This is a genomic window from Luteibacter sp. NPDC104163 (assembly GCF_055584245.1).
Genome location: NZ_JBVJMK010000010.1, coordinates 1 through 93,587, shown reverse-complemented (window position 1 = coordinate 93,587; position 93,587 = coordinate 1). Strand labels below are relative to the sequence as shown.

General features: G+C 66.1%; 78 protein-coding genes, 1 tRNA gene and 1 riboswitch. Of the genes, 39 read left to right on the top strand and 40 right to left on the bottom strand.

Annotated features, from left to right (window positions below; genetic code table 11):
* Positions 1–147: 147 nt before the first annotated feature.
* From ACZ6YI_RS13745 to xylA, 5 genes are all read right to left on the bottom strand, one after another.
* Positions 148–1,293, bottom strand: a complete 1,146-nt coding sequence (locus ACZ6YI_RS13745) for a sugar ABC transporter permease (protein ID WP_465779155.1) — start codon at positions 1,291–1,293, stop codon at positions 148–150.
* A 39-nt stretch (positions 1,294–1,332) separates the two neighbouring features.
* Complete coding sequence (locus tag ACZ6YI_RS13740) at positions 1,333–2,880, bottom strand: xylose ABC transporter ATP-binding protein (RefSeq protein ID WP_465779154.1); 1,548 nt, start codon at positions 2,878–2,880, stop codon at positions 1,333–1,335.
* Between the two features lie 144 nt (positions 2,881–3,024).
* Entirely contained in the window at positions 3,025–4,038 is a 1,014-nt protein-coding gene (gene xylF / locus ACZ6YI_RS13735; protein ID WP_465779153.1) for a D-xylose ABC transporter substrate-binding protein, read from the bottom strand.
* A gap of 32 nt (positions 4,039–4,070) precedes the next feature.
* Positions 4,071–5,576, bottom strand: a complete 1,506-nt coding sequence (gene xylB, locus ACZ6YI_RS13730) for a xylulokinase (protein ID WP_465779152.1) — start codon at positions 5,574–5,576, stop codon at positions 4,071–4,073.
* A gap of 13 nt (positions 5,577–5,589) precedes the next feature.
* Positions 5,590–6,906: a xylose isomerase gene (gene xylA / locus ACZ6YI_RS13725; RefSeq protein WP_465779151.1), complete on the bottom strand. Its 1,317-nt coding sequence runs from the start codon at positions 6,904–6,906 to the stop codon at positions 5,590–5,592.
* Positions 6,907–7,058: 152 nt separating this feature from the next.
* On the opposite strand from xylA, the gene ACZ6YI_RS13720 reads away from it, so the two are divergent.
* Genes ACZ6YI_RS13720 through ACZ6YI_RS13710 form a run of 3 tightly spaced genes read left to right on the top strand, consistent with a single transcriptional unit; the run spans position 7,059 to position 11,210 of the window.
* On the top strand, positions 7,059–8,237 hold the full coding sequence (locus tag ACZ6YI_RS13720) for a XylR family transcriptional regulator (protein WP_465779150.1): 1,179 nt from the start codon (positions 7,059–7,061) through the stop codon (positions 8,235–8,237).
* A 33-nt stretch (positions 8,238–8,270) separates the two neighbouring features.
* Entirely contained in the window at positions 8,271–9,317 is a 1,047-nt protein-coding gene (locus ACZ6YI_RS13715) for an aldose epimerase family protein (protein ID WP_465779149.1), read from the top strand.
* Between the two features lie 9 nt (positions 9,318–9,326).
* Positions 9,327–11,210, top strand: a complete 1,884-nt coding sequence (locus tag ACZ6YI_RS13710; protein WP_465779148.1) for an ATP-binding cassette domain-containing protein — start codon at positions 9,327–9,329, stop codon at positions 11,208–11,210.
* Positions 11,211–11,378: 168 nt separating this feature from the next.
* Here ACZ6YI_RS13710 and ACZ6YI_RS13705 read toward each other — a convergent pair whose 3' ends face one another.
* Complete coding sequence (locus ACZ6YI_RS13705) at positions 11,379–13,364, bottom strand: methyl-accepting chemotaxis protein (protein ID WP_465779147.1); 1,986 nt, start codon at positions 13,362–13,364, stop codon at positions 11,379–11,381.
* Between the two features lie 185 nt (positions 13,365–13,549).
* A complete protein-coding gene (gene ppc, locus ACZ6YI_RS13700; protein ID WP_465779146.1) occupies positions 13,550–16,255 on the bottom strand; it encodes a phosphoenolpyruvate carboxylase in 2,706 nt (901 codons plus the stop codon).
* Positions 16,256–16,349: 94 nt separating this feature from the next.
* A riboswitch (S-adenosyl-L-homocysteine riboswitch) is annotated at positions 16,350–16,432 on the top strand.
* A gap of 19 nt (positions 16,433–16,451) precedes the next feature.
* On the opposite strand from ppc, the gene ahcY reads away from it, so the two are divergent.
* The gene (ahcY, locus tag ACZ6YI_RS13695; RefSeq protein WP_465779145.1) at positions 16,452–17,885 is read left to right on the top strand and encodes an adenosylhomocysteinase; all 1,434 of its coding nucleotides are present in this window, start codon (positions 16,452–16,454) and stop codon (positions 17,883–17,885) included.
* Between the two features lie 139 nt (positions 17,886–18,024).
* On the opposite strand, the gene ACZ6YI_RS13690 is transcribed toward ahcY, so the two are convergent.
* The gene (locus tag ACZ6YI_RS13690) at positions 18,025–18,480 is read right to left on the bottom strand and encodes a DUF4232 domain-containing protein (RefSeq protein ID WP_465779144.1); all 456 of its coding nucleotides are present in this window, start codon (positions 18,478–18,480) and stop codon (positions 18,025–18,027) included.
* 126 nt (positions 18,481–18,606) lie between these two features.
* On the opposite strand from ACZ6YI_RS13690, the gene metF reads away from it, so the two are divergent.
* The 4 genes from metF to ACZ6YI_RS13670 all read left to right on the top strand — a co-directional run bounded on the left by metF (position 18,607) and on the right by ACZ6YI_RS13670 (position 21,980).
* Complete coding sequence (metF, locus tag ACZ6YI_RS13685) at positions 18,607–19,431, top strand: methylenetetrahydrofolate reductase [NAD(P)H] (protein ID WP_465779143.1); 825 nt, start codon at positions 18,607–18,609, stop codon at positions 19,429–19,431.
* A gap of 66 nt (positions 19,432–19,497) precedes the next feature.
* Entirely contained in the window at positions 19,498–20,028 is a 531-nt protein-coding gene (locus tag ACZ6YI_RS13680) for a DUF4124 domain-containing protein (protein WP_465779142.1), read from the top strand.
* A 74-nt stretch (positions 20,029–20,102) separates the two neighbouring features.
* On the top strand, positions 20,103–21,020 hold the full coding sequence (locus ACZ6YI_RS13675; protein ID WP_465779141.1) for a branched-chain amino acid transaminase: 918 nt from the start codon (positions 20,103–20,105) through the stop codon (positions 21,018–21,020).
* Positions 21,021–21,107: 87 nt separating this feature from the next.
* Positions 21,108–21,980 carry a DUF2846 domain-containing protein gene (locus tag ACZ6YI_RS13670; protein ID WP_465779140.1) on the top strand — a complete coding sequence of 291 codons (873 nt, stop codon included), beginning with the start codon at positions 21,108–21,110 and terminating at the stop codon, positions 21,978–21,980.
* Positions 21,981–22,046: 66 nt separating this feature from the next.
* Here the strand turns inward: ACZ6YI_RS13670 and ACZ6YI_RS13665 are convergent, their stop codons facing one another.
* The 7 genes from ACZ6YI_RS13665 to ACZ6YI_RS13635 form a co-directional block, all read right to left on the bottom strand.
* Positions 22,047–23,330, bottom strand: coding sequence for a sensor histidine kinase (locus tag ACZ6YI_RS13665; RefSeq protein ID WP_440329768.1), 1,284 nt, complete (start codon positions 23,328–23,330; stop codon positions 22,047–22,049).
* On the bottom strand, positions 23,314–24,000 hold the full coding sequence (locus ACZ6YI_RS13660; RefSeq protein ID WP_089975032.1) for a response regulator transcription factor: 687 nt from the start codon (positions 23,998–24,000) through the stop codon (positions 23,314–23,316). Before ACZ6YI_RS13660 ends, ACZ6YI_RS13665 begins: the two co-directional genes overlap by 17 nt.
* A 183-nt stretch (positions 24,001–24,183) precedes the next feature.
* A complete protein-coding gene (rimK, locus tag ACZ6YI_RS13655) occupies positions 24,184–25,119 on the bottom strand; it encodes a 30S ribosomal protein S6--L-glutamate ligase (protein ID WP_440328735.1) in 936 nt (311 codons plus the stop codon).
* The gene (locus ACZ6YI_RS13650; RefSeq protein WP_465779139.1) at positions 25,116–25,565 is read right to left on the bottom strand and encodes an ATP-dependent zinc protease family protein; all 450 of its coding nucleotides are present in this window, start codon (positions 25,563–25,565) and stop codon (positions 25,116–25,118) included. Before ACZ6YI_RS13650 ends, rimK begins: the two co-directional genes overlap by 4 nt.
* A gap of 162 nt (positions 25,566–25,727) precedes the next feature.
* Positions 25,728–27,035, bottom strand: a complete 1,308-nt coding sequence (locus ACZ6YI_RS13645; protein WP_465779138.1) for an MFS transporter — start codon at positions 27,033–27,035, stop codon at positions 25,728–25,730.
* Positions 27,036–27,176: 141 nt separating this feature from the next.
* Entirely contained in the window at positions 27,177–27,548 is a 372-nt protein-coding gene (locus tag ACZ6YI_RS13640; RefSeq protein WP_465779137.1) for a TIGR03067 domain-containing protein, read from the bottom strand.
* Between the two features lie 42 nt (positions 27,549–27,590).
* Positions 27,591–28,367 carry an HAD-IIA family hydrolase gene (locus ACZ6YI_RS13635; RefSeq protein ID WP_465779136.1) on the bottom strand — a complete coding sequence of 259 codons (777 nt, stop codon included), beginning with the start codon at positions 28,365–28,367 and terminating at the stop codon, positions 27,591–27,593.
* Between the two features lie 199 nt (positions 28,368–28,566).
* Between ACZ6YI_RS13635 and ACZ6YI_RS13630 the strand changes: the two genes are divergently transcribed.
* Complete coding sequence (locus ACZ6YI_RS13630; RefSeq protein WP_465779135.1) at positions 28,567–31,512, top strand: bifunctional diguanylate cyclase/phosphodiesterase; 2,946 nt, start codon at positions 28,567–28,569, stop codon at positions 31,510–31,512.
* On the opposite strand, the gene ACZ6YI_RS13625 is transcribed toward ACZ6YI_RS13630, so the two are convergent.
* The 4 genes from ACZ6YI_RS13625 to ACZ6YI_RS13610 form a co-directional block, all read right to left on the bottom strand.
* Positions 31,513–33,291, bottom strand: coding sequence for a GGDEF domain-containing protein (locus ACZ6YI_RS13625; RefSeq protein ID WP_465779134.1), 1,779 nt, complete (start codon positions 33,289–33,291; stop codon positions 31,513–31,515).
* Positions 33,288–35,030: a GGDEF domain-containing protein gene (locus tag ACZ6YI_RS13620; RefSeq protein WP_465779133.1), complete on the bottom strand. Its 1,743-nt coding sequence runs from the start codon at positions 35,028–35,030 to the stop codon at positions 33,288–33,290. Before ACZ6YI_RS13620 ends, ACZ6YI_RS13625 begins: the two co-directional genes overlap by 4 nt.
* Before the next feature lie 37 nt (positions 35,031–35,067).
* On the bottom strand, positions 35,068–35,382 hold the full coding sequence (locus ACZ6YI_RS13615) for a hypothetical protein (RefSeq protein ID WP_465779132.1): 315 nt from the start codon (positions 35,380–35,382) through the stop codon (positions 35,068–35,070).
* Between the two features lie 63 nt (positions 35,383–35,445).
* The gene (locus ACZ6YI_RS13610; RefSeq protein ID WP_465779131.1) at positions 35,446–36,270 is read right to left on the bottom strand and encodes an SAM-dependent methyltransferase; all 825 of its coding nucleotides are present in this window, start codon (positions 36,268–36,270) and stop codon (positions 35,446–35,448) included.
* Between the two features lie 208 nt (positions 36,271–36,478).
* Between ACZ6YI_RS13610 and katG the strand changes: the two genes are divergently transcribed.
* Together katG and ACZ6YI_RS13600 are read left to right on the top strand one after the other, a co-directional pair.
* Positions 36,479–38,719, top strand: coding sequence for a catalase/peroxidase HPI (gene katG, locus ACZ6YI_RS13605; RefSeq protein WP_465779130.1), 2,241 nt, complete (start codon positions 36,479–36,481; stop codon positions 38,717–38,719).
* 193 nt (positions 38,720–38,912) lie between these two features.
* Positions 38,913–39,839, top strand: a complete 927-nt coding sequence (locus ACZ6YI_RS13600) for an MASE1 domain-containing protein (protein WP_465779129.1) — start codon at positions 38,913–38,915, stop codon at positions 39,837–39,839.
* Between the two features lie 74 nt (positions 39,840–39,913).
* On the opposite strand, the gene ACZ6YI_RS13595 is transcribed toward ACZ6YI_RS13600, so the two are convergent.
* Positions 39,914–40,084 (bottom strand): hypothetical protein, encoded by a 171-nt coding sequence (locus ACZ6YI_RS13595; RefSeq protein WP_440328721.1) that lies wholly within the window; start codon positions 40,082–40,084, stop codon positions 39,914–39,916.
* Positions 40,085–40,293: 209 nt separating this feature from the next.
* Between ACZ6YI_RS13595 and ACZ6YI_RS13590 the strand changes: the two genes are divergently transcribed.
* Together ACZ6YI_RS13590 and ACZ6YI_RS13585 are read left to right on the top strand one after the other, a co-directional pair.
* Positions 40,294–40,524: an AbrB/MazE/SpoVT family DNA-binding domain-containing protein gene (locus tag ACZ6YI_RS13590; protein ID WP_465779128.1), complete on the top strand. Its 231-nt coding sequence runs from the start codon at positions 40,294–40,296 to the stop codon at positions 40,522–40,524.
* Positions 40,524–40,955, top strand: coding sequence for a PIN domain-containing protein (locus tag ACZ6YI_RS13585; protein WP_440328717.1), 432 nt, complete (start codon positions 40,524–40,526; stop codon positions 40,953–40,955). Before ACZ6YI_RS13590 ends, ACZ6YI_RS13585 begins: the two co-directional genes overlap by 1 nt.
* On the opposite strand, the gene ACZ6YI_RS13580 is transcribed toward ACZ6YI_RS13585, so the two are convergent.
* Entirely contained in the window at positions 40,934–41,662 is a 729-nt protein-coding gene (locus ACZ6YI_RS13580) for a nucleoside/nucleotide kinase family protein (protein ID WP_440328716.1), read from the bottom strand. The two genes, ACZ6YI_RS13585 and ACZ6YI_RS13580, sit on opposite strands and share 22 nt — an antisense overlap.
* 148 nt (positions 41,663–41,810) lie before the next feature.
* Here ACZ6YI_RS13580 and ACZ6YI_RS13575 point away from each other — a divergent pair, with 148 nt between their 5' ends.
* From ACZ6YI_RS13575 to ACZ6YI_RS13535, 9 genes are all read left to right on the top strand, one after another.
* The gene (locus ACZ6YI_RS13575; protein ID WP_465779127.1) at positions 41,811–42,527 is read left to right on the top strand and encodes a nucleoside/nucleotide kinase family protein; all 717 of its coding nucleotides are present in this window, start codon (positions 41,811–41,813) and stop codon (positions 42,525–42,527) included.
* Positions 42,524–43,270, top strand: a complete 747-nt coding sequence (locus ACZ6YI_RS13570) for a nucleoside/nucleotide kinase family protein (RefSeq protein ID WP_465779126.1) — start codon at positions 42,524–42,526, stop codon at positions 43,268–43,270. The genes ACZ6YI_RS13575 and ACZ6YI_RS13570 overlap by 4 nt, the downstream gene beginning before the upstream one ends.
* Positions 43,267–44,025, top strand: a complete 759-nt coding sequence (locus ACZ6YI_RS13565; protein ID WP_440328712.1) for an aspartyl/asparaginyl beta-hydroxylase domain-containing protein — start codon at positions 43,267–43,269, stop codon at positions 44,023–44,025. Before ACZ6YI_RS13570 ends, ACZ6YI_RS13565 begins: the two co-directional genes overlap by 4 nt.
* A 182-nt stretch (positions 44,026–44,207) precedes the next feature.
* Positions 44,208–45,971, top strand: a complete 1,764-nt coding sequence (locus tag ACZ6YI_RS13560) for a fatty acyl-AMP ligase (RefSeq protein WP_465779125.1) — start codon at positions 44,208–44,210, stop codon at positions 45,969–45,971.
* Positions 45,968–46,951 carry an NAD-dependent epimerase/dehydratase family protein gene (locus tag ACZ6YI_RS13555; RefSeq protein WP_440328708.1) on the top strand — a complete coding sequence of 328 codons (984 nt, stop codon included), beginning with the start codon at positions 45,968–45,970 and terminating at the stop codon, positions 46,949–46,951. The genes ACZ6YI_RS13560 and ACZ6YI_RS13555 overlap by 4 nt, the downstream gene beginning before the upstream one ends.
* Positions 46,948–47,202: an acyl carrier protein gene (locus ACZ6YI_RS13550; protein WP_440328706.1), complete on the top strand. Its 255-nt coding sequence runs from the start codon at positions 46,948–46,950 to the stop codon at positions 47,200–47,202. Before ACZ6YI_RS13555 ends, ACZ6YI_RS13550 begins: the two co-directional genes overlap by 4 nt.
* Positions 47,199–48,392, top strand: coding sequence for a serine palmitoyltransferase (gene spt / locus ACZ6YI_RS13545; RefSeq protein ID WP_465779124.1), 1,194 nt, complete (start codon positions 47,199–47,201; stop codon positions 48,390–48,392). Before ACZ6YI_RS13550 ends, spt begins: the two co-directional genes overlap by 4 nt.
* On the top strand, positions 48,389–49,723 hold the full coding sequence (locus tag ACZ6YI_RS13540; protein ID WP_465779123.1) for a lipopolysaccharide biosynthesis protein: 1,335 nt from the start codon (positions 48,389–48,391) through the stop codon (positions 49,721–49,723). Before spt ends, ACZ6YI_RS13540 begins: the two co-directional genes overlap by 4 nt.
* The gene (locus ACZ6YI_RS13535) at positions 49,723–50,562 is read left to right on the top strand and encodes a hypothetical protein (RefSeq protein WP_465779122.1); all 840 of its coding nucleotides are present in this window, start codon (positions 49,723–49,725) and stop codon (positions 50,560–50,562) included. The genes ACZ6YI_RS13540 and ACZ6YI_RS13535 overlap by 1 nt, the downstream gene beginning before the upstream one ends.
* Here the strand turns inward: ACZ6YI_RS13535 and ACZ6YI_RS13530 are convergent.
* The 5 genes from ACZ6YI_RS13530 to ACZ6YI_RS13510 are packed head-to-tail and all read right to left on the bottom strand — an operon-like array spanning position 50,559 to position 60,454.
* Positions 50,559–51,926, bottom strand: a complete 1,368-nt coding sequence (locus ACZ6YI_RS13530; RefSeq protein WP_465779121.1) for an efflux transporter outer membrane subunit — start codon at positions 51,924–51,926, stop codon at positions 50,559–50,561. The two genes, ACZ6YI_RS13535 and ACZ6YI_RS13530, sit on opposite strands and share 4 nt — an antisense overlap.
* Positions 51,923–55,036 carry an efflux RND transporter permease subunit gene (locus tag ACZ6YI_RS13525; protein ID WP_465779120.1) on the bottom strand — a complete coding sequence of 1,038 codons (3,114 nt, stop codon included), beginning with the start codon at positions 55,034–55,036 and terminating at the stop codon, positions 51,923–51,925. The genes ACZ6YI_RS13530 and ACZ6YI_RS13525 overlap by 4 nt, the downstream gene beginning before the upstream one ends.
* A complete protein-coding gene (locus ACZ6YI_RS13520; protein ID WP_465779119.1) occupies positions 55,033–58,113 on the bottom strand; it encodes an efflux RND transporter permease subunit in 3,081 nt (1,026 codons plus the stop codon). Before ACZ6YI_RS13520 ends, ACZ6YI_RS13525 begins: the two co-directional genes overlap by 4 nt.
* Entirely contained in the window at positions 58,110–59,315 is a 1,206-nt protein-coding gene (locus ACZ6YI_RS13515) for an efflux RND transporter periplasmic adaptor subunit (RefSeq protein ID WP_465779118.1), read from the bottom strand. Before ACZ6YI_RS13515 ends, ACZ6YI_RS13520 begins: the two co-directional genes overlap by 4 nt.
* On the bottom strand, positions 59,312–60,454 hold the full coding sequence (locus ACZ6YI_RS13510; protein ID WP_465779117.1) for a hypothetical protein: 1,143 nt from the start codon (positions 60,452–60,454) through the stop codon (positions 59,312–59,314). The genes ACZ6YI_RS13515 and ACZ6YI_RS13510 overlap by 4 nt, the downstream gene beginning before the upstream one ends.
* Positions 60,455–60,557: 103 nt before the next feature.
* Here ACZ6YI_RS13510 and ACZ6YI_RS13505 point away from each other — a divergent pair, with 103 nt between their 5' ends.
* Entirely contained in the window at positions 60,558–61,250 is a 693-nt protein-coding gene (locus tag ACZ6YI_RS13505) for a response regulator transcription factor (protein ID WP_465779116.1), read from the top strand.
* Positions 61,251–61,252: 2 nt separating this feature from the next.
* On the opposite strand, the gene ACZ6YI_RS13500 is transcribed toward ACZ6YI_RS13505, so the two are convergent.
* Complete coding sequence (locus ACZ6YI_RS13500) at positions 61,253–62,659, bottom strand: sensor histidine kinase (RefSeq protein ID WP_465779115.1); 1,407 nt, start codon at positions 62,657–62,659, stop codon at positions 61,253–61,255.
* Positions 62,660–62,916: 257 nt separating this feature from the next.
* Here ACZ6YI_RS13500 and ACZ6YI_RS13495 point away from each other — a divergent pair, with 257 nt between their 5' ends.
* Together ACZ6YI_RS13495 and ACZ6YI_RS13490 are read left to right on the top strand one after the other, a co-directional pair.
* On the top strand, positions 62,917–66,108 hold the full coding sequence (locus ACZ6YI_RS13495) for a protease pro-enzyme activation domain-containing protein (protein ID WP_465779114.1): 3,192 nt from the start codon (positions 62,917–62,919) through the stop codon (positions 66,106–66,108).
* Between the two features lie 263 nt (positions 66,109–66,371).
* A complete protein-coding gene (locus ACZ6YI_RS13490; protein WP_465779113.1) occupies positions 66,372–69,434 on the top strand; it encodes a TonB-dependent receptor in 3,063 nt (1,020 codons plus the stop codon).
* Positions 69,435–69,569: 135 nt separating this feature from the next.
* Here the strand turns inward: ACZ6YI_RS13490 and ACZ6YI_RS13485 are convergent, their stop codons facing one another.
* Positions 69,570–70,631, bottom strand: coding sequence for a hypothetical protein (locus ACZ6YI_RS13485; RefSeq protein WP_465779224.1), 1,062 nt, complete (start codon positions 70,629–70,631; stop codon positions 69,570–69,572).
* Between the two features lie 243 nt (positions 70,632–70,874).
* On the opposite strand from ACZ6YI_RS13485, the gene ACZ6YI_RS13480 reads away from it, so the two are divergent.
* Entirely contained in the window at positions 70,875–72,626 is a 1,752-nt protein-coding gene (locus tag ACZ6YI_RS13480; protein ID WP_465779112.1) for a peptide-N4-asparagine amidase, read from the top strand.
* Positions 72,627–72,673: 47 nt separating this feature from the next.
* Here ACZ6YI_RS13480 and ACZ6YI_RS13475 read toward each other — a convergent pair whose 3' ends face one another.
* The 7 genes from ACZ6YI_RS13475 to ACZ6YI_RS13445 all read right to left on the bottom strand — a co-directional run bounded on the left by ACZ6YI_RS13475 (position 72,674) and on the right by ACZ6YI_RS13445 (position 76,900).
* Positions 72,674–73,135, bottom strand: coding sequence for a YccF domain-containing protein (locus tag ACZ6YI_RS13475; RefSeq protein ID WP_440327217.1), 462 nt, complete (start codon positions 73,133–73,135; stop codon positions 72,674–72,676).
* A gap of 123 nt (positions 73,136–73,258) precedes the next feature.
* On the bottom strand, positions 73,259–74,545 hold the full coding sequence (locus tag ACZ6YI_RS13470) for a hypothetical protein (RefSeq protein WP_465779111.1): 1,287 nt from the start codon (positions 74,543–74,545) through the stop codon (positions 73,259–73,261).
* A gap of 1 nt (position 74,546) precedes the next feature.
* Complete coding sequence (locus ACZ6YI_RS13465) at positions 74,547–74,969, bottom strand: ExbD/TolR family protein (protein WP_465779110.1); 423 nt, start codon at positions 74,967–74,969, stop codon at positions 74,547–74,549.
* On the bottom strand, positions 74,966–75,685 hold the full coding sequence (locus tag ACZ6YI_RS13460; RefSeq protein ID WP_465779109.1) for a MotA/TolQ/ExbB proton channel family protein: 720 nt from the start codon (positions 75,683–75,685) through the stop codon (positions 74,966–74,968). Before ACZ6YI_RS13460 ends, ACZ6YI_RS13465 begins: the two co-directional genes overlap by 4 nt.
* 246 nt (positions 75,686–75,931) lie before the next feature.
* A complete protein-coding gene (locus ACZ6YI_RS13455) occupies positions 75,932–76,510 on the bottom strand; it encodes a hypothetical protein (RefSeq protein WP_465779108.1) in 579 nt (192 codons plus the stop codon).
* On the bottom strand, positions 76,474–76,719 hold the full coding sequence (locus ACZ6YI_RS13450; protein ID WP_465779223.1) for a YhfG family protein: 246 nt from the start codon (positions 76,717–76,719) through the stop codon (positions 76,474–76,476). The genes ACZ6YI_RS13455 and ACZ6YI_RS13450 overlap by 37 nt, the downstream gene beginning before the upstream one ends.
* A 107-nt stretch (positions 76,720–76,826) precedes the next feature.
* Positions 76,827–76,900 (bottom strand) — tRNA-Gly (locus ACZ6YI_RS13445).
* A 136-nt stretch (positions 76,901–77,036) separates the two neighbouring features.
* Here ACZ6YI_RS13445 and ACZ6YI_RS13440 point away from each other — a divergent pair.
* The 6 genes from ACZ6YI_RS13440 to ACZ6YI_RS13415 all read left to right on the top strand — a co-directional run bounded on the left by ACZ6YI_RS13440 (position 77,037) and on the right by ACZ6YI_RS13415 (position 83,454).
* A complete protein-coding gene (locus tag ACZ6YI_RS13440; RefSeq protein WP_465779107.1) occupies positions 77,037–77,798 on the top strand; it encodes a hypothetical protein in 762 nt (253 codons plus the stop codon).
* Positions 77,799–77,852: 54 nt separating this feature from the next.
* Positions 77,853–78,053 carry a sulfur carrier protein ThiS gene (gene thiS, locus ACZ6YI_RS13435; protein ID WP_440327232.1) on the top strand — a complete coding sequence of 67 codons (201 nt, stop codon included), beginning with the start codon at positions 77,853–77,855 and terminating at the stop codon, positions 78,051–78,053.
* A gap of 27 nt (positions 78,054–78,080) precedes the next feature.
* Positions 78,081–78,881 carry a thiazole synthase gene (locus ACZ6YI_RS13430; protein ID WP_465779106.1) on the top strand — a complete coding sequence of 267 codons (801 nt, stop codon included), beginning with the start codon at positions 78,081–78,083 and terminating at the stop codon, positions 78,879–78,881.
* Positions 78,882–78,883: 2 nt separating this feature from the next.
* A complete protein-coding gene (gene trmB / locus ACZ6YI_RS13425; protein ID WP_465779105.1) occupies positions 78,884–79,594 on the top strand; it encodes a tRNA (guanosine(46)-N7)-methyltransferase TrmB in 711 nt (236 codons plus the stop codon).
* 74 nt (positions 79,595–79,668) lie between these two features.
* On the top strand, positions 79,669–81,387 hold the full coding sequence (gene poxB, locus ACZ6YI_RS13420) for a ubiquinone-dependent pyruvate dehydrogenase (RefSeq protein WP_465779222.1): 1,719 nt from the start codon (positions 79,669–79,671) through the stop codon (positions 81,385–81,387).
* Between the two features lie 249 nt (positions 81,388–81,636).
* Positions 81,637–83,454, top strand: coding sequence for an SLC13 family permease (locus tag ACZ6YI_RS13415; protein WP_440324017.1), 1,818 nt, complete (start codon positions 81,637–81,639; stop codon positions 83,452–83,454).
* A 19-nt stretch (positions 83,455–83,473) separates the two neighbouring features.
* On the opposite strand, the gene ACZ6YI_RS13410 is transcribed toward ACZ6YI_RS13415, so the two are convergent.
* Complete coding sequence (locus ACZ6YI_RS13410) at positions 83,474–83,815, bottom strand: Rieske (2Fe-2S) protein (RefSeq protein ID WP_465779104.1); 342 nt, start codon at positions 83,813–83,815, stop codon at positions 83,474–83,476.
* Between the two features lie 80 nt (positions 83,816–83,895).
* On the opposite strand from ACZ6YI_RS13410, the gene ACZ6YI_RS13405 reads away from it, so the two are divergent.
* The 4 genes from ACZ6YI_RS13405 to ACZ6YI_RS13390 all read left to right on the top strand — a co-directional run bounded on the left by ACZ6YI_RS13405 (position 83,896) and on the right by ACZ6YI_RS13390 (position 86,548).
* Positions 83,896–84,192 (top strand): hypothetical protein, encoded by a 297-nt coding sequence (locus ACZ6YI_RS13405; RefSeq protein WP_465779103.1) that lies wholly within the window; start codon positions 83,896–83,898, stop codon positions 84,190–84,192.
* Between the two features lie 89 nt (positions 84,193–84,281).
* Positions 84,282–85,157, top strand: coding sequence for a methylated-DNA--[protein]-cysteine S-methyltransferase (locus tag ACZ6YI_RS13400; protein WP_465779102.1), 876 nt, complete (start codon positions 84,282–84,284; stop codon positions 85,155–85,157).
* Positions 85,158–85,257: 100 nt separating this feature from the next.
* Positions 85,258–86,160 carry a drug/metabolite exporter YedA gene (yedA, locus tag ACZ6YI_RS13395; RefSeq protein ID WP_465779101.1) on the top strand — a complete coding sequence of 301 codons (903 nt, stop codon included), beginning with the start codon at positions 85,258–85,260 and terminating at the stop codon, positions 86,158–86,160.
* Positions 86,161–86,287: 127 nt separating this feature from the next.
* On the top strand, positions 86,288–86,548 hold the full coding sequence (locus tag ACZ6YI_RS13390) for a hypothetical protein (RefSeq protein WP_465779100.1): 261 nt from the start codon (positions 86,288–86,290) through the stop codon (positions 86,546–86,548).
* Positions 86,549–86,552: 4 nt separating this feature from the next.
* On the opposite strand, the gene ACZ6YI_RS13385 is transcribed toward ACZ6YI_RS13390, so the two are convergent.
* From ACZ6YI_RS13385 to ACZ6YI_RS13370, 4 genes are read right to left on the bottom strand one after another with little or no spacing between them, the layout of a single operon-like run.
* Positions 86,553–87,875: an ABC transporter permease gene (locus tag ACZ6YI_RS13385; protein WP_465779099.1), complete on the bottom strand. Its 1,323-nt coding sequence runs from the start codon at positions 87,873–87,875 to the stop codon at positions 86,553–86,555.
* Positions 87,876–87,884: 9 nt separating this feature from the next.
* Positions 87,885–89,051, bottom strand: a complete 1,167-nt coding sequence (locus tag ACZ6YI_RS13380) for an ABC transporter permease (RefSeq protein WP_465779098.1) — start codon at positions 89,049–89,051, stop codon at positions 87,885–87,887.
* Positions 89,052–89,063: 12 nt separating this feature from the next.
* Positions 89,064–89,750: an ABC transporter ATP-binding protein gene (locus tag ACZ6YI_RS13375; RefSeq protein WP_465779097.1), complete on the bottom strand. Its 687-nt coding sequence runs from the start codon at positions 89,748–89,750 to the stop codon at positions 89,064–89,066.
* Positions 89,751–89,771: 21 nt separating this feature from the next.
* Complete coding sequence (locus ACZ6YI_RS13370) at positions 89,772–91,019, bottom strand: efflux RND transporter periplasmic adaptor subunit (RefSeq protein WP_465779096.1); 1,248 nt, start codon at positions 91,017–91,019, stop codon at positions 89,772–89,774.
* A 117-nt stretch (positions 91,020–91,136) separates the two neighbouring features.
* Between ACZ6YI_RS13370 and ACZ6YI_RS13365 the strand changes: the two genes are divergently transcribed.
* From ACZ6YI_RS13365 to ACZ6YI_RS13355, 3 genes are all read left to right on the top strand, one after another.
* Positions 91,137–91,823, top strand: a complete 687-nt coding sequence (locus tag ACZ6YI_RS13365) for a fumarylacetoacetate hydrolase family protein (protein ID WP_440324592.1) — start codon at positions 91,137–91,139, stop codon at positions 91,821–91,823.
* Between the two features lie 70 nt (positions 91,824–91,893).
* A complete protein-coding gene (gene mscL, locus ACZ6YI_RS13360; RefSeq protein WP_440324593.1) occupies positions 91,894–92,301 on the top strand; it encodes a large-conductance mechanosensitive channel protein MscL in 408 nt (135 codons plus the stop codon).
* A 532-nt stretch (positions 92,302–92,833) separates the two neighbouring features.
* Positions 92,834–92,965 (top strand): hypothetical protein, encoded by a 132-nt coding sequence (locus tag ACZ6YI_RS13355; RefSeq protein ID WP_465779095.1) that lies wholly within the window; start codon positions 92,834–92,836, stop codon positions 92,963–92,965.
* The last annotated feature ends 622 nt before the right edge of the window (positions 92,966–93,587 follow it).

The window sequence follows — 93,587 nt, the reverse complement described above, 5'->3', positions numbered from 1 at the left end:
CGGGGGCCGTTAGGGCCCATAACGTTGGGCACCCCTCAACCCGCCGGGGGGCGGGCGCTGGCGCGCGATGGGTGCTTGCGGCCAGGTCCATCGCGCGCAAGCGCGCTCCCACAAGGAAGGGTCGCACAAGGGATGGGAGGCGCTAGCTCAGGCGTTGCGGTTGCTGCCGGAGAGCACGTCGACCCATACGGCGAGCACCAGGATCACGCCCTTGATGATCATCTGCCAGGAATTGTCGACGTCCATGAGCTGCATGCCGCTGTCGAGGCTGGCCATGACCAGGGCGCCGATCAACGCGCCGTAGACCGTGCCCGAACCACCGCGCATGGACGTGCCGCCGATGAAGCAGGCGGAGATGGCATCCAGTTCGCCACCCGTGCCCGCCGAGGGCGAACCCGAGCCGGTGCGCGCGACCGTGATGATGCCGGCGAAAGCGCACATCAGGCCCATGATGGCGAACACCACCAGCTTCACCCGGCCTACGTTCACGCCGGACAGCCGCGTGGCCTCCATGTTGCCGCCCACCGCGTAGATGTGCCGGCCGAACACGGTCTGGGTCGAGACGTACGTGAACACCGCGAGCAGCGCCAGCAGGATCATCACCGGGATGGGGATGCCGTTGGCATCGTTGAGCATGCGGATGAAGCCAAAGATCACCGCACCGATGATGATGAGGCGCGCGACATCGATCCACATGGCGGCCTGGTGGAGCCCGAGCTTCGAACGGCGCATCCGGCGCCGGACCGTCAGGCCGACCATTGCGAGGAAAATGATGCCGCCCACCCACTGCGAGAGACCGACGGGCACGAAGCCCTGGCCCAGCTGCACGAGGTCATCCGGGGCCGGCGCGATCGTCGAGCTGCCGGTGATGTAAAGCACGATGCCGCGGAACGCGAGCATGCCACCCAGGCCGACGATGAATGACGGCACCCGCATCTTCGTCACGATGAAGCCGTTGAACGCGCCGATCAGCATGCCCAGCAAGAGCACCGCGCCGATGGAGGGCCACGTGCCCCAACCCATGTTCACGGTGAGAATGGCAACCACGCCGCCCAGCAAGCCTAGCTGCGAGCCGATGGAGAGGTCGATCTCACCGGCGATGATGATGAACACCATGCCGCAGGCGAGCATGCCGGTGATGGCCATCTGCCGGAACAGGTTGGAGAGGTTGTTCGGCGTGATGAAGGCCTGGTCGGTCTTCACGTGGAAGAACACCCAGATCACGGCGACGGCGATGAGCAACGCCAGGATCTTGTAGCGGACGAACAGTTGCTGGACTTTCTGGGACTGCATGGAAGGCTTCCCTGGTGACGCGTGGAATGGTGGTAGGGATCAGGCCGCGTGCGCGGGCCCTTCGGCGGCATGGGAAATCGCCGCGGCGAGCACCTGCTCCTGGGTGAGGCCAACGTTCTTGAAGTCACCGCGAAGCTTGCCCTCGCCGACGACCAGGACGCGATCGCTGACGCCAAGCACCTCGGGCATCTCCGACGAGACCATGATGATGGCCACGCCCTTGGCGGCCAGCTCGAACATGAGCGTGTAGATGTCGTACTTGGAACCGACATCGACGCCGCGGGTGGGCTCGTCGAGGATGAGTACCTTCGGCGAGGGCAACAGCATCTTGGTGAGCACCGCCTTCTGCTGGTTACCGCCCGACAGCCCCTGGATGGCGAGCTCGGGGCTCGCGGTCTTCACCCGCAGGCGCTTGATCTCGGCATCGATCACGGCCATCTCGGCCTGGCGATCGATCTGCCCCGCGTGGGCGTAATGCGATAGCGTGGCCAGCGTGATGTTATCGCCCACGCCGAGCAGCGGGACGATGCCCTGGCGCTTGCGATCTTCGGGGACCAGGGACAGGCCGGCCTTGATCGCCTGCTCGGGATTCTTCACCTTTATCGGCTTGCCCTCGAGGATGAGCTCCGCCTCGGAACGGCCCGGGTAGGCACCGAATATCGCGGAAACCAGCTCGGTGCGGCCGGCACCAACGAGGCCCGCGATACCGACGATCTCGCCGCGGCGCACCTGGAACGAAATATCGTCCACGCGCTTGCGGTTCGGGTTGGCGACGTCCCAGCAGGTGACATGCCTGGCTTCGAACACCACCTCGCCGATATCGTGTTCCATCTTCGGGAACAGGTTCTCGATCTCGCGGCCGACCATCGCCGTGATGATCGAATGCGTGGTCATCTCGCTCATCGGCTTAGTGACGATGTGCTTGCCATCACGGATGACCGTCACCGTATCGCACACGCGCGCGACTTCATCGAGCTTGTGTGAGATGTAGACACAGGCCACGCCGTCGCGCTTCAGGTCCTCGATGATCGACAGCAGCGTATCGGTCTCGGACGAGGTCAGCGACGATGAGGGTTCATCGAGGATCAGCAGCCGGGCGTTCTTCACCAGCGCCTTCGCGATCTCGAACAACTGCTGGTAGCCACCGCCGTAATTCATCACCGGGGCGGCGACGTTCACGTCCTTCAGCTTCAGCCGGGCCAGCAAGGCCTCGGCCTTGGCGTACATGGCGTCGTAATCCATGACGCCGCCGAACTTGCGGATCTCGTTGCCCAGGAAGATGTTCTCGGCGACCGACAGCTGCGGCACCAGCATCAGTTCCTGGTGGATGATGACGATGCCGGCGTCCTCGCTGTCGCGCACCGAATGCGCCCTCAGCGGCTTGCCATCGAACAGGATCTCGCCTTCCCAGGTGCCGTAGGGATAGACACCGGACAGGACTTTCATGAGGGTGGACTTGCCGGCGCCATTTTCACCGCACAGACCCACGCATTCACCCGGCCGCACGGCCAGGTTGATGCCATTGAGCGCGCGCACGCCAGAGAACTCCTTGACGATATTGCGCATCTCGAACAGGTATTCGCTCACTTTCGGGCCTTCTGTTTGCTGGGGCGCGAGCGCGCTCCCACAAGAGCCTTTGCCGCACGGGAACTGTGGGAGCGCGCTTGCGCGCGATGTGTGCTTGCGACAAGACCTATCGCGCGCAAGCGCGCTCCCACAATAGCGGGCGGGTTACTGACCCACCTGCGCCTGGGTGTAGAAGCCATCCTTCACCACGAGGTCGACGTTCTGCTTCGTGAGCAGGGTCGGGGTGAGCAGGATCGTGTCCACGTCCTTCTTGCCGTTGTTCATCTTCGAGGTGAAGGTCGGCGCCTCGCCCTTGGCGAACTGCACGGCGAGGTTCGCGGCGTCGGTGGCGATGGTCTTGATCGGCTTGTACACCGTCATGGCCTGGGTGCCGGCCTTGATGCGCTTGACCGCGGCGAGATCGGCATCCTGGCCCGACACGGCCACCTTGCCGGCCAGCTTCTGGCCGTTGAGCGCGGCGATGGCGCCGCCGGCGGTGCCGTCGTTCGAGGCAACGATGCCCTGGATGTTGTTCTTGTTCGCCGTGAGCGCGTTCTCGATGATCGACTGCGCCTTCGAGGCCAGCCATTCATCGGTCCACTGCTGGCCGACGATCTTGATGGCACCGCTCTTCACCAGCGGATCCAGCACCTTCATCTGGCCTTCGCGCAGGATCTTGGCGTTGTTATCGGTCGGTGCGCCGCCGAGCAGGAAGAAATTGCCCTTGCCACCCGTGGCATCGACCACGCCCTTCGCCTGCATCTCGCCCACTTTCTCGTTATCGAACGAGATGTAGGCGTCGACATCAGCGTTGAGGATGAGGCGGTCGTACGAAATCACCTTGATGCCGGCCTTCTTCGCTTCGGTCACCACGGTGGTCAGCGTCTTCGCATTGAACGGGACGATGACGATGACATCGACCTTGCGCGCGATCAGGTTCTCGATCTGCTGGATCTGCTTCTGCTCGTTGGCATCGGCGGACTGCACGGACACCGTGCCGCCCTTGGCTTCCACGGCCGCCTTGAAATAATCGCGATCACGGGTCCAGCGCTCGACGCGGAGGTCATCGATGGAAAAACCGATGACCGGCTTCTCCTTGCTCGCGTGGGCCTGCGGCGCGAAAACGCCGGCGGCCACCATCGATACGGCCAGCAACGTGTGTAGGGCCTTCTGCTTCATGCTGTTCTCCATCTACTTATGGAATCGCCCTTTCAGGACGGGCGGAATTCGTCGCTACGGGCGGCGTCGGTATACAGCGGCTTGAGTTGCTCGTACGAGCGGCGGAACAAAGGGTGGCGCGTTTGCAGGAAATAAGCATGACGCGCTGCATCGGGCTCGCGTACGGCGGTGACCGGCGGCATGGGGCATACCTCGTCCAGCGACGCGTCCGGCTCGACAGCCAGGCGCGCCAGCCGGGCGGCGCCCAGCGCGGGGCCTACCTCGCCACCTGAACGCAGGACCAGGGTCTTGCCGATAATGTCGGCCAGCATCTGCGTCCAGTAGTGGCTGCGCGAGCCCCCGCCAATCACGGTGATGTCGTCGGCCACCAGCCCGGTACCTTCGACGGCCAGCAAGCCGTCGAGCAGGCCCAGCCCGACACCTTCGAGCGTGGCATGGGCGAGATCGGCGCGATCCGTATCCGGGCCCAGGTTCGTGAACGAGCCACGGGCGTGCGGGTTGTTATGCGGCGTCCGCTCGCCCGTGAGATACGGCAGGAACATCGGCCCATTGCGCTGCCAGCCCGCCTGTTCAGCATCGGCGAGCAGTGCGCCGACATCCGGGTAGCCGGTGAGGCGCGCGGTGAAATCGAGGCAGCTGGCCGCGTTCAGCATCACCGACATGAGGTGCCATGTGTCGGGCAAGGCGTGGCAGAAACTGTGCACGGCCGTTTCGGGACTGGCGCGGAATCCGTCGGAAACAGCGAAATAGACACCCGACGTGCCAAGTGAAAGCATGGCCTGGCCGTGGCGCACGATGCCGACACCCACGGCACCCGCGGCGTTATCACCGCCGCCGGCGGCGACCGGCACCGTATCCATGCCCCAGCGTTCGGCGAGCTCCTTGCGCAGGCGCCCCGCGGGCTGCGAACCCTCGAACACCTCGGGCATGTGCGATCGGTCCAGCCCGGTCGCGGCAAGCATGGCATCGCTCCACTGGCGTTTCCGCACATCGAGCCACAACGTACCGGCCGCATCCGAGGCGTCGGTCATGTATTCGCCCGTGAGTTGCAACCGCAGGTAATCCTTCGGCAGGAGCACCTTCGCAACGCGCGAGAAAACATCGGGCTCGTGCCTGCGCACCCACGCCAGCTTGGGCGCGGTGAAACCGGGCATGGCCAGGTTGCCGGTGACTTCACGGAAGCCGGGCACCTTCTCCAGTTCGGCGCATTCGACATCCGAACGGCCGTCGTTCCACAGGATGGCGGGTCGCAAAACCTTGTCGGAGCGGTCGAGCAGCGTCGCACCGTGCATCTGCCCGGACAGGCCGATGGCGGCGACGCGACGCGCATCCATGCCCTGCAACACCTCACCCACCGCCGCTTCCGTCGCGGCCCACCACGCGGCCGGGTCCTGTTCGGACCAGCGCGGATGCGGGTGGGCGACGGTAAGGGGACTCGACGCGCTGGCGCGCACGGCGCCGGCGTCGTCGATGAGCACGGCCTTGACCGAGGATGTACCGAGGTCGATGCCGAGGTACAGGCGTGCTGATGCTTCCATGTCAGGCTTCATATCACCCATAGATATAGCGGTTGATGATGTTTTCGAGCAACTCCTGGTGGCCCGATACATGTTTCGGGTGCAGATCCCGTGCGATTGCTTCATCGCTGAGCGAGGCGAGCGTGAAGCCACCATTGAGGATCTTCGTACCGAGATCGGCATCCCACCCGGCGTAACGCTTCGCTTTCAACTCGGCCAGCGTGTCTTTCTCAACCATCTTCACCGCCCGCTCGAGGCCGAGGGCCAGCGTGTCGATGGCGCCGATGTGGCCATGGAAAAGATCCGCCGCATCGTGGCTCTGGCGGCGCACCTTGGTATCGAAGTTGAAGCCGCCGGTAGTAAATCCACCCGCCTTGAGGATCTCGTAAGTGACCAGGGTCATTTCTTCCACGCTGTTCGGGAACTGGTCGGTGTCCCAGCCATTCTGCGGGTCGCCGCGGTTGGCATCGATCGAACCGAACAGGCCCATGGCGATCGAGGTCGCCACTTCATGGTGGAACGAGTGTCCTGCGAGCGTCGCGTGATTCGCTTCGAGATTCGTCTTCACTTCGTTCTCGAGCCCGAACTCCTTGAGGAAGCCGTAGACCGTGGCGGTGTCGTAGTCGTACTGGTGCTTCGTCGGCTCCTGCGGCTTGGGTTCGATCAGGATCGTGCCCTTGAAACCCAGCTTGTGCTTGTGCTCCACCACCATCTGGAAGAACCGGCCGAGCTGCGCGCGCTCGCGTTTCAGGTCGGTGTTGAGCAGCGTGTCGTAGCCCTCGCGGCCGCCCCACAGCACGTAGTTGGCACCGCCGAGGCGGTGCGTAGCCTCCATGGCGTGGCGCACCTGCGTGGCCGCATAGGCGAACACCTCGGGCTGCGGATTGGTCGCGGCACCTGCGGCGTAGCGCGGGTTGCTGAACACGTTGGCCGTGCCCCAGAGCAGTTTCATGCCGGTGTCGGCCTGCTTCTTCTCGAGCACATCGACCATGGCCGCGAAGTTCGCCTTGTACTCGGCGAGGCTGTTGCCTTCGGGCGCCACATCGGTGTCGTGGAACGTGTAATACGGGACGCCGAGGCGCGAGAAGAAGTCGAACGCGGCATCGGCTTTCTCGCGCGCCTTCGCCATCGGCTCGCCGGCCTGCTGCCACGGACGCTCGAAGGTGCCCGCACCGAAGACGTCGGAACCCGGCCAGACGAACGTGTGCCAGTAACACACGGCGAGGCGCAGGTGCTCGGCCATCGTCTTGCCCAACAGTTTGCGGTTGGCATCGTAATGGTGGAACGCCAGCGGGTTATCGGAACCCGGGCCTTCGAACGCGATTTTCGGAATGCTGGAGAAGTACGACATAACGATTCCTTGACAAACATGGGGACGAATCCTACCGATGCTCTCCAGCGGCGCGCTTTGACGCAATTGCGTTTTCCCGCGCGCTTGCCAGCCTTTTTCCTGCCGCGATGCGTCATGGCCTCGGGCGGCGTTCCCTGCTACTTTTCCTGCTCATGGCACCGCATCGCATCGCACTGCTGTTCAATGCCAACAAGGTGTATGACCGCCAGGTCATCGCAGGTATTGGTCATTACCTCAACAGCACCCGGGTCGAATGGGATCTCTTCCTCGAAGAAGATTTCCGCAGCCGCATGCGCGACATCCACCAGTTCAAGGGCGACGGCGTCATCGCCGATTTCGACGACCCCGAGGCCGAGGACGCCCTGCGCGAGCTGCACATTCCCGTGGTCGCGGTGGGCGGGTCGTATGAAAACCCGGCGGACTACCCGGTCGGCGTGCCCTATATCGCCACCGATAACGCCCGCCTCGTCCGGCTCGCCTACGATCACCTGATCGAGCAGGGCCTGTCGCGTTTCGCGCTGTATGGCGTGCCGAGCGCAGCCGGCAATCGCTGGGCCCGGGAGCGTGAACACGCGTTCCAGCGCATCGTGGCCGCGGAGAAGGTCGAAGGCATCGTGTACGAAGGCTCGCCGACCAGCGCCGGCGGCTGGGGCGAGGCGGTGGAACACCTCGTGGAATGGCTCTCCGGCCTGCCCAAGCCCATCGGCATCATCGCCGTTACCGACGCCCGTGCCCGCCAGCTGCTGCAGGCCTGCGTCATCGGTGGCATCGCCGTGCCGGAACAGATCGCGATCGTCGGGATCGATAATGATCCGATGGCACAGCTGCTCAACCGCATCCCGCTCACGTCGGTCATCCAGGGCGCCGAGGAGATGGGCCGCACGGCGGCCCACGTGCTGCACCAGATGTTGCGCGGCATGGATTGCTCCACCACCCGCGTGATCGTCCCGCCCGTCGGCATCAACGTGCAGGTCTCCAGCCGTTTCCAGCCGATGCGCAGCCCGCACGTCATGCGCGCCAGCCATTACATCCGCCAGTACGGCTGCCTTGGCATCAAGACCGAGCAGGTGGCCGACTATGTCGGCGTCTCACGCACCGTGCTGGAGGAACACTTCAAGCGCGAGCTGAAGCAGACCGTCCACCAGGCGATCCTTAAGCACAAGCTCGATACGGCCTGCGATCTCATCGTGAACGGCGATACCACGCTCGCGGATATCGCCATCCGTTGCGGCTTCACATCCCTGCAATACATGTATGCGGTATTTCGTCGCGAATACGACTGCACACCGCGCCAATACCTCGAAACCCACCGCAAGACGGCCGCGACCTGACAGTCACGACCGGCACGGAACCGTCCCTTCCCGATGCCTATTTCCGAACCTACCGCCTGGGGCATGCTGCCCGACGGACGCCCCCTCCATCGCTGGACCCTGCGCAATGCGCGTGGTGCCCGTGTCGACATCAGTGACCTCGGCGCCACCCTGCTCTCGTGGCAGGCGCCCGATCGCCAGGGCCAGCTCGGCGAAGTATTGCTTGGCCACCCCGATGCCGCGCATTACCTTGCGGCCAACGCGTTCATGGGCGGGATCGTGGGGCGCTGGGCGAACCGTATCCGCGGCGGCCGTTTCGAACTCGACGGGATCGAGCACCGGATCGACCGCAACGATGGGAACAACCATCTCCACGGTGGCCATGATGGATTCCACGCACGCGCCTGGGATGTCGACCCCGATGGCGATGCGCTCCTGCTGAACCTGGTTTCGCCAGAAGGCGACGGCGGTTTCCCCGGGGAGGTGCGCGTCCAGCTGCGCGTCAGCCTGGACGACGATGGCGCGCTCGAACTGCGTTACGAGGCGACGACGGACGCCCCCACTCCGCTCAGCCTCACGGCGCACCCGTATTTCAACCTGAACGACCGCCGCCCGGACATCCGGGACCACGTCATCCGGATCGACGCCGAAGAGTTCTTCGCCGCGGACGCGGAGGCGATCCCGACCGACCGCCAGCATGTTTCAGGCACCGCGTTCGACTTCCGCGAACCCGCCCCGATCGGGTCGCGCCTGCACTGGCCCGATCCGCAGCTGCGCCTGGCCGGCGGTTTCGATCACTGCTACGTACCGCGCGGGGCCGTGGGCAACGCACCGCGGGTCGTGGCGGTGGTGACCGAACCCTCCAGCGGGCGGCGTCTCACGGTGGAGACGGACCGCGCCGGGCTGCAGTTCTACAGCGGGCAGAAGCTGGGTGGCCAGGTGAACCGTGATGGCCACCCCTATAGCGCCTTTGCCGGGTTCGCCCTGGAGGCGGAGGCGTTCCCGAACCAGGTGAACATGCCCGGGATCGCCGAGGCCGCGATCCTCCGGCCCGGCGCCACCTACCGCCAGCTGACCCGTTACCGCCTCGATACCCTGTAAAATAGGCGGATGTCTCTTATCCAGATCCTTGGCCTCGACTACAGCGTCGGCGGCCCCCTCCTGCTTGAACACGTCGATCTCTCCCTCGACCTGGGCGAGCGCGTCTGTATCGTCGGCCGCAATGGCGCCGGCAAGTCCACGCTGATGAAGCTGATCGCCGGGGAGCTCAAGCCCGACGATGGCGAGATCCGGCTGCAGGGCGGCACCCGCGTGGCGAGGCTGACCCAGGAAGTGCCGCAGGACACCGCCGGCACCGTGTTCGACGTGGTCGCTGAGGGCCTGGGCGAGCTGGGCCACCTGCTGGCCCGCTACCACCACATGCTCGATGAGGGCGACATGGACGGCCTGGGCGAGGTGCAGTCACAGATCGAGGCGCACAACGCCTGGGACCTGGACGCGCACGTCGAGAACATCATCGAGAAGCTCGAGCTGCCCGGCCATACGGACTTCGCCGACCTCTCCGGCGGCATGAAGCGCCGCGTGCTGCTGGGCCAGGCCCTCGTACGCGACCCGAACCTGCTCCTGCTCGACGAGCCCACCAACCACCTCGACATCGAGGCGATCGCGTGGCTCGAGGGCTTCCTGAAGGGTTTCGCCGGCGCCATCGTCTTCATCACCCATGACCGCAGCTTCCTGCGCTCGCTGGCCACGCGCATCGTGGAAATCGACCGCGGCCAGGTCTCGAGCTGGCCGGGTGATTACGACAACTACCTGCGCCGCCGCGAAGAGCGCCTGCATGCCGAAGCACAGGCGAATGCGCACTTCGACCGCAAGCTGGCCCAGGAAGAAGTCTGGATCCGCCAGGGCATCAAGGCGCGCCGTACCCGTAACGAGGGCCGCGTGCGCGCGTTGAAGGCCATGCGCCGCGAGCGCTCCGAGCGCCGCGAGGGCCAGGGCAACGCGAAGATGACGATGGCCAACGCGCAGGCCTCCGGCCGCAAGGTCGTCGAGACGAAGCACGTGACCCAGGCCTATGACGGCCGCACGCTGATCCGCGATTTCTCGACCACGATCATGCGCGGTGACCGCGTGGGCATCATGGGCCCGAACGGTGCCGGCAAGTCCACGCTGCTGAAGATCATGCTGGGCCAGCTGGAGCCGCAGGAAGGTACCGTGATCCTCGGCACCGGGCTCGAGATCGCTTACTTCGACCAGCACCGCATCGCGCTGGACGATCGGATGAATGCGCTCGACAACGTGGCCGAAGGCCGCGAATACATCGAGCTGAACGGCCAGCGCAAGCACATCATCGGCTACCTGCAGGACTTCCTGTTCTCGCCCGAACGTGCGCGTGCGCCGATCACCCGCCTCTCGGGTGGCGAGCGCAACCGCCTGCTGCTCGCCAAGCTGTTCGCCCAGCCATCCAACCTGCTGGTGATGGACGAACCGACCAACGACCTCGACGTGGAAACGCTGGAGCTGCTGGAAGAGCTGCTCGGCGAATACACCGGCACGTTGCTGCTCGTGTCGCACGATCGAGACTTCATCGACAACGTCGTTACCAGCACGCTCGTGCTGGAAGGCGATGGCGAGATCGGTGAGTACGTCGGTGGCTACAGCGACTGGCTGCGGCAGAAGCCGGTGGTGGCTGCGGCGAAGGCTGCGGCCGCCGCCGTAGCGAAGCCCGCCGCCACGGTGGCCGCGCCCGCTCCCGCACCGGCGCCTGTCGTGGCGAAGAAGAAGCTCTCGTTCAAGGAACAGCGCGAGCTGGACCTGCTACCCGCGAAGCTCGAAGAGCTGGAGACCGCGATCGCGAAACGCACCGAAGCGATGAACGATCCGAAGTATTACCAGCAGGACGCGGCCGCGATTACGCGCGGCAACGAAGAACTGGCGAAGCTGCAGGCCGAACTCGACACCGCCTTCGCACGGTGGGAAGAACTGGAAGGCTGATCGCGCGCAAGCGCGCTCCCACAGGGCTGCGATAACCTTGTGGGGGCGCGCCCGCGCGCGATAGATCTGGCGGCCCTCGAAACAGCATCGCTCGCAAGCTCACTCCCACAGGCTCGCAGCGACCTCGTGGGAGCGCGCTTGCGCGCGATGGATCCGCGATAGCGTCCGTTAAAGCCGGAACACCTCAACCACCCGCGCCAGCTCCGCCGCCTGATCCTCGAGGCTCTTCGCCGCCGCGGCGGCCTCTTCCACCAGCGCGGAATTCTGCTGGGTGGAATCATCCATGCGTGATACGGCCTGGTTGATCTGGCCGATCTGCTCCGACTGGGCGGTGGACGCGCGGCTGATGTCGCCCATCAGGTCCGCCACGTCGCGGATGCGTCCGATCACGGCCTGCATGTTGTGGCCCGCCTCGGTGACCAGGCCATGCCCGGCATCCACCTGCGCGACCGACTCGGTGATCAACGCCTCGATCTCCTTTGCCGCCGTCGCACTCCGCTGCGCGAGGTTACGCACTTCCTCGGCCACCACGGCGAAGCCCTTGCCCTGCTCGCCGGCGCGAGCGGCTTCCACCGCGGCGTTGAGTGCCAGGATGTTCGTCTGGAACGAAATGCCGTTGATGATGCCGATGACATCGGCGATACGCTGCGCGGAGGCCTGGATGCCGTTCATCGACGCGACGGCCTCGGCCATCGCCCCCGCCTCCTGCTGGACGGCGACGCTGGCGCCTTCGGCGAGCGCACTGGCGCGTGCCGCGTTGCCTGCGTTGTCGCGCACCGTCCGGGTCAGCACATCGAGGCTCGCCGCGGTCATCTGCAACTCGGCGGCCTGCCGCTCGGTGCGCATCGACAGGTCGGTGTTGCCAGCGGCGATCTCGGAGGTGCTGCTGGTCATGCTGCCGGTCGCGCGGCGCACGGAATCGGCGATCGAACCGAGGCCGTCGCCAATGCCGTCGATCGCGTTCATGAGCTGGCCGATCTCATCGCCGCGCGTAGAGGCGAGCCGTGCGGTGAGGTCGCCCTCGGCGAGGCGGCTGGCCGCCTGCACCGCAGCGGACAGCGGCCGGGTGATGCGCATGCGGATAGCGATGAACAGCAGGACGCAGAGCACGCCGACGATCACCAGGCTGCTGCCGATCGCGGCGTTACGCAGCTGGCGCACCGGTGCATAAAGCTCATCCATGTCCACGGTGCCCGTGACCATCCAGTGCCACGCCGGGTCGGTCGCGAACACGGCGAGACGCTCCACGTCACGCCCATCCACGGCCACGCGATAGCGCGCCTCGCCCTTCCCTGCCGAAAGCATCGGCGCGTAAACCGGCTTGCCGTCCACGCCAAGCAAGGTCAGCGCCGCCCCATCCGCCTGGCCAGCGGCGTCCGCCAGCGCGGGATCCACGATATACGAGCCATAGCGCTTGCCCGCGCTCGCGTCGATCACCGAGTAGTGACCAGTCTCACCGATGCGGATGGATGCGATCTGCTCGCGCAGCGCATCCATTTCCTTGCTGATCTCCACGCCGACGAACCACACGCCGATGACGTTGCCCGAGGCATCGCGGATCGGTTCGTAACGGGTGATGTAGGGCTTGCCGAACAGGATCGCCGGACCACCGTAGCCCTTTCCGGCCAGCAGCAGCGGGAACGCCGGGTGCGCGTGGTCGATCGAGGTGCCGACGGCGCGCGAGCCATCCTGCTTCTTCAGCGAGGTGGTCACGCGGATGAAGTCCTGGCCATCGCGCACGAACATCGTGGCCACCACGTGGGCGCGGTCGGAGAACTCATCCACGACGGTGAAGTCGCCATTGATGGCCTTCCCGCCCAGAGTCATCGTGGGCACGGTGCGCTCGCCCATGGTCACCCGGTGCACGGTGTCGGTCGCCAGCTTGTTCGCGGGGAAATAGCTCTCGAACACGGCAAGGAAGCGATCCGACTCCGCCAGCAGCGCGCCGCTGAACGTGTTCACCATGGCGATGATGGCGTGGTTGCCGCGGCCCAGGTCGTCGCGCGAACGTGTCTCGAGCTCGTGCGAGACGCGGGTCGTGACGAGCACGGTCAGCAGCGCGATGCCAAGGGAGACGATGGCCACGACCAGCAGCGTAAGGCGCGCGCCCACGCTGAGGCCGCGCCAGCGGGCGCGACGGAGGGTGTCTTTCATGGGGAACCTGCTTCGAAAACTGAGGAGCCGCAAGAAATGCAGCCCATGTAACGGCGTTTTCGGCAGGGTTACAGTTTGCTTTAATCGCGGGGAACGGTGAGACGCTTATCGCGCGCAAGCGCGCTCCCACAAGGCTACGAGGACCAGCCCTTTGTGGGAGCGCGCTTGCGCGCGATGGGGTTACGTCAACCCGTATTCTGCAGCCCCTGCGACACCCCGTTCACGCAGGCGACCAGCGCATTGAGCAGGGCATCGTCTTTCCCGCCCGTGGCGCGCCAGCGCTTCAGCAGGTCGACCTGGAGCAGGCTCATCGGGTCGACGTACGGGTTGCGCAGGCGGATCGACGTGGCCAGCCGCGGCTCGCGCTGGAGCAGTTCCTTCGCGCCCTTCAGCTTGAGTACCCAGCGCACCGTCCGCTCGAACTCCTCGCGGATCTTCGGGAAGAAGCGCGCATGCAGGGGCCCGGCGAGTTCGGAGAAGGCCTCGGCGATGTCGATATCCGCCTTGGCCAGCACCATCTCGACATCGTCGAGCATGGTGGTGAAGAACGGCCACTCGTGCGCCATGCGGCCCAGCACCTCCTCACCGGATTCCTTCGCCACCGCCTCCAGCGCGCTGCCCAGGCCATACCAGCCGGTGAGCACCGCGCGGCACTGGGTCCAGGAAAACACCCACGGGATCGCGCGCAGGTCCTCGACGCCCTTCATGCTGCGCCGCCTTGCGGGGCGCGAGCCCAGCGTCATGCGTTCGATCACATCGATCGGCGTGGCGCCGCGGAAGTAATCGACGAAGCCATCCATGTCGACGAATGCACGGTACGCCTTGCGGCTTTCGTCGGAGAGACGAACCATCACGTCCTTCCAGCCGGCCTCGCGCACCTCCGGGCCGCGCGGACGCAGCGAGGCACGCATGACCGCACCCAGGGTCTGCTCGAGGTTGCGCACGGCCAGGGCGCGAATACCGTACTTGCGGTGGATGACCTCACCCTGCTCGGTCACGCGCAGGACGCCACCGACGGAACCGCGCGGCGACGCCATCAGCGCGGGTGTGATCCGCGAGCCACCACGGCTGGCGGAACCGCCGCGGCCGTGGAAGAACGCGACGCGAATCCCGGCCTTCGCCGCGACCTCGAGCAGCTCGACCTGGGCGCGCTGCAGGCTCCACTTGGAAGCCAGCGTGCCGCCATCCTTGCCGCTATCGGAATAACCCAGCATCACCCACTGCCGATCACCGCGCGCCTTGAGGTGCGCACGGTAGACGGGATCGTCGAGCAGTGCCTGCAGCGTCGCGGGCCCACCCTTCAGGTCATCGATGGTTTCAAACAGCGGCGCGACGTCGAGCGGTACGCGGCCGTCCTCGAGCAACCCGCCGCGGCGCGCCAGCGCCAGCACGGCGAGCACGTCGGCCGCGGTCTCCGCCATGCTGATGATGTACAGGCCGGTCGCCTCCGTGCCGTAGCGCTTGCGCGCGTCGGCGAGCGTGGCGAACACCGCGCGCAGCATGCCCGCCGCATCGTGGTCGTCGCCCGCGACGAAGCTGCGTTCGCCGGCTGCATACGGCCGCAGGGTCTTCACCCGTGCTTCCGCGTCACGCTCCGCCCAGCCGGTGTCATCGAGCAGCGCGGCCAGTGCCTCGTCGTGGACGCGGGCATCCTGGCGCACGTCGAGCCGCGCGAGGTGGAAGCCGAAGGTTCGCGCGCGCCACAGCAGGCGGCCCACGGCATACGCACCCGCGTGGCGACCGCCATGCTGGAGCAGGCTCTTCTCGACCAGGGCGATGTCGTCGATGAACTCCGCGGCCGATGCATAGGCGTCGTCGCTTTCGTGCAACGTCGCCTCGAGGCGCGCCGCCACGAACGCGAGGAACGTGCGGTACGGCATGTCCGCATGCCGCGGCCGGATACGCGTGGCCACGTCGGGAAGGCGTTCGCGATAGTCCTCGATTCGCCGGCTGAGCCGGTCGTCGAGTTCCACGCGATCGATGGTCTGGCTGAGCAGCCGGCCCAGCTCATGCACGCCCTCGACGTAACGCTCGAGCACGAGCGAGCGCTGCGCGGCGAGCGTGGCTGCGATGGTGTCGGCGTTGACGTTGGGGTTGCCATCCATGTCGCCGCCCACCCACGTGGCGAAGCGGAGCACGCGCGGCACGCTGACGCCCTCACCGTAATGCTCGGCGATCGCCTGCTCCAGCGCTTCGTACAGCGCGGGCAGCACGCGATAGATCGGCCGCGAAATGTAAAAGCCGACATGGTCGAACTCGTCGGACACGCTCGGCCGCACGGGCGAGGCCTCGGCGGTCTGCCAGCCGGCGGAAAGCGCCATCAGGATGCGTGCGTCGTCATCGCGTAGTTCCTGCGGGGTGCGCGTCGGATCGAACTCATCCACGAGCGCGCGGACGATTTCCTGCTCCTTCTCGAGCAGGGAACGCCGCACCGCCTCGGTCGGGTGCGCGGTGAACACGGGTTCCACGTCGAGCTTGCCGAGCAGCATGCCCAGCTCTTCGGCGGTGACACCCTCGGCCTTCAGCTGGCCCAGCACCGCGCTGAGCGATTCGGGCTGGGGCGCGCCGCCCTCGCGCTGGTAGTCGCGACGGCGCCGGATGCGGTGCACGCGCTCGGCGGTATTCACCGCCTGGAAGTAAGTAGCGAAGGCCCGGGCAAGGGCTTCAGCATCCTTTGCGCCCAGCCCGGTCAGGGTCCCGGCCAGGGCATCCACGGCTGCGCCACTGCGCCGGCGGTGGATCGAGGCGGTGCGGACCGCTTCTACCCGTTCAAAAAAGGCCTGGCCGCCCTGCTCGGCCAGCATCTGGCCTACCAGGGCGCCCAGCCGGCGCACATCCTCGCGGAGGGGGCCGTCGTGGGGGAGGAATTCGGGATCGCGTGCGGCTTCCATCAGTCACTCTGCTGGGGGCGAACCCCGAGAGTACATAAAAAAGTGTATTCATCTGATCATCCGGATTCCGAGATATACTCAGGGACTGTTCCTGCCCGCCGAGGGGCGCTGCGACCGGAGGGTTTTCCCCGATGGCCAGGCTCGGCATGGCTTACCGTTGAACGGCGCCCCCGTAACCATCCGGAGCTACGCCACCATGAACGCTGTCACCAAAGACGCCGCCTCGCAGGACTTCAAGGTCCGCGACTATTCGCTCGCCGATCTCGGCCGCCGCCGCATCCGCATGGCGGAAGAGGAAATGCCGGGCCTCATGCAGATCCGCGCGCGCTACGCCGCCGAGAAGCCGCTGAAGGGCGTGCGTCTCTCCGGCTCGCTGCATGTCACCAAGGAAACCGCCGTGCTGGCGGAGACCCTGCGTGAGCTGGGCGCCTCGGTCCGCTGGGCCTCGTGCAACATCTTCTCCACCCAGGACGACGTCGCCGCCGCCCTGGCCGCCGGTGGCCTGCCGGTGTTCGCCTGGAAGGGCGAGACGCTGGAGGAATACTGGGATTGCACCCTCGACATGCTGACCCACCCGGGTGAGCTCGGCCCGCAGCTCATCGTGGACGACGGTGGCGATGCCACCTTGTTCATCCACAAGGGCGTCGAGCTCGAAGATGGCAGCGACTGGGTCAACACCCCGAGCGGCAACCACGAAGAGCAGGTCATCAAGGACCTGGTCAAGAAGACCGCCGCCGCCCGTCCGGGCTGGTTCAAGAAGATCGCCGCCGAGTGGAAGGGCGTTTCCGAAGAGACCACCACCGGCGTGCACCGCCTGTACCAGCTGGCCGAAGCCGGCAAGCTGCTGGTCCCGGCCATCAACGTCAACGACTCGGTCACCAAGTCGAAGTTCGACAACCTGTACGGCTGCCGCGAATCGCTGGCCGACGGCATCAAGCGCGCGACCGACCTGATGGTCGCCGGCAAGGTGGCCGTGGTCTGCGGCTACGGTGACGTGGGCAAGGGCTGCGCGCACTCGCTGAAGGGCTTCGGTGCCCGCGTGATCGTGACCGAGATCGATCCGATCAACGCCCTGCAGGCCGCGATGGAAGGCTTCCAGGTCACGACGATCGAAGACACGCTGGGCCTCGGCGACATCTATGTCACCACCACGGGCAACAAGGACATCATCACGCTCGAGCACATGGCGGCGATGAAGAACAACGCCCTGGTCTGCAACATCGGCCACTTCGACAACGAGATCCAGATGGATCGCCTGAACGCGTCGAAGGATGCGACCCGCGAGAACATCAAGCCGCAGGTCGATCGCTACACCTTCGCCTCGACAGGCAACAGCATCTACATGCTGGCCGAAGGCCGCCTGGTGAACCTGGGTTGCGCCCACGGCCACCCGAGCTTCGTCATGTCGAACAGCTTCTCGAACCAGACCCTGGCCCAGCTCGACCTGTGGGCTAACAAGGACAAGTACGAGAACACCGTGTACCGCCTGCCGAAGAAGCTGGACGAGGAAGTCGCGCGCCTGCACCTCGCGCAGATCGGCGTGAAGCTGACCGTCCTCACGCAGGAACAGGCCGACTACATCGGCGTGCCGGTGGAAGGCCCGTACAAGCCGGATCATTACCGCTACTAAGCGGCTTTGGTTGGTCGATACGAGAGGAGGCGCCTGTGAGGGCGCCTCTTTTTTTGTGGGTTATCGCGGGAGCCATCGCGCGCAAGCGCGCTCCCACAAGAGATTGGCAATCCCGTTGTGGGAGCGCGCTTGCGCGCGATTACCCCGCACGCGTCAGCGGCGACTGCTCAAACTCGACAGCCTTCGCGCCTTCCCCGCACAGATGCCCGCTAATCCCGGCGGAAAGCACCTGCTTGCCGAAGCGCACTTCCACCTTCGCCGCGTCCACGCATTTCCCGTTGTCGTAGACATCCCCCGACACCCAGCGCAACGACGCCCGTGCGCTCGCGCCGGGCTCGAGCCTTACCGGCACCACGGCGGGCCCGGGATGCATGCCGACCGGCGCCTTGCGCACGGCCTGCAACGCGATGCCCTTCGCATCCTTCAGCGAGACGGTCGGCTGCCCGGGCACCGTGCAGGCCTGGCCGCTCTTGTTCGTCAGCACCAGCCACGTGCCGGCATGCGACATGCCGTTGAGATCGCCGTCGCCGGCATCGGTCGAAAGCGTGAGCATGTCGGCGGTGCAAGGCGGGATATTGGGCGTGAAGGCGAGCATGGGCCGGGCTCCGGGTGGTAGATGGACAGGCGACATCTTGCCCGAATCGGGTGAACCGCCGATTAGCCATCTTTCCATCTGGATGGAAAGATATATACTCCCGGCATCGTGTCCAGGTGCCCTGCCATGCCCGCTGTCAGCTTCGAATTCTTCCCGCCCAAGACCGACGAACAGCGCGAACAGCTCGACAAGGCCGTCGAACGCCTGAAAGAGCATGCACCCGACTATGTCTCGGTGACGTTCGGCGCGGGCGGTTCGACGCTGAGCTACACCGGAGATACGGTGCGCCGCCTGCGCGCGCAGCACGGCCTCTCCGTGGCACCGCACCTTTCCTGCATGGGTGGCACGAAGGCGGAGATCCGCGCCCTGCTGGACGAGTACAAGGAGCGCGGCTGCCGACGCATCGTCGCGCTGCGCGGCGACCTGCCTTCGGGCATGGCCACGCCGGGCGACTTCCGCTACGCCGCGGAACTGGTCGCCTACATCCGCGAGCACAGCGGCGATCACTTCCATATCGAAGTGGCCGCCTATCCCGAGATCCATCCCCAGGCCGAGAACGCGCTCGACGACCTGCGCCAATTCAAGGCCAAGTGCGACGCTGGCGCCAATGGCGCGATCACCCAGTACTTCTTCAACCCCGATGCTTACTTCCGCTTCGTGGATGACGTGACCCGCCTCGGCGTGAACCTGCCGATCGTGCCGGGGATCATGCCTATCGCGAACTTCAGCCAGTTGCGCCGGTTCTCCGAGCAATGCGGCGCCGAGATCCCGCGCTGGATCGTGAAGCGGATGCAGGCCCACGGCGACGACGCCACGGCCGTGCGCGAACTGGGCGCCGACGTGGTGGCCGAACTCTGCCGGCGCCTGCTCGATGGCGGTGCCCCCGGCCTGCATTTCTATACGATCAACCGGGCGCGGGCGACCACGGCGGTCCTCGAACGGCTGGCGTGAACGCGTGATGGCAAACGTGCGCGCCGTCACCGCGCGCTAAGCCGCCGTGTCCGATGATGGCGGCTCGTGCCACCACCTGCCGCCACCGTGATCCGCGCCGCCCTCCTGCTCCTTACGCTCGCCCTGCTGTTCGCCGCCGCCCCCGCTGCCGCCCAGACCGAGGTCCACCGCTGCGTGGGCAAGGATGGCAGCCCTGTCTTCACCGACCAGCCCTGCAGCAACCTGGGTGCCCGCTCGATCGCCCCGCCCGCGGCATCCAGTGTCGCTGCCCCGCAGGGAACGGCCCCCAGCACCGGCCTGCTGTGCGCCCAGGACATGGCGACCCTGCGGGTAGCGGTGGCCGAAGCCTTCAACCGGCGCGACGCCAACCGGATCGGCGGCCTGACCCTGTGGAATGGCTACGGCAGCGATGGCGCGGTGGACAACATCCGCAACCTCGACGCCACGGTCAAACAGACCCTGCTCTCGCTGGAGGGGGACGAAGCCGGCGGCATCGACGCGGTCACCCGGATCCCCGGGGGCGGCGGGGCGTCCCGCCATGTCCACTTCGGCGTCGTGCGCGAGTCCGGCTGCCTCTGGCTCCGCCCGCCCGCGTGACCGGCATGGCGCGCCGCGCCATGTAGCGCGGGGCGCTAGCCGTTATCATGGGCGGTCCCCACCGGAGCGCTCCCATGTCGCAGACTTACCCCGAATGGATCTGGCAGAACGGGCAGATCAAGCCCTGGGCTGAAGCCACGACCCACGTGATGGCCCATGCCCTGCACTACGGCTCGTCCGTGTTCGAAGGTATCCGCAGCTACGAGACGCCGGACGGCGCGGCGATCTTCCGCCTCACCGACCACCTGAACCGTCTCTTCCTGTCGGCCAAGATCTACGACATGGAACTGCCCTACACCGTCGACGAGCTGGCCGAAGCCTGCCGCGCGGTCATCAAGAAGAACAACCAGCGCGCGTCGTACCTGCGCCCGGTGGCCTACCGCGGCCTGGGCGGTTTCGGCCTCTCCGCCGAAACGCCGATCGACGTCGCCGTGGCCACGTGGCCGATGGGTCCCTACCTCGGGCCCGAGGCATTGCAGAACGGCATCGATGCCTGCGTGTCGAGCTGGCAGCGTTTCGCCCCGAACACCATCCCGGCGGGTGCCAAGGCCGGCGGCAACTATCTCTCCGGCCAGCTGATCGCGCGTGAAGCGCGCCGCCTCGGCTTCGGCGAGGGCATCGCCCTGGCCTCGACCGGCCTGCTCAGCGAAGGCGCGGGCGAGAACCTGTTCCTGGTGTTCGATGGCGTGCTCCACACCACGCCGGCCAGCGCCTCGATCCTCACCGGCATCACCCGCCACACCCTGATGACGCTGGCCCGCGAGGAAGGCATCGAGGTGGTCGAGCGCGACCTGCCGCGTGAGTACCTGTACCTGGCCGACGAGATCCTGATGTGCGGCACGGCCGCCGAGGTCACCCCGATCCGCTCGGTGGATGGCAAGAAGGTCGGCAGCGGCAAGGGCGGCCCGATCACCCGCCGCCTGCAGGACCTGTACTTCGGCCTGTTCAACGGCAAGACCCAGGACCGCTGGGGCTGGCTCGAGCCGGTCTGAGCCACTTGTGCTCCTCCCCTGGCGGCGCGCTACGATGCGCCCGCCAGGGAAACGCCAACCAGGACTGGCTAACAGGGGAGTCAACCAATGAAACGTACCTTCTTCGCCGCCGCGGCCATCGCGGTGGCGCTGCTCGTGAGTGGCTGTGCCAATGTGCAGAAAGCCAGCGAGGCCGATAGCGAACACGCCAAGGTGTTCAGCCCGATCGCCGATAAGGCGGTGCTCTACATCTACCGCGATGAAAGCATCGGCTCCGCCATCAAGATGCCCGTCTCGGTCGATGGCATGATGGTCGGTGAGACCGGACCGAAGTCGTTCCTCGAGCTGGCGGTGACGCCGGGCCACCACACCATCATGTCGCACACCGAGACCAACCCGACGCTCGATATCGATACCGAGGCGGGCAAGGCGTACTACGTGTGGCAGGAAGTGAAGATCGGCATGTGGGCCGCACGCAGCCTGTTGCATCGCATGTCGGATAGCGAAGGCCAGGCCGGCGTGCGCAAGTGCGAACTGCTGCAGACCATGGCGCCCGCGATGCGGATGAATGCCGCGGCGTCAGCGCCGGCGCGTGAAGCCGAAGCGCCCGCTCCGGCGGCTGCCGAACCGGTAGCCACGACCCAGGCTGCATCTTCGCCGGCTCCGGTGGCCCAGCCTGCCGCGGCGGTTGAGGCCGCACCGGCCACGGCCGCGGTCCCGGCCGCGGAAAGCGAGGGTGATTCCGCCCCCGTCGCTCAGCCCGCGCCGGGTGGCATCGCCGCGCTTGATGACCGTATCGGCAAGCCTATGTTCGATGCCGCGCAGGATGTCGCCTCGAAGCACCAGTGCGAGCGCCTGCTGCGCGTGCGCAGCGTGAGTGGTGACGACGCCCGCTTCTACAGCGCCTGCCCCGGCACGAGCACGCCTATCGAGATCGCGTGCCACGGTGCGGCTTGCAGCGAGGCTGCGCCGCACGGTTAAGCCCATCGCGCGCAAGCGCGCTCCCACAAGAGCGGTGTGGGAGCGCGCTTGCGCGCGATGCTTTTCTCAGCGGAAATCGATGGTGGAAATAGCGCCGGCCATTTCAGGGCGCGGGCGCAGCGACACATCCCAGCCGTACAGTTCGCACAGGCGGCGCACGATGGCGAGGCCGAGGCCCGCACCACCGCCGGTGGCGCTCTCGCCACGGATGCCGCGCTGGAACAGCTTCTCGGCGTCCTCGGGCTTGATGCCCGGACCCGTATCCAGCACATCGATGCGGCCATCGAGCACGCGCACGGTGACCTTGCCTTCCATCGTGTACTTGATGGCGTTGCCGATGAGATTGGTCAGCGCGACGGACAGCACCGATGCCGGCGCATTCACCGCGACGGTGCCATCGGACACCAGTTCGATCTCGATGGGCTTGCCACCCATCTGCGGGCGCTGGCTCTCGATCACGTCGCTGGCCACCTTGGCCACGTCCGTCACTTCACCACGCGTCGGCCCGCGACGTTCCGCGCGCGAAAGCAGCAACAGGGCTTCGATCAGTTCGGTCGCCTGGCGTGACGCACGCTCGATGCGCTTGAGGCGCTCGCGCAGCTTGTCGGTCATATCCGGCGAACCTTGCAGCAACTCCGTGGTGCTGGCGATCACCGCGAGCGGCGTACGCAGTTCGTGGCTCACGTCGGAATTGAATTCACGGTCGCGCTCGACGACGGCGGTAAGGCGCGTGGCGTACTCATCGAGCGCCACCGCCAGCTCGCCCACTTCATCGTCGGCGAAATGCGGCGCCAGCGCCTCGGCCTTGCCGACGCGGCGGAAGTCACGCAGGCGGCGTGCGAGATCGGTCACGGGCCGCAGCACGCGCGAGGAAAGCCACACGCCGAGCACCAGCGAAAGCAGGCCGAACAGGAACACCGCTGCAATCACGCTGGTGACCAGCTGGCGTTTGCCCAGCTCATCGCGCGATACATCGAACTGGATGAAGTTGATCAGGCCACCGGCTCGACGCACCGCCACCTTGTAGTGATGGCTCTTGCCGTCCTTGTCGTCCTCGAAGACATCGTGCACGCCGGTGTCGAGGCCCTGCCATGCAAGCGGCGCCTTGTAGATCGTGCGATCGCTGAATGTCGCCGCCTTGACGATCTCGATCGCAGGCGGCTCGTTCGGATTGGCCTGAACCTTCTGGTTCAGCGAGTCGACCTCGTCCTGCAGCGCCGAGTTGATCAGCTGCTCTTCGACGCGCGTGCGGATGTTGAGTGCGGCGAATGCGAACAGCGCACTCAGGCCGAACCCGAACAGCGTGAACGTGACGATCAGGCGGAAGCGGAGCTTACGTCGGGACCGCATCCGGGTCGACCATGCGATACCCGATACCGTGGCGGGTGTGGATCAACGGCTTCTCGAACGGTTTGTCGATAGCGGCGCGCAGGCCATGGATATGCACGCGCAGGGAATCCGAATCCGGCAGTTCCTCGCCCCACACGCGCTGTTCGAGATCCTGCCGCGTCACGACGGACGGGCTGGCCTCCATGAGCGCCTGGAGCAGCTTCAGGCCGATCGGGTTGAGCTGGATGGATTTGCCTTCGCGGGTGACCGTGAGGGTATCCAGGTTGTAGGTGAGGCCGCCGACCTTGAGCACGCGGCTCTGCGGGCCCTTGCCACGGCGGGCCAGCACCTCGAGGCGGGCCGCCAGTTCCTGCAGGGCGAACGGCTTGGTCATGTAATCGTCCGCGCCGGACTCGAAGCCGGTGAGCTTGTGCTCCAGCGAGTCGCGGGCGGTGAGCATGAGCACCGGGGTCTGCTTGTGGGCTTCGTGGCGCAGTTTCTTCGCGACATCGAGCCCGTCCATCCCCGGCAGGGTCAGGTCGAGCACGATCACGTCGAAATCGTGAACCACGGCCAGGTGCAGGCCGGTGACGCCGTCGCCGGCAAAATCGACGACATGGCCCCTGTCCTCGAGGTAATCCCCGATGTTGGTGGCGATGTCGGTGTTGTCTTCGATGACCAGGACGCGCATTGCGGCACTCCGTTGTGCTGTCGCAAAAGTATTGCGACAACAAGCTTAACGGGGAATCCGTGAACCGGACAGCATTAAAAGAAAGGCCCGGGCGGAAACCCGCCCGGGCCGAAAGAACTACTGCCCCGATACCGTCACTCCGACTCGCGGAATCACAGTGGGACCTTTATAGGGGGTCGTCGTTTAAATCGCTGTTAACCCCTTGGGAGACCTGGCCTTGCGGACCTTGGGCGCGACCGGGCGGGCCGCGTGGCGGGCCTCGCAGTGGGCGATGATGGCCCCGGCCACGTCCACCCCGGTGCTGCCTTCGATGCCTTCCAGGCCCGGCGAGGCGTTCACTTCCAGCAGCAGCGGGCCGCGGGACGAGCGAAGCAGGTCCACGCCGGCCACCTCCAGGCCGAGGGCCGATGCGGCCTCGATGGCGACCCGGCGCTCCTCATCGGAGAGCTCGACCGCCGCGGCGCTGCCACCCCGGTGCAGGTTGGCCCGGAATTCGCCCGGGGCCGAGGAGCGCTGCATCGAGGCCACCACCTCGTTGCCGACTACGAAGCAGCGCAGGTCGCTGCCGTTGGCCTCGCGGATGAATTCCTGGACGAGGAAGTTGGCATAGAGACCACGGAAGGCCTCGATGACGCTCTGCGACGCGGAGCGCTTCTCGGCCAGCACCACGCCGGCACCCTGGGTACCTTCGTTGAGCTTGATGATGTGCGGGGGGTCACCCAGCATGGCCAGGAGATCGCTGGTGTCATCCGGGTTATCGCCGAAGGCCGTCAGGGGCATGTCGATACCGCGGGTCGCCAGGATCTGCAGGCAGCGCAGCTTGTCGCGGGCGCGCAGCACGGCGTCCGAGGGATTCGGGGTCATGACCCCCATCAGCTCCAGCTGGCGAAGCACGGCCGTGCCGTAGAAAGTGCTCGACGCGCCGATGCGCGGGATCACGCAGTCGATCGGCCCCAGCGGCTTGCCCTTGAAGTGGATGGCGAACGACTGCGGCGCGATGCTCATGTAGCAGCGCAGCGGATCGAGCACTTTCACCGTGTGCTTGCGCTTGCGCGCCGCCTCGACGAGGCGCTGCGTGGAATACAGCCGCGCGTTGCGCGACAGGATGGCGATCTTCATGTGGGTTCCCGGACGGCGCGGCGCGGCGTCTGCGAATAGGAAAGCGAAGGGTCGACACGGAAGCGCCCAAGCAGCGCCGTCCGGCCGAGCAAAAGGGGAAACAGCATGTGCCGCCGGTTGGTCAGGTTCACCTCGGCCAGGAAGCGCTGGCCGGCGAGCTCGATCTCGGCTTCGATGAACCAGCGCTCGGTGGTGTGGCCACCGGAATCGGTCACGGCACGGCGGCCGAGGGCACGGGCCTCGCACGGGGCGGAGAGGCCGCCCTTGCGGGTCGTGCGCACCTGGAAGCACAGCCACGTGCCGTCCGCGCGTTCGTCCACTTCCAGCCACTCGACGTGCAGCGACGACGTGCGCGCGCCCGTGTCGAGTTTTGCCTTGAGATGGGAAACCCCTAGCGACGGAAGGGCGAGCCGTTCGCGCCAGCCAAGGGTGATGACATCAGTCATGGGTCTGGAGCGCGTCGAGGGTGGGGGAACGACAAGGCCGTGGGGAACCGGCGGGTTACGCCGCGAAGCATGCCGAACGCCCGGCGCGGTTTGCAACTACCGCGATGTGACGAGCCGTTCAGGCGCCCTCACGCGGATGAAGCGGCCGTGAAACGGCAGGCTTCATCCCAGGTAGCTGCGGCTCCGTGACGACAGCAGGTACAGCCCGCAACCCACCCCGACCAGGGCGACCGCGCCGACATAATGGGCCGGCCCAAGGCCGCCGGCTGACTTCGCCAGGAAGCCCACGAGCAGCGGCGTGGCCGCGCCGCAGATCGCGTAGGCGATGTTGTAGGACAACGAAATCCCGGAGAAGCGGATCGCCGGCGGGAACGCCGCGACCAGCACGGCGGGGATGACCCCGGCTACGCCGGCAAACAGCCCGGCCAACGGGTACAGCACCATCATGTTCGCCCCGCCCGCGTGCAGGTCCAGGTACAGCAGGTACGTAGCGACCGGCAGGCCGATGGAACCCACCAGCAAGGCCATGCCGCGGCCGACGCGGTCGACCAGCAGGCCGCCAAAGAAACAGCCGAAGCAGAGTGCCAGCGCGGCGAGGCTGCCGCCGCTGAACGCACGCGCCTGGTCGATCCCGAACGCGGTCTGCATCAACGTGGGCGTCATGAGGATATCGACGACGATGGCCGCGGTGAGCACCCAGGTCACCAGCATGGACAGGATGGTGCCCGCGCGGTGGTCGCGCAGCACGACCCAGGCCGGCAGTTCCGCGCTCAGCTCCTTCCGTTCGCGCATGCGGGCGAACACGGGGGTCTCGCTCAGCCAGCGGCGCAGGTACACGGCGAAGAAGCCGAAGATGCCGCCGAGAATGAAAGCGATGCGCCAGCCGTAGGAAAGCATGTCTTCCGGCGACAACCGGGCGCTCAGCCCCGCGGCGACCAGCGAACCGATAAGGATGCCGGCGGTGAGTCCGGAGGTCAGGCTCGCGCAGGCCAGGCCGACGCGATTCGGCGGAACGTGTTCGGCGACGAAGACCCAGGCGCCGGGGATCTCGCCACCGATCGCAAGACCTTGCACCACGCGGAAGAGGGTCAACAGGATGGGCGCGAGCAAGCCGATGCTCGCGTACGTCGGCAACAGGCCGATCAGCAACGTGGGCACCGCCATAAGGAACACGCTGAGCGTGAACATGCGCTTGCGCCCCACCCTGTCCCCGAAGTGCGCCATGACGATACCGCCCAGCGGCCGCGCCAGGTACGCCACGGCGAACAGGCCGAAGCCCTGCAGCTGCGCGACGAAATCCGAGGCACCGGCAGGGAAGAACAGATGGCCAATGGTCTTCGCGAAGTACACGAAGATCACGAAGTCATAGAACTCCAGCGCGCCGCCAAGGGCCGCAAGCACCAGCGTCTTCGCATCGCTACGGCCAAGCGTGCGCTGGCCGTCCAGGGAGGTATCGGGAATAGCACTCATGCGGCAGATGAGAAACGAGCGACGCCAGGCAGGCAATCACCCAAAGGTATCAAAACCCGCCTTGTTGTAGGAGCGCGCTTGCGCGCGATAGGCCTTGCCGCAAGCCCCATCGCGCGCAAGCGCGCTCCCACGACGCCGCTCTTAACCGACGCGGCGGAAGGTGCGCATCGTCAGCCCGGGCGTTGTCGTGAACGCCTTCGGAGGCTGCTCGCCCTCGTTACCGGCGATGAACACGAAATCATCGCCATCCAGGACATAGCTGGCAGGCAGGATCTTGCCAGCATCCACACCCATCGCATCGACCCAGTAGATGGCCTTCGGATTGAGCGATTCGTCGATCGAAAACGTGCCATGCAGGAACTGCATGCCATCGGTCGCACGGACGTCGAAGGTGTTGCCATAGATCCGCGTGATCGCGCCGGGGGAGCCGTGGTCGTCCGGCGGATCCAGGACGCCGTCGGCTTCGTAGCCGATCTGCTCCCAAAGACCCTGGAGTGCGTCGAGATCTTTCATGGGTTCGTTCCTTCGAATCTTGGGTGTGTCATGTAGGAGCGGTCAGGAGTCTAGAAGGTCCGCTACGGAATTCAGGATCTCTGCCGGGCGGAACGGGTACATCTCCACTTCCGCGCGTGTCGCGATGCCGCTGAGCACGAGCACCGTGTGCAGGCCGGCCTCGATGCCCGCGACCACGTCGGTATCCATGCGGTCGCCGATCATGCCGGTGCTGTGCGAGTGCGCACCGAGCTTGTTCATCGCCGAGCGGAACATCATCGGGTTGGGCTTGCCGACGACGTACGGCTCCCGGCCGGTGCACTTGGTGATCAGCGCCGCCACCGCGCCGGTGGCCGGCAGCGGACCTTCCGAACTGGGGCTGGTCGCATCCGGGTTGGTGCAGATGAAGCGCGCGCCATTGCCGATCAGGCGGATGGCCTTGGTGATCGCCGCGAACGAATAGGTCCGCGTCTCGCCCAGCACCACGTAGTCCGGTGCCGTGTCGGTCATGATGAAGCCGGCCTCGTGCATGGCCGTGGTCAGCCCCGCCTCGCCCATGACGAAGGCCGAGCCGCCGGGCGACTGGTCCTTCAGGAACGCCGCCGTGGCCAGGGCCGATGTCCAGAGCTGCTCCTCGGGCACGTCGAGCCCGGAGCGGCGCAGGCGCGCGCTCAGGTCACGCGGGGTGAAGATCGAGTTGTTCGTGAGCACGAGGAACGGCGTGCCGCGCTCGCGCCACTGGCGGATCAGCTCGGGGGCACCCGGCAAGGCCTTGTTTTCATGGACGAGCACGCCGTCCATGTCGGTCAGCCAGTAGGCGATGTCGTTGCGGTCGACCACGGGAACTCCAGGGGAAAGGGCATTCGATCCCGAAGCATACCGCCATCGCCGGCACGTGGACTTGAAGCAAGGCGTCCTTGCACACGAAAGGAGCGCAAGGTGTGGTAAAGGTGACCCTCGCGGAACCAGGGGGTAACCGCGAGGATGGCCCGCCTCCAGGGCGGGCACCCGACCGAGCAGGCATTTCGTGGCAGATTTCGTGTCCCGCCAATCCATCCGCCTGATCCGCATGGCGGGCGTCATCGTGGGTATCGCGCTCGGCGTCGTGCTGGCCACGGTGCTCGTGCATGACCACAACCGGCGCACGGCCGCTTCGCGCAGCCAGGGCATGGCATTGGCCCATGGCGCCCAGCGGCTGCTGATGGAGCGCCTGCATGGCCTCCAACTGGCCATGCAGGGGCTGGCGCGGGACACCCAGGATATCGACGGCACCGCGCCCGCGCAGGCCGCGCAGCTGATCGCCAAGAACATCGCGGGCCTCAGCTCGCGCAAGGCCGAGCTCAGCGACCTGATGCTCGTGGATGCCCAGGGCAAGGCGATCACCGGCGGCACGCCTGACCCCCGGATCACCGAATGGGCGGCCCACGAGGCCGACGCCCCGGCAACGCTGACCATGGGGCCGTTGCGGCGCGATCGCCAGGGCCACTGGACCATGCCCATCGCCGTGCCGGTCTCCTCCGGCGGGTGGGTCTTCGCGCGACTGCGCCAGGTCCAGTTTCAGGACGTGGTGGACCATATCGACGCGGGCCGCCACGGCGTGACGGCCATCACCGACCGCTACGGGATCATTGTGGCCCGCTCGGGTGCCGAGCCGGATGTCGTCGGCCAGCCGACGAGCGTGCTGTGGGAGCCCGCCCGACCCGGCACGGATATCGGCATCAGCAAACTGGATGACACCGAGCGGCTGGTCGCTTCCGCGACGTGGAAGGAGTACCCGATCGGGGTGGGCGTCGGTATCGCCGTCCGCGACTACATGGGTCCCTGGTACAGCTTCCTCGGCGTCAGCATCGCCGTGTGGGTGCTGTACTGGCTGGGTTTCGCCTTCCTCAATCGCCGCGTGACCGACGCCGCCGTCGTGCAACGCCGTTACGTAACCGAACTGACCGAGACCACCGAACGCTGGCGGCAGGCGCAGAAGCTTGGCCACACCGGCACGTGGCGCGCCGACGCCCGGCGCAACCGCCTCACCTGGGATACGCAGGTGGAAGCCATGCTCGGATTGTCGGCCCGCGGCGAAGGCGTCGACGATGCCATGTTCTACAGCCACATCCATCCGGACGACGTGGAGCGGGCACGCGAGGCCTTCGTCAGTGCGTGGAAGAGCGGCAAGACGCTGAACCTCGACTTCCGCTGGCTCCGACCCGATGGTACCCAGCGCTGGATCTCCGGCACCGGCGCCATCACCAGCGCCGACGGCGACAAGGCCATGACCGGCACGGTGGTCGATGCCACCGACCGCATCGAAACCCAGCGCCAGCTCGCCGAAGCCGAACAACGTTTCCGCCTGATGTTCGAACGTACGCCCCTGCCCGCCTGGGTGTTCGACATCGACAGCCTGGAATTCCTCGAGGTGAATGCGGCCGCGGTGCGCAACTACGGCTACTCACGCTACGAGTTCCTGCGCATGGCGGTGATCGATATCCGGCCCGAATCGGAAATCGCCCCGTTGCAGCACGCGCTGGCCACGCAGGACACGGCGACCATGGCTAGCCGCACCTGGGTGCACCGGCGCAAGGATGGCAGCCTGCTCGACACCCGCATCCACACCACGCCGGTCGAATTCATGGGACACCACGCGCGCCTGGTGCTGGCCGAAGACGTCACGGAGCGCAGCCGTGCCGAGCGCGACCTTGCATGGCGGGCGACGCACGACATGCTCACTGGCCTCGCCAATACCGAAGCGCTCACCGATTTCCTCGACCGACGGTTTGGCACGCGGCGCTGGTACGAGGTGATTTACGTGCACCTGCGCGGCCTGGACCTCATCTCAGACACCTACGGCCTCGAAGCCGGGCGCACCGTCCTGCAGCAGGTCGGCCGCCGGTTCGCCACGCTGGGGTCGGACTTCGGCATGGCGGCGCACCGGCCGAGCGAGCGGTTCCTGCTGGCCGTCATGCACCCGGACAAGCGCGAGCGCGCGGTGGAAGCGTTGACGGCCGCGGTCACCGAGCCGGTGTTGCTCGATGGCACGTGGCATGCGCTGGATCCGGAGATCGGCGTGGCGACGCACCCTGCCGATGGCGCGAGTGCCGAACAGATCATCGCCGCCGCCGCCATGGCAGCGCATTTCCATGGCGAAAGCTCGGGTGCCCCACGGCCGTTCGACGCATCCATGGCGGAGCGTTCGATCGAGCGCATGCGCATGGCGTCGCGCATCCGCCAGGCCATCGACCAGAATGAGTTCGTGCTGCACTTCCAGCCCATCCTCGACGCAAGGACTGGCCATGTTCAGAAGCTGGAGGCATTGCTCCGCTGGCCCGTCGCCGATGGCACGTTCATCCGACCGGAGGATTTCATTCCGCTCAGCGAGGAAACGGGGCTCATCGTCGATATCGGCCGCCGGGTCTTCGAAGAGGCCGCGCAATGTCATGTGGCATTGGCGCGAGCAGGCCATCCCGAGCTCCCCATCGCGGTGAATGTCTCCGCGGTCCAGTTCCAGCGCACGGATGTCGCAGCCGACGTCGGGGCAGCCATCAGTCGATACGAGCTTCCGCGTGGCGCGCTCGCGATCGAACTTACCGAAAGCAGCCTCATGTCGAATCGCCGCTCGGCCATGGCTGCCATGCGCCGGCTCAGCGCGCAGGGCACCCATGTGTCGCTCGACGACTTCGGCACCGGCTTCTCGAGCATGGCCTACCTCCGCGACCTGCCGATTGACTCACTGAAGATCGACAGGGTGTTCGTGAGCGATGTCGCGACCCATGAACGATCGGCGTCCATCTGCCGGGCGATCATCACGCTTGCCCACACGTTGGGCATGACCGTCGTGGCGGAAGGCGTGGAGACGCAGGATCAGCTCGACTGGCTCGTCACCGCGGGCTGCGACAGCGTCCAGGGCTTCCACCGCGCGGCGCCCATGGCGTTTGATGCGCTGGTGGATTTCCTGAAGGGCCAGCCCGCGGCTCGCACGGCCATGCAGGACTGATCAGGCGCGCAGGGTGCCGCTCGCCCGCATTCCAGGCATGACCCTGTTGCGGCCGCCGCGCTTCGCTTCGTAGAGCGCGGCGTCCGCGTCGCCTCGCAGCTGCTTCAGTCCATAGCCCGAGAAGAGGGTCGAAGAGACGCCGGCGCTGGTCGAGCACGACACCACCTGCCCATCGACCGTGATGCTGCTTTGCTCGAGCGTGTCGCGGATATCCTCGGCGATCGCCAGGCCCTGCTCCGGCGTGCAATCCGGTAGCAGGACGCCGAATTCCTCACCACCAAGGCGACCCAACAGATCCCGGCTACGAAGACGCGAACGGCACACGTCGACGACGTGCTGCAGGACCCGGTCGCCGGCCGCATGTCCGTAACGGTCATTCACGCTCTTGAAATGATCGAGGTCCAGGAGGATGACGCAGCCTGCCGCCTTTCGATCGGCCATATCCAGCAGCGCCAGCTCCACCGCCTGCATGAAATACTGGTGGTTGGCGATACCGGTCAGGCCATCGTGGTGGGCCAGCCATTCGAAGCGACGCCTCGACCGGCTTACGCGGAACAACCAGAAGACGACGGAAAGCACCACGGCCGCGAGCAACACGACATAGAGGCGCCCGATCTCCAACGACTTCTTCGTAAGGAGTTGCTCCGCACGCAGCACGTCGTTCTTGCGCGCGAGATTCTCCGCCTCGACCTTCTCCACCAGGGTTCGTTGCCGTACTGCCTGGTAAGCGAGTGATCGCGCGCGCTCATCATCCAGGTTGCCGTGGTCCTGTTCGGAGAATTTCTTGAAGTAATCCAGGGCCGCGTCGACGTCACCGCGTTTCTTCGCGACCTTGTAGAGCACCTCGTAAGCATCGCGCAGCCAGACATCGATGTCGGCCGTGTCGTACATACCGACCACCTCGAGGGCCTTCAGGCGGGCCTCCTCGTCGCGGCCGAGCGCGTAATAGGCCTGAACGCGCTGTGTCGTAAGCGATGTCAGTGCCGTATGGAAGTTCGTGGCGGCTACGGACGGCGCAATGCGGTCCAGTATCACGAGCCCCTCCGCCGGCCTGTGCTCCTCGATCAGGGTCTCGCTTTTCGTGAGCCAAAGCATGTTGGTGAACACGGGATCCTTCACGGCTTCGCACGCGGCGATGCCATTCGTGAACAGGGGATCATCCGAGCGGAGTTTGTGCGTGCTGTAGCGCGCAGCGACTTCAGCCGCGATGGGCCGGCACATGTTTTCGTCTTTCGGGACCACGTCGGCCATCATCTGCGCATAACGGATCGCGATCTCCGGCTGCCCGGAGAAGTTCATCGATTGCGACAGGTTGTTGAGCAGGTCGTAACGCGCATCCGGGTCTCGCGATGCCTCCAGCATGGCTACGGCTCGCCCGGCGAGTGAGAACACTTTCTCGTACTGCTTGGTAAACGCATAGGCCGACAGCAACTTACCCATCGATTTCGCCGCAAGCCGCGGGTTACCCGAATGGTCGACGATATCCTGGTACGTAGCGGTCGCTTCGACATAGCGACCGTTGTAGCTCGCTTCCCAGGCATCGAGGTAGCGCAACTCCCAGCGCTGTGAGTCCGTCAACACGGGGTTCTGCTCGTGGATCTTCGCCAGCGTGGCGGCAAAGCGCGGATGGTCCGCGAGCTGGATCGACTTGGCGGATGCGATGAATGCATCGACGTTGCCTTCCGTCGACGACGTGCCGGCGGCGACGAGTGCCAGCGCCACTGCAAGCACGCGGGCGAGCATGGCTCGCTCACGCGGGAACATCCATAGAAGGTTCACGCGTTGACGAGTCCGATATCCTGGAAATCAGTCATCACGCGATTGCGGCCCATGTTCTTTGCGCGATAAAGCGCCGCATCAGCCTCGCGACGAATCCGCTGCAAGCCATACCCGGAAACCTTCGTGCATGCGACGCCGATGCTGGCGGAATACTGAACCACATGGCCATCGACGGTGACCGGTGTCGTTTCCATCGCCGCCCGTATGCAGTTGGCGATCACCACGCCCTGCTCGGCCTGGCACTCGGGCAGGAGGATGCCAAATTCCTCGCCTCCAAGGCGCCCGAAGAGGTCCGCGGGGCGAAGCTGCTGCCGGCATGTCGCCGTGGCCCGCTTGAGTACTTCGTCACCCACGGCATGGCCGTATGTGTCATTCACGAGCTTGAAGTGATCCAGGTCCAGAAGGACCAGGCACGCCGGGGCCTTGCGCCGTTCGAGCTCGTGCAGCCCCCGTTCGAGCTCGGTCATGAAGTGCTGGTGATTCGCCACCCCGGTCAAGCCATCGTGGCACGACATCCGTTTGAATCGCAGTTGCGATCGCTTCGTCCTGATGAGCCAGAACACGACCGACGCAAGGAGCACCGCCAGCAGGGCGATGTGGAGGCGCCCAGCCTCCACCGCCTTCTCGGTGAGCGACTTCTCGAGCGTGAGGACACCGTTCTGATGAGCCAGCTTCTCGGCCTCAAGGCTCTGCAGGAGCGTTCGCTGCTGCACCGCCTCGTACGCCAGGGTACGAGCCATGAGGTCGTCGAGGTTCCCACGCTCCTGCTCCGCGTATTTCTGGTAATAGGCCAGTGCGACGGCGTTGCGCTTTGCGCGCTTTTCGACCTCGTACAGGACGTGGTAAGCGTCGGAGAGGAAATTGTCCATTTCGCCCGCGCGGAACAGCGCGATGGTCGCCAGCGCAGCGGTACGGGCGTCCGCATCGCGGTTCAGGGCGAGGTAGGCATTCCCGCGCTGGCTATACAAGGCAGCCGTACCCTGGAAATAGCCCACCTTCTCGATGGAAGGCGCGATGCGATCCAGGATAGCCAACGCGGCTTCGGGCTTTCCAACCTCGATGAGGCGAGCCGTCTTCGTCAGCAGGTTCATGTTGGTCCACACCGGAGAGCCCGCGCGGGTGCACTCGTCGATCGCGCGCGTGAGTTCCGGGCTATCGGGTGCGATCCCCTGCGTGTAGCGTGCGGCCATCTCTACGGACATGGATACGCATGCCGATTCGCCGGGAAGGAGGTCGGCCCGCATCATCTGCGCATACTTGATACCGAGGTCGGGGTGACCGGCATCGTTCATCGTCTGCGAAAGATTGGAAAGCAGGGAATGGCGCGCTACGGGATCCTTCAGGGCCGGGAGCGCCGCGATCGCACGTCGTGCCAATACAAACGCTTCCTCGTACCGATGGTTGATGCTGTAGTTCTGTATCAGCATGCCTATCGCCCTGGCGCTCAGGCCGGGATGGCCAGAGTGCTCGAGGACGTCACGAGCCAGCTTTTCCGCCTCCTCGTAATGTCCCTGGAACTGGGCTTCCACCGCCTCAAGCGTACGAATGCGCCATTGCTGCCCAGGCGTCACATGGAGATCGCTGGACTTGAGTTCTGCAAGGATCGCCGCGAAGCGCGCATGGTCCGTCATCCGGACAGCGTCGGCCTGCTCCAGAAGTGAGGAGACATCGACGGTGGAGGCCGATGCGGCCATGCCGGCCGCTGGCCACGCCAGCATGGCGACGGCCAGCCAGGCCATTGCGTGATGCCAGCGCCGTGGCTTCACGCAGGCAACGTCAGTGGACGTCGGCGGGATGGGAGAAACTCTGCGGCTCATCGTCGGCCTCACTCTCTTCCTCATCATCGACCGGCGTGGGAACGTGCAGCGGTGCCGGCTCATCGGTATAACCGCCATTGCCATGGTTCGGCTTGCCCATCACCCGGATGCCAAATTCCTGGCCGAGCAGTGTGCTGTCCCGTTGCGCGGCGGCGCTTGCGAGCACGTCCGTCGCGCCCGCGGCTTTCAGGCGCCTCGCGAGTTCATCGGGCGGCAGGCGGCGCAGCGACGCGTCGCGGCCCACGGCTTCGAGCAGGTCAATAGAGTCCGACATACGTATACCCCTGAAACGCGGAAGGCCCCCTGCCCCCTTTGCGTTCCGTGCATTATGTCACGGTTACGTGACGGACTCTGTTGCAGTGTCCAGCGCCCTGAGGCGCGCCCAGACGTCGGGGACCGGCACCATCTTACGGGCCGGTGGCAACACGACCGTCTCCGCCACCGTCATGTCGACCCGCGGGAGGTCGCGCAACGCCACCCGTTCCATGCGCGGCGGATCGATCGGCAGTGTGGCGCACCGGTAGATCGTTATTTCGTGGTCGAGGGGATAATCACGACCCAGCCGGTCAACGAGGACCTGTCGGTAGGCCGCCCCTGTGTTATCGAGGCGCGCCATCGTAGTGTCTCCCACCAGTGCAACCTGCCATAGGACGACGTAGCCAGCCGTATCGAGCTGCCGGTCGTACAGGAGAAACTGACTGGCCTCGAAATGCTGACAGCCATAGCGCCCAGGGTCGATGCCAAGGTCGGCGTACAGGCAATCCTCGGACGATACGCCCGCCTCCATATGGGCCTCGAAGCCCTCGGCGCGCGCTGTTTCGATCGCCTTGTGGGGCGTCCACGCAAAGATGCCGGGGTGGCCATAGAATACCGCGCAAACCCGCTTTCCCATCCGGACTTCCGCCATGATCAGGTCCAGCCATTCCTGGTAAGTCACCATCCTCGACTTCCCTTCGGCATAGTTGCCTTGCAGGCTACGCACGTCGGGATTCATACGCGTGAGCCACTCCTCGACCAGGTGATCCGACATGGCGGCAAACACGACATCGGCCTGCTCGATGTAGCTTCTGGAAATCGGAGTCAGGTGGGAACCCAGCGTCATGCCCATGCCTACCAGGGCGAGACTGCCGGTCTTCGAAACGCTTGTGGTTGGCATATGCATCCGCGGATCGTAGGGCAAATCCGGCCACAGCCACATAGGCCATTTGCGTAGGCATACGGCCGAGGCACGATAGACGCAGCCTCTTGTCATCATAAGATCAATCAATTTCTGCAATGTTCATCCACAGGCCTATGATCGAGTTATTGCGTTAGTCACGGGACGCCGGCGGGCCTGCGTCTCCGAAGCCAACCCCCAGTGGAGAAACGCGATGTCGAGTGAATCGAAGTGCCCGTTCAACCATGCCGCGGGCGGCGGCCAGACCAATGACGACTGGTGGCCCGACCGGCTACGGGTCGACCTGCTCAACCAGCATTCGTCGCGATCCAATCCCCTGGGCGACGACTTCAACTACGCCGAGGCCTTCAAGTCGCTGGACTATGCCGCGCTGAAGAAGGACCTCGAGGCGCTGATGACCGACTCGCAGCCCTGGTGGCCGGCGGACTTCGGCCACTACGGCGGCCTGTTCATCCGCATGGCCTGGCATAGCGCCGGCACCTATCGCATCGGCGATGGCCGTGGCGGCGGTGGCCGTGGCCAGCAACGCTTCGCGCCGCTCAACAGCTGGCCCGATAACGTCAGCCTGGACAAGGCGCGGCGCCTGCTGTGGCCGATCAAGCAGAAGTACGGCAACAAGATTTCCTGGGCGGACCTGCTGATCCTGACCGGCAACGTCGCCCTGGAGAGCATGGGCTTCAAGACGTTCGGTTTCGCCGGCGGCCGCGAGGACACCTGGGAACCCGACCACGACGTGTACTGGGGCGCGGAGACCGAATGGCTCGGCGGCGATAACCGCTACGGCAAGGTCACCCCGAAGGACGATGGCGTGCTCGTCGCCGACCCGCACCTCCACGGCAAGGAAGAAGACCGGACCGAGGGTGGGCGCAACCTCGAGAACCCGCTGGGTGCCGTGCAGATGGGCCTCATCTATGTGAACCCGGAAGGCCCGGAGGGCAACCCGGACCCGGTGGCTGCCGCGCACGACATCCGCGAAACCTTCGGCCGCATGGCCATGAACGATGAAGAGACCGTCGCGCTCATCGCGGGCGGCCATTCGTTCGGCAAGACGCACGGCGCCGGCGATGCCAAGAACGTGCTGGCCGAGCCGGAAGCCGGCTACCTCGAGCAGCAGGGCCTGGGCTGGCGCAATGAACTGGGCAGCGGCGTGGGCGCCGATGCGATCACCAGCGGTCTGGAAGTCACCTGGACGCAGACGCCGACGAAGTGGAGCAACCTGTTCTTCGAGAACCTGTTCGGGTTCGAATGGGAGCTCACCAAGAGCCCGGCCGGCGCCAACCAGTGGGTCGCGAAGGGCGCGGAAGCGTCGATCCCCCTGGCCTTCGACCAGAGCAAGAAGCAGCTCCCGACCATGCTGACGACCGATCTGTCGCTGCGCATGGATCCGGCCTACGAGAAGATCTCGCGGCGCTTCCTCGAGAACCCCGACCAGTTCGCCGACGCCTTTGCCCGCGCCTGGTTCAAGCTGACCCATCGCGACATGGGCCCGCTCTCGCGCTACCTCGGCCCGGAAGTGCCGAAGGAAGAACTCATCTGGCAGGATCCCCTGCCCAAGGCCGACCATGCGCCCGCGAGCGAAGCGGAACTGAAGGCGCTCAAGGAAAAGGTGCTGGCCTCCGGCCTTTCCGTGGCCGAACTGGTATCGACCGCCTGGGCTTCCGCGTCCACGTTCCGCGGCGGTGACAAGCGTGGCGGCGCCAACGGTGCGCGCGTACGCTTGTCCCCGCAGAAGGAGTGGCGGGTGAACAACCCGGCCCAGCTGGCCCGGGTGCTCGAGAAGCTGGAAGGCATCCGCAAGGAAGCGAGCGCGAAGATTTCGCTCGCGGACCTGATCGTCCTTGCCGGCGGCGCAGCCATCGAAAAAGCGGCGAAAGATGCGGGCCACGACGTGACCGTACCGTTCTCGCCCGGTCGCACCGATGCGTCGCAGGAGCAGACCGACATCGCCTCGTTCGAGTCGATGGAGCCGATCGCCGATGGGTTCCGCAACTTCGTGAAGGGCCACTACCGGGTCCCGGCCGAAGCGCTGCTGATCGACAAGGCCCAGCTGCTGACGCTCACGGCGCCGGAGATGACGGCGCTGGTGGGCGGCATGCGCGTGCTCGGCGCGAACTTCGATGGCGGCAGCACGGGCGTCCTGACCGACCGCCCCGGCCAGCTGACGAATGACTTCTTCCGCCACCTGCTCGATATGAAGTACGAGTGGAAGCCGACGTCGCCAGCCCGCCACGAGTTCACCGGAAGCGAGCGCGGTGGCGGGAAGGCGCGCTGGACCGCCAGCCGCGTCGACCTGGTATTCGGCTCCAACTCGGTGCTGCGCGCCCTGGCCGAGGTCTATGCCCAGGACGACTCGGGCAAGAAGTTCGCCAGGGATTTCGTCGCCGCATGGGCGAAGGTGATGGACCTCGACCGCTATGACCTGAAACGCCGGTAAGCCGTTGTGCCACCCAAGGGCCACCCGGCGCGAGCCGGGTGGCCTTTCACATCCGGACGGCCCCTGGATGCGTTAGCCTAGACGCAGATTCGGCAACCTTTTTCAGAACTGAGGTACGGATCGCAATCGCGCAGGATTTTCCGAGCGGGTTCATGGCACGCTTGGCAAATACCGACACTCATGGGGAGTAGACGTGAACGGAAGCACGGCTCACAGGGTCACCTGGGTACAACTGTTCGCACTCGCTGCCGCTTACGCGGCGGTTTACGAGTTCGCGCGCTACCTGACCATCTCGCACTGGATGCTCACCGCGGGCCTCCGGCTCGCGTGCCTTTTCCTCCTGCCCATCCGGTACTGGCCGGCCCTGATCCTGGGCGAGGCACTGCCGTCGTTCGAAAATGCCCTGCTCCATGTGCCGGAGTTTGGCGGCGCATGGGCCCTCGCGGCCGCTGTCCCCATGGTGCTCCTGTGGATACCCGTCGTACGTCCGCTGCGCCAGCGCTGGCCGCTACGTACCGCGGATGGCGCGCTGCGGGCGGGCGTGGTGCTCGCTGCGACCCTGGGGTGCGCGGCCGTCACGGCCGTTTCCACCACGATGGAACTGGAAGCCGCCCTGCTCTCGAATCCGGGCGTCTGGCCGGACATCTCGATCAATGACTACTTCTGGGCTTATCTCCTCGGTGCGTACCTGGGCGCGCTGACCCTGACGCCCACGGTGCTGGCGATCCACGAACGCGTGACCGCCGTTCCCCGCTTCAGCGTTTCGCTGGTATGGAAAAGTGCGTTATCGCGTGACCTGCTCGCCTGGATCCTTCCCATCTGCGCCGGACTGGCGTGGGTGGCCATGGCTACCTCCCAGGATGGTCTCCGCCAGGCCGCTCGCCTGGCCCTGATCCTGCCCATCTTCGCCGCAGCCATACGCCACGGCTGGCATGGCACCGCACTCGCGGGCATGGCCGCCAGCGTCGCCCTGGCCATAACGGGGGTAACCCTGCTCGAGCCAGAAATGATCCGCTGCCAGGCGGTGCTGGCGTTGTGCATCTCCGGAACGCTGCTGATGGGCTCCAGACTGCCCGTCCGCGCCACGCTGGCATCACCGCTCACACGCGTGAGGCGGTGATGCCAGGGTGCGCACCCGTCATCGTTGAAGCATTCCGCGCAGTGTCAAAAGTGTTGCGTTGAGTGTCGTGCCGATCAGTTGAACTTGACGCTGCACTCGGCGGGGTTCTTGCAGTTCACGGGGACGACCTGTACCCGGGCGTGATCGCCTGAAGTGACAGGGGCGGATACGGCGGCAGCGCTGCCAGCAGCGAACGACAGGGCGATAGCGGCAACGACAACGGCCGAACGGACGAGGGTACGCATGGTGGATCTCCTGCTGTGGTGGTTGGAGACCCTAGCGTAGCGCCCGACTTACACAGAAAACGCAGTATCCCGGCGGCTTGGGATGAGCGTATTCGGCACACCGGGCACATCGTGTTGGCAACGTTCACGAGAACGTTTACGGCCACTCTCGCGTACACCGCGCACTTTGAGGATATACTTATATTGACTGTATATCCCCGGAGAGTACGATGCGCGTATCAAAGTGGGGCAACAGCCTGGGCATTCGCCTGCCGGCTGCCGTCGTGGAGGCATTGGGTTTGAAAGAGGGAGATGACGTCGTGCTTTATGCAAAAGGAACCCGCGAATTCGCCGTCGAGCGCGGCCCGCGCGATGAAGAAGTACTGCAGCGCCTGCGTGCCATGGGTAGCAAGCTGCCCGCCGATTTTCGTTTCGATCGCGATGACGCCAACGAGCGCTGATGGAAGGGCTCAACTTCCTCGACAGTAACGTCGTCCTGTATCTGCTCTCGCCCGATGCAAAGAAACAGGCCATCGCGCTGGAGCTGCTGTCGCGCAGGCCAGCCATCAGCGTGCAGGTGCTTAACGAGGTCACCAACGTTTGTCGAAAGAAGGCCGCGATGTCGTGGGACGACATCGCTATCTTCCTCGCCGACGTTCGACATTTCTGTTCCGTCGTGCCGCTGACGACGGAGATCCACGACAGCGCGCGCCGCCTTGCGCGACGACACCAGTTGTCGTTCTACGATGCGAACATCGTCGCCGCCGCCATCGATACCGGCGCAGCCGTCGTCTGGTCGGAAGACATGCATGACGGCCTGGTGATCGAGCACACCGTCACCGTGGTGAATCCGTTCCGCAAACCCGCGACTTATCCGCCTGCGGGCGTGTAACCCTTCGCAGCCATGGTCGCGGCGACAGCCGCTTCGACGTTGGCAATCACGGTTTCAAGCGGCTGGTTGGCATCGATCTCCACGATCGGCGCGCCGCTGTAGCGAAGCAACGGAGTCACCGCGATCTTGCGCGCAAGCGCGTCGCGGCGGTGATCCGGTTTGCGCGCACAGGCCACATCCAGATCGACGTTCAGCCGCAACACGAGATCCGGTTTGTGGCTCGCCATCCACTCGAACACCGAGTGCTCGTAACGCGCCAGGCGCACGACGAGGCCAGAGCCCTTCGTTGTGTCGGGGAAGCCCGGGCCATCGTAGGCACCGGGAATTTCCACCTGGGGGAAGCGATCGGTGACGACGATCAGGCCCTGGTGGCGCAGCGCCAGCATGCGCTTGAAGCGAAGCTTGCGACGCAACGTGAAACCGGTAATCACCAGCGCGGGGAACAGCGTCGGCTGCTTGTCTTCCTTGATGCGGTCGTTCACGCCATCGACCTTGCGCTTGATAGCGCGATCGAGCATCGGCCCGATGAGCGGCCAGCGCGCCATGGCGCGGGCGATGTTGCCCGACTGCTTGCCAAGGTGCACACGGCCCGCGGGGCCATAACGGGTGATCCAGCTGGCCACGTGATCGCATACCGTCGATTTGCCCGAGCCATCGGTACCGATGATGGCGATCAGGGGAGCCATGGTGTCAGGCTGGGCGGGCATGCGGTGTCGTTTCCTGGAAGGTGAGCGTCGAAAAGGATAGCAGCGCACGGCGGGCAACGGGCCCGGGAAAGGGCAACGTAGACGTGCATGACGGGGCGGGAATACCATAAAAGGCATTGTCTGCAACGCCCTGCCCGGTGGGCCCTCCGTGTCCGAACACCCTGATTCCTCTCAACGCCTGCGGGTCGTTGCCCTTACCGGCTGCGACGGATCGGGCAAATCCACACTGGCTGATTCACTCGTGGCGCGTCTGCGTGAGCAGGGCCCGGTCGAACAGCTGTACCTCGGCCAGTCGTCGGGGCGCATCGGTGAATGGATCCGTGAACTGCCGGTCGTCGGCGGCCCCCTGGGCCGTTACCTGACCCGGAAGTCCGACCGGGTCCACGACCGGCCGAAGCAGGCGCCCGGTGGCGTGACGGCGCTGGCGATCTACCTGCTCTCGCGCTGGCGGGCCCATAAATACCGGCGCATGCTGCGCGTTTGCCGCAGCGGGACCCTGGTGGTCACCGACCGCTACCCGCAGGCCGAGATCCCCGGCTTCCTATTCGATGGCGCCGAACTGGCGAAGACCCAGGGCGGCTCATGGTGGGTGCGCTGGCTGCGCGCACGCGAGCAGAAACTGTACGCGTGGATGGCCACGGGCGTGCCCATGCTGGTGATCCGCCTCAACGTGGATGAAGCCACCGCGCACGCCCGCAAGCCCGACCACAAGCTGTCGTCGCTGCGCGCCAAGATCGCCAACCTCCCCCTCCTCAACTTCAACGGCGCGCACATCGTGGATCTCGACGGCCGTGACAGCCCCGGCTTCGTCCTCGACGAATCGCTGCGTGCCGTGCGCGCGGCGCAAGGGAGCCTGCAGCCATGACCCACGAACGCGATGACGCCCCGCTCCCGCCCATTCCCGGCCTGATCGCCGTGGTCGGTTGCGATGGCACCGGCAAATCCACGCTTACCCACGACCTGCTGCGCATCCTGGGCAAGCACGTGCCGACCGAGCGCCGTTACCTCGGCCTCATCTCCGGGGAGAGCGGCGCGAAGATCAAGGAGCTCCCGCTGATCGGTCCGCGCCTGGAGAAGCGCCTGGCCGCCAAGGCCGCGCACGCACAGGACATGAAGAACAAGCCGCCCGGCGTCTGGGGCGCGCTCATCATGTATGCCCTATCCGTGTGGCGCGAAGGACAGCTGCGCAAGGTTTGCCGGCTCGCCGAAAGCGGCACGCTGGTCATCACCGACCGCTTCCCGCAGGCGGAAGTGAGCGGCTTCCGCTATGACGGCCCGGGCCTCGGCATGGAGCGCAGTGAACACTGGCTCGTGCGGAAGCTGGCCGCGCGCGAGCAGCGTTTGTACAAGCGCATGGCGCGCTACCGGCCGATACTGGTGATCAAGCTGGATATCGACGTGGCGACGGCCTACGCGCGCAAGCCCGACCACAGCCGCTCGGAGCTAAGCGACAAGATCGCGGTGATGGCGCGCCTTCAATACAACGGTGCGCCGCTGTTCGATCTGGATACTCGCGCCCCGTACCCCGATGTACTGGCACGGGCCCTGCGCGCCGTTACGGCCGTGGTGCCCGCCCTGCCATCCAACCTGCCAGCCGAGGCATCGTGAACACCACTCTTTCGAACGCTCCGCAGGCGCCGCTGTGGCGCCGGCTGCTCATCCGCTCCGGCAAGCGCTTCCTGCGCTGGAGCGGCCGCTTCCAGGCGAAGCACTCGCTGGTCGCCACCACCCCGGTGCTGCCGAATGACACGTTCGACTGGGTGCCCCGGCTCGAGGCCGCCTGGCCCGATATCCGCCAGGAGCTCGACCACCTGCTCAAGCACCCGGAGGACATCCCGGCGTTCCACCAGATCTCCCCCGACCAGAAGCGGATCTCGAAGGGCGATAACTGGAAGACCTTCGGCTTCTACGTTTACGGCAAACGCGTGGACGAGAACTGCGCGGTCTGCCCCCGCACGGCGGCCGCCCTGGATGCCCTGCCGGGCATGCGCAGCGCGATGTTCTCGATCCTGCAGCCCCGCTACCGGATCGCGGCGCACAAGGGCCCGACCAAGGCGGTCATCCGCGCCCACCTGGGCCTGCGGGTGCCCCAGGACTGGGAAAACGTGTGGATCCGGGTCGATGACCAGATCCTTCACTGGCGTGAAGGCAAGGTCGTACTTTTCGACGACAGTTTTGAACACGAAGTTCACAATGACACCGACGAGCTCCGCGCGGTGCTGTTCATCGACATCGACCGCCCCTCGGACCGGCTGGGTACCGCCTTTAACCGATTGATTTTCTGGCTAATCAGCATCAGCCCCTATGTTCGCCAGCCGATCCGGAACATGGCGAAGTGGAACAAGGACCACGCCCGGAACTAGGCGATAATCGCGTCCGAATTCACACAAAACTTACAAGAAAGGCGTATAGGGACTTACGAAAATCTGAGTAAATTCTTAACATAGCCGCCAATTAGGGTACCATTAGGTTCAGTAATGGCCTTGCAACCATCCGGTGCTGTCCCCAACTGACGCGAAGCCTGCGTCAAATAGCGGTAGAAATAATGAGCGCTGACGGAAATCTTCCTACTCGCATAGTGGCGGCTACGCCCACCATCAACTCGGTGCCCCTGCGCCCGGGCGACTTCGCCACTTTGGCGGAGGTGCTGGACTATGCGGCGACCGGCACGACCGGCGCGAACTTCTATGCGGGCGGCAAGCTGGTCACGGCGCTCCCTTACGCTACCTTGCGAACGCAGGCGATTGACCTTGCGCAGCGCCTGGCCTCGCTCGAGCTGCCGCGTGGCGCTCGCGTGGCCATCGTTGCGGAAACCAACGCCGACTTCCTCCGCTTCTTCTTCGCATGCCAGTACGCCGGCCTGGTGCCCGTGGCGGTGCCGTCGGCCGTGAACCTCGGCGGCCATGACGCCTTCGTGCTGAAGCTTCGCGGCATGCTGCAGGCATCCGACGCGGCACTCGCCGTGGCGTCCGAGACGTTTCAGGGCTTCCTGGGTGAAGCCGTACGCGATACGAACGTGGTCATGTGGGGCGAGCCGTCGGCGTTCGACGCGCTGCCCGTGGCCGGTGCGACGCTCGAGCCGATCGGCCCGGATGAAGTGGCGTACCTCCAGTTCACTTCCGGTAGCACCGGCACGCCCAAGGCGGCGGTGATCACCGAGCGCGCGTTGCTCGCCAACCTGCGCGGCTCGATCAACCATGGCCTGGTGCTGCGCGAGGACGACCGCTTCGTCTCGTGGCTGCCCTTCTATCACGACATGGGCCTGGTCGGCTGCCTGCTCACCGTCATGGGCGGCCAGCGCTCCATCGATTACCTGGACACGCGTGAATTCGCGATGCGTCCGCGTCGTTGGCTGGAACTCATGAGCGAGTCGAAGGCGACGATCGCCTACAGCCCGCCCTTCGGTTACGACATGTGCGCGCGCCGCGTGCGTCCCGGCGACATCGCTTCGTACGACCTCTCGCACTGGCGCATCGCCGGTATCGGCGCCGAGCCGATCCACCCGGACGTGGCGCTGAAGTTCGCCGAGCTGCTCGCACCGGCAGGGTTCGATGCGAAGGCATTCGTGCCGTCGTATGGCATGGCGGAAGCCGCGCTGGCCGTGAGCTTTGCTCCGCTGCGCGGTGGCATGGTCGTCGACTGGATCGACCCGACCGACCTTTCCGACCACCTGCGCGCGACGCCGGTGGCCGAGGGCCAGGGCACGCCGTTCGTCCGCTGTGGGCCGGTGCTGCCCGAGCATGAGCTCGAGATCCGCGACGATGCCGGCCACTCGCTGGCCGATCGCCACGTCGGCAAGATCCTCGTCCGTGGCCCGAGCGTCATGTCGGGCTACTACCAGCAGCCCGAACTGAGCGGCGACGTGCTTGGGGCCGATGGCTGGCTCGACACCGGCGACATCGGCTACCTGGTCGATGGCGAAGTCGTGATCACGGGCCGCCACAAGGACATGATCATCGTCAACGGCCGCAACATCTGGCCGCAGGAGATCGAGCGCATCGTCGAGCGCCAGCCCGAGCTTCGCTCGCAGGATGCTTCCGCATTCAGCGTGCCGGGCCCGACCGGCGCCGAGATCGCTGTCGTGGTCGTTCAGTGCAACACCGATGACACCGCTGTCCGCGTCGCGCTGGTCCAGCGTATCCGCCGCGAACTGCTGGAAGAACTGGGCGTCGATTGCCTTATTGAACTGGTGCCGCGCCACACGTTGCCGCGCACTTCGTCCGGCAAGCTTTCGCGCTCGGCCACCCGCAAGGGTTACCTGGAACGGCAGGCACAGGAGCAGGTCCTTCGGGTCGCGGGTTCGCGATGAACGAAGCGCTCGACGACGGCACGCCGGTCATCGCATTGACCGGTGCCACGGGTTTCATTGGCGCCGCGTTGAGTGAGCACCTGGTCAAGGCGGGCTACCGCGTCCGCGCGCTGTACCGCCCCCGCCGCGGCCGGACCATGCCTTGCGCCGATGGCCTCAAATGGATCGCTGGCGATCTCGACGACCAGGACGCGCTCGCTGAACTCATGCGCGGCGCGGTGGCCATGGTCCATTGCGCGGGCAGCGTCCGCGGTGCGAGCCAGGCCGATTTCGACCGGGTCAACGAGCAGGGCGTGATCCATGTCGTCGATGCCGCGGTGCGCGAGCCGGCGTGCCAGCGCTTCCTGCTGATTTCATCGCTTGCCGCGCGCGAGCCCGCGCTCTCCGACTATGCCGGCAGCAAGCGCCGTGGCGAACGCGCGCTGGCCGAGCGTGCCGGCCGGCTCAACTGGGCGGCGATCCGCCCACCCGCCGTCTACGGCCCGGGCGACCGCGAGATGCTCCCGCTGTTCCAGGGCATGGAGCGCGGCATCGCCGCGATCCCGGGCGCCGGCGATGGCCGGTTCTCGATGATCCACGTGGCCGACCTGGCGTCGGCCGTGGTGGCCTGGCTCGGTGCCCGCACGGAAAGCGGGGCTATCTACGAGCTGGATGACGGCCACGCCCGTGGCTACGACTGGGATACCGTCCTCGGGACGGCGGCACAGGTGCTGCGCCAGGGCGCGCCCATCCGCCGCCTGAAGATCCCCGTCGCCGTCCTGCGCACCGTGGCCCAGGTGAACCGCCTGGGTGCCCGCCTCTTTGGCTATGCGCCGATGCTGACCCCCGGCAAGGTGCGTGAGATCACGCACGCCGACTGGGTCTCCGACAGCACGGCCTTCGTACAAGCCACCGGCTGGCGGCCCGTCGTAAACTTCCGCGATGGGCTGGCCCAGACCCTTGGCAAATCTCCTGCCGCTTTGACCGGATTGCCCGAATGACCCACCAGAACATCGTTGCGCAGGTGATCGAACTGATCACCCAGCTGCCCGATATGCGTTCCCCCGCGCACATCACCGAAAAGACCGGCCTCACCGGCGACCTGGGCCTCGACTCGCTGAAGGTCATGGACCTGGTCGTGCTGGTGGAGGATCACTTCGACATCTCCGTGCCGGTCAACGAACTGGCCGATATCAAGACGGTGGGCGAGTTCGCCACGCTGATCGGCAAGATCGTGGACAAGCACGCATGAAAGAGAACGCCCGCCTCCTGGCGGTGCAGGCCGTCCGCCAGGAGCTGGCGACGCTCGGCATCGATCCGTTCGGTATCCAGATCGACGAGATCCTCTCGCCGACGGAAGGCCTGATCCAGGGCCGCCAGACGATCCTCGCCGGCACCAACAACTACCTGGGCCTGACCTTCGACCCGGATTGCATCGCCGCCGCGCGCGATGCCCTCCAGAGCTCCGGTACGGGCACCACGGGCTCGCGCATGGCGAACGGCAGCTATGCCGCGCACCGTGAGCTGGAGCTCGACCTGGCGCGTTTCTACGGCAAGCGCGACGCCATCGTGTTCTCCACGGGCTACCAGGCCAACCTGGGCATGATCTCGGCCCTGGCCGGCCCGGGCGACACGGTGCTGATCGACGCCGACAGCCACGCGAGCATCTACGACGGCTGCAACCTGAGCGGCGCGAACACCATCCGCTTCCGCCACAACGATCCGGAAGACCTGGCCAAGCGCATGCGCCGCCTGGGCGACGAGGCCGCCAACGCGGTCGTCGTCATCGAGGGCGTGTACAGCATGCTCGGCGACCGCGCCCCGCTGCGCGAGTTCGTGGACGTGAAGAACCAGTTCGGCGCCACGCTGCTCGTGGACGAGGCCCACTCCATGGGCGTGCTGGGCGAGAAGGGCCAGGGCCTCTGCGAAGAGACCGGCACCCTCGACGGCATCGATTACGTCGTCGGCACCTTCAGCAAGAGCCTCGGCAACACCGGTGGCTTCTGCGTGGGCGACGCCGAAGAGATGGACGTGCTGCGTTACGCGAGCCGCCCCTACGTATTCACCGCCTCGCTGCCGCCTGCCACGATCGCGGCGACGCGCATGGCGTTGCGCAAGCTCGAGGCGGCCCAGGACCTGCGCCAGCGGATCCGTGAGAACTCGGCGCGCCTACATGCCGGCCTGAGCGCACTGGGCTTCCGCCTGGGTGCCCCGGCGAACGCCGTGGTCGCCGTGCTCGCGGGCGAGAAGATCGAGGCCCTGCGCTTCTGGCACCACCTGCTCAAGCACGGCGTATACGTGAACGTGATGGTGCCGCCGGCCACGCCGGGCAATGAATCGCTGCTCCGTTGCAGCGTCAGTGCCGCGCACACGCCGGAGCAGATCGACGCGATCTGTGCCGCGTTCGCCAGCTGGCCCGGCCGCAACGCCGGTCACCAATGAAGCACTGGTTTTCCGATGGCGCGTTCCGCGCCATCGTGCGCAACGCGACCTACCTTGGCTCCAGCAACGTCGTCGGCGCGCTGCTGGGCTTGCTGGCGCTCGCCTGCGCCGGCCGCGCCATGCACCCGGCGCTGTTCGGCGTACTGGTGGTGGTCCAGGCCTATGGCAAGACGGTCAGCGATATCGCCAAGTTCCAGACCTGGCAGTTCATCGTCCAGTTCGGCACGCCGGCGCTCGCGCATAACGACCTGAACCGCTTCCGTGACGTGGTCGGCTTCTCGTTCGGCCTCGATCTCGCCAGCGGCGCTGTCGCGCTGGTCGGCGGCATGGTCCTGCTGCCCTTCCTCAGCCACGCGGTCGGCATCCCGCCGGGCGATTTCTGGTGGGCGCTGGCGTACTGCACCCTGATCCCCACGACGACCGCGGCGACGCCCACCGGCATCCTGCGCTCGATCGACCGTTTCGACCTGATCGCCGTGCAGCAGGCGATCACGCCGTTCCTGCGCGCCGTTGGCAGCGTCATCGCGTACTTCGGCGATCTCGGCTTCCCCGGCTTCATCGCGACCTGGTACGTCTCCAGCCTGGCCGGCGATGCCGCGCTGTGGTGGTTCGCCGTGCGCGAGCTGCGCCGGCAGAACATCCAGGATGCGCTCCGGCCCAAGCTGTTCAGCGCGGCGCGCCGGATCAAGGGCGCGTGGGATTTCGTCTGGACCACCAATTTCGCGCACTCGATCTGGTCGGCGCGCAACGCCGGCAGCAACGTGCTTGTCGGCATCGTGCTGGGCCCCGCCGCGGCCGGCCTGTTCAAGGTCGCACTGACCTTCTTCGACGCCGCAGGCACCCCTGCGTCGCTCATGCAGAAGAGCTTCTATCCTGAGATCCGCCGCCTCGACCCGGCCAGCGACCGCCCGTGGAAGCTGGGCCTGCGCTCCGGCATGCTCGCCGGCGGCCTGGGCGTGCTCGTGGCCGTGCTGGTCATCGGCGTCGGCAAGCCGCTGATCGGCGCCGTGTTCGGCAAGCAGTACCTCGAGGCGTACGACCTGTTGCAGGTCATGTGCGCCGCGCTGGTCGTTTCCATGGCCGCGTTCCCGCTCGAGTCCCTGCTCTACATCGCCAACCGCCAGCGCGCCGCGCTGGTGGCCCAGGCGCTCGCCGCCCTTGCCTACGTGGGCCTGCTGATCGGCCTCAGCCATGCGTACGGCATCATGGGCGCCGCGGTGGCCTACTTCGGCGGCCAGTGCCTGGACGCGCTGTTCTCACTGGTGCCGACGCTGGGCGCGTACCGCAACCGGCATAAGCTCACGTTCTACGCGCCTGAGGAAGCAAGTTGATGAACGGCATCGGTGGTTTGCGCTGGCAACGATTCCCGAAGGAAACCCTTCGGCGATTGTTCGATGCCGTCGATACCGACGATGTCGTGGATGCGCACGTCGACCTGCCCAACCCGATCGTGCTGGCCTGCCCGGATGAATGGATCGAGCGCTGCTACGCGCTGTGCCTGCAGTTCTGGGAAGACGGCGTCACCCGCGCGGAGCTGATGCACCTGGTGGACAAGCTGCTCCGCAACGAGGGGCTCAGCGCCGACGATCGCATCCAGTACAAGAACATCCGCGCGCGCTACAAGCACCTGCGTTTCGCGCAGCGCCTGTACGGCAAGCGGCACCGGTCGGGCTTCGTGTTCGACCTGACCACGCGGATCATGGGCCACCTGCAGGATGCGTTCCGTGGCGGCAAGCGCAGCCGCGTGGTGCGCCGCGGCCTCGAGCTGAAATGCCTGCTTTCGCGCCCGGTGTGGCGGATGGTCCGCCGCGGCCTCATCAACATGGAACTCGATAACGAGGCCGGATTCCTCGCGCACCAGCGCGCGGAGATCCGCCGCCTGAAGAAGGCCATGGCACGCACCAGCTTCGCCGGCCACCAGTTCCACACCGTGCGCAAGATCATCAGCATGCAGGTGTCGTACTACGACACCCTGCGCTCGATCGAGCCGACCGAGCACGCGCTCCGCATGTCGCGCTTCCTGGCGGCGATCAACGGGCTGATGGGTGCGCGCCACGACGAGATGGTCGCCGACCAGCTCTCGGGCCGGCGCGACTACCGCACGCCGACGCCGCTTGCGGCACAGACCCGTACCCGACTCGAGACGCTCGTCGCCCACTACCCGCTTTAGCGGGCAGCGGTCGCGTCGGTCGGGGTTTCCTCTGGCTGCCAGCCACCGCCGAGGGCAACGACCAGGTTCACGCTGGCGTCGAGCTGGCGGCGACGCAGTTCAAGGTTGCCGCGCACGGCGTTGAGCGCGGTATTCGCCGCATCCACGACCGCCGGGTAATCGGCCACGCCCTCGCGGTACTGGTTCTGCATCACGCGGTCCGCCTCGGTCGCCGCCTTCGCGGCATCCGCGTGCAGCTGCGCCGTACCGGCCAGCGTGCTGGTCACGACCAGGCCGTCTTCCACCTCGCGGTAGGCATCCAGCACGGTCTGCCGGTAATTGGCCACGGCCTCGTTGTAAGCGGCACCGGCGTTCTCTTCGCCACCCTCGAGGCGGCCACCGGCGAACAGCGGCGCATGCGCGTCCACCGTGCCCGTGGGCCCGCGACGGACGCCGATGCCCGCGGCCAGGCTGATCGAAGGCAGCGTCTGTGCCTTGGCGACACCCACCCGCGCGTTGGCGGCGGCCATGCGCCGCTCGCTTGCGACGACATCCGGGCGACGCGTCAGCAGCGTGGCCGGCACGCCGGCCGGGATCTCCGGCACCGCGACATCGAAAGTGGCGACCGGGGCGATCGCGAAGTCGGCCGGCGCCTTGCCCAGCATCACCGCGATCGCATGCTCGAGCTGCGCGCGGCCGCTCTTTGCATCGGCAAGCTGCAGCTGCGCGGCACTGGAGCGGACGAGCGCATCGGCCACGTTGGCACTGGATGCCTGGCCTTGCGCGTACTGGTTCTGCACCATCGTGTGCCAGCGGGTGCCGACATCGGCCGCGCGCTCGATCAGTGCGATGAGCGCGTCATCCTCGCGCAGCGCGAAATAGCTCTGCACCACGCGTGCCTGCATCGAGAGCGTGGCGCCAGCCAGGTCGGCCTGGCTGGCCTGCGCGGAGGCGCGGTGCGCCTCGACGTCACGGCGGATGCGGCCCCACAGGTCGATGTCCCAGCTCACGCCCAGGCCGAAGTCATTTTCGTTGCGCTGGCCGGACTTGAACGAGCCCACGCCGATCGCCGGATAGGCCGGGCCACCCGCGACCTTCACCAGCGCCTCGGCTTCGCGCACGCGCGCCTCGGCGGCGGCGAGCGACTGGTTGTTCACCTCCACCTGCGAGACCAGCGCATCGAGCGTGGCGTCGTTGTAGATCGACCACCATTTGCCCGCAGGCATCGGAGCCGTGGCGCCCGGCGCCTGCGCCTCCTTGTACGCCGCGGGCGCGGGCGCCGCCGGGCGGACATAATCCGGACCCACGGTGCATGCGGCGAGGCCGACAACGAAGCCTGCCGCGGCAAGCGCGCGCACGAAGGCGTTCACGGACGGCGCGCTCATGCGAGCGGGCCCTTGCCGGTCGTGTATCCCGCCCCGCGCCGGGTCCCGAAGCTGTGCAGCCATTGGCTTGTCCACCTGCTGAATCGATCAAGGTAAAGGTACACAACCGGGGTCGTGTACAGGGTCAACACCTGGCTGAGGATGAGGCCGCCGCCCATCGCGATACCGAGCGGCTGCTGCATCTCCGAACCATTGCCGCGCGAGAGCGCGAGCGGCACCGCCGCGACCATCACCGCCAACGACGTCATGAGGATCGGACGGAACCGCAGCCGGCAGGCCTCGTGGATCGCTTCCAGCGGCGTCAGGCGCCCTTCCCGGCCGGCGGCCAGGGCGAAGTCCACCATCATGATCGCGTTCTTCATGACGATGCCGACGAGCGAGAAGATGCCGACCAGTGCGATCACATCCAGGTCGGTGCGGAACAGGATCAGCGCGAAGACCGCGCCGACGGCCGCGGACGGCAGCGTGCTCAGGATCGTGATGGGATGCACGCAGCTCTCGTACAGGATGCCGAGCACGATGAACAAGGTCAGGAACGCGCCGAGGATCAGGGCCGGCTCGCTATCGGCCACCTGCCGTGCCGCGCCCGCGGCGCCCTGGTAGCTGCCCCGCACCGAGGTCGGCACGGCGAGCTTGCGCATGGCGCCTTCGATCAGCTGCGTGGCCTGCGCCAGCGAGACGCCGGGCACGCGGTCAAACGAAATGGTGGCGGCAACCGACTGCCCGTAGTGCGCGATATCCAGCGGGGTATCGAACTCCCGCACCTGGCCCAGCGCCAGCAACGGCACGCTGTTCCCACCCGCTGCGGGAACCGTAAGGCGATCGAGGCCCTGCGCGGATCGCGCGAACTCCGGCGCCACGCCCATCACCACCGGCACCTGGCTGGTCGGCGTGAACACGGTGGTGACCCGGCGGTCGGCGAAGGCATCGCGGAGGACACTATCGATCCGCGAATAGCCCACGCCAAACTGCGCGGCCACGCCACGGTCCACATCGAGCGATGTCGCGATGCCCACGTTGCCGGCATTGCCGTGCACGTTGGTGAGCTGCGGCAGGGCCAGCATGGCCTGCACCACCCGTGGCGTCCATTCGCGCAGCAGTTCGGGCGAATCCGCCTGCAGGGTGAATTCGTTCGACGAGCGGCTGCGGCGGCCGCCGACACGGATGTTCTGCACGGACGTGACGGTATAGATGCCGCCCTCCTTCCCCGCGAGCTTCCGGTTCAGGCGCGCGGCGACTTCGTCAGCCGTGGCCGTGCGCTCCGAGAGCGGCTTCAGCGTGACGAACAGCGAGCCATCGTTCTGCTCAAGGTATCCGGCCACCGATGCGACGCCGGGATCTGCGCGCACGATGTCGATGAACTCGGCCAGCCGCGCCCTCGCCACGGGGAAAGCGGTACTGCCGCCCGCGTCGAAATCGCCGGTGAGCTCGCCGGTATCCTGCCGCGGGAAAAAGCCCTTGGGCACGACCACGTACAGGACGACGCTGAGGCACAAGACCACCAGCAGCGAGAGCATGGTCAGCGGCGCATGGCGCAGCGCCCACACGAGGCTCCGGTCGTAGCGCTGCTGCAGGCGCGCCAGCGACCGCTCGCTCCACTGGTAGATGCGGCCATGCGCGCGTGCCGTGCCGGCGGGGCGCAGCCATTGCGCACACCACATCGGCACCACGGTCAACGACACCACCAGCGAAATGGCGATCACGGTGGCCAGGGTCACCGAGAACTCGCGGACGAACAGGCCGACATAGCCGCCCATGAGCAGCATCGGGATGAACACCGCGATCAACACCGCGCTCATCGACACCACCGTGAGCCCGACCTCGCCGGCACCCACGCGCGCCGCTTCACGCGGCGGCAATCCGGCCTCGAGGTGGCGGGAGATGTTCTCGACGACCACCACGGCGTCGTCCACCGCGAAGCCCACGGCGATGGTCAATGCCATCAGCGAAAGAATGTCGAGGCTATAACCCAGCGCCTTCATGACGATCATGGCGCCGAGCATCGCGATCGGCGCGACCGCGCTCGCGATGATCGCCGCGCGCCAGTCGCGCAGGAACAGCAGCATCACCACGACGACGAGCACCACGGCCAGGGCCAGCGTGTGCTCGGCGCCGCGCAGCGATGCGCGCACGGTGGTCGCGCGATCGACGATCACGCTCACATGCATATCGCCTGGCAATGACGCGCGCAGCACCGGCAGCCGCTGCATCACGCCATCGATGACCGAGATGGTGTTGGAACCGGGCTTGTGCCGCACGAGCGCGAGCACCGCCGGTTCGCCGTTGGCCAGCGCGGTGGTGTGGGGATCGCGCACGCCCGCCGTCGCGCGGCCCACGTCGCCGAGGCGCACCACGGCACCATCGCGCTGCGCGACCACCAGCGACTGGAAGGCCTGCACCGAATCGAGCTGGCCATTGGTCGCCACCTGCAATGCACGGTCGCCTGCTTCCACCACGCCCGTCGGCTGGTTGGACACCGCGGATGCGAGTGCACGCCGCACGTCTTCAAAACCGACACCGCGCTGGCTCATGGCCTGCGGATCCAGCGCGATGCGGAACGCCGGCACGGAGCCGCCGACGAGTTCCACATCGCCGACGCCATCCACCTGGGCCAGGGTCTGGCTGAAGGTGGTCGACGCCACGTCGTACATCTGGCCCGGCGTCGCCTGGCGCGAGGTCAGCGCGAGTACCAGCACCGGCGCATCGGCCGAGCTCACCTCGCGGTAGCTCGGGCTGGCCGGCATATCGGGCGGCAGGTCGCTGCGCGCCGCGTTGATCGCACCCTGCACATCGCGAGCCGCCGCCGTGGTGTCGCGCGACAGGTCGAACGTGAGGCGGATGTCGGTCTGCCCTTCCGAGTTCACCGAAGTCATCTCGGTGAGCCCGGCGATACGGCCGAGCGAGCGCTCCAGCGGTGTCGCCACCGCCGCGACCATCGTGGCCGGACTCGCACCAGGCAGCGCCGCCGACACCTTGATCGTCGGCACGTTCACTTCCGGCATCGAGGCGATGGGCAGCAGCCGCCACGCGAACGCCCCGGCGATCACCAGACCCAGGCACAGCAGCGTCGTCGCTACCGGTCGATCGATGAAGAGCCGGGACACGTTCATGCCGCGCGCCTGCGTCCGACCACGCGCTCGAAGGCGAGGTAGATCACCGGGGTGGTGAACAGCGTGAGCAGCTGGCTGACCAGCAGGCCCCAGAAAATACCCACGCCCAGCGGATGGCGCAGCTCGGCACCCATGCCGCCACCCAGCATCAGCGGCAGTGCGCCGAGCATGGCCGCCAGCGTCGTCATGATGATCGGGCGGAAGCGCAGCAGGCTGGCCTGCACGATCGCATCACGGGGTGCAAGGCCCTGCTGCCGCTGCGCATCGATCGCGAAGTCGATCAGCATGATCGCGTTCTTCTGCACGATGCCTATCAACAGGATGATGCCGATCAGCGAGATCACATCCAGTTCGAAGCCGCCGACCCACAGCGCCAGCAGCGCACCGATGCCCGCCGACGGCAGCGTGGAAAGGATGGTCAGCGGGTGGATCGCGCTCTCGTAGAGCACGCCAAGCACGATGTAAACGGTAATCAGCGTCGCGAGGATCAGCCAGGGCTGCCCTTCGCGTGACTCTTCGAAGGCCTCGGCCGAACCTTCCCAGCGCAGCTGCGTGCTGGCCGGGAGATTGAGCTGCTTGTGCACCTTGTCCACCGTGGCCATCGCGCTATCGAGCGCCACGCCGTGTGCCAGGTTGAACGACACGGTGGCGGCGGGAAGCTGGTCGAGCCGGGTGACGACGAGCGGCGCCGTCCGCTCGCTCACGCGGGCGATCGACGCGAGCGGCACCAGCGACGCAGAGGCATCCGTCGAGCCGGGAGCGAGATACACGCCGCCGATCGCGCTGGCAGGGTTCTCGGCATTCGGCAGCGCCTGCAGGATCACCCGGCGCGGGTTGGCCAGCGAGAGCAAGGTGCCCACCTGGCGCTGGCCGAACGCGTTGTACAAGGCATCGCCGACCGCGGCCGAGGTGATGCCGTAACGGCTCGCCAGATCGTGATCGAGCTCGACGTATGCCTCGAGACCCAGCTCATCCTGGTCCGTCGTGACGCCCGTCAGGTCGCGCACGCCACGCAACGGCTCGACCACGCGCGGCACCGCCTGCGCAAGCTGCGCTGGATCGGCGTTCTCGATCGAGAACTGGTACTGGCCGCGGCTCACCCGGTCATCGATGGTGAGGTCCGGCACCGGCTGCATGTGCAGCGTGATGCCATCGACCTTGCGCGCCGCTTCCGCGAGGCGCGCCATCACCGCCGGCACGCGTTCGCGATGCGCCAGCGGCTTGAGGTGGATGAGCAGCTGCCCCGTGTTGATCGCGGCCGCGGCGCCTTCGCCACCGATGAACGATGCGACGCTGGCTACGGCCGGATCCTGCAGGATGACTTTCGTCAGCGCCTGCTGGTGTCGCGTCATCGCCGCGAACGACACCGTCGGCGGCGCCTCGGTGATGGCCTGGATATCACCCGAATCCTGCGCGGGGAACAGGCCGCGCGGCATCACCACGTAAAGCCCGATGGCAAGCACCGCCATGCCAGCGACCGCAAGCAGCGTACCGCGCTGCCGCGCCAGCACCCACTCCAGCCCGCGGGCGTAGCGCGCGAGCACGCCATCGAGCCACGCCTTGCCCTCGCGGGCGATGCGGCCCTGCGGCGCCTCCTGCGTACGGCGCAGCATGCGCGCGCACATCATTGGGGTCAGGGTCAGCGAGACCACGCCGGAAATCAGGATCGCCACCGCCAGCGTGACCGCGAACTCGCGGAACAGCCGGCCGACCAGGCCGCCCATGAACAGCAGCGGGATAAGCACCGCGACGAGCGACACGGTCAGCGACACGATGGTGAAGGCGATCTGGCGGGCACCGCTCAGCGCGGCCGCCATGGGTTCTTCGCCGGCTTCGATATGGCGCGAGATGTTTTCGATCATCACGATCGCGTCGTCGACCATGAAGCCGGTCGCGACGATCAGCGCCATCAACGTGAGGTTGTTGATCGAGAAACCCGCGAGGTACATCACGGCGAACGTGCCGATAAGCGAGAGCGGCACCACGATGCCCGGGATGAAGGTCGCCGTGCCGCTGCCGAGGAACAGGTAGATCACCAGCACGACGAGCGCGATGGCGAACAGCAGTTCGATCTGCACATCGCGCACGGCGGCGCGCACGGTCTCGGTGCGGTCGCTCAGCGTCGCGATATCGACCGCGGCGGGCAGCGTCGCGCTGAGCTGCGGCAGCACCGCGCGGATGCGGTCGACCACTTCGACGACATTGGCGCCCGGCTGCCGGCGGATGCGCAGGACGATCGCAGGCTCGTCGCCCGACCACGCGGCCTGGCGGGTGTTCTCGACGCCATCGACGATGCGGGCGACATCGCCCAGGCGCACGACCGCCCCATCGCCGTGGCTGACGACCAGGTCGCGGAAGCCTTCCGCGCTGTCGATCGGGTGGTTCAGGGCGACGTTCGACGTCCGCTCGGGGCCTTCGAGCGAACCCTTGGCCTGGTTGGAATTCGCATCGCGGATCGCGGTACGCAGGTTATCCAGGGTCAGGCCCTGCGAGCGGAGCCGCGACGGATCGGCCTGGACGACGATGGCCGGCTGCTGGCCGCCATCGATGCTGACGAGGCCGACACCCGATACCTGGGAAAGCTTCGGGACCAGGCGCATATCGGCGAGCTCGCGCAACGTGCGCAGCGGCAGCGTGCGCGAGGTCAGCGCCAGCGTCATCACCGGCGCATCGGCCGGATTCACCTTGCGGTACAGCGGCGGCTGCGACATGTCGGGCGGCAGTGCCGGTGCGACCGCATTGATCGCGGCCTGCACTTCCTGCTCGGCCACGTCGAGCGGAAGCGAAAGATTGAAGCGCAGCGTGATCGTGGAGCTGCCGGACGCGCTCGTCGAAGCCATCTGGCTCAGGCCGGGCATCTGGCCGAGCTGGCGCTCCAGCGGCGCGGTGATCGACGACGCCACGACCTGCGGGCCGGCACCGGGGTACGCGGTCACGACCTCGATGGTGGGGAAATCCACCTCGGGCAACGCCGAGACCGACAGGAAGCGGTAGCCGAACAGGCCCACCAGCAACACCGCCACGGCCAGCAGCGATGTCGCCACCGGCCTCAGGATGAAGATGCGGGAAGGATTCACGGGCGTGCGGACGGCGCGGAGGTGGCGGCGGCCTCGCTGGGACAGTCAGTCGAGGCCACCGGTGCGGCAGCCGCGGGTTCGGGCGCGGCCGTCGCGTTGACGACCGTGCCGGCGCGCAGGCGGTCGGCGCCCTGGACGACGACGCGCGCGCCCGCCTTCAGGCCCGAGCGGATCACCGTGGTCGCGTTATCGGCAGGGCCCGTCACGACCGGCACGGCGGTCGCGGTCTTGTCATCGCCGACCACATAGACGAAGGCGCCCTGGGCACCCTGCTGGACGGCGGCGGTGGGCACGAGCGTCGCGCTGGACAGCACATCCACCGGCAGCCGTGCAGTCACGAACTGGTTAGGCAGGAGCTCGTTGTTGGCGTTGGCGAACTGCGCCTCGAGCTTGACCGTGCCGGTGGCCGGATCGACCTCGTTATTGGCGGCCAGCAGGCGGCCGGTGGCCAGCGGCTGGGCCGGGTCGTCGCCGTACGCGGTGACCGGGATGCAGATGCCGCCACGCAGGCGCTCCAGCACATGCGGCGCATCCTGCACGGACACCGAGAACAGCACCTTGCTCGGCTGCGACTGGGTCACGACCGTGATGCCACGCGCATCGCCGGGTCCCACCAGGTTGCCCGGATCCACGCGGCGCAGGCCCACCGTACCGGTGATCGGCGAGGTGATGCGGGTGCTCGACAGTTGCAGGTTCGCCGTGCCGATGCGGCTCTGCTCCGACTTCACTTCGCCGGCGTACTGGTTCACCAGCGCCTGCTGGTCGGCCACGCGCTGGCGCGAGATCGAATCCTGGGTCAGCAGCGCCTGGTAATGCTTCAGGGTCTCCTGCGCGTTGCTCAGCTGCGCCTGGCTGCGCGCCAGGTCGCCGTTGGCGAGCTGCAGCTGCGCCTGGAACGACCGCGGGTCGACCTCGGCCAGCACATCGCCCTGCTTCACCTGCTGGCCGCCGGTGAAATTCACCTTCGTCAGTTCACCATCCACCCGGCTGCGGACCACCACGCTGTTCGCGGGGGTCACGGTACCCGGCTGCGAACGCGTCACCGCGAAGCTGCCCTGCCGGGCGACCGCGGTCACCACGGCGACCGGCTGGCCCTCCGCCGTGGTGTCGGCGGCCTTCCGGTGGCCAAGCCACCAGACCAGCGCCACCACGATGATGATGACGACGATGACGACGCCGGCCCGGGATGATGGCTTGCTCATGAAATGGTCTTCTCGTAGACGCGATAACGCTTGTAGTCACGGCCGCCGATGGTCTCGACGATGTTGCGCATGCCTTCATTGTCCTCGAGGATCCAGGACAGCTCCACCTGCTCCACGCCACGCGCCACGAGATGATGCCGCACGGCATCGATGACGAGGAAGGCCAGGCCGGGACCCAGCGGCGTGTTGTGGAACTCGCGGCGCACGCCCATCAGCGGCACGCGCGACGACTTCGGGAACTTCTTCTTCAGGCCCCAGAGCAGCTTGATCCAGTTGAACGGAAGCAGCTTGCCGTTGAAGCCCTTGATCACTTCATTGATGTTCGGCAGCGCCGCGATGAAGGCGGCCGGCTTGCCATCGACTTCGGCGATCTGGATCAGCTCCGGCGCGATCAGGAGCTTGAGCGTGTGTCCCAGGTCCTTGAACTCCGCCTCGGTGAACGGCACGAAGCCCCAGTTATCCGCCCACGCGTCGTTGAAGATCTCGCGCAGCGTGGCCAGCTCCTCGTCGTAACGCTTGGCGTCGAGCGGGCGCACGCGCACCGGCTTCTTCGAGCTGCGCAGCAGGCGGTCCATGACCTTCGGCGCGGGGAAGTCCGGCGCGATCATGTAGGCCAGCATGTCCTTGGCCTTCGTATAGCCGGCCTTTTCGATCTGCGTGGCGTAGTACGGGTAGGAGTGGCCCATCATGAAGACCGGCGGCGTATCAAAGCCATCGACGAGCAGGCCGACCTCGTCGTTGATCGACAGGCTGAGCGGGCCACGCACGCGCTTGACGCCCTCGCTGCGCAGCCAGGTTTCGGCGGCATCGAACAACGCGGCGAACGTTTCCGCATTGTCCTCGGCGTCGAGCATGCCGAAGAAGCCGGTGGCGTCCTCGTAGCGCTCCAGGTGCAGGTAATCGATCTGGGCAGTGATCCGGCCCACGAGCCTGTCGCCGCGGTAGGCCACCCAGCCCTTCCAGCGGGCGTGCTCGAACCAGGGGTTGGTCTTGGCGCCAAGGTGCAGGCGGCGTTCCAGCAGGAGCGGGGAAATCCAGTTCGGATCCGAACCCATGATGGCGCCAGGCACCTTGAGGAAGCGCCCCAGTTCCGCCTTGTTATCCAGCGGGACGATGCGCAGCGATGCGGAAGTATTCAAGGTCGCGGTTCCGTGAAGCGGTTACGAAAAATCTGAAAGAGAAGTGTAATGAGGGTCGCAAGGATTTGGTATACCCATGGGTATAGAAAAGTGGAGGCCCTACGTGACCTTAGCTACCCCGATGCGACTGGTATTGCTTGAAGATGACGACCTGGTGCGGGACCGGATCCTCGCGCCGAAATTAGTGCAGTTCGGCTTCGAGGTGGTGGCGACGGGCACCGTGGCAGGGCTGCGGGAAGCGATCCAGCAAGGGCCGCCCGACCTGTTCGTGCTCGACATCGGCCTACCGGACGGCGATGGCTTCAGCCTGGCCCGCGAACTCCGTGCCACCCATGCCGGCGCCGGCATCATCATGCTGACAGGCCGGAGCGATACCGTCGATCGCGTACGCGGCCTGTTCGAGGGCGCCGACGCGTACCTGGCCAAGCCGGTGGAGATCGACGTGCTGGTGGCCACCCTGTATAGCGTTGCCCGGCGCCTCCAGCCGTCCACCGCGCCGCGGCCCCGCGGCCGCTGGGCGCTCAGCCCGGATGAGTGGTTCCTGCTCTCGCCCGGCGGCGCCCAGGTCATGCTTACCCGCGGCGAACGCCGCCTGCTCGAGGTCATGTTCCAGCACGTCGGCGAGGTGGTGGCCCGCGATGCGCTGATCGCCGCCCTCACGGACGACGTGCTGGCCTTCGACCCGCACCGGCTCGATTCCATGGTGCACCGCCTGCGGCGCAAGGTGCTCGCGGCCCTCGGCGAACCCCTGCCGCTCAACGCGGTACACGGCGCAGGCTACGTCATAGAGGCCTGAGTTCAGGCCACGGCACGCTGGCTCGCCGCATCGAGTGGCAGGTACAGCCGGACGACCGTCCCCTGCCCGGGTGCACTTTCGACACGCGTGTCGCCGCCCGCCTGCAGCACCAGGCCATGGACCACGCTGAGGCCCAGGCCGGTGCCCTGCCCTTCGGGCTTGGTCGTGAAGAACGGCTCGAAGGCCTGCGCGAGCGTCACTGCATCCATGCCGATGCCGGTATCGCGGACCGAAAGCAGTACATAGCCATCCGCATCTTCCAGCGCGATCGTGCACGCTCCGCCGCCCGGCATCGCATCACGCGCATTGGTGACGAGGTTGATGACCGCCAGTTCGAACTGGCTGCGATCGAAATGGATCAGGCGCGGGGTCGACGGCGCATCGAGCTTCAGCTCGCAGCGGGCCGGCAACGATTGCCGCGCAAGGGGCCGCAGTTCGTGCAACGCCTCCACGACATCGAAGGTTTCCGCCTGGGCCACGCCAGGCTTGCTGAAGTTGAGCAGCTTGCGACACACCGCGGTGCCGCGCCGCGCGGCCAGTTCGATGCCCTCGAGCGCATCGGCTACCGCGCGCATGTCGCCATCCGGCACTTCGTCATCCACCAGCAGGCGGTCACGCTCGGTCGAGAAGCCAAGGATGATGTCGAACACGTTATTCACGTCGTGCGCCACCCCACTGGCGAACTTGCCGACGGCATCCATCTTCTGCGCATGCAGCAGTTGCGCCTGGGTTCGCTCCCGCTCGGCGATCTCGTGCGCCAGCTGCTGCCGTTGCTGGTGCGATTCGCGCAGGCTGTCACGCAATGCATGCAGGCTCCGGTCGACGACGAGGGCGATCAGCAGGTAACTGGTCAGCGCGCGCATGGGAAGCACGTTGTACATGCCGAGCAGGAATGCGGGCAGGTGCCCGGCATCGGACAGCTTTAGCGGCTCCATGTCCACGCTCATCACCAGGATCAGGGCTTCCGCGGCGTAGGTGATCCACAACGCACGACGGCCGAGCATCAGCCCGCTCAACGCAAGGATCAGGATGAGCGTGAGGTTGCCATCGGTGGCGTGGTAACCGAAGGCCGCATAGGCCATCGCGCCCGAGACGAGCATCGTGCCGACGAACTGCGCCACCGCGAGCGGAAACCGCCCCATGCGCACCAGCGCGAAGCCCAGCCATGCGGAGATCGTCATGGCGAGATCCGTACCGATGTCGATCGCCATCGCCGCCGGCGCGCCGATGCGCGCCCTGCCGTAGAAATGCTCGCTCAGGTATCCCCAGTGGCCTGCGAAAAGATAAAGCTTGGTCGCCGGGATGCGCAGCCCTTCGAACACCAGCAGCAACTGCATGAAGGTCGCGTTGCGCCGGTCGACGGGATCGTCGATGGGTGTGTTGCCAAGCCATGCACGGATGCGGGACATCATCACGCGTTCCCCCTGGTAAGCCCGGTGGCGACGGTGAGGAATCGGTGAGAACCGGGCCAGTGGAGCGTGTGTGACTTTCCCGCGGATGTAAAGCTAGTCTGGCCCGTCCGCACGAACTTGTGTCGCGGGGGCGCGCGCCAAGGGGCAGTTTCTTACGAAGCTGGGCGCGAGGAATAACGGGCCAACCTGATTCCTTTTCCTTCGGGGGTTTTATGTCACCAAGCATCTCTCGTCCATGGCGGGTGGGTGTCGCCGTGCTGTTCGCAGCTGGCGCCACCTGCACGACCCACGCGGCCACGCGCGCCGCACCCGGCAGCACGACCGCCACGCCGTTGCTGACCAAAGCGGTCGATACCCGCCAGATGACCACGCTCAAAGGCAGCGTGCCAGTCCATGTCGCCACGAGCACCGATAGCGGCCCGATGGGCACCGCCGAGGTGATCCCGTCGATGACGCTGGTGCTCAAGCGCGGCGCCGACCAGCAGAAGCGTTTCGATGCGTACCTTGCTTCGCTGGATAACCCCGCTTCCCCGAATTACCACAAGTGGCTCACCGCGCAGCAGGTGGGCGAGCAGTTCGGCCCGAGCACGAAAGATATTGCGGCGGTGAAGCAGTGGCTCGGTGGCCAGGGGCTTGGCGTGAAGAGCGTTTCCGCCGATGGCATGCTGATCCGCTTCTCCGGCTCGGTCGGCGCCGTGCAGCAGGCGTTCGGTACGTCGATGCACCGCTACCGCGCCGAGGGCAAGCTGCACTTCGCCAACGCCACGGAACAGAAGCTGCCTACCGACCTCATCCCGGTCGTGCGCGGCGTCGCGTCGCTGACCGACTTCTTCCCGAAGCCGCAGATGCGTAATGCGCTGCCGGTACGGCGTAACGCCAAGGGTGCGTGGGTCGCCGCCGGTGCGCCATCCAGCGATTTCAATTTCGTCTACCAGGGCTCGGTGCAGTACGACGTGGTCCCGGCGGATTTCGGGACGATCTATAACGTCAACCCGCTGTGGACCCAGGCGAAACCGGTACGCGGCTCCGGGCAGACCGTGACCGTGCTCGAACGCACGAACGTGCTGGATGCCGATGTCGCGACATTCCGCAACACCTTCCTGCCGAAGGATGCCAAAGGCATCTTCAGCCAGGTGCATCCCACCGGCGACGCGGGGTGCTCGGATCCCGGCACCAACGCCGACGAAGGCGAAGCCGCCCTCGACGCGGAATGGGCCGGTGCCGCCGCGCCGGATGCGAATGTCACGCTCGCCTCGTGCGCCGATACCGGTGCCGACTTCGGTGCCTTCCTTGCCGCGGAGAACGTGCTTGAGCAGGCCGCACCGCCGCAGATCCTGAGCCTCAGCTACGGCGAATGCGAAGTCATCAGTGAAGCCATCGGCGATAGCGACGTGGTCACGGCCCTCTGGTCGACCGCGGCGGCCGAGGGCATTTCGGTGTTCGTCTCCACGGGCGATGCCGGTGTCGCCGGCTGCGACCAGAACGAGATTGCCTCCTCCTTCGGCATCGCGGTGAATGGCCTGGGCAGCACGCCGTACAACATCGCCGTCGGCGGTACCGACTTCGATGATTTCAAGAAGAACAGCAAGTACTGGCTCCCGGGCAACGGCGAGCTCGGCGCGAGCGCGATCAGCTACATCCCCGAGCAGACCTGGAACGATTCCTGCGCCAGCGCCCAGCTCTACGCCGTGCTCGGCTTCAAGGATCCAAACACCGCCTGCAACTCGCCCACGGGCGAGGAGTTCCTGAACACCGCGGGCGGCAGCGGCGGCCCGAGTTACCTGTTTACCCAGCCCACCTGGCAACAGGGCCTCGCCGGCATGGACCAGAACGTGACACGCGCCACGCCGGACGTCTCGCTGTTCGCCGCCAATGGCATCTACGGCCATGCGCTGATCTTCTGCATGTCCGATGCGGACCAGGGTGGCTCACCCTGCAACTACCTCGACCCCACCGATTCAATCTTCAACAGCGCTGGTGGCACGTCGTTCGCCGCGCCGGCCATGGCGGGCGTGCAGGCCCTGCTCAACCAGGCCAGCGCCGATCGCCTCGGCAATGTCGGCCCCACCCTGTATGACCTGGCCCGGGCCCAGTACGGCACGGTAGCTTCGCCGGCCGCGGGGTGCAAGGCAAAGGACACGACCTGCGTGTTCCATGACGTGGCGGTGGGCGACATCGATGTGCCCTGCTTCGCAGGTACCGCCGACTGCTACGTGAAGAAGAACCAGGCGTATGGCGTCGTCAGCGATGGCGGGCGCGCATCGCTGGTGACGGCGTGGAAGGCGACGAAGGGTTATGACTACGCCACGGGCCTCGGCTCGATCGATGTCACCAACCTTACCAACGCGGTCGCCGCGAAACAGGCACGCGGCAAGCTGATCCCGCGCACGTGGGACCTCGCCGGCTTCAATGACAGCGGCAACCCGGGCGAAGGACTGAACTCGATCCTCGATGGCAAGAGCACGCTGTTGCTGGTCGCACCGAAGACGGGCAGCGCCACGCTCGTACGCATGAATGGCAGCACGGTGCTTTCCACGGATACGTGGAACTCGGGCATGCAGGGTGACCACTGGGTCGATGGCTTCCAGCCGGGCGACCGGGTCAAGGCGATCCCGTACGACATCTTCGATGGCGTGCTGGCTGGCCAGACCGTGATGGAAAGCGACAACCCGACCAACAACACGCTGAACCTCGCGATCTACAGCTACGGCTGGGTCGACTTCACCTTCCCGTATGCCGCGGGCTGGAGCCTGGTCGGTTCGGGCCTCGTCGACGGTTCGGGCAAGTCGCAGGAGGTGTGGATCAACAGCAGCACCGGCAAGCTCGGGTTCTGGACCATCGCCTGCAGCGGCACCATCCACTTCGGGCGGCTCGACCAGCTTGACTGCTCGCAGGGCGTGAACAAGACGGTGAATGCGCCGGCGGGCTTCACGCCGTTCCTTGCCGACCTCAACGGCGACGGCATCGTCGACATCGTCTGGACCGGGCCGAAGCGTGCGATCCAGTACTGGATCAACAACGGGGATGGCACGTTCAGCAAGACCGATGGCGGCACGGCGGCGCCAGCGGGCTTCGACCTGGTCGGAGCCGGTGAAATCGCCGGCAGCGGCAAGACCGACCTCATCTGGGCGAATGCCAGCACCGGCAAGGTCCGCTGGTGGGTGATGGATGGCACGAACGTGGTGAGCGACAACACCATGGCGGCCCCCTCGGGCTACAGCATCGCCACCATCGAGGACTTCAACGGCGACGGCTTCGCCGACCTGCTGTTCACCAACGCCAAGGGCGCCGCCACGCTGTGGCAGGGCACGGGCAACGGCTTCATCAGCCAGCAGGTCGCCGATGGCACCGGCACCGCGTTCAAGGTACCGAAGGGCTACACCGTGCAGTTCAACCGATTGCAGGGTGTGGTGAATACCACGACCCCACAAGTGGCCTCCAACTGACACCGGGAACCTGTGGGAGCGCGCTTGCGCGCTCCCACACTATTAGGTCGCAAGTTATTGCGATGACTATTACTGCCTATATAGGAAAAAGTCTGATGGACAGTATTGCGCACACAATTCTAACGTCTCAGGTGCACTGACGGGCTGGAGGGCCCTCGTTCTTGCGGGGCACTCGAAAGGGTTTTGTACGACCTTCGAAATTTGGCGTAGGCACGTTTCGCCTTCGCTTCGCGGCCGAGAGGCCATCTGGGGAGAAAAATTTAATGCTACGCAACCAAGCACAGGCGCAGATGCTGCGTCGGTCTACGCTGGCGCTCGCTCTCGCGGCAGGCCTGGGACTTACGGGGGGCGTACACGCCCAGGCCACCACGGGCGCTATCGCTGGTACGGTCCAGCCAGGCACCGTCACTTCGGTGCAGGTCACCGGCAGCACCGGCTTCAGCCGCGAAGTCCCGGTCGACGCGCAGGGACGCTACAACATCAGCAACCTGCCGCTCGGCGCCTACACGGTCAATGCGAAGAACAACGGTGCCGTCGTTGATTCCCGCAAGAACGTCAACATCAAGGTCGGTGGCAGCACGGATGTGTCCTTCGTCGCCGCCGCCGCGACGGCCGCCAACGCCCAGGCGCTGGAATCGGTGACCGTCTCCGCGAACACCCTCCCGCCGATCGATACCTCGCAGGTCGACTCGCGCACCGTCGTCACCTCCGAAACTCTCGCCCGCCTGCCGCTCGGCCGCAACGCCGAAGCCATCGCCCTGCTCGCGCCGGGCGCCGTGCCGGGCTCCAGCACGCTGGGCAATGGCCGCTACCGCACCGTGTCGTTCGGCGGCTCGGGCGCCTCGGAAAACGCCTACTACATCAACGGCTACAACACGACCGACCCGTACAAGTCGCTGGGCGGCGTGGGCCTGCCGTACGGCGCGATCGACCAGCAGGAAGTCTATACCGGCGGTTATTCCGCAAAGTACGGCCGCTCGGACGGCGGCGTGATTTCGCAGGTCGGCAAGCGCGGTACCAATGAATGGCACTTCGGTGCACAGGTGCTGTGGGAGCCGCGCTTCGCCGCCTCCTCGCTGGGCACCGAGTACTACGGTACCCGTGCGCTCCCGCCGGGCTACGGCTACCAGGACGAGAGCAAGGTCGGCACGCCGTACCGCGATTACAAGGACAATACCAAGTGGACCACGACGTACAGCGCGTATGTCGGCGGCCCGCTGATCAAGGACAAGCTGTTCTTCTTCGTCGCTGCGGAAGCGGAAAAGTCGGAAGGCGACAGCACCTCGTCGGTTGAAGCGAACCCGGTGGCGACCAACCACTACAAGTACAACCTGCCGAAGTACTACGCCAAGCTCGACTGGAACATCAACGACTCCAACATCCTCGAGCTCACCGGCATCCACTCGACGGATGAGCAGCGTGGCGTCTACACCGGCTACGACTACGACACCCGCTCGCATACCGGCCTGACCGGCGCCGATGCCAACACGTCGAAGATCAGCTCGAAATTCGCGATCGCGAAGTACACCTCGTACATCACCGATGACCTGACCCTTTCGGCGACGTATGCCAAGGGCTGGACGAGCGACTACCTGAACAACCCGACGCCGAACATCGAGAGCCAGCCGTACATCAACTTCCCGGAGAACCAGAATCCGGCGCTCAACGGCGGCAAGCCGATCACCAACCTGAATCCGTCCAACCAGACGCAGGATCCGGGCGCGGGCAGCCGCACCCACGGCCTCCGCATCGATCTCGACTGGCAGGTTGGCGACCACCACCTGGCCGGTGGTATCGACAACATGCACTACCGCGGCATGGACGAAGGTATCGCCACGAGCGGCCCCGGGTATTACTGGCAGTACGGCCACTCCGCCAACCCGAACACCCCGATCAGCGGTGCGCTGGGCGCCGGTGCCCCGGGCGGCGATGGCTACTACGTCAGCCAGCGCATCTTCTCGTCGGTCACCAACATGTCGCTCGACCAGCGCGCCCAGTACCTGGAAGACCGCTGGCAGGTCACGGATAAGGTGCTGGTCAGCGTCGGTATCCGTAACGACGGCTTCAAGAACTTCAACGACAAGAACAAGCCCTACGTGAACAACCAGGCACAGTGGGCTCCGCGCCTCGGTGCCACCTGGGACGTGTTCGGCGATTCCAGCCTGAAGATCTACGGCAACCTCGGCCGCTACTACCTGGCGCTGCCGAACAACGTGGCTGTCCGCGGCGCTTCGCCGTCGACCCTCACGTATGAGTACTTCAACTACACGGGCATCGACCAGTACGGCCGCCCGACCGGCCTGACCTCGCTCAGCGCCAATGGCCCGGCCTCGCCCGATGGCGAGTACGGCCAGCCGGTGGACGCGCAGGCCGTCGCCGCACGCGACCTGAAGAGCCAGTACCAGGATGAAGCGATCTTCGGCTTCGACAAGCAGCTCGGTTCCGCCTGGGTCACCGGCGCCAAGGTGACGGTGCGCAAGCTCCGTACCGCGATCGATGACGTGTGCGATACGGGCAAGATCGCCGACAAGATGGTGCGCGAAGGCCTGGATCCGGATTCGGTGAACATCCCGGGCTGCGTCATCTTCAACCCGGGCTCCACCAACACGTTCAGCCTTGCCAACCTCGATGGCAGCGGCCGCACCCAGGTGAAGATGAACCAGGAAGACTGGGGCTTCTCGCAGAAGGCGAAGCGCGCGTACTACGCCCTCGACCTGTACCTCGACCACCCGTACGACGGTAAGTGGCAGGGTCGCATCGATTACACGTTCTCGCGCTCGTACGGCAACACCGAAGGCCAGACCAAGTCGGATATCGGCCAGACCGATATCTCGAAGACCCAGGACTGGGATTCGGCTGAGCTGATGCGTTCGGCGAACGGCCTGCTGTCGAACGACCGCACCCACCAGCTGAAGGCTTACGGCTCCTACTCGCTCACCGAGGAGTGGATGGTCTCCGGTAACCTGCGCCTGGCCTCCGGTTCGCCGAAGGAATGCCTGGGCTATGAAGATGCCCTGGACGATCCGGATCCGATCGGTTACGGCTCGTCGTACCACAACTGCAACGGCGTGCCGTCGCCCCCGGGCGTCAAGCGTAACCCGTGGTTCAAGCAGCTCGACCTCGCTGTCACCTACCGCCCGGCGTTCTTCGACGGCAAGGCCTCTTTCGGCCTGCAGGTGTTCAACGTGAGCAACGAGCGTAAGCCGCTCAACAGCTTCTCGACGTATGAATCCGATACGCCGATGACGGTGCTGAACAACTACGACCTGGGTCAGTTCTACCAGCAGCCGCGCTACGCCCGCCTGACGGCGACGTACGACTTCTGATCTGACAGGCAATGCACTGACCGGCACCCCATGGATGGGGTGCCGGAGGTAGCCATAACTATTTGCGCCTCGCCCAACGGGGCCGTGCAACGCTCCCCTCGCCACCGCCCGAAAGCGGTGGCGTTTTTTTCAGGATCAGTTGCTCTCGACGAAGCTGATGTGCGGCGTCGTACCGCCGGTGGCCGAACAGCTGCCCAGGGTCAGGTTGTTCTGCTCGAACGTGGTGCCGGCATTACCAAGGCACGTGGGTGCGCTGGTGCTGCCGTCGTTCACCGCGAGATTCACGGTGACATGCGAGCCGCGGTTGAACGAGACCACCGGGTGGTCGCTGCCGTTGCCGAAGATGTTGAACTCCGACTGGTTCCAGATGCGGTTGATGTTAAGCGTCGTGGCCGTCTGGCTGACGCTATGCGCCGAACCGCTCACCGAGAAGGTGACGGTATCCACGCCGCCCGACGTCGCCGAGCCCGTGAGCTTGATCGTGCCGATGTTGGACACGGCGACGAGCGGGACGCTCACCGCATTGCTGTTGCGATAGCAGGCCAGCTGGTCGGGATAGGAGAACCAGCCCGAGGGGCAACCGACCGAGTTGTACTGTGACTGGCTTCCCGCGAAGAACCAGTCCTGGATGAATGCGACCGGCGTGCGCCCGTTGCCGGGGTTGCCATCGCTATCAGTGGAATAAATGAACTGCTCCCACGTCTGGCATGACGAATAGCCGAACTGCGAGCACGTCGTCGGGTTGCTGCCGATGTTGGTGTTGATCTGCAGCGAGTAATCCGCCGTGCCGGTCGTAACGCCGGTGACGGTGGGGAACGTACCGACCGCCGAGCGGGTGAGGCTGCGCGTGCGCGCGGCAAAGTCATTGCCATTGCCGACCGTGAACACGCTCTCGTTGCGCGCCGTGGTGGTCAGTCCGTTGCCGTTGGTCTCAGGCGGCACCGAAACGAACGGGGGTGGCGCTTCGCACTGTTCCGGGTGCCATGCGACGCTCGGGTACGACGCGCTGAAGCAACCTTCGACGGCGGGTGCTTGTTGCTTGATGGTCTGGTCCCACGATGCCAGGGCTTGTGCCTGTGCCGCGGCGGCGATATCGAATGTTTGCTCTGCGGCGACCACGGGTGAAAACGGCACTGCACTGGCGATCGCCGCAAGCATGCATGCACCCACCCAAACCTTCTGCCCGTACTTCTTCATTGAAGCCATGTGTCTGCCCTTCCTTCAAGGTTGAATGAACGAACTCGTTCCCCAGTCCCCCGGAAAGATGTAGCACTCGATGTCAGCGTGGTTGACCACTCGGGTCACACTTTGTGTCCACGGCCGCACTTCATGCCGTTATGGCTTATCGCTGTGCTACGGTCGTCCGCGCAGGGGGATCACGCTTCGTGAGGGGTAGCCATGGCCGTCACGCCTTGGGTGGGTCGCAAGTTCTTGCGAGTGATGACTGCGTTCGTTCTTCCGCTTTCGTTCGCCACGCTGGATGTCTCAGCCGCCAGTGCGCCGGGCTTCACACCCGGCTCGCCCAACGTGGCGGTGGCTGATCCGGTCGTTCCGCGACCCTCTGGCCGCGCATGTGTCGTCACGCTGTTCAACGGCTTCCAGTTCACCGACTTCTCGAACCACCCGTACACCTATGCCCCACCGACGGGTTGCGGGCGCTCCTGGTCGAAGGTGGTGCTTGAAGCGGACTTCGCGGTGACCGCCGGGCGCCAGTTCGACCGGACGGCATCGTTCTGGCTGGGTGGCGCGAATATCTATTTCGGCACCACGCAGGAGCCGTCGGCGACGGTCGCGCCGAGCTGGCACGTGGAACGCGATGTCAGCGACTTCGCCAGCCTGCTCGCCAACCCGCAGTCGGGCCAGGCGATCCTTGGCAACATCGTCGACAGCACCTATACCGGCGTCATCAGTGGGTCGGCGCGCCTGGTGTTCTATCCGGCCAATGTCCTTGCGCCGAAGGTGGATGCGCCGGATGCCGTGTTCCCGCTATCCGATGGCACAGCCGGTGGTCCGGTCACCCTCAATACCGGCACGGATACGTTGTCGCGCACCGTCAGCCTGCCTACCAATATCGAGCGTGCCTACCTGGATGTGTTCGCCCAGGGCCAGGGTGGCGATGAGTTCTGGTATTCATGCGTGCCGGATCAGTTTGCCGACCAGCTGCAGAGCTGCGGCGGCGGTTCCTATCGTGAGACGCAGGTATCGATCGATGGCCAGGCCGTCGGCGTGGCGCCGGTGTATCCGTGGATCTTCACCGGCGGCATCGACCCGTATATGTGGCGGCCGACGCCCGGCGTGCAGACGCTGAACTTCGTGCCTTATCGCGTTGACCTGACGCCGTTCGCGGCGTTGCTCAATGATGGCACGCAACATACCGTCGCCGTTTCAGTTACGGGAGCCCATGGCTATTTCGCTGTTACGGGGAACCTGTTCGTTTACCAGGACCATGGCCGGAAGAAGCTCACCGGCGCGGTGACCGCGAACACGCTGCAGGGCCAGCCGGCGAACGCGACGATCGGGAACACGGTGACGGATGCGAACGGCGTCGTCAGCGGTGGCGTGACCACGAATGCATCACGGACGTTCCGTACGGCGGGCTATGTGGACACCTCACGCGGCCGGATCACGACCGAGGTAGCGCAGACCGTCGCGTTCGCGAATACGCAGGACTTCACGATCGATGCCAGCCAGTACGTGCAGGCGATCGACCAGCGCACCACGGTCGACAGCACGACGAAGACGCGCCAGGGCCCGCTGGGGATCGGGACGACGACCACGGTGGCGTACGACTTCCCGCTGACGGCCCGGTTTGCTTACGCCTTCGACGCTGATGGGAACATCACATCCTCGCCCAGCCAGGTCACGCAGGGATTCACGAGGCACTTCGCCAAGAAACTCGGTGCGCTGACGCTTTACCGCAGCGACGTGGATAACCACATCAGCACGGGCGATACGCTGGCCTTCGCGGACAATGCGGTCACCGGCCATTCGGGCCAGGCCAGCAGCCAGAGCTTCCGCTTCAGCGACAACCTGGGGAGCTGCTATGGGCGTGACGTGGTCACCACTGCCGGTCTGTTGACCTCAGCGACCGATGGCGGCGGCTGCTCGGGTGGCAGGAACCGGTTGCTTTGGTTCACGCATCCGGATGGGTCGGCGGATACCTCGCGGGTGGAGGATCCGGGGGTGTTTTGACCATTCATGGCTGGGATTCCCTCGGGACATCATCCCGAGGGAATCGATCAGAAGCCACCGCGCATGCGCGATACAGCGGCGTCAGCGTTGTAGCGGCGCGAGGCATCGGCCATCTCCACGCTCACGATCGTCTTGCCGATCGGCGCCAGCGCGATGCCGGCGAGCTTCAGGTGCTGGATGCCGAACGGAATACCGATGATCGTGATGAAGCAGGCGATCGCCGACATCACGTGACCGATCGCGAGCCAGAGGCCGGCGAAGAGGAACCAGATGACGTTGCCGATGAAGCCCAGGCCGCTCGTGCCGATATCGTGCCTGCCGTAAACCTCGGCGCGGCTGATGGCCTCTTTGCCGAACGGGAAGAAGGCGAACTGGCCGATCACGAAGCAGGCGCGCGCCCAGGGGATGCCGACGATGGTGATCATGGCCACAAGGCCGGCCAGCCACCAGCCAAGGCCCATCACCAGGCCGCCAAGCACAAACCACAGCAGGTTGAAGAGGGTTCTCATCGGGCACTCCTTGTCGGTTTGGAGGGCACGTTAGTCGGGCGTCGGGGGGTCGAACAGTGCTGGAAGGCACTGGGCCTGGGGTAATTCGACGAACTGCGGCGGCGACCGCTGATGCAGGGCCCATCAAGGCTGAGCAGTGCGCACCGTGCCGCGCTCATCTGCGCTAGTGAGCACCAGCGAGAAAAACATAACGTCGGCGCCGTTGTACAACTTGAAGAGCACCCGATGACGCCCTGCCGAGAGTCGCAGGCGTACCTTGCCTTCGCTCAGGTTGTAATCGGCGATCTCCCGCTTCATTGAACGGGCGTCCACCAGGAACCAGGGTTTCACCGGTGCGCCGCCCTTCCAGACCAGCCGATCGTCCACCCAGACCTTCGCATCGTCGTCGGCACCAATCCAGGCCCAGACGTCCATGTCGTGGTCGAGCCTCAGCTCGGTGTATCCGTAATAAATGGCGCTCTCGGCAGCATCGGGAAGGAACGTCGGATATTCGCTTGCCTGCACGTAGCGCCACCTGAGCGTCCGGCCGGACTTGCCCGCATAGGTTCCGTCCAGGTCGACCGCCACTTCGGGCAGTTCCGAATGCTCCAGGGGCTGGCCACTGATGGCCTCGAACGGCCCCACGACGTACCACGTGTCGATGTATACGCGGTTGGCATATGTCCCGCCGGCGCCAAGACTGCGGCCTCCTGCCGCCCGGACGGGCGCGTCGAGGGGCGGGATGGAAGAGAAGCGACCTCGCGGAACGTTCTGTGGTCCCTGGGCGGGATCCGCCTCGACCTCGAACGGGCTCAGGTCCGTCGCCCCTGACCCGCCGAGCACCCGGGAACCTCCCTGACCTCCCTTGGCCGCCGCCCCGCCGGGCGATGCGCCATCGGACGCGACCGCCTGCGCGTCGCGTGCCGCCGCGGCGGCTTGCGTCTGGAGTTGCGCCAATTGGGCGAGCGCCTCGGCCTCCGTGTGCGGCGCCTTCGGCAGGGCCGGCAAGTCCGCATGGGTTTGTTTCAGCGCCTCGTCGAGCGGGATGCGAAGCCGGTTCGCCAGTTCGGTGGCACGAGCGCGGTGCTGCGCCTCTCGCATGGCGTCGTAGCGCGTTCTTGCTTGCTCAAGCGCCTCTTGCGCCGATTTGACAGGAGCGAGAGGCGGCGGCGCCGGCCCATGCGAGCGCTGCGCGAGTGCGCTCTCGGCCGATGCCAGCTCGTTGAGGCGCTGGGCCGCCGCTGCCTGGAATGCGGCGTTGCGAGTCGCCTCGACCCGCTGTCGCACGGCATCCGATGCCGGGCGCATTTGCGCGAGGTAATACACCACGCCCAGCACTAGGGCGTGCGCGAGGATGGACCAAAGCACGTCGTTTCCTGGCTTCTCGCTTCGAACCGGCCGGTACGGGTCCCACGACGGTCGCGCGGCCATGCTAATTCCGAACGTGGACCGCAAGGTTGATGAGGCCTTCGAACGCACACAGGTCCATGACGCTTACGACATCCTGGAACTGCGCCCGACGGTCCCCGTCGATGCGGACTACCGCATGCGTATCGTGGGCCGCCAGGTCGCGCAGACGATCGTGAAGCTGGCCCTGCGTTGCCGCGACACCATCGATGAAAACCGCTCCGTCGTGCGCCACCGCGATGACGATGCCCGTTGAAGGCGCCTCTTCGGCGCGAAAGGTCGCTGCCGCTTTGGGAAGGTCGACCGGGATGGATCGCATCCGGTGGTTATCTTCGCTTTGCTTGAAGGTGGTCGCCACCATGAAGAACATCAGCAGGAAGAAGATGCAGTCGATCAAAGCGACCAGCCCGATCTCTGGCTCCTGGTCGACCCCCAGGTCGATCTTCACGGTGCTGCGCCGGTTGTCGGACGAATGAAATGGGTACGCAGGAGTGCACCTGCCTGCCGTTCCAGCTCGATACCAAAGGCAGTAATGCGGTATTTGAAGCCGTGGTAGAACGCCAGCGCCGGAAGGGCCACGCAAAGGCCGGCGGCCGTATTGACCAGCGCTTTTGAAATCCCGCTCGCCAGCAACGCCGGATCAATCGGACCGGAGAAGGCAAGCGCATGGAAGGCCTCGATCATGCCTGCCACCGTGCCGAGCAGGCCTACGATCGGCGCAACGGTCGCGATAATTGCGAGGGGATAGATGCGGCGCAAATGATCGCGAAGCTCGATGGAGGCAATGTCCTCCACCCCTTTGGTAATGGTCGCCAGATCGAGCGCGCGGTAATCCAACATGTAGCGCAGCATGCGCGATAGCGTGCTCGGGTGGCTGGCGATCAAGGTCTGCGCCTCGTCGATCCTGCCCTCCAGCCACAAGCCATCCGCCCTGCGCGCGAGCCCATCGGGAACCACGACCGTCTTGCGCACATTGCGTAGCCGTTCGATGGCCACCCAGAGCGCGATCACCGACATCGCGAGCAAGGCCACGATGGCGACGCCTCCCTCTCTCAGCTGACCGACCCCATCAAACCCCTGCGCGTGTGCGGATGACATCGGGGACAACGCAAGCGCAAGGATGATGATCAAACCGCCAGGCCAGGCCGATAAGCGATGGGTCATAGGGGTGCGTTCGTCAGTGGGGTGGGCTGAGTATAGGTCGTTCGCGGCTAGTGTGACCCTTCCCACAACTGGATAAGGATCGCGCGATCATCGAGCTCGTAGTCACCGGCAACCTTCCCGGTCGGGGCTACGAGATCCACCTTCCCGTCCCCAAAGCAGAACATCGCGCGATCGACTGAGATCGCCTGCTAACCATGACTTATGCACACTTATGGCGACCTCCATAATTATGGAAGTCGCCATAATTCAGCATAAGTTGCAGTGACGGCCACGGGCCGCCATCGCCGACGAGGAAGCCTGCAACGATCTCTTACCTTGGATCAGGTTCGCATTAACGTAGAACACCAGCGGATTGCTGCGCACTTCATGCGCCATCGCGCCCTCCGAGCTAAACTCAGCTTCTTCGATGTATCGCTGAACGTAGGAGACGGTGTATTTCCCTCCCTCTACGGCATAGTTGGCCGGCAGATCCACCAGCGAAGTCTTGCGTTCGCCAGGTTCAAGCGTCAGGTAGGCGCCTCGATCGCCAACGGACGGACGAGATGCGCGGCCTTTGTACGCGACTGTCGCTCCATCGCTCGCGGTGACGGTCATAACGTCATTGAGCAAATGATCACCATCAGTTAGCAATGCGCTGTCCGCCATCAGGATGAGGAGGGGACGGCTGGACTGGTTGGTCACGGAGACCACGATCACCCCTGTTTCGCTGTCGCCCCGGTTGGTGGACGATTGAATGGTGACTGCTAGCGGCTCGGCCGCTGCGAGAGCCGCTGCGGGGATAATCGCCATCATTGCGACAGCAATGCATCGTAGCCATTGGGACATGGGCACATCTCCTTTGTGAACGACATGGTGCTTCCGGCGCCCCCTCGCCGTGACGGAGTCACCGTGGTGCCATCCTTGGCTGAGCCCTCAGGTTCGCACGCCGCTTGCTGAGGCGTACAAAAGCCTTCCAGGCGCAAGCTAGCGGCGTAGTTCGCCTCGCGGACCTTGGCGAAATAAGCGATTTTGTCTGCGAGGCTTGGTGACTTCATCGGCCGCCCGCCAAATCGGTTGAGGGACTTTTTCGTCATCACAACAAGGATTCAGGCCGCAACCGTTCGGGCGCCCGGGCGGCTCGAGCGGCCGCATAGAGGAAAGCTGGAGCGGGTGAAGGGAATCGAACCCTCGTCAGTAGCTTGGGAAGCTACAGCTCTACCATTGAGCTACACCCGCATCAGGCCCCGGATGTTAAACGACATGGCGGCCAGGGGAAAGGTGGCGGCTGCCTGAACGGGCCGGATCCGTGCCCTGCGGGCGGTCGGGCCGCGGCGCATAATCAGGTCGGGGAATTCTTACGAGGACCGCCGCCATGCGCTTTGCCACGTTGTCGCTTGCCGTCGTGCTAACGCTCAGTGCCGGGTCGGCGCTGGCGCAGTCGCGCACGGTGTCCACGGCCAACATGCCGAAGCCGGGCGTGAGTTACATCTCAGGGCCTGGGGCCCCGGAGCGCCGCGAGACGGTCAGCACCGGCACCCTGCCGACGCCGGCACGGCTTTACGTCGGCGGCCACGTGAGCACCGGCAGCTACGAGTCGTCCAGCAGCCAGGTCGGCGGCGGCTATGTGGAGGGGGGCTACGTCGATGGTGGTTACTACGTCGGCGCCCCGCCCTACGGCGGTAACTACCCAGGCAACGGTTATCCCGGGAACGGCTATCCGGGCCACGGCCGCCCCGGCGGCGGCGGCTGGCACGACGGTGACCACGGCGACCACGGCCACGGCGGCAACGGAGACCACGGCGGCAGGCCCAACCCGGGCAACACGGTCGTCGTGGGCGGCCAGTCCAACCCGAGCCGGGACAACCGCTTCAACGTAGCCCCGGTCCGCGACAACAACGACAACCGCCACGACCACGACCGCGACCGTGGCGGCTGGAGCAACAACGGCTGGAACAACGGCTACAACAACGGGTTCAACAACCCCAACGGCCCCCGCCCCAGCATCAACGAGCCACCGCCGCGCCCGTATAACCCGGGCGCCGGCCAGAGCAGCGTGCCGCTGTACCAGCAGCCCGGCTCCGGCCCGCCGCCGCAGATCCCGCGCGGTGGCAGCGTGCCGATCCGCAACCGCTGACCGGCACGGGGCCGGCCGTGGGCCCGCGGCCAGCCCTGCGGCTACAATGGGCGGATGCAGATCACCCTTAACGGCGAAGCGCGCGATTGCGCGCCCGGCACCTCGGTCACCTCCCTGCTCGATTCGGCTGGCTATGCCGGCAAGCGGGTGGCGGTGGAGGTGAACCTCGAGATCGTGCCGCGCAGCGCGCACGCCAGCCACCTGCTCGCCGAGGGCGACAAGGTGGAGATCGTCCATGCCATCGGCGGCGGCTGAGCCGCGCCCCTCGACGGAAGACCCCGCATGAACCACTTTTCCCCCGCTGGTGATGATCCCCTCATCGTTGCCGGCCGTACGTTCCACTCGCGCCTGCTCACCGGCACCGGCAAGTACAAGGATTTCGACGAGACCCGCCAGGCCACCGAGGCCGCTGGCGCGCAGGTCGTCACCCTTGCCATCCGCCGGGTCAACATCGGCCAGGACGCCAGCCAGCCCAACCTGCTCGATGCGCTGCCGCCCGATCGCTTCACCCTGCTGCCCAATACCGCCGGCTGCTACACCGCCGACGATGCCGTGCGCACTTGCCGCCTCGCGCGCGAGCTGCTCGACGGGCACAACCTGGTGAAGCTGGAAGTGCTCGGCGATGAGCGCACGCTCTACCCGGATGTGGTGCAGACGCTGGCCGCCGCGGAGAAGCTCGTCGCCGATGGCTTCGACGTCATGGTCTACACCTCCGACGATCCGATCCTGGCCCGCCGGCTTGAAGAGATCGGCTGCGCCGCGATCATGCCGCTGGCCGCGCCGATCGGTTCGGGCCTGGGCATCCAGAACCGCTACAACCTGCTCGAGATCATCGAGAACGCGAAGGTCCCCGTGATCGTCGATGCGGGCGTCGGCACGGCTTCGGATGCATCGATCGCGATGGAGCTGGGCTGCGATGGCGTGCTGATGAATACCGCGATCGCCGGCGCGAAGAACCCGGTGCTGATGGCCCATGCGATGAAGCTGGCCGTGGAAGCCGGACGTGCCGCGTTCCGCGCGGGCCGTATCCCGCGCAAGCGCTTCGCCTCGGCATCGAGCCCCGTGGAAGGATTGGTGGGTTGAGCATGAGCCAAGACGACGAAACCACGGGCGAAGGCCCGTTCCAGCGCCGCATCCGCAGCTTCGTGCTGCGCGAAGGCCGTATGACTCCGGCGCAGCAGCGCGCGTTCGACGACCACTGGGCGCGCTTCGGCCTCGATTACACCGGTGTAACCCGCGACCTCGGCGCCACGTTTGGTCGCGAGGCACCGCGCGTGCTGGAAATCGGCTTCGGTAACGGCGAGGCACTCGCGTGGGCATCAGAGCATGACCTCGCTCGCGACTACATCGGCGTGGAAGTGCATGGCCCTGGCGTCGGCCGCCTAATGAATGCGCTGGCCGCGCGCGATGCCGGCAACGTGCGCATCTACAAGCACGATGCCGTGGAAGTGCTGGAAAACGAGATCCCGCCAGGCAGCCTCTCCGAAGTGCGCATCTGGTTCCCGGATCCGTGGCATAAGAAGCGCCACAACAAGCGTCGCATCGTGCAGCCGGCCTTCGTGGCCCTGCTCGCTTCACGCATGGCCCCGGGCGGGCTGCTGCATCTGGCTACCGATTGGGAAGCCTATGCCGAGCACATGCGCGAGGTAATGGAAGCCGCGCCAGGCTGGCGTAACCGTGTTGGGCCGGGCGCAACGGCCGAGCGTCCCGACTGGCGCATCGAGACCCATTTCGAACGCCGTGGCCTGCGTCTTGGCCATGGTGTCTGGGATTTCCTTTACGAATGGCACGGTTAGACAAGCCGTAGACCCTGAAATGGGCACACTTGGGCTCTCTCGTCCCCACGGAGCCCCGCATGTCCATTTCCACCCTGGCCGACCTGTTCGCGGAAACCCTGGAACAGGCCGGCGTACGCCGCATCTACGGCTTGGTCGGCGATAGCCTCAACGCCATCACGGATTCCCTGCGCGAACGCCAGCGCATCGACTGGATCCATGTGCGCCACGAAGAAGCCGCCGCCTTCGCGGCCGGCGGCGAGGCCCAGCTCACCGGGCAGCTCGCGGTCTGCGCGGGCAGTTGCGGCCCGGGCAACCTGCACCTGATCAACGGCCTGTTCGATTGCCAGCGCACGCGCACGCCGGTGCTGGCCATCGCCGCGCACATCCCCAGTGCCGAAATCGGCAGCGGTTACTTCCAGGAAACCCACCCCACCGAACTGTTCCGCGAGTGCAGCGTGTACTGCGAGATGGTCTCCGACCCCGCGCAGATGCCGCATGTGCTCGATTCGGCGATCCGTGCCGCGGTGGGCCAGCGTGGCGTCGCCGTGGTAGTGATCCCGGGCGACGTGGCGATGCGCAAGGCGGTGGTGAAGCAGGTGACGCCGGCGGCCGGCCTCCTGCCGCCGTCACCGAAGGTGATTCCCGCCGAGCGTGAGCTCGATGCGCTCGCCGCCCTGCTCAACGCGGGGAAGCGCGTCACCCTGCTCTGCGGCCGCGGCACCGCGGGCGCGCACGATGAGCTGATCGCCCTGGCCGACGCGCTGAAGTCGCCGATCGTCCACGCGCTGGGCGGCAAGGAGTTCGTGGAATACGACAACCCCTTCGACGTGGGCATGACCGGCCTCATCGGTTTCAGCTCCGGCTACCACGCGATGGAAGACTGCGACACGCTGCTCATGCTGGGCACCGACTTCCCCTACCGCCAGTTCTATCCGGAGGAGGCGAAGATCGCCCAGGTGGATATCCGCCCGGGCAACATCGGCCGCCGCTGCCGGGTCGACCTGGGTGTCGTGGGTGATGTCGGCGAGACGCTGAGGGCCCTGCTCCCGCGCATCGAGCCCAAGCGCGTGCGTGGCCACCTCGATCGCTGCCTGGCCCACTACGCCCGTGCCCGCGAGGGCCTGGATGAGCTGGCCGAGATCAAGCCGGGCCATGAGCTCATCCACCCGCAGCAGGTCTCGCGGCTGGTCAGTGAGCTTGCCGAGGACGATGCGGTGTTCACCTGCGACGTGGGCACGCCCACGGTCTGGGCGGCGCGCTACCTCAAGATGAATGGCAAGCGCCGCCTGGTCGGCTCGTTCGTGCATGGCTCCATGGCCAACGCCATGCCCCAGGCCATCGGCATCCAGGCGGCTTATCCCGGGCGCCAGGTGATCTCGCTGTCGGGCGATGGCGGCTTCGCCATGCTCATGGGCGATTTCATCACCCTGGCGCAGGAGAAGCTGCCGGTGAAGATCATCGTGCTCAACAACGGCACGCTGGGCTTCGTGGAACTCGAGATGAAGGCCGCGGGCCTGGTCGAGACCGGCGTGGAGCTGCAGAACCCCGATTTCGCCGCGATGGCGAATGCCATGGGCATCCATGGCCGCCGCGTGGCGAGGGCCTCGGACCTGCCTGCGGCGATCGCCGAGGTGCTCTCGCACGAGGGACCCGCCCTGCTCGACGTGGTCAGTAACCGGCTCGAGCTTGCCATCCCGCCGAAGATCAGCGGCGAGCAGGTCAAGGGCTTCAGCCTGTATGCGCTGAAGGCAGTGATGAGCGGGCGCGGCGATAGCATCGTGGACCTGGCGGTTTCGAACCTGAGCCGCTAGGGCGGGGAGCCGCCCCCGCTCTTGTGGGAGCGCGCTTGCGCGCGATGGCTCGTGCCGCAAGCACCCATCGCGCGCAAGCGCGCTCCCACGGTATGTGTTCCAAGAAAAACCGGATTGCTTCAGCCGGGAGCCACCCCCAGCGCGTATACTCGTCCGCCATCGACAGCAGCCTGGCGAGCCAATGCCACCGCATGCCCCCATCGACCGGAACGGGACTGCCGGCTAGTGGCACTCACACTCACGCCTGAAATGATCCTCGTGCTGGGCCTGGTGGGCTTCACCATGCTCATGCTCGTGCTGGAGTGGATCCGGGCGGACATGGTGGCCCTGCTGGTGGTGGTCACCATCGGCCTGACCGGGCTGATCCCTGGCGAACAGGTGTTCAACGGCTTCGCCGGTAACGCCGTCATCGCGATCATCGCCATCATGATCATGGGCGCGGGCCTGGACCGCGCCGGCGTGCTCAACCTCACCGCTTCCTTCGTCATGCGCATGGCGCGTGGCATGGAGTCACGCCTGGGCGTGGTGGTGAACAGCGTCACCAGCCTGTTCAGCGCGGTGATCCCGAGCCAGGCGCTCGCGGCCCTGATGATCCCGGTCACCTCGCGCCTGTCGGCGCGCACGGGCGTGCCCATGTCGCGGCTGCTGCTACCCATGGCCTTCTGCATCCTGACCGCGACCAACACCACGCTGATCGCGAACTCGCCGCTGATCGTCCTCAACGACCTGATCGCCAGCGCCAACAGCAACCTGCCCCCGGGCGCCCACACCATCCCGAAATTCGGCCTCTTCAGCGTCACGCCTGTCGGCCTGATCCTGGCCCTGCTCGGCATCGCGTTCTTCTGGCTGTTCTCGCGCAAGCTGCTGCCGGAGCGCGAGGACGAGCGCCTGAAGGTGACCCCGGGCCGCACCGAGAGCTACTTCGCCGATACCTATGGCATCGCCGGTGAAACCGCGGAGCTCACCGTTACCGCGGAAAGCCCGCTGGTCGGCATGAGCATCGGCGAGGTGGAACAGCTGCATGGCGCCCCGCTGATCCTGGCGATGAAGAACGGCAACGAGAGCCGCGTGGCCCCGCCCTCGGACCAGATGATCTGGGTGGGCACGGTGTTGGGTGTGCTGGCTCCGAAGGACGCGATCAACGCGTTCGCCAATAACCAGCTGTGCCGCGTGTCGTGGCGCATGCGCCAGCTGGGCGAGCAGTTCAACACCACCCGCGCCGGTATTTCCGAGGCCGTGGTGCCGCCCAGCTCGCGCTTCATCAAGCAGAGCGTGGGCGAGCTACGCCTGCGCAAGCGCTTCGGCATCTCCGTGCTGGCGGTGAACCGCGGCGATGAGGTCTTCCGCGAGGATGTGCGCGCCGTGACCCTGCGCGCCGGCGATACGCTCGTGCTGCACAGCAAGTGGCGCGACCTCATGCTGGCCGAGGAAGACCGCGACATCGTGGTCGTGACCGATATCCCGAAGGAAGAACAGCGGCCCGGCAAGATCTGGCAGGCCGTGGGCTTCTTCGTGCTGGCCAAGTGCCTGGCGCTGTTCACCCACCTCGATCTCTCGGTGGCGATGATGACCGGCGCGGTCGGCATGCTGCTGACCGGCGTGCTGAACATGGACGAGGCCTACAAGGCCATCAACTGGAAGACCATCTTCGTGACCGCCTGCCTGATCCCGCTGGGCTGGTCGATGGATTCCACCGGCACGGCCAGCTGGATCGCCCAGGAAGTGCTCGCCGTGCTGGGCCACGCGCCGCAGTGGACCCTGCAGCTCTCGATCGCCGTGCTGACCCTGTTGTTCTCCCAGGTGATGTCGAACGTGGGCGCCACGGTCATGATGGTGCCGATCGCGATCAGCGTGGCGGTCACCACCGGCGGCAACCCCTCGGCCTATGCGCTGATCGTCGCCGTGTCCTCGTCGAACACCTTCCTGCTCTCCTCGGGCCACCCGGCACTGATGATGGTGGCCGGCCCCGGCGGCTACCGGGCGAAGGATTTCCTGCGCGCAGGCATCCCGCTGACCATCGTGATGCTGGTGGTCACCCTGGTGACCATCAACCTGATGTACCGCTGAGCCAACCCACAGAATTTTCTCAGGCCAGGTGGACTTTGCCGTCCGTCACGGCCACCGACACGGCACGTAGGCGATCACCCTTGCAAGGACCGCTCTGGCAGTGCCCATCCCCCGCCGTGAAGGTCGCCCCGTGGGCGGCGCAGATGATCAGGCCGTTGCGGACCAGGAAGCGGCCGGGGGCGTAATCCAGCCGGCGGCCAGCGTGGGGACACACGTTATAGAAGGCACTGACCTGGTCCCCGTCGCGGTAGACCAGCAGGGACTCGGTGTCGCCAGCCACCGTCGCCTCCACTTCGATAGCGTTGCCATCGGGGATGTCATTGAGCTGGCAAAGGGGGGCGGTGTCGGCAGTGGTAGTCATGGCACTTGTCTATGAGGGTCGGATGCCCCAAGGTAAAGAGGCTCACACGCATGTCATTGTGCCATACGGATTTTTAACCAATGCGCTTCGTCTTTCCGCCCATTCGCCGCTCGCGTAACCCGCTGGTCCGCGCCCTGTCCCTGTTGGCAGGCGTGGCCGTGCTGGGCGTGCTGCTCGTGTTCGGTGTGGTCGTGCTCGGCGTACTGGTGGCCGGCGGCCTCGTGTTCTTCGCCGTGCGCCAGTGGAAGCTCGCGACCGCCCGTGCCAACGGCGCGCCGACGCCGCAGCCCCAGGCTGCGTCCCGCCCGAACGATCCCAACGTCCTCGAAGGCGAGTTCGTGGTGATCCAGCAGGGCCGGCCGGTACACCACCACTAAGCCGTTCGCGAACGAGCCGCGCACCGCAAGCTTCGGATAGTCCGCCGGAGCCTGCCCGCCTACGCTGGTCTCCCATGAAGGAGGCCACCATGAACCGTCCCGCCCTCGCCATGCAAAGCACCGACGATGCCCTGGAACGCGTGCGTCTCGCCCTCGAAGAGGATGAGGCACCGGCGGACCTCGCCAGCCTCGCCGCCATCGCCGGGCTCAGCCCCACCCACCTGCAGCGGGTGTTTCGCCGCCGCTACGGCGTGAGCCCTGCGGAATATGCCCGTGCGCGCCGCTTTGGCCAGCTGCGCCAGGCGCTGCGCGGCGGCGCGGCGGTGACCGATGCCGTCTACGACGCCGGGTTCGGCTCGGGCAGCCGGGTCTACGAGGAAAGCGACCGCCGGCTCGGCATGACCCCCGCGAGTTACCGCGCGGGCGGCGCCGGTGCCGACATCCGCTATACGACGACCGCGACGCCGCTGGGCCAGTTGCTGGTGGCGACCACCGCGCGCGGCATCTGCTCCGTCACCCTGGGCGCAGACGATGCCGAGCTGGAAGCACGCCTGGCCAACGAATTCCCCCAGGCCACGCGGCAGCGCGTCGATGCCGGCCGCGAGGATTGGCTGGATGCGGTGATCGCCCGCGTGGCGCACGAACTGGGCTGGAGCGATCGCGACGCGCCGGCCATGCCGCCCCTCGACGTGGCCGCCACGGCGTTCCAGTGGCGGGTTTGGGAGGCGCTCACCCGCATCCCGCGCGGCGAAACCCTGAGCTATGGCGAGCTGGCCGCGAAGCTGGGCGTGCCGAAGGCGGCCCGCGCGATCGGCCGCGCCTGTGGCAGCAACAAGCTCGCGCTGCTGGTGCCGTGCCACCGGATCATCCGCGAGGATGGCAGCCTGGGTGGCTGGCGCTGGGGCCTGGAAATCAAGCGCCAGCTACTGGCGAGCGAGCGCGCGGTGAACGCGGCTCAAGCCTGACCCGCGAAGGTTTCGCTACCACCCGTCACGCGGCGGCGATATCTTTCCGCTTTCGCGTCACGCCGGTTGTGGCGCACCCTGCCCCGGTTTGCCCCACGCCATGTCCGACGCCGCCTGTTCCGCCACGCCCGCCGCCACCGAGTCACGCTGGCTCGTACCGCTTTCGCTGTTCGCGCTGTATGTGATCTGGGGCTCTACCTACCTGGGCATCCGCTACGCGCTGGTGAGCTACCCGCCGTTCCTGCTGGCCGCCCTGCGCTTCGCGATCGCGGGCGTCCTGCTCTTCGCCGTGCTGCGCGTGCGTGGCGCGGCGCTGCCCACCCGCCGGCAGTGGCGCAATGCCGCCATCGTCGGCACCCTGCTGCTCGCCGGCGGCAACGGCCTGGTCTGCTACGCCGAGCAGTCGGTGAGCTCAGGCATCGCGGCGGTAGCCGTCGCCAGCATGCCGCTGTTCGCCGCCGTGTTCGGCGGCCTTTACGGTGAGTGGCCATCGCGCGGTGAAACCGTCGGCCTCCTCCTGGGCTTCGCCGGCGTCATCGTCCTGAACCTCGGCGCGGGCCTTTCCGGTTCGCCGCTCGGCGCCATCGCGCTCATCGTGGCCGCCTCGTCGTGGGCGTTCGGCTCGGTGTGGTCGAAGCGGCAGGACATGCCGAAAGGCCCGATGAACGTGGCTGCGCAGATGCTCTGCGCCAGCGTCGCGCTGGGCATCATCGCCATGCTGCACGGCGAGCGCCTCCCGGTGCACCCGCAGGCATCGGCGACCGCCGCCCTGCTTTACCTCGTCGTGTTCGGTTCGCTCATCGCGTTCAGCGCCTACCTCTACGTGCTGAAAACCGTGCGCCCCGCGCTTGCCACCAGCTATGCCTACGTCAATCCGCCGGTGGCCGTGCTGTTCGGCGTCGCGCTTGCCGGCGAGCATGTCGGCCCGTTCGATCTCGGCGGCATGGCGATCATCCTGGTGGGCGTCGGCATCATCACGCTGATGCGCCAGCGCAAGGCGTAATGCGCAAGCGCCGGAATGTGACGGCCGTCGCACTCCGTGGTATGGCAGGCGCATTTTCAGAATAATCGGATGGTCGGGGCCGCCGACCGCCGCCTAGTCTCTCCAGCCGCATCTGCTGGAGATATCCATGGATGGCCTAGCCCATCTCCGCCGCTCGCGACGCCTGCGCCTTTGCGGCGCGCGCCTTGCCACCCTGCTTTGCCTGGCCATCGCCGCGCTGGCTTCATGCCAGCCGTTCCGCGATGACGACACCACGTTCGCCACGCCGTTGAACGACTTCGCCGACTACGATGCGTGCGTCGATCGCGGCGGCAACTGGTTGCTCCATGCCCATCTCTGCAAGGAGCCGGCGGGCGATGCCGGCGACAGTACGCCGGCACCGCCATGAGCCATCAGAGTTCGCGCAACGCCGTGGTCACCGGCAAGCGCGCGGCGCGCAGCGCGGGGAACAGGCCGCCGATGAAGCCGATCGCGAGCGCCCACTTCAGGCCGGTCCACAACAGGGCCGGCCCCACGCGGAACTGGAACACGACCTGGCTGAAGTTCGCGCCCAGCGTCGATGCCGAATAGTTGTTGAAGATAAGCCAGGCGATCCCTGCACCGATCGCGCCACCCAGCAGCGCAAGCAGCATCGTTTCGAGAAGCACCGACACCACCACCGGCACGCCGCGGAAACCGATCGCACGCAAGGTCGCGATCTCGCGGGCCCGTGCCTGGATCGCGGCGAACATGGTGTTCAATGCACCGAACACGGCACCGATCGCCATGATCAGGCCCACCGTGATGCCGATGATGCGCAAGGTCTTCGTCAGCGCCTCCGATTGCTTGCTGAAATACGCCTCGGTGGTGGAGACATCTACCTTCAGCCGCGGATCGGCGGCCAGGCTCGCCTTGAACGCATCGAGGGCCTTAGGCGAATCCAGCAGCACGGTGACCGACTGCACGCTGCTGCCGCGCCGGTAGGCCGAGGCGACGCTTTGCGTATCGCCCCACAGCTCGGACTCGAGCGCATCGTTCGATTCGAACTCGCCGACTACCGTCCAGGTCTGCCCGGCCAGGCGGATGGACTTGCCGACATCCAGGCCTTCGAACTGGCCCTTCGCGCCCTTGCCGACGATCAGTTCGCGCAGGCCCGGCTTGAATCGCCGTCCCTCGATGATCTTCACGTTCTCGCGCAGGGCCCACACATCATCGCTTACGCCGCGGATCGGTACGTTCGAGTCGCTGTTCGGATCGCCCTTGCGCGGCAGGTTCGCCACGACGACGAGTTCGCCCGAGGCGATCGGCCGGCCCTCGGGCCCTTTCTTCACGCCCGGCGCCTGCATCACGACGTTCGCGCTGTCGCGATCGAGGATGGAATTGAGCTCGGCTTGCGAACCGCCGCGCAGGACGATGGCGGTGTGGTCGTTACCCGAGGCGCGCAAGGTCTGTGCAAAGCCTTCGCTCATTGCCAGCATCGCCACGAGCACGCCGACCACGCCGGCGATACCGACGACCACGACGGACGAGGAACCGAGCCGCTGGGTCACCGTGGAAAGACCCACGCGGGTCACCTGCCAGGTCTGCCGGCCGCGCCGCGTCGCGACCATCCATACGGCCAGCAGGATCGCCAGCACGACGACACCCTGCCACGGCAGCATGGTCCACACGACCAGGAACAGCGCGATGATCGCAAGCAGCAGCACGCCGCCAAGGAACTTCTTGAAGGTCTTCATGGCCGTTCCTCAGCGCCCTGCCAGGGCGTCGACAATGTTGAGGCGCATGGCGCGCAGGGCGGGCAAGGCACCGACGATCGCGCCGATCACCACCATCAGCACGAAGCCGAGCAGCCACGTCTGCGAGCCCACCGGGGGAAGGTTGAGCATGCCGCCGCTGCCCTTGGCCACGATCGGCACGATCACGCCCGCCAGGCCCAGGCCCAGCACGCCGCCTATCACCAGCAGCAAGACGCTCTCTGCCAGCACCATGTAGAGCACGCTGTGGCTGGAGAAGCCGATCGTCTTCAGCACCGCCAACTCGCTGGTCCGTTCACGCACGGCCTGCGCCATGGTGTTGCCGGTAAGCAGGATCAGCGTGAAGAAGACCGCGCCCATGATCGCGCTGACGATGAGGCCGATATCGCCGATCTGCTTGGCGAACGAGGCGTTGAACGCCTGCTCGGTCTGCGTCTTCGTTTCGTGGTCGGAGTTGGCGGAGAGCGCATCCACCGCCTTCGCGACGTGGTCGGCATCGTTCGCCGAGTTCAGGCGGATGACATACCAGCCCACCGTCGTGCCGATGCTCTGGAACGCGTTGGCATCCTCGAAATACTTGTGGTGGAAGAAGAACTGCTGGTCCGTTCCGTTCGCTGCGCCGGGGGCGACCTTGTAGATGGCCACGATATCGAACGGCCAGGTCTTGTCACCATTGCGCTGCGGGAAGATCGTCGACTGGAGTGGGATCTTGTCACCCACCTTCCAGCCAAAGCGCTTGGCCAAGGCCTCGCCGACGATCGCGCCGGTGCGGGTGCTGGCATACGTCTTGCGCTCTTCGGGGCTGATCTGGATCTCGTGGAAGATATCGAAGTAGTTATCGCTCACCGCGAAACTCAGCACGAAGTTCTTCGGATCCTGGTAGATCCCACCGAACCAGTTGGAGGCGCCGACGTCACGCACGCCCGGCACCGTCTTGATCTGGTTGCCCAGGCTCACCGGCAGTGACTGGATGATCGAATAGCGCGAGGTGGTGATCAGGCGGTCGACGCCGATCACGTTGTCGCCGGAGTCGAACGCCGACCGCGTGGCGTCCAGCATGCCGAACAGCAGGAAGGCAGCAAGGATGGAGACGAGGGTGAAGAAGGTGCGCGCCTTCCGCCGGAACAGCGCGGCCCATATGAGATGGAAGTATTTCATCGCGCCGCTCCCTTACGCCGAGGCCTGCTCGACAAGGGTGCCCTTGTCGAGGTGCAGCGTATGGTTGGCGTACTCGGCGGCCTTGGGGTCATGGGTCACCATGACGATGGTCTTGCCGTGCTCGCGGTTGAGCTCACGCAGCAGGCCAAGGATCTCTTCGGCCGACTGGCGATCCAGGTCACCGGTGGGCTCATCGCAGACCAGCAGGGTGGGATCGGAGACGATCGCGCGTGCGATCGCCACGCGCTGCTGCTGTCCACCCGATAGCTCCGAGGGCTTGTGCGAGGCACGATCGGCCAGGCCCACCAGTTGCAGCGCGATGGCAGCGTTCTGCGCGCGCTGCTTGCTCGAGAGCTTGGTCAGCAGCAGCGGGAGCTCGACGTTGCGCTGGGCGCTGAGCATCGGCATGAGGTTGTAGAACTGGAACACGAAGCCGACGTGCGCCGCGCGCCACCGCGCCAGCTGCCCCGCGCCAAGCTTGTCGATGCGCTCGCCTGCCACGGTGATGCTGCCGCCGCTCGGCGTATCCAGGCCGCCGATCAGGTTCAGGAGCGTCGTCTTGCCCGAGCCCGACGGGCCCATCAACGCGAGGAAGTCACCTTCCTCGATCTTCAGGTCGACGCCGTGCAGCACCTCGACCTTCTGCCGGCCGCGCTCATACACCTTGGACAGGTCCTGGATGTCGATCAGGGTAGCCATGCGGGTAATCTCCTTGGACGCTCAGGGAGCGGGCTGGGTGACGTGGACGGAGGCGCCATCGACGATGGTGTCGGGTGGCGTGGTGATGACGGTTTCGCCGGCGGCGAGGCCGGCGGTAACCAGGCGGAGATCGTTGTTCACGGGCTTGGCGGCGGTGATGTCGCGACGGCGGGCCTTTTCGTCGGTGACGACGAACGCCACGTCATGGCCATCGCGCTGCACGATGGCATTGGCGGGCACCATCACGCCCTTGGGCGGTTCGGCATGCGCGGCAGCGCGCTTTTCCAGGAACGAAACACGAACGCCCATGTCCGGCACGATGCGCCCATCTTTCTGTTCCAGCGCGACGCGGACTTTCACCGTCGCCTTGCCGCGATCGGCCGCCGGCACGATCGCGATCACATGCGCAGGGATGCGCCAGTCGGGATAGGCATCGAGCACCGCCTCCGCGGCCATGTCCGGTTGCACGCGGCCGATATAGGCCTCGTTGACGTCCACGTCGATTTCCAGCGAATCCATGTCGACGATGGTGCCCACGCCGGTACGGGTGAACCCGCCGCCGGCCGACAGCGGCGAGACGATCTCGCCCACCTGGGCTGCCTTGTCGGTGATCACGCCGTCGAACGGCGCGCGCACCACGGTGTAATCGAGGTTGACCTGTGCCACGCCCACCTGCGAATCCGCGGCCTGCGCCTGGCGGCGCGAGGTATTGAGCTGGGCACGGAAGGTATTGGCCTGCGTGCGGGTCTGCTCGGCGATCTGCTTCGACACCAGCCCACGGCCGACGAGGGCTTCCTGGCGCGTGGCGTCGCGCAACGCCTGGTCGAGCTGCGCCTCGTTCTGGGTGACGTTGGCGTGCGCCGCCGCGGCGTTGGCCTGCGCCGAGGCGAGGCTGGCGCGCAGGGCGTTGTCTTCGAGGCGCGCCAGTACCTGGCCCTTCGTTACCCGGTCGCCTTCTTCGATCAGCACCTCGGTGAGCGAGCCGGTGATCTGCGCCGAGACCGTGGCTTGCCTGCGCGCTGTCACATAACCGGTGGCCTGCAGCACCGCGCCCGCGTCGCCCGCCGACGCCGGGGCCACGGCGGTCGCTGTCTGCACCTCAACGGCACGGCGGCCGAAGAAGGCCCAGGCACCCAGGCCGGCCGCCAGCAGGATGAGTACGATGCCGGCGATGGCGGCGATCCGGCCCCAGGGCGGGCCGCCACCGGGCGCTTCCTTGTGCGATTTATCGATCTTCAGCTGCTTCAGCAGCTCGGCGTTCGAGTTCATGTCCCCTCACATCCCCTCACGGTGTTCGTACAAGATCATGCGAACCTGGGCGACCGTGCGCTATTCAGGCCCATCAGTCATCTGCCGTGACAGGTGTCACCTGCTAGGCTTGGCGGCATGAATACCGTCATCCCCATGCCGGCCCAGCCGAGCCTCCCCGTCACCGGCCAGGCCGGTCGTTTCCCCGTTCGCCGCATTTTCTGCATCGGCCGCAACTACGCGGACCATGCGAAGGAAATGGGCGCCAGCGTCGACAAGGCGAACCCCATGTTCTTCACCAAGCCGGCCGATGCCGTGGTGACGGATGGCGCCGACGTGCCCTACCCCAGTGCCACCAGCGATCTCCACCACGAGGTGGAGATGGTCGTGGCCCTGGGCGCCGGTGGCTCCCACCTTAGCGCGGACGACGCACGCAAGCTCGTCTGGGGCTATGGCGTGGGCCTGGACCTCACCCGCCGCGACCTGCAGGCGCAGGCCAAGGCGAAGGGCGCCCCCTGGGACGTGGCCAAGGCGTTCGACCATTCGGCGCCGGTATCCGCGCTGGTCCCTGCCAGCGAGGCCACGCCCACTGCCGCCACGACGATCACCCTGGAGATCAACGGCCAGGTACGCCAGCAGGCAACGCTCGGCGATATGGTGCTCGACGTGGGCGAGATCCTCGCGGCACTATCCACCCTGTTCGAGCTGAAGGCAGGGGACCTGGTCTTCACCGGCACGCCCGCGGGGGTCTCGGCATTGCAAAAGGGTGACCGGTTCCGCGCGACGCTCGGGGACATCGTTTCATTCGAGGGCAAGGTAGTGTGAATTCGCGCGATCCCTACATCGGGATCGCTAGGTTGGGAATTTCGACACGACGCAACGAGGAGTCCATGCGATGAGCATGATGGAAGAATTCAAGAAATTCGCCCTGCGCGGCAACGTGATCGACCTGGCGGTCGGTGTGGTCATCGGCGCGGCGTTCGGCAAGATCGTGACGTCGCTGGTGGACAACATCATCATGCCGCCGATCGGCATGCTGATCGGCGGCATCGATTTCTCGGACTGGAAGTGGGTGTTGAAACCCGCGGATGCGGCGTCGAAGACGGCTGAAGTCGCCATCCAGTACGGCGTGTTCATCAACGTGCTCATCCAGTTCATCATCATCGCGTTCGCGATCTTCCTGGTGGTCAAGGCGATCAACAAACTGACCCGCCACGAAGACAAACCCGCGGCCACGCCCGCCGACGTGGTGCTGCTCCAGGAAATCCGCGACCTGCTGAAGCAGCAGAAGAACCTGCCTTAAGTTTCACTGTGGGAGCGCGCTTGCGCGCGATGCTTTAGGCGATGCCCGGTACGGCCGGGCTCGCCTTCACGCGCTCGAATCGGTTCATTCGCGTTCGCGAATGCATGTGACTAGCGGCTACGCCGCCTCGCGCTCCGACGTCTCTGGAAAGAGGCCTTGGGGCCCACCCTCGCTGCTCAGACAGGTCCTGTGGGAGCGCGCTTGCGCGCGATTTGGGCGTTCGGCCAGCCCCATTCGCGCGCACGCGCGCTCCCACAGCTCTCTTGTGCGGAACTCGCCTCGAGGGTGGGCCCCAAGGCCTCCCGGACGTACTGAGGTTCATGGTGGGAGAGCCGGATTTCGCTTCGTGTCCGGTGTGCGGACACGCGTGGCCGGACACGGCTTCGTCCGCGGACAGCAAAGCACGCGTGGCCCAGTCAGAGTGAAATGGCTTCGCAGCGCGGTTTGCGAGGCAAATTCGACGTTGGCACGGCGGATGCAATCTTCATGGCAAGGGCCCTCGGGCTCACCTTCCTACTCACGGAGACCCGCCATGAAAACCGAAACCTTCCTGCTGAAGACCTTCTTCGCCGCTGCCGTGCTGCTGAGCGTGTTGACGATGGGGGCGATGGTCACGACTAGCGCACCCGTGGTGCCGGCAAACGCGATCGCTGCGGCTCGCTGATCAATACGGCTTCATCGCTGCGTCGGTGATCGCGCGCAAGCGCGCTCCTACAATAACCGGCGAGGCCTGCGCAGATCTCATGTAGGAGCGCGCTTGCGCGCGACATCTTTCGCGGACAGAGCCACAGGCCCTGCTGCATCGAGGCGAAGGCTGTCGGCCACAGGGTGGCCTCCTACAAGGCGGAGGTCGCTTGAAGGCCCTAGACCGAACAGCGCGCGAGGCTCGCCCAACAATCAACCTCAGTGCGTCCGGGAGGTCTTGGGGCCCACCCTCGAGGCGAGTTCCGCACAAGAGAGCTGTGGGAGCGCGCTTGCGCGAATGGGGCTGGCCGAACGCCCAAATCGCGCGCAAGCGCGCTCCCACAGGACCTGTCTGAGCAGCGAGGGTGGGCCCCAAGGCCTCTTTCCGGAGACGTCGGAGCGCGAGGCGGCGTAGCCGCTCAACACATGCATTCGCGCCCAGCGAATGAACCGATTGAATAGCGCGAAGCCGAAGGCGAGCCCGCTCGTACACGCCATCGCGCGCAATGAGGTGACCCCCAAAAGTTGGACAGCGGGGTCAGGCGGCTAGGGCCTGGGTCCGGTATTCAACCGGACTCAGGCCATTAAGCCTGAGCTTGATG

Bases quoted from the DNA above. Each gene is read 5' to 3' on its own strand.
- ACZ6YI_RS13585 (WP_440328717.1), top strand. From the start codon at position 40,524: ATGGAAGGGCTCAACTTCCTCGACAGTAACGTCGTCCTGTATCTGCTC.
- ACZ6YI_RS13560 (WP_465779125.1), top strand. From the start codon at position 44,208: ATGAGCGCTGACGGAAATCTTCCTACTCGCATAGTGGCGGCTACGCCC.
- ACZ6YI_RS13375 (WP_465779097.1), bottom strand. From the start codon at position 89,750: ATGGCTACCCTGATCGACATCCAGGACCTGTCCAAGGTGTATGAGCGC.
- trmB (WP_465779105.1), top strand. From the start codon at position 78,884: ATGAGCCAAGACGACGAAACCACGGGCGAAGGCCCGTTCCAGCGCCGC.
- ahcY (WP_465779145.1), top strand. From the start codon at position 16,452: ATGAACGCTGTCACCAAAGACGCCGCCTCGCAGGACTTCAAGGTCCGC.
- rimK (WP_440328735.1), bottom strand. From the start codon at position 25,119: ATGAAGATCGCCATCCTGTCGCGCAACGCGCGGCTGTATTCCACGCAG.
- ACZ6YI_RS13595 (WP_440328721.1), bottom strand. From the start codon at position 40,084: ATGCGTACCCTCGTCCGTTCGGCCGTTGTCGTTGCCGCTATCGCCCTG.
- ACZ6YI_RS13365 (WP_440324592.1), top strand. From the start codon at position 91,137: ATGAATACCGTCATCCCCATGCCGGCCCAGCCGAGCCTCCCCGTCACC.
- spt (WP_465779124.1), top strand. From the start codon at position 47,199: ATGAAAGAGAACGCCCGCCTCCTGGCGGTGCAGGCCGTCCGCCAGGAG.
- ACZ6YI_RS13645 (WP_465779138.1), bottom strand. From the start codon at position 27,035: ATGAGTGCTATTCCCGATACCTCCCTGGACGGCCAGCGCACGCTTGGC.
- ACZ6YI_RS13440 (WP_465779107.1), top strand. From the start codon at position 77,037: ATGCGCTTTGCCACGTTGTCGCTTGCCGTCGTGCTAACGCTCAGTGCC.
- ACZ6YI_RS13525 (WP_465779120.1), bottom strand. From the start codon at position 55,036: ATGAACGTGTCCCGGCTCTTCATCGATCGACCGGTAGCGACGACGCTG.
- ACZ6YI_RS13385 (WP_465779099.1), bottom strand. From the start codon at position 87,875: ATGAAGACCTTCAAGAAGTTCCTTGGCGGCGTGCTGCTGCTTGCGATC.
- ACZ6YI_RS13370 (WP_465779096.1), bottom strand. From the start codon at position 91,019: ATGAACTCGAACGCCGAGCTGCTGAAGCAGCTGAAGATCGATAAATCG.
- ACZ6YI_RS13535 (WP_465779122.1), top strand. From the start codon at position 49,723: ATGAACGGCATCGGTGGTTTGCGCTGGCAACGATTCCCGAAGGAAACC.
- ACZ6YI_RS13405 (WP_465779103.1), top strand. From the start codon at position 83,896: ATGCGCTTCGTCTTTCCGCCCATTCGCCGCTCGCGTAACCCGCTGGTC.
- ppc (WP_465779146.1), bottom strand. From the start codon at position 16,255: ATGGAAGCCGCACGCGATCCCGAATTCCTCCCCCACGACGGCCCCCTC.
- thiS (WP_440327232.1), top strand. From the start codon at position 77,853: ATGCAGATCACCCTTAACGGCGAAGCGCGCGATTGCGCGCCCGGCACC.
- ACZ6YI_RS13615 (WP_465779132.1), bottom strand. From the start codon at position 35,382: ATGTCGGACTCTATTGACCTGCTCGAAGCCGTGGGCCGCGACGCGTCG.
- ACZ6YI_RS13355 (WP_465779095.1), top strand. From the start codon at position 92,834: ATGAAAACCGAAACCTTCCTGCTGAAGACCTTCTTCGCCGCTGCCGTG.
- ACZ6YI_RS13515 (WP_465779118.1), bottom strand. From the start codon at position 59,315: ATGAGCAAGCCATCATCCCGGGCCGGCGTCGTCATCGTCGTCATCATC.
- ACZ6YI_RS13470 (WP_465779111.1), bottom strand. From the start codon at position 74,545: ATGGCCGCGCGACCGTCGTGGGACCCGTACCGGCCGGTTCGAAGCGAG.
- ACZ6YI_RS13715 (WP_465779149.1), top strand. From the start codon at position 8,271: ATGCCTATTTCCGAACCTACCGCCTGGGGCATGCTGCCCGACGGACGC.
- ACZ6YI_RS13460 (WP_465779109.1), bottom strand. From the start codon at position 75,685: ATGACCCATCGCTTATCGGCCTGGCCTGGCGGTTTGATCATCATCCTT.
- xylF (WP_465779153.1), bottom strand. From the start codon at position 4,038: ATGAAGCAGAAGGCCCTACACACGTTGCTGGCCGTATCGATGGTGGCC.
- ACZ6YI_RS13390 (WP_465779100.1), top strand. From the start codon at position 86,288: ATGGATGGCCTAGCCCATCTCCGCCGCTCGCGACGCCTGCGCCTTTGC.
- xylA (WP_465779151.1), bottom strand. From the start codon at position 6,906: ATGTCGTACTTCTCCAGCATTCCGAAAATCGCGTTCGAAGGCCCGGGT.
- ACZ6YI_RS13475 (WP_440327217.1), bottom strand. From the start codon at position 73,135: ATGAGAACCCTCTTCAACCTGCTGTGGTTTGTGCTTGGCGGCCTGGTG.
- ACZ6YI_RS13665 (WP_440329768.1), bottom strand. From the start codon at position 23,330: ATGCGGTCCCGACGTAAGCTCCGCTTCCGCCTGATCGTCACGTTCACG.
- ACZ6YI_RS13670 (WP_465779140.1), top strand. From the start codon at position 21,108: ATGAAACGTACCTTCTTCGCCGCCGCGGCCATCGCGGTGGCGCTGCTC.
- ACZ6YI_RS13640 (WP_465779137.1), bottom strand. From the start codon at position 27,548: ATGAAAGATCTCGACGCACTCCAGGGTCTTTGGGAGCAGATCGGCTAC.
- ACZ6YI_RS13490 (WP_465779113.1), top strand. From the start codon at position 66,372: ATGCTACGCAACCAAGCACAGGCGCAGATGCTGCGTCGGTCTACGCTG.
- ACZ6YI_RS13485 (WP_465779224.1), bottom strand. From the start codon at position 70,631: ATGAAGAAGTACGGGCAGAAGGTTTGGGTGGGTGCATGCATGCTTGCG.
- mscL (WP_440324593.1), top strand. From the start codon at position 91,894: ATGAGCATGATGGAAGAATTCAAGAAATTCGCCCTGCGCGGCAACGTG.
- ACZ6YI_RS13555 (WP_440328708.1), top strand. From the start codon at position 45,968: ATGAACGAAGCGCTCGACGACGGCACGCCGGTCATCGCATTGACCGGT.
- ACZ6YI_RS13540 (WP_465779123.1), top strand. From the start codon at position 48,389: ATGAAGCACTGGTTTTCCGATGGCGCGTTCCGCGCCATCGTGCGCAAC.
- ACZ6YI_RS13415 (WP_440324017.1), top strand. From the start codon at position 81,637: ATGATCCTCGTGCTGGGCCTGGTGGGCTTCACCATGCTCATGCTCGTG.
- katG (WP_465779130.1), top strand. From the start codon at position 36,479: ATGTCGAGTGAATCGAAGTGCCCGTTCAACCATGCCGCGGGCGGCGGC.
- yedA (WP_465779101.1), top strand. From the start codon at position 85,258: ATGTCCGACGCCGCCTGTTCCGCCACGCCCGCCGCCACCGAGTCACGC.
- ACZ6YI_RS13380 (WP_465779098.1), bottom strand. From the start codon at position 89,051: ATGAAATACTTCCATCTCATATGGGCCGCGCTGTTCCGGCGGAAGGCG.
- ACZ6YI_RS13430 (WP_465779106.1), top strand. From the start codon at position 78,081: ATGAACCACTTTTCCCCCGCTGGTGATGATCCCCTCATCGTTGCCGGC.
- ACZ6YI_RS13660 (WP_089975032.1), bottom strand. From the start codon at position 24,000: ATGCGCGTCCTGGTCATCGAAGACAACACCGACATCGCCACCAACATC.
- ACZ6YI_RS13720 (WP_465779150.1), top strand. From the start codon at position 7,059: ATGGCACCGCATCGCATCGCACTGCTGTTCAATGCCAACAAGGTGTAT.
- ACZ6YI_RS13580 (WP_440328716.1), bottom strand. From the start codon at position 41,662: ATGCCCGCCCAGCCTGACACCATGGCTCCCCTGATCGCCATCATCGGT.
- ACZ6YI_RS13710 (WP_465779148.1), top strand. From the start codon at position 9,327: ATGTCTCTTATCCAGATCCTTGGCCTCGACTACAGCGTCGGCGGCCCC.
- ACZ6YI_RS13500 (WP_465779115.1), bottom strand. From the start codon at position 62,659: ATGTCCCGCATCCGTGCATGGCTTGGCAACACACCCATCGACGATCCC.
- xylB (WP_465779152.1), bottom strand. From the start codon at position 5,576: ATGGAAGCATCAGCACGCCTGTACCTCGGCATCGACCTCGGTACATCC.
- ACZ6YI_RS13410 (WP_465779104.1), bottom strand. From the start codon at position 83,815: ATGACTACCACTGCCGACACCGCCCCCCTTTGCCAGCTCAATGACATC.
- ACZ6YI_RS13610 (WP_465779131.1), bottom strand. From the start codon at position 36,270: ATGCATATGCCAACCACAAGCGTTTCGAAGACCGGCAGTCTCGCCCTG.
- ACZ6YI_RS13650 (WP_465779139.1), bottom strand. From the start codon at position 25,565: ATGACTGATGTCATCACCCTTGGCTGGCGCGAACGGCTCGCCCTTCCG.
- ACZ6YI_RS13675 (WP_465779141.1), top strand. From the start codon at position 20,103: ATGTCGCAGACTTACCCCGAATGGATCTGGCAGAACGGGCAGATCAAG.
- ACZ6YI_RS13455 (WP_465779108.1), bottom strand. From the start codon at position 76,510: ATGTCCCAATGGCTACGATGCATTGCTGTCGCAATGATGGCGATTATC.
- ACZ6YI_RS13745 (WP_465779155.1), bottom strand. From the start codon at position 1,293: ATGCAGTCCCAGAAAGTCCAGCAACTGTTCGTCCGCTACAAGATCCTG.
- ACZ6YI_RS13570 (WP_465779126.1), top strand. From the start codon at position 42,524: ATGACCCACGAACGCGATGACGCCCCGCTCCCGCCCATTCCCGGCCTG.
- ACZ6YI_RS13530 (WP_465779121.1), bottom strand. From the start codon at position 51,926: ATGAGCGCGCCGTCCGTGAACGCCTTCGTGCGCGCGCTTGCCGCGGCA.
- ACZ6YI_RS13400 (WP_465779102.1), top strand. From the start codon at position 84,282: ATGAACCGTCCCGCCCTCGCCATGCAAAGCACCGACGATGCCCTGGAA.
- ACZ6YI_RS13705 (WP_465779147.1), bottom strand. From the start codon at position 13,364: ATGAAAGACACCCTCCGTCGCGCCCGCTGGCGCGGCCTCAGCGTGGGC.
- ACZ6YI_RS13590 (WP_465779128.1), top strand. From the start codon at position 40,294: ATGCGCGTATCAAAGTGGGGCAACAGCCTGGGCATTCGCCTGCCGGCT.
- ACZ6YI_RS13620 (WP_465779133.1), bottom strand. From the start codon at position 35,030: ATGGCCTGGCTGGCCGTCGCCATGCTGGCGTGGCCAGCGGCCGGCATG.
- metF (WP_465779143.1), top strand. From the start codon at position 18,607: ATGCCCGCTGTCAGCTTCGAATTCTTCCCGCCCAAGACCGACGAACAG.
- ACZ6YI_RS13450 (WP_465779223.1), bottom strand. From the start codon at position 76,719: ATGAAGTCACCAAGCCTCGCAGACAAAATCGCTTATTTCGCCAAGGTC.
- ACZ6YI_RS13690 (WP_465779144.1), bottom strand. From the start codon at position 18,480: ATGCTCGCCTTCACGCCCAATATCCCGCCTTGCACCGCCGACATGCTC.
- ACZ6YI_RS13480 (WP_465779112.1), top strand. From the start codon at position 70,875: ATGACTGCGTTCGTTCTTCCGCTTTCGTTCGCCACGCTGGATGTCTCA.
- ACZ6YI_RS13550 (WP_440328706.1), top strand. From the start codon at position 46,948: ATGACCCACCAGAACATCGTTGCGCAGGTGATCGAACTGATCACCCAG.